Consider the following 85,190-nt stretch of genomic DNA (forward strand, 5'->3'; position numbering starts at 1 on the left):
TCAGCCAATTAAACCCGATAGAAACTTCAACCGCTCTTTCCGAGGGATTGTTATACGGTATGCGATTGTAATATAACTCTTTCCCTTGAAATAAAAATGTTTTTTTCCACTTGGTCATTTTTGCCCCTCGTTTGCCTGTCCTTTTCAAATCAACTTGACTATCAGGGTTTTTAAATGGACTCAATTGATACTGAGCCCGGTTCCATCCTGCTATAATTGGCTGTAGGAAACTTGATTCTTGTCTCCGCTTTGCTCTCAAACTTAATGCTTCCTCATAAAGTTCTATATCTTGCCTATTGTTTTCTACTAACTTGCTGATAATTGTTTTGTTACTCAATACATTTTGTAAATCTTCTTGGTACTTAGGATTGGGGTTGATGTTTTCCTGAAGCACCGTCAATTCTGGCCACCCAAGCATGGTTTTTAGATCTAATAAGTCCTCTCTGAAAAACTCTTGCACCCCGACAAAATAAAAATCCTTTAGCATCTTTCCACAAGTATTTTGGCATAATATATTTCTTAGTTCCGGTTGAGTCGCAAATTCATATATTCCAATTTTTGATTGTTGGATTTTTCCTACTATCGTGTTGTCACCCTTCTGTAATGGGAGATATCGCCAGTAAAAGTATAGGGAAACTAATAAATATATCGGATGCCTCAGCCAAATAATTCTTTTAGCTTCGGGGAAAAAGCTCTCATACTTGCTTACAGAAAAATGACCGTTAATTACTCGGATTTGTGACGGAATCTCATGAGGTTTGTAAACTTTTGGTCTCGACGCATCTAGATAATCATAGTAAATATGTTGCGAGCCGTAAACTTGCTCTAAAGCAGATTGAAACGTTGCTCCTGCTGTTTTTGGGACGTGAACGGCAATTAGTTCAACCACAATAATACCTATATACCTCTATAGATTTTGTTGAAACAAATTTTTTCATGTAAGATATTTCATCTACTATCATCGGCACCACTTTGTGCATTTTGTACTTCGCCTCCTATTCTAATTCTTCCTTGTTATTCGCTAGATTGCTTCGATAGAAGGCAAGTTGCGTCAGTGGGTAGAGACTCGTAGCTCTGGTGAAATGTTCCCTATGTCAATCCTAAATGCTCAATTCAGTATTTTACTGTGTTTGAGTAGGGTCAGGTCAGTCCAGTGAGTTCTTGTTTTGCTCGCATACTTCAGTTACAATCAACTACGTTGCAAGTTTATCACAAGTGGCAGTTATTCAAAATGAATGCGGAAAAAACGGCTGTAACCCATATCCACGAAGGGGATCATTTTCTAGAGTCAGGCAATTTAGATGAAGCGATCAAAGCTTACCGCCATGCGATTGAGTTAAATCCTGACATTTCTTGGCCTTACCACCACTTAGGGGAAGCCCTGACTCAGCAAGGCAAGCTGGAGGACGCGATCGCAGCTTATCGTCGCGCTATAGAACTCAACCCAGATTTCTCTTGGTCTTACCACCATTTAGGAGATGCTCTAGCTCAGCAACTGCAACCAGAGGAGGCCGCAGCCACTTTCCGTAAAGCCATTGAACTCAATCCGCAACATTTTGGTTCTTACTGCGGGTTAGGCGAGAGCTTAGCTAAACTGGGTCAGCTAGATGAAGCGATCGCGACTTACCGGCAAGCGAGCAATCTGAACCCAGATGCGGACTGGATTCACAATAAGTTGGGGGAGGTTCTGCAACAGCGAACTAAATTGGATTTGCAGGGGGCGATCGCATCGTACTTTAGAGCCATTGAGCTAAATCCAGATCATACGGAATCTTACTATAAATTATTGGAACTTCAACCCGATAGCTTTGAAGTTTACTGGCAGCTCGGAAAGACATTAGTAAAACTTGAGATGTGGGAAAAGGCGATTGACTGCTATCGTCTTGCTTGTGAACTAAATCCAAATTCTTATGAGTCTTATCAACAGTTAGGACAAACTTTATATCGTTGGACGCTGATCAATTTAGAACTTTTACGCTCCCATCCAGACACGGGAAAAATCCTTCTCAAAAAACGCCAAAAAGATGCGTGTGAAATGGATATGCCTCAAATCAACGATGAAGCTTTTTTACAAGCGGCTGACTCCCTCAACGAGTCAGATTTTATGCAAGAAGTTTACCGCGCCTATTTGAAGCGCGAACCCCAGGCGAATGAGAAAGAAACATATTCCAAACATCTTCAGGATGGTGCGATTTCCCGCCAGCTTATCCTCAGTTCATTCCGAAGTTCACAGGAGTTTGGGTACGTTTTAACTAAGTATCCGTATATCGAACACGAGATAGCTTGTCACTGGCGCGAGTTAGAAATTAGCCATGAATACTTAGCAGAGGAAATTGCTTGCTATCAGCGAGCTATCTCCCTGAATCCAGAGTCATATATACTTTACTACTACTTAGGTGAAGCGCTAACAAGACAAGGCAAATCTACTGAGGCGATCGCAGCTTACCAAAAAGCTGTAAAGGTTGGGATGTTTTTTGCTAAAAACAATAGGCTAGAAGAAGCCCTTTCTTGCTATCGAAAAACTATAGAAATTATTCCTGAAAAAACGAATATTTACTCTGAGTTAGTAATAAGTTTGTTAAAACAGGGACTACTAGATGAGGTACTTGCTTGCTCCTCTGAAGCCCTCAAGACATCAATTAATAGTGCTGTGACTTATCATCATAACTTATCGATACTCATGGCACAACAAGGTCTGATAGACGAGGCTATAGTTTGCCTTCAAGAAACACCACAGATTCCAGCCGATAATGAGGGTAATCTCTGCGATCAGATATGGAATGAATTGAATCAACTCAACCCACTCAATGAAACTAATATTGATTGCCACGCAGAAATCAAGCCAAAAGCAGCCGAGGAATATTTCAGGCTAACAAGCCGATACAAAATCATTACACATACATTAGAAAATTCTGATGATAAAAAATATTTGGAAAAAATCGGGCTGTCGCTAGGGACTGTGCAACTAATAGCACAAGACAACTTTCTAGTGGAAGAAATTTACATCAAGAGTTTTGCCGATCATCCAAAACATCTGCATCAGCCAATAAGACTAACTTTGCCGTATCAGCAAGTTCTCGTAGAAACTGGTTACGTTTATGCAGTTTGTCCTTTCAGTGGCAAGATTATTAGGTCTAATCAATCATTCGTTATCAATCATCTAGAAGTGGGACACCACGATTTGCAAGGTTTTCTTTATCGCTTTGTAGGAAGGGAAATATTTTATTTGATGACAGGCTGCCCGCTGGGTGAAAAAATGTTAATTTATGTACCAAGATTAGAGCTAATTATTAATCTCAATCCCGCGTTAGTCGGTTTGGCACGCCCTGCAGAAAGTATCAATAAGTTCAAGAGTTATATGGTGAGCTGTTGGCAGCAAGTTCTACAATATATATCAACAGAGGCTAAACAAGTAGTTGATGTTATAGGTTTAGGCTTCAATATAGGACATTATTTGTGGCAAGACTTAGTAGGTCTTCATGTTCTCATAAAGCCTGAAATCCAGCATAAAATTGATAAAATCCTGATTGGGCCTGGGAACTACTTCAGTTGTCGGGAAGTTTTCCCAGAAATTGCTGCTGAGAAGTTCATTGAAGTTGAAGATGTTTGGGATGTTTTTAAAACTGTATTGGATAATAATTACGTTGCTTTCAGGGCCAATGGTTTGTTGATTGAAGAGGAACTAGCAAACAAAGTATGTGAAGTAGCTGTTAAAAAATGCTCTAGAGATTTTTTAGCGCAAGTAGAACAAGCTAAAAAGCACTTTCCTCTTCTGAGCTTCCAAATTCGTCTCAATAGTAGAATATGGCGCGGTCAGGTAGAAGGAATAGCAAATATCATCGAAAGCTTGTATTCGGATTTTCCTAATTTGGGAGTTTTGTTTGATGGCTGGTCTGTTACGGGAGCCGAAGATTCGCACAGTTCGAGTTGGTCTATTATTCAAAAGGAGAAAGCGATGATGGCAGAAATAATTGCCCAGATTCCTTCTGCTATTAATACATACACTGCGATCGGTTCCACAACTTACGAAACAGTTGTTTGGAATCAAGCGATAGATTTAAGTATCATCACAATTGGGGCGGGAATTATGTACACCTCGTGGATAGCTAACAAGCCTGGTGTGGTACACGGACACACTGTTGTATTAGATAGACACGGGTATCAAGTAACGACATCACAAGTAAGAGAAAACATCGTACCGCAAGTATTAATTCCAAAAGAATTTGTTGTTGATTACCCAAACTTCGATTATGATTGCGATTGGAAAGGAATTTACAGTGAAGTTATTAAAATAATAGAAAATTTGAAGAGGGACAGATAATAACAATCACAATAATTTCCATCCCTGTTTACCCGCACTTTCCTCAAAGTCTCCGTAACCAAGCCCCCGGCCAGTGAGTCACATTCTCCGTCAAGTCACTCTCACTAAACGGCCATTGAGGTTGCTCCAACACAAACTCATGATGCCGATCGGCAAACTCAGCCGCCGCAGCAGTAGGATGATCCCAGTGCCACTCAGGATTCCCCCGTGGCACATCATCCAAATCCTTCATAATCCCATCGGTGGCAATTATATAGGAGCCTGGTGTCACAAAACTACAATAAGCCTCTAACTCGTCAGCAACGTGCTGTTTTGTGTGACACGAGTCAAGACTCACCAAGACAGTCTCCCCTGGACTTACCAGTTTTTTCACCTTATTTACAATACTAGTATCTGTAGAACTGCCTTCCACTAAAGTAATGAACGATGACAGTTCGTGTTCCTCTATAGCCTTGCGATTGTGGGGGCGAATTTCAATGTCAACTCCTACAACCCTACCCTTACCCATTGCTTTAAAAAGGCTAGCATAATAAATAAGCGAGCCACCGTGAGCCACCCCGGTTTCAATAATTACATCGGGTTTTACCTGATAGATAACTTCCTGAATCCGAATCATGTCTTCCGGAAGCTGAATTATTGGTCTTCCCATCCAGCTAAATGTATAGGTGTATTTTTGATTCCATCCTAATTTCAGCCAGTAGTGAGAAATGAGTTCAAAAGCTTCCTTGGAGTAAAGGCGCATAACTTTTTGTTTTCCCTCCACTTCTTGAACTAAGTTTTGGTTCTCTGTATCAATTGTTAATTTCATACTAATTCCTCAAGTTTAATTGTTGGTTCCACCAGATTATAATCTGTTTTAATCCAGTATCTGAGTCAAATTATGGAAACTTCCCGAATTGTTGAACCAGACTTTAGCAAAATTTTCCTACAGGTTGAGTTACCTTCCTCAACCCAACCTATAAACTAGGCTATTTTCCTTGTGAAGAAGTTTATGACACGAAATACTTAACTTTAGTTAATGTGACGGGCTTGATTAACAGCCCTTGACCAGTAGGTAGAGTCAGTATTGATGTTCCTTTTGATTCAGCAAAGTCATCATGGGTCAGTTTTGAGTTGATATATCCGGGAAATCCATAATCGTCAAAAATAACGATGGCACCAGGCACAAGTTTATCCCATAAGTATTCCATTGCTGCCCTCTCAGGCTCCGCACAATTCATGTCAATTGACAAATAACAGATAGCCTCAGAATCCAGTTGATTTAACGTATCTGGAACTTTTCCTTGGATAATAATACATCGCTCAAAATTTTTAAATATCTCTTTAACTTCTGGGTAAATGTCTTGAGCGTAGATGCTGTTATTATCGCTGATCCCAAAAGTTTTCTCGTTCTCAGAAATTTGTTCGGTAGGAATACCACAAAATGTGTCTAGTAAATAAAATTTTTTCTGGGGTAAATTTTCAAAACCTATGTAATTCATAGCCGCCCTAGATAAAAAGCCTGTATTAACACCACATTCTACAAAATCGCCCAGCAATTTCTTGGCTTGACTTGCCGCCCAACAAATAACATAAACACGGTATCTATCATATGCAAAAAAATTGGGATTTCGTTTTCCACCAACTCTAGTGAGTGTACTAATACCCAGCTCATAAGAATCATAAAAAAGCGGATCGGAAAGGAAATCACAATTAGTAACTGTTGTTAAGCCACCTTCATTATACCCATACTTGTTTGATGACATTAAAGAAAACCTCCATTAAATTAAATTAATTCAATACACAGATGGAAATAGTGTTTTTTTCCACCAATCCACAGTTTCCATCAATCTGGTCTCGAAGTCAAACTGCGACAAGTAACCCACCTCATTAGATAAACGAGTCACATCAGCCACTAACAGAGGTGTTTCTTTCTCGGCAGACGGAATAGCACCTAACTGCACTAAATCCGATCGCCCGATTATATCTGCTATTTGATAAACAACATCTTTAATCGCGAGCGGCTGTCCCGATCCAATATTAACAGCACCCGTCACCTCACTCTCCAAAAGAGCCACAAAAGCATCAGCTACATCCTGTACATACAGAAAATCCCGGATTTGATTACCGTGAGAGCAGCGAGCAGGCTCTCCCTTTAAGAGAGAAAGAATCACTGAAGAAACCAGCCGATTTGGGTACTCGTAAGCACCGTAGGGAAAGAAAATACGTCCCCAAGCACTGCTGAGACTTGTCGTCTCCGAATAGCAATTCACCATCTCCTCCAAAGCTTTTTTACAAATACCGTAGGGAGTATCTGGATTGAGCGGTGTTACAAATTCCGAGCAATAACCATACTTCCAATCATACTCCGCGCAAGTCCCACCCATCACTAATCTCTTGCCACCTTGCTCTCGAAATTGCCTCAATAATTCCAAACTTGCCTGCACCCACAAAAAGTTATCTTCAGATTTCCAATATTGACCGGGTACAGTATAACACCAGGCAAAGTGCAACAAATGTGTTGGCTTTACTTGACAAACTAGCTCTTTAATGGATGTATGATCTAACAAATTAGCCAGATGCCACGTACAGTCAGAACTTAAAGTCGGCAAAGTCTTAGAAGCGACAGCATGAACCTCGAAGCCGCGTTCCACCAGCGTCTTGAGCGAGTGTCTGCCAACAAAACCCCCTGCCCCCGTAACCAGCACTTTTTTCATAGCACAAAATCCGGGAAACTTCGATCTTTTTCCGAAATTACGCGCTGAGATATCTCCGGCCAATCAATACTAAAAATAGGGTCATCCCACCGTACTCCCCTTGCTAATTCCGAGTAATAAAACTCCGACATCTGGTAAAAGACTTCCGTATTGTCTGCCAAAGTTTGACAGCCGTGAGCCATACCTTCAGGAATATATATCATCTGGCGATTTTCCGAGTTTAGCTCTACTGCAAACCACTCTTTAAAAGTAGGAGAATCGGGGCGCAAATCTATAATTACATCATAAATTCCCCCTTGGATACATCTAACCAACTTCGCTTCCTCGTGAGGTTGAGCCTGGTAGTGCATCCCCCGCAAAGTACCTTTCTTGAGGTTAAAAGAAATATTGCACTGCACTAGGTTAGGATTCAAGCCATGTTCTGCAAACTCCTTTTGACACCAACTGCGGGCAAAAAATCCCCTCTCATCTGCTAGGGGCTCTACCTCAATAACATAAGCTCCCTTAAGCTTTGTTTCAGTAAATTTCACCCTATTACCTCCACTTGAGGAACCAGCACCACAAACTTACCTCCCCACTCGCGGATATAATCCATCTGACTTACTATCTCATCCTTGATGTTCCAAGGCAAGATAGCCAAATAATCCGGTTTAGTCTCCCGAATTTTATCTGGATGATATATCGGAATCTGAGTTCCCGGCAAAAACAAACCCTGCTTGTGCGGGCTTAAATCCACCGTATAATCAATCAAATCCGTGCGGATACCGCAATAGTTCAGCAGCGTATTAGCCTTCGCCGGCGCACCGTAGCCCGCAATTGATTTGCCCTGGTTTTTGGCATCAATTAGGAAACTGAGCATTTGGCGCTTCGTAGACTTAACTTGTTCGCAAAATCCTACATAGATTTCAATCTGATTTAGTCCTGCTTGCACTTCCTTAGCTTTCAGTTGGGAAATGCGATCGCCAACTGCTATACTATCAAAACCCTCATGCCTCGCGTAAATCCGCAGAGAACCCCCGTGCGTCGGCAATTCCTCCACATCAAACAAAGTTAAACCGTGACTTGCAAAAACTTTCTCAACCGTCAACAGCGAAAAATAAGAGAAATGCTCGTGGTAAATCGTGTCAAACAGATTGTCTTTAATTAATTGCAATACATGAGGAAACTCCATTGTCAATATGCCATTGGGTTTCAGGATAATTTTCATCCCCGCCACAAAATCATTCAAGTCTGGCACATGAGCCAACACATTATTGCCCAGCAACAAATCTGCCTGTTTGCTTTGTGAAACCAACTCTTTAGCCGTTTCCACGCCAAAAAACTTGACTAAAGTGGGAATCCCTTTTTCCTCAGCTACCTTAGCTACATTTGCCGCCGGTTCAATCCCCAATACAGGAATTCCTTTCTGCTGAAAATACTGGAGTAAATAGCCATCATTGCTAGCGAGTTCAATTACCTGACTGGTTTCGTCAAATCCAAACCTCTGCACCATTAACTCTGTGTATTTCTGAGCATGACGCAGCCAAGAGTCTGAATAGGAAGAAAAATAAGCATAGTCGCTGAAGATGCTATCCGGGGATTCAAACTCTTCTAACTGCACTAAAAAACAATTAGCACAGACATAAGTATGAAGCGGATAAAATTTTTCTGCACAATTCAGATGCTCTTGGGAGAGAAAAGCATTCGCCAGCGGCGACATCCCCAGATTGACAAAAGTATGCTCCAATGGGTGACTGCAAAAACGACATTTTGATTGCACAGAATTAGACCCCTTGACTATCAAATAAGAGAAATAAAAGTAAAACCCGAGTCACAGAAATACTCAATCACACGCTGATAACACAGGTGTTTTCCTCTTTCAAAAAGTTTTTATACCATTCAATTGTTTCTTTCAACCCTTCTTCTAGAGGATACTTAGACTCCCAACCGAGCATTTTTCGCGCCTTATCTGCCGAGAGATACTGATGTTTGATTTCATTCTTGGCCCGATTCAATACGACAGGCTCTAAATGAGTCTTGTCCATCAATTGCAAAACCTGATCTACCATGCCCCGCACTGAAATTTGCAATTCGTTGCTGAAATTAAAGGCCTCTCCCAAAATTTCTTTCCTGTCCATTTGTTCGGCCAAATGGAGATAAGCTAAAACCCCATCTTTCGCATAGAAATAGTCCCGAATAAAAGTGCCATCACTGCGGATCACTACCGGTTTGTCTCGTAATGCCGATCGAATTGTAGATGGAACTATCCGATTAAAGTTCAAGTCTCCACCGCCGTAAAAGTTCCCACAGCGAGTAATGCACACTGGTAAACCGTAACTGACGTAGTAAGCCCGACTGATTAAATCAGCACAGCTTTTAGAAACATCGTAAGGGTGCTCCCCTTGAAGCGGAGTTGTTTCGCTATAAGGCAACACAAGCTGGTCTCCATAGGCTTTATCGCTGGATGCTATGACAATTCGACTCACACCTCCAACGCGGCGACAAGCTTCTAGAATATTCCAAGTGCCTTTAATATTCGTTTCAAAAGTTGCCAACGGCTCTCTATTTGCTACTCCCACAATTGTCTGAGCTGCTAAGTGAAACACCGTATCGACTTCATACTCATTAATCGCTCGTTCTACGGTTGGCAAATCTTCGACACAACCGCGAACGGTATTAATTTGCCGATACCACTCTCCAGCATAAAGTCGGGATTGGGGTACCAAGTCACGGACTAATCCCGTTACCAAAGCTCCTCTTTCCAGCAACTCAGCCACTAACCAGTTACCCAAAAGGCCTGTGCAACCTGTCACCAATACAGATCGATCGCGCCAAAATTCACTCATTCCCACACCCTCCAAGGAGCCTCTCCATTATCCCAAAGTTCGTTCAAATATTTATACTCGCGGTAAGTATCCATCGCAAAAAAGAAACCTTCGTGGCGGTACGCCATCAATTGTCCCTGACTCGCTAACCGCTCTAGTGGCTCTCGTTCCAAAAAACAATCATCCCCGCTCAAATCCTCAAATATGCTGCGGTGAAGTACCAAAAATCCCGCACTAGCCCAGCCATCTATCTGAGGTTTTTCGGTGAATTCCAGAACTTTGCCTTGCTTGTCTACATCTAAAATGCCATATCGAGATATCGGACGCACTGTACTAACAGTTGCTAGCTTACCGTGAGACTTATGAAAATCCAGCAGCGCCCCAATATCGATGTCAGCAACTCCATCACCGTAGGTCACCATAAAGGTATCCTCAGTAATGTATTTCTCCACACGTTTCACCCGTCCCCCAGTCATGGTGTCTGGCCCTGTTTCCGCCAGTGTCACCTTAAAATCTTGCTCGCGGTGTTCTTCGTGATAGGTAATCTGATTTTGGCGGCCCAAGCAAATAGTAAAATCATTATTCATCGCTTCATAATTGAGGAAATACTCCTTAATCATGTTGCCACGATAGCCCAAACACACAATAAAGTCCAGGAATCCGTAGTGGGCATAGGTCTTCATAATGTGCCAGAGAATCGGACGCCCGCCCACATCAACTAAGGGCTTGGGACGAAATTCTGTTTCTTCTCGGAGACGAGTCCCCAAACCGCCGGCTAATATAACTACTTGCATTTTTTTACCTTTGGGAAATGGTACACAACCGCTGATAGTTCTGAACAGGTATTTATTCCAAACAAAGAGCTATCTTTTCTGAAAAACTCTTCAAACCTTACCCATCCTCGCTTCTACCATCATCCGCACCACATCGGGCATTTTATATTTTGCCTCCCAGCCCAATTTTTCTTTTGCCTTACCCGGATTTCCCCTCCCAACTGCAATCTCCGTCGGTCTGTAGAGACTCGCATCGGTTACTAAATGTTCCTGCCAATCCAAACCCGCAGCAACAAACGCTGTGTGCACAAACTGCTCCAAAGGATAACTTACACCCGTTGCAATTAGATAATCATCAGGTTCTTCCTGCTGCAACATCAAATACATCGCCTCCACATATTCCGGCGCCCAACCCCAGTCCCGCTGCACTGCAATATTTCCCAAATGCAGTTTTTCGGAACTGCCTGCAGCAATTCGGCACACAACAGATACAATCTTTTGGGTGACGAACCTCTCCGGCCGCAGCGGCGACTCGTGATTGAACAAAATACCCGAACACGCAAACAAATTGTACGCTTCCCGATAATTCGCTACTTCCCAAAATGCCGTTGCTTTCGCTACCGCGTAAGGACTTCTGGGGCGAAAAGGCGTATTTTCATCGGCTGGATTGCCTCGGGTATCCCCAAAACATTCGCTGGAACTGGCGTTGTAAAGTTTGATTTTTCCGCCTGTAAACCGAATTGCTTCTAACAGATTCAATGTGCCTGTGGCAATGCTTTCGAGGGTTTCTACGGGTTGTTCAAAAGATAGACCGACGGAACTTTGACCTGCTAGATTGTACACCTCATCTGGCTCTATTTTGGCAAGCACTTGCAAGACGCTGCGAAAATCGTTGAGAGACATGGATTCTAATTTCACTCTGTCTCGGATGCCCAAACGGGCCAGGTTTCCAAAACTAGACATTTGGGCATCCCTGGAGGTGCCGCAAACTTCATAACCTCGATCGAGCAACAGTTTAGCTAAATAAGCTCCGTCCTGACCTGATATACCGCTAATTAACGCTTTTTTCATACCACATTTTGCTTTCAGAACTCTACCGTAAGCTGTTGCTATTTTTCCAGTTGTTTAACTTTTATAGTCGGAATTTTTATTATTTTTAATATTTGGGATTTTCCGAGGACTTACCAGAGCAAGTTTAAGCGCTTACTACAAACAACAAATTTATCATCAAGCAGGCCCGAAAGCCCGATCGAAGTATTATTGCAAAAAGTTCGATCGATAGCTGGGAGTAGCAGCATACGGATATCGGCCGCAGGACACGGCACTGCCGTGTCCCTACGATATTTCATCTTCTACTCGCCAACTATCAACTGCCAAAAGTCTCTACCGCTCGAAAACAGAAATAACCAGTCAGCTAGAAATCGACTCAAAAGTACAAAATATCAGCATTTTTACCTTCTGCCGAATGACTAATCCCTTCTGCCTTCGGGTACTAGGCTTCCCACCTTTGGGCGACCAATTCAGCCAAGTCAACCACCCGCTGACTGTAGCCCCACTCATTGTCGTACCAAGACAACAGCTTCACCATGTCGCCATCCATAACTAGCGTCAAGCTGGCATCTAGGATCGAAGAAGCATCGTTTCCGCGATAATCGCAAGAAACAAGAGGCAAATCGTTGTACTCCAAAATCCCTTTCATGGGGCCTTCGGCTGCTTCTTTGAAAACTTGATTTACCTGCTCGGTAAAAGTCTTTTTCTCTACCTGAGCCACAAAATCAACTACCGACACATTAGGAGTCGGGACGCGCATAGCGATGCCATTTAACTTACCCTTTAATTCTGGAATCACCAAAGCCACAGCTTGGGCCGCTCCGGTAGAAGTCGGCACAATATTCATGGCAGCAGCCCGGGCCCGCCGCAAATCTCGGTGGCTGGCATCCAGCAAGCGCTGGTCCCCAGTATAGCTGTGGGTAGTGGTCATCATGCCTTTGACGATCCCAAAATTTTCGTGAAGCACTTTCAGCACGGGAGCTAGACAGTTAGTGGTACAGCTAGCATTGCTGATGACAGTGTAATCACTGTGCTTGTAGTTGTGGTGGTTGACTCCCATCACGTAAGTACCGACCTCAGGCCCCTTACCGGGAGCTGTAATCAGCACCTTTTTAGCACCGGCCGTGATATGCTTCGATGCACCAGCCTGGTCAACGAAGACGCCGGTTGCTTCAATAATCAGATCAATACCCCAATCTTTCCAAGGCAGGTTGAGCGGATTGCGATCGCTCACGCATTTAACTGTCTTGCCGTTGAGAATAATCGAATTTTCATCCGTACTGATGTCCACATCCTTCAACGTTCCCATCATGGAATCGTATCTCAGCAAGTGGGCATTAGTTTTCGGATCGGAAGTGTCATTAATAGCTACCAGTTCGAGCTGGCTATCTTTTCTGCCCAACCAGCAGCGTGCAAAACTGCGGCCGATACGTCCAAAACCATTGATCGCGACTCTAATCACCTTGTACCTCCTAACGATGGCAGCCCCTTGCTCAGGCTTAAATTTTGGAAAAATTTAAGAATTGACTTATGAGACAAGATCATATCGCAAAGGTCGATCCTTTCTAACTTTTTGTGTTTATCAAAAAAGCTGGAACTTTTTTAGAAGGCAGAAATTGCAAGCCAGAAGGCATTCGGCATTCGGCCACTGGTTACTGGTAAAGCTGATGAGCCACAATATAAGCCCGGACAACCTCCGGGACTAAGTAGCGGAGGTCGCGACTTTCGGCGCAGCAACGGCGGATTTGGCTCGACGAAATCTCGATCGCAGGCATGGACAGCACCTCCCAGCGAATTTCCACGTCCAAAAGAGCCATTTGTTCGGCAACTCGCCGGCCAACAGCATTTGTCTGAACCAGCATCCTGTCCCCCCCGGAATCGAGGGGTTTTCTCGGACAATCTTCCCACTCGGGCACTCCCCCAATCTTCCCGCTTTCTCCTGTTTCCCCATCTCTCTGACTCGGACGCGGGGCCACTAACCAGTCGCACAACCCGCCAATTTCGCCGCACCGATACCATTTGGGGAGAGTAAGGAGTGCGTCGCTACCAATAATCCAGTACCAGCGATCGCCTGGATACAATTTTTGCAAATACAGCAGGGTGTCAATCGCAAAAGAACTCTCGGAGGGATTTGCCTCCGGCGGCGAAAGTAGGAAGTCTGGGCGATCGCCGATCGCGAGAGCGAGCATTTCCCGCCGTCGCTCAAAACTTGCCAAATCCGGGCGCCACTTGTGAGGAGGAGAGCGATCGGGTACCCAAATGACTCGATCGAGACCAAATTGACTTGCAGCCGTCTCGGCAACCAACACGTGGCCCCAGTGAACCGGGTCAAAAGTCCCCCCCAAAATCGCTATTTTCCCCATATTTCCCAAAAATCAGGATTAATACAGACATCGCGCAAATTTTATGTTTGTACGCTTTTAAACATAAGCTCGTTTATTACAAAACCCTCGCTTCACATCGGAGACCAACCCCTGGAGGACCGGAGTTTTGGCGATCGTCCTGGACTCGTCCTGGACGCTAAAACCGATTTTGTTAACCCCCTTACTTCGTTCAAACCTTCAATCAGAGTTAAAACACCGGTTTCCGAGCGTCGGAGTGCGTCTAGGACTGGATGATTAACCTTACCAATATTAATATCCCAAGTTGTTTAGAGTGGGTTATCGACCGCCCGAGCATTAGTTTGTTGGCGGGCGAAAAAGTTTTGACAGTAGATATACTTAGCGGATTGGTAAAAATTTTAAGGACTGCCAAGAGCCTCCATCGGCTTCTCGATCAAACCCAATCATTGGTTTGATTAATGGCTTTTCGACTATTTCGAGTAACTGCATAACTTGTATACATACAATCAAGTAAAAATATATACTATAGCTGCGATCGTGTCAATCTCTGACTTTCAGGAGAAAATGACCGTAAAATTAGATTTATGACTATAAAATGAGCGAAATTTTGTCATACGTGGTAGTGTTTGTAAATCCTTATGGGTTTTCCCTCAATCTTGGTAAAAAAGTTGCGGGGCTCTTGCTGCCGTATCCCAGCACAGCAGGCGGATAGAAATAGAAAGAATGCAGGAGTATGCAACTACCCAAAATTAGTCTATTGATCCAGACCCCAGACCCCGTTTTCTGTTATCTGCAATTTTCGAGCTGTGACTGTTCCGGAAAACTACTCGGTACTAAGTCATATAGGATACAAGACAAATATCTCTACAAGTCCCGCAAATCTAGGGACGCGCAGAGAATTTTGTACAAAATCTCTAGCGAACTGTATCCTGAAAAAACAATTCTTGATATGATATCGCGTGTTATTGGCGTGGTGTGGTGTGTGAGGAGCAAAGATGCCGAGTTCTGTTGATTTCAGCGGTAGACCATTTCATTTTATCGGCATTGGTGGGATTGGGATGTCAGCCCTTGCCTACATTCTAGCTAAACGCAAGTTGCCTGTGTACGGCTCCGACATTAAATCGAGTCACATAACCGAGCGCTTGCAAGGAATGGGAGCTCATATTTTTTGGCGTCAAGACGCCAGCAATTTTGAATTATTTCAAACGGCCCTTAACGGTAGCAGTCCCGACCGCGGGCCCCAGGAAAGGGCCGTATCCTCGGCAGTCGCTGGTACGGTAGGGACTTCTGTCGCGACAGCCGAAGCTCTCCAATTGAACGGCAACGGTTCAAGCGCTCAAGCAATTCCGGGATTACCTCAAGTAGTATGTTCGACGGCAATTCACCCGGCAAATGCCGAATATCGAGCTGCTTTAGATTTGGGCTGTCCGATTTTTCATCGATCGGATGTGTTGGCAGCGTTAATTCAAGATTACCAAAGCATAGCCGTAGCGGGGACTCACGGCAAAACTACTACTAGCAGCTTAATCGGCTTCATGCTGATGGCGGCGGGTCTAGACCCGACGATCGTGGTAGGAGGCGAGGTAAATGCTTGGGAAGGCAATGCCCGTTTGGGGGAAGGCCCCTACTTAGTTGCCGAGGCTGATGAATCCGACGGTTCTCTCGTCAAGCTGGTAGCCAAAATTGGCATAGTGACGAATGTGGAACTGGATCATCCAGACCATTACGATACTCTCGACCAGGTAATAGACACATTTAAGGTGTTTGCCCAAAACTGTCAAACCTTGGTGGGCTGCATTGACGACCAAATCGTCAAAGACTGCCTTCAGCCTCATGTCAGTTATAGCTTGCAGCCGGACAGCGGTGCTGACTACACGGCTTCGGGCGTGGAGTACGGAGCCGAAAGCACCAAGGCCCACATTTGGGAGCGAGGAGCTTTCCTAGGGGAAATGGAGTTGAAGTTGCTAGGCACACACAATCTCAGCAATGCACTAGCTGCGGTAGCAGTGGGTCGATTATTGGGGTTGGAGTTTTCGGCGATTGCCACAGCGATTGCCGGGTTTGAAGGAGCTCGCCGCCGTTTTGAGGTGCGGGGTTTTCACAATGACATCCTGTTTGTGGACGACTACGCCCACCACCCCAGCGAAATTCGTGTCACCTTGGCGGCGGCTCGCTTGCGTATCGAAGGTAGCGAAAAGAATCCCAAATCCCGAAGAGTGGTTGCGATTTTTCAACCCCACCGTTACAGCCGGACTCTGACATTTTTGCCAGAATTTGCTCAATCTTTTGGGGATGCTGATTTGGTTGTGGCTTGCGATATTTATAGTGCTGGGGAAACGAATTTAGGAGAGATTAGCGGGCAGCAAGTTGCTGATTTGATTGCTAAAGAAGGCCGAGAGGTTGAGTTTCGGCCTTCCCTGGAGTCGGTAAGTAAGTTTTTAACCGAAAATCTCCAACCGGGGGATTTGGCTCTGTTTTTGGGTGCTGGCAATCTGAATCAGATTATTCCAGAGGTTATGGCTTTTTATCAACAAGCCGATCGCCCGGATTAGCTCAATCGCCCACCCAGAAGAGTCGATCGACAGCCAGGGCGGTGCAGGTTGTACCGACACTGCTATCTGGCGGGCCGCTCAAAGAGGCGGCATAAGTTAGGTAAATGAATTTTCAACCACGTCTTCGAGCGCAGGTATTTTTAAGGATTTTCAAGATGGTGACTATCTCGAATGACTCCTCTGTTAAGGACAATCGACGAGTGTATTCTCCTATTTCTTTGCGGGGAACTGATTGCAAGATTAACTCCCAAGTTTCGCTGGCCGGCCTGACTTCGTTCCGAGTCGGCGGCCCTGCCGAGTGGTACATTGCTCCCCGCAGTATGGAGGCTTTGCAAGCGAGTTTTGCCTGGGCACACGATGAAGGGGTGCCGGTGACTCTGCTGGGTGCTGGTTCTAATTTGTTGGTGAGCGATCGGGGTTTGTCCGGTTTGGTCGTCGGCACTCGCTACCTGAAACAGGTGAATTTTAATCCAGAAACAGGTCAAGTTACAGCCGGGGCGGGGGAGTCAATTCCCCGCCTCGCTTGGTTGGCGGCTAAACGGGGCTGGAAAGGTCTAGAATGGGCAGTCGGCATACCGGGCACCGTGGGAGGGGCTGTGGTGATGAATGCAGGTGCTCACAGAGGCTGTACTGCTGATATTCTGGTCAGCGCTCGCGTCCTATCCCCTGGCGGCAAGGTGGAAATTCTGACTCCCCAAGAGTTGGAGTACCGCTACCGGACTTCGGTGCTGCAAGGGGGCGATCGGCTAGTAACAGAAGCGACTTTCCAGTTGCAGCCGGGATTCGACCGATCGCAAGTAATGGCAGAAACTAATGACCATTTCAGCCAGCGGCGGACAACTCAACCTTACCACTTACCGAGCTGTGGCTCAGTCTTCCGCAACCCCGGCCCCAAGACGGCAGGTTGGTTCATCGAACAAGCGGGACTGAAGGGATATCAGATCGGCGGCGCACAAGTAGCTCAGCGCCATGCTAATTTTATTCTTAACTGCGGGTCGGCAACGGCCAATGATATTTTTCAAGTGATCCGCCACGTTCAACAGCAAGTCGAGCAGCGGTGGTCGCTGTTGTTGGAGCCAGAAGTTAGAATACTGGGAGAGTTTCCCTTCTAAGGCATCATTGAAGTAATACGGAAACGGCAGACTGCCAGCCCACACACCATCACAAAGTAGTTATGACAAAATCAGGACAAGGATTTGGCTTCGGCCTGGGAAAAATGAAAGAACTGACTGAAGCTTTCAAAAAAGCTCAGCAGGTTCAAGAAGGAGCTAAAAAGCTCCAAGAAGAGTTGGATGTAATGGAAATTGAGGGAACTGCCGGCGGCGGCTTGGTCAAGGTTTTTCTCAGCGGCAACCAAGAACCCCGCCGCGTGGAAATCTCGCCGGATGCCCTCGGTGAAGGTGCTGATGTGGTTTCTGAACTCGTCACGGTGGCGATGCAGGATGCTTACGCTAAGTCTACGATGACGATGCGGGAGAAAATGGAAGAACTTACCGGCGGACTGAATCTCCCCGGTTTCGGTTAGTCATTAGTCATCAGTCATTAGTCATCAGTCATTAGTCATTAGTCACTGGTGATGGATGTTTAATAACGGCTTGATAGCTAATGACTGGTTGATTGGTATGAAGCAGGAAACATTGGTACTTGGAAGGAAAAATTTTCTTTCCTCTTCCTTCCAATTACCAATTACTAATTAATAATTATCAATTACTAATTTAATGTCTTATAAATTATTATTTGTCTGTCTCGGAAATATCTGCCGATCGCCCTCAGCAGAAAATATTATGAATCATTTAATTGAACAAGCTGGTTTGAGCGATCGTATCACCTGCGATTCTGCCGGAACTGGTGGCTATCACATAGGCAGTCCCCCTGACAGGCGGATGGCATTGGCGGCGAAAAAGCGAGACATTGAATTGTTAGGCGAAGCCCGCCAATTTCAAAGGAAAGATTTTGAAAATTTTGATTTAATTCTGGCGATGGATCGGGAAAATTATCGGAATATTCTTGCTCTTGATAATGCTGGAAAATATAAAAAAAAAGTGCGGTTGATGTGCGACTTTTGCCGCAAATATGACCTTAAAGAAGTGCCCGATCCTTACTACGGAGGGCCGGAGGGATTCGATCGAGTAATTGATTTGCTGCACGATGCTTCCGAGGGTTTGTTGGAGTACGCGATCGGTCAAGAAAAATTAAGACTTGGCCGCCAGCAATCAATTTAAAAAAGGGCTTTTTTTCGCCCGAATATTAGCAATGCTGTAGGGGGGACAACGCTAACAAAACTCGTAACTAGGGAGATCAGAGTTGTTCCAGCTCCCCCTCCCAAGATGATACTGGGTGACAAAGAAAAAGTTAAACTTGTTAATACAAATTTGGGAGAATTGATACTCAAAGCAGCAATTGGCAGCAAAATAGATGGATACCAAGGCATTAACCAAGGTGTAGCAAACAAAAACAAAGTGAGAGTCGTCCATCCAATATCTGATACCAAATTAATTTCCGAGTCATTTTTGCGGAAGAATGATTTAATCAACGTCACTGCATAATAAACTATCCAACTTAAATATGCAAAATATTTGAAGAATGATAGAATAATTTCCGTGGTTTCAACACTTACATTGGGCAGAAAATTCAGAAATAAATTGAGAGCATGGTGAAACGATCGAGCTGTCGCCCCGGCGGTTGCGGGATTTAACAGACTTCTCCAAGCTGAAACTGTTGGCAGAAACGTATAAGTTATCACGGCGACAATTAATAAAGAAAGCAATACTGATGCTAGTAAATCTTTCCACCGACGCTCCTTGCACAGGAAAGCAAAAACTAAAGGCAACCAAATTATAGGTAAGGTTTTTACTAGAAAACCCACCCAAATTGCTAAAATTGCAAAAACATAACGCTGATAATAAATACATCCTATTAAAACAATCAATGTATTAGCAACTAAAACGTCAAGGTGAGCGTTAGTTATTTGCTCGTTCAATAGCATGGGATTGACTAAATAGGCCATTGTTATGAGGTTACGGTTTTCATAACTTGTTAGCAACCGCCAAATTAAATAAGCATTGAGCGCGTGTACCAAGACGCAGATGATTTTAAAAATATAAACTGCTATTAAAGGGCTAATGGGTACAGCCAATGCTGACACCGAAAAAAAGAATAGAGAAACTGGGCCGTAGGTAGAAGTTTGCAACCAGTGGAGGAAGGGAGATAAGTTAGAAACGAAGGTATCGGAACTATTAAGATAAGGATTGATGTTATGTAAGCTCATCGCTCCGTAATGCAAGTACAAATAAATGTCACTGCTTTGGGGATAAGCTATGAGCGCAAGTGCCAGAAAGGGGATTGCATACTTGCAAATTTCTAGAAAGCTGGAACTTGTATGTTTTTTTTTATCCAAACAATATATGTAACTGTTGCTATCAAGTAGGAACCGTTAATTAGAAGTCGGATGAGACTGAAACCGTTGGTAGGGAAATCGTTATAGTTTTCTCCACCCTGTAAAACGCTGTAAAATTTGGTAATTCCCATTGATGTCGTGGCTATACAGAAAATTATGGAAGCTGCTAATGCGGTACCATATAGAATTTTCGGATTTTTTAAGTAATTGTTAATCATGCTGTTATTCATGTTTGTGTGACAATTGCAGGTGATTTTATTGGGCGAGCGAGCGTTGGCGGTTATCTGACTAAATGGTGTTCCATCGCAAAGCGAACGAGTTCTGCTCGGTTGTTACTGTCAGTTTTTCTGAACAAGCTGCTGACGTGCTTTTCGACAGTTCGAGGGCTGAGGTTGAGTCGGGAGCCTATTTGAATATTAGAAAGACCTTCTGTCAGCAAATCTAGCACTTGTCGCTCTCGCTGAGTCAAAGTCGGAGCATTTTGGCTGGGAGATGCCCGTGAAGCGGAGCTATCCCGTAGGGAATCGCCTGTGTTTGACTTTTGAGTTAAAAAATCCGCTTCTGGCTTGCCATTGGCTCTGTTGCGCGCCTCTGTTGGCGTCGGTTCGGGTTCCGGGGAACGAGAGGGGGCCTGAGCGATTAGAGCGTAGCGATCGAGCAAAGACCGAATTACCGCCCCCAATTCTTGGAGTTCAAAAGGCTTAGCCAGATAATTGTCGCACCCCATCTGATAGCCGCGAATCCGTTCCTGCGTGCTCGTGCGTTCCGTCAAAAAAATCACCGGCAGCAAGCGGAAAGCGGGACGAGTCCGAACTCGCCGCACGAATTCGTAGCCATCCATCTCGGGCATTGTAATGTCGGTAACAATCAAGTGGGGCTGAAATTCATCTACCAAGCCTAAAGCTTCTTTGCCGTTCTCAGCAGCGATTACAGAGTATCCGGTAATTTCCAGATAATCGGTAATCGACAAGCGAGTCGCGAAATCGTCGTCAGCAACCAGAATCGTCAAGGGCATGAGGGGAATTTAAAAATTAAACCTTAAAAATTAAAAGTGACTAATTTCACTTTTAATTTTTAATTCTACTGTTTAATTCTGTTTATAACTTGCTGTTAAAGTAGCAGGTTGCGCTAATGTTCCCTCCAAAGCTACGCCGCGCCCGTTGGCTGCCAAATGCCGCAGAGTTTTGTAAATTGTCTCGATTTGCTCTGGCTTTCCTGCTTTTTTGGCTATTTCTGCGACAGACAGAGGTTTTTGGGCGTCTTTGAGCACTTGCAGTACCCGTTGCTGCAAGTCCAATACAGCAGCGGCCGCTTTTTTGCCTGCTTCGACGCCCGGTTGGTGATAGGCATTGACATTTACCAAGGAGCCGTAAAAACCTACGGCTCTTTCGTAGAGGGCGATTAATGCTCCTACTGTCCGAGGGTTGACTTGGGGAATTGTGACCGTAATGGAATCTCGGTGATTTTCGTACAAGGCTTGTCTAGTTCCCTGCAACAAACCAGACAAATAATCTCCGGAAGTGACGCCGGTTTCGACTTCAGGGGAAATGCCTTGCCTGTCTTCCAACACTTCGATAAATGTTAGGAAGAAATTCGGCACGCCGTCTCGCAGTTGCTGGACGTAGGCGTGTTGGTCGGTGCTGCCTTTGTTGCCGTAAACTGCGATTCCTTGATGAACTGTGTTGCCGTCTAAATCTTCCTGTTTGCCGATCGATTCCATGACTAATTGCTGCAAGTAGCGGCTGAACAATAGCAGTGAATCTTTATACGGCAAAACTACCATATCTTTTTCGCCACGTCCGTTGCAAGCAAAATACCAGGACATTGCTAACAAGGCGGCGGGATTATGTTTGATTTCGGTGGTTCTGGTAGCTTCGTCCATGACTTTAGCGCCGTCGAGCATCGCCCGAATGTCGATGCCTTGCAAAGCTGCTGGCAAAAGTCCGACTGCTGACAATTCGGAAGTGCGTCCTCCCACCCAATCTGCCATTGGAAAAGTGGTAATCCAGCCTTCGGATTTGGCTAATTTGTCTAGTTGGCTGTCAACTCCGGTGATGGCAATTGCTTGTTTGGGAAAATCGAGTTTTTCGGCGGCGAAGGCTTTTTGAACTTCGATCATCCCGTTGCGGGGTTCGGGGGTGCCGCCGGATTTGGAGATAGTAATTACTAGGGTGCTGGCGAGTTTGTCTTTGATTTTGTTCAGGATGCGATCGATCCCGGCGGGATCTGTGTTGTCGATAAAATGTATTGCTAGGGGCGGAATGTCTGGGGATAAAGCTTCGGCGACAAATTGGGGGCCTAGGGCCGAACCGCCGATGCCGATCGAAATTATGTCGGTAAATTGCGGAGCAAAGGGCGGTTTAATATCGCGGTTTTGAACTTTCTTGACAAATGCTTCGACTTGTGATATACCTTCGATTATTTCTTGTTTTAATTCTGGAGTGGGAGCTAAATCGGGGTTTCGCAGCCAGTAGTGGCCCACCATGCGGTTTTCGTCGGGATTGGCGATCGCACCTGCTTCCAAAGCTGCCATGTCTTTGAAAGCTTTGTCAAATTTGGGCTTCAGTGCTGCTGCGAAAGCGTCGTCGAATCCCATGCGGCTGATATCGAGGTAAAGTCCCAATCCCTCGTGATAGTAAAGCCAGTCTTGATAGCGTTGCCAGAGTGCTGCGGCGTCCATAGGAATTCTCTACAATTTTTTTAATGTTCGATCGGCGTCGTCAGGAATCCACCAATTGTAGTTTAAAACGATCTGATGTACGGCTTTTGCACAATCCCAATAAATTTAAGCATTAGTCGTCTGAAGGCAGCCGGAGCCGAAGGCAGCCACAGCATTCGGCACAATTAAACAAAAAAAATATGAGTTGCACAACACTCTTTGTAGGTAGATCGCCCATTAATGGCAACACCCCATAGATAGATCGAAGCGACACAGAGATTTAAGTGTAGTCGGGGTTGGGCTTTGACCCCTGGTTTCACAATATTCAAATTAGGGCGATCGGGATGTGTAAAATAGGCATTGGGGTCAGGTTAAATATACTTTTAGGTGTCACTCAATAATCGGCTAAAAAGATAGTTAACAACGGTCAACTATCTGAAGTGTAGTATAATATACAGATATTAGAATAAAAGTGCGATCGACTATGCTTGCTCTATCTCCAGAATTAAAAGAAAGGTTAGCAACTCCGCTCAAAATCGGCGATTTTGAAGTTAAAAGCCGCGTCCTCCAATCGCCCTTATCCGGCGTTACCGATTTGGTATTTCGCCGCCTGGTGCGCCGCTACGCGCCGGATTCGATGATGTACACGGAAATGGTGAACGCTACGGGTTTGCACTACGTGAAGCAACTGCCGAGAATTATGGAAGTTGACCCGAACGAGCGCCCGATTAGCATTCAATTGTTTGACTGCCGGCCGGATTTCTTGGCAGAAGCGGCGCAGAAAGCTGTGGCAGAAGGAGCGGATACTGTTGATATTAATATGGGCTGTCCGGTTAACAAAATTACTAAAAACGGCGGCGGTTCTTCTCTGCTGCGAGACCCGGAAACGGCAGAGGCAATTGTGCGGGCTGTTGTGGAAGCAGTAGATGTTCCTGTCACGGTTAAAACTAGGATCGGTTGGACGGACAAAGAAATTAATATTTTGGAATTTGCGAAGCGGATGGAAGATGCGGGAGCAAAAATGATTACCGTGCACGGCCGCACTCGATCGCAAGGTTACACCGGCCCGGCAAAATGGGAGTGGATTCGCCGAGTTAAAGAAGTTTTATCGATTCCAGTTATTGCTAACGGGGATATTTTTTCAGTGGAAGCAGCGATGCGATGTCTGGAAGAAACCGGCGCTGATGGAGTGATGTGTTCGCGGGGAACTTTGGGCTATCCTTTTTTGGTGGGAGAAGTTGATTATTTCTTGAAAACTGGTGTGGAAAAGATAGCTCCGACACCAATTGAACGCCTCGAATGTGCTAAAGAACATTTGCGGGCTTTGTGGGAATATAAAGGTGAAAGCGGTGTTTGCCAAGCGCGCAAGCACTTAACCTGGTATGCTAAGGGTTTCCCCGGTGCTGGGGAATTGCGGGGCGTGTTGGCTGTGGTAGAAACGGTGGAACAAGGTTGCGATTCGATCGATCGCGCGATCGAGCAATTACCCGCAAGTTGACACAAATAGCCCGCCTCTTAGGGCTAAAATTTAATACACAGTTAAAAATTTGTGTGGGGAAAGCATGGATTCCTTAAAAGGGCGAGATTTATTAAGTCTGGCAGATTTAAGCATTGACGAATTAAATTATTTGCTAGATCTAGCAGCCAGTTTAAAATCGGGAATGGTCAAGCTGAAACGCAATAAAGTTCTCGGCTTGTTATTTTCCAAAGCTTCAACGCGAACGCGGGTAAGTTTTACGGTGGCAATGTATAAATTGGGAGGGCAAGTGATTGACCTCAATCCCAACGTTACACAAGTCAGCCGCGGGGAACCTTTGGTAGATACAGCCAGGGTTTTAGACAGATATTTAGACATTTTGGCGATTCGGACTTTCGAGCAAAAGGATTTAGTTACTTTTGCCAACTATGCGAAAATTCCTGTGATTAATGCGCTGACAGATGACGAACACCCATGTCAAGTGCTGGCGGATTTAATGACAGTAAAAGAGTGTTTTGGCAAGCTAGAAGGATTGACCATGACTTATTTTGGCGACGGTAACAACATGGCAAATTCGCTGATGTTGGGCTGTGCAATGACCGGGATAAATGTCAGAATTGCTTGTCCTGAAGATTTCTGCCCGAATATTGAGATTGTGGAAAAAGCTAAGGAAATTGCTCAGGGAAAAACAGAAGTTACTGTGACTGCTGATGCGGAAGCTGCTGCTAAAAATGCTCAAGTGATTTATACTGATGTTTGGGCGAGTATGGGACAGGAAGAGGAAGCAAAAATCAGGATTCCTTTGTTTGAACCATATCAGGTGAATGAACAATTGCTGAAGTTAGCAGATAAGAATGCAATTGTATTGCACTGTTTGCCCGCACACCGGGATGAAGAGATTACCGATGCAGTGATTGAAGGGAGTCAATCGCGCGTTTGGGATCAAGCAGAAAATCGGATGCACGCTCAGCAAGCTTTGCTAGCAAGCATTCTGGAAAGCGATTAGAATAGATAAGGGAAGAGAAGAATCGCCGGTTGAAACCGTGTCTAAACAAACTCTCGTCCTAGCAGAGGGGGACTGAAAAATAAGAGAAAAGCCATTCTCTCTATCTCTTCTCTTTCTCTGCGCTCTCTGCGCCCTCTGCGGTTAATAAAAAACATAAGTAAGTCGGTGCGAAAAAAAACCAACTATGTTAAAATAAGTAAATATAAAAAATATATCTACTAAGGTAACTCAATATATAGGCGCTCGATTAAGGTTCATAGATTTAGTGATACAGATTCTAAATTCTAACCCTATAAACCCATGTTCATTCGTACTACGGCTCTCACTCCAGTAGAACTCAGGGCTGCGATCGTCCGGGAACCCTTGGTGGTTTCACCGGATACGACGGTGATGGATGCGATCGCCCAGATGAGCGGCGTGCGAGCTATCTGTGATGCCGCCAAAACTGTGGATGGACAACGGGATCAACTCCATCTAGAGGTACGGTCAAGCTGCGTATTGGTAATGGAAGACAGGCAGTTGCTCGGTATTTTGACAGAGCGAGACGTGGTGCTATTGAGTGCTCAGCAGCGTTCCTTAGAGAATTTGGCGATTCGGGAGGTGATGCTCCATCCAGTCGTCACCCTGCACGAGTCTGCCTTTACCGATTTATTTTTTGCTATTAGTTTGCTCCAGCAGTATCACATTCGCCATTTGCCCATCCTAGATGAGCACGATCGCCTCGTGGGGTTGGTGACTCATGAAAGTCTGCGGGAAACCTCTCGCCCTGTAGATCTCTTGCGGTTGCGGCTGGTGTCTGAGGTGATGACGAGTGAGGTCATTTGTGCGACACCAGATACTTCCATGCTGGCGATCGCCCAACGGATGTCCGAGCACCGCGTCAGTTCCGTCATGATTCTAGAACCGGGCGATCGACCAGAACCGCTGCAAATTCCGGTGGGGATTCTGACCGAGCGGGATATTGTGCAATTTCAGGCATTGGGCTTGAACCTGGAAACCTGTACGGCACAGGGGGTAATGAGTACGCCGATTTTCGCCGTTAGACCAGACGATTCGCTCTGGACTGTGCAGCAGATCATGGAGCAGCGATCGATCCGGCGGTTGGCGGTGACGGGGGAGCAAGGGGAGCTATTGGGCATCGTCACCCAGACCAGTTTGCTGCAAGCCCTCAACCCGCTGGAACTCTACAAGCTGGCCCAGAAGTTGGAAGAGAAGGTAGTGCGCCTAGAGGCGGAGAAGATTCAACTGCTGGAAAATATCATAGAGGAGCAAGTTGAAGCCCGCACAACCGCTCTCAAAGCTAAGGCCGGGCGAGAGAAATTAATCGCAGAGCTAGCTACGCAAATTCGATCGTCCCTAAGCCTGCAAACAATTTTAGACACAACTGTAGAACAGGTGCGGCAAGTGCTGGGCTGCGATCGCGTCAATATTTGGCAGTTTGAAGCAGATTGGCAAACCATTGCCGTAGCAGAATCTACCAACTCGTCCCTGTCTCTAGTAGGCGAACGGATTAACGATACCTGCTTTAAGCAAGATCGGGCTGAGATTTATCGCCAGGGGCGGATTCACGTCGTACCGGATATCTACACGACCAAAATGTCAGACTGTCACCGGAAACTGCTGATCCGCCTCCAAACGCGATCCAAAATTTTGGTGCCCCTGCTGTGTGGCGATGAGTTGTGGGGCTTGCTGAATGCCAGCGAAAGCCAGCACGCCCGCGAGTGGCTACCAGAAGAAGTAGAACTGCTGCAAGCCTTATCCGTGCATCTAGCGATCGCCCTTCAGCAAGCCACCACCCACCAAAAATTGCAGGAGGAACTGAGGGAACGACAGCAAGCCGAAGCCCGCCTGCGAGAGAGCGAACAACGCTATGCTACCCTTGCTGCTGCTGCTCCAGTGGGGATTTTTCGCACCGACGCTGCGGGGCTATGCACATATATCAACGAGCGCTGCTTTGAGATCACCGGAATCACAACACCAGAAGCCATTATTGGAAAGGGATGGCAACAAGCGCTACACCCTGAAGATCGCGATTGGGTCATGGCCGAATGGGAGCAATTTATCCAATACCAACAGCCTTTTGAGCTCGAATATCGCTTTCAACGTCCCGACGGTGTGGTGACGTCGGTCTATGTGCAGTCCGTCGCCGAACGGGATGCAGAGGGGCAAGTAGTCGGGTATTTGGGCACAATTACAGATATTACCGATCGCAAACAAGCTGAAGCCCGCCTGATTGAGAGCGAAGAACGCTACGCTACCCTGGTGGAAGTCGCTCCAGTGGGGATTTTTCGCACCGATGCTGCGGGCAACTGCATCTATGTTAACGATCGCTGGTGTCAGATCAGCGGACTCACGCCCAAAACCGCTGCCAGAGAAGGATGGCGACAAGGGCTACACCCCGACGATCGCGACGAGATCGCCACCGAATGGCAGCAATCTATCGAAGAAAATCGTCCGTTCCAGCTCGAATATCGCTTTCAACGTCCCGACGGTGGGGTGACGTGGGTATATGGGCAGTCCGTCGCTGAACTGGATACAGCGGGGCAAGCCATCGGCTATGTAGGTACTGTTACAGATATTACCGAGAGCAAGCAAGCTGAAGTCGCCCTGTCTCAACTGGCAGCTATTGTCGAGTCGTCTGCGGATGCCATCATCAGTAAAACTTTAGATGGCACGATCGTTAGCTGGAACGCAGGGGCAGAAAAACTATTTGGTTATAAGGCTCAGGAAGTCATCGGTCAATCGATCCTCCTACTGATTCCCACTGAACTCAGGAATGAGGAATTATCGATTATAGAAAAAATTCAGCAAGGACAAGTGGTCGAGCATTATGAAACTTTACGACAAAACAAAGATGGGAAGTTAATTGATATTTCGTTAACGGTTTCTCCTATCAGAGATGCGGCTGGAAAGATCGTTGGCGCATCAAAAATTGCTAGGGATATTAGCGATCGCAAACTTGCCGAAACCGCCCTGATCCAGAGCGAAGCCCAAAGCCGAGCTATATTAGCAGCAATTCCCGACTTCATGTTTCGCATCGGTGCCGATGGTCTTTATCGGGGGAACGTGACAGCCAACCGTGAGAGCCACTTTCTCGGTACAGATGTCAATACCCTTGGTGTAGCGATGGTGGATGTTATATCAGGAGAAATTGCGACCCGACATCTACATTACCTAGAGCAAGCCTTACGCACAGGAGAACTGGAAGTTTACGAACAACAGGTTCAGATTGGCGATCGCATCCAATATGAAGAAATCCGCATCATCAAGAGCGGCGAAGATGAAGCCCTGTTTATGATTCGAGACATTAGCGAGCGCAAGCAGGCCCAAAAAGCCCTAATCCATTCTCAAGAACAATTAAGCTTGGTTTTAAAAGGCTCCAATGACGGTTGGTGGGATTGGAATCTGAGTGAAAACAATATGTACTACTCTCCCCGTTGGTGGGGGATTTTAGGGTATGAGCCTGGAGAACTTGAGGGTGCGCCGGATCTATGGCAGCAACGAATGCACCCTGATGATTTAGATCGGGTCAATCAGTTTCTGCACCAACAAATAACAAATGATATTGAGTCTTACGAGGTCGAGTTTCGTTTGCTGCACAAACAAGAACATTATGTTCCAGTCATTTCGCGTGGTTTTATTTTGCGCAACGATCGCGGCACTCCCGTTAGGATTTCTGGTACTAATACGGATTTGACAGAACTTAAAAAGGCTGAAGAACAACTTCGCCAACTCAATCAAGCGCTAGAAGCCAAAGTCGCAGAACGTACCCAAGAGCTTTGGCAAGTCAACAGCCTGCAACGCGCTATCCTCGATGGGGCTGATTATTCCATCATTTCCACTGACCCAACTGGCATCATCCAGACCTTTAATGCCGGTGCGGAAAGGATGCTGGGTTACAGTGCCGCAGAAATGGTAGGTCTTGTCACACCCGCACTCATTCACGATGTCAGCGAGGTAATCGATCGGGCCGCATCCCTCTCTGTCGAACTGGGGCAAGATGTGCCTCCGGGCTTTGAGGTTTTTGTTGCCAAACCACGCCAAGGCATTGTCAGCGAAGAAGAGTGGAGCTATATCCGAAAAGATGGCTCTCGCTTTCCTGTGTCGCTATCCATCACCGCCCTCAAGGATGCCAATCAGCAAATTATCGGCTTTTTAGGCATCGCCAAAGATATTAGCGATCGCAAACAAGCTGAACTAGAACTACAAAAACTATCAGAACGCCTCGCCTTGTCCCTCAAATCTGGAGCGATCGGTTGTTGGGAATGGAACCTTGGACAGAACACCATCCTTGGGGATGAGCGGATCTATGAAATGTGTGGCCTCACGAAACAATCGGATTCCTATCAGGTCTACGACTTTTGGATGAACATGGTACATCCCGATGACCTCAGATCCATGGAAACATTGCTCCAGCAAGCCATCTTAGGACAGGCAGAATACGATACCGAGTTTCGGGTGTTGCATCCCGATGGCAGCATCCACTTTCTTAAAGGATTCGGAGTGGTGGTGCCAGATGCCCAAGGCAATCCCCAGAGCATGATTGGGGTCAACTTTGATATTACCGATCGCAAACGAGCTGAAGCTGAACTAAAAAAACTATCGGAACGCCTCGCCTTGTCTCTCAAATCTGGAGCGATCGGCTGTTGGGAATGGGACATTGTACACAACAGCATCCTTTGGGATGAGCGGATGTACGAACTTTATGGTGTCACAAAACAATCTGATTCCCGTGTGGTCTACGACATTTGGGCAAGCGGGCTACATCCCGATGACCGCACCTCCACCGAAACATTACTCCAGCAAGCCATCTTAGGACAGGCAGAATACGATACCGAGTTTCGAGTGCTGCATCCCGATGGCAGCATCCACTTTATTAAAGCCTCTGGAGTGGTGGTGCCAGATCCCCAAGGCAATCCCCAGAGCATGATCGGGATCAACTTTGATATTAGCGATCGCAAACAAGCTGAAATCGAACGACAGCAGTTAATTCAAGAACTCTCCGCTTTCAAACTCGCCCTCGATCAATCCGCTATTGTGGTCATCACCAATACTAAAGGGGAGATATCTTACGTCAACGATCGCTTCTGTGCAGTCTCAGGCTACTCCCGCGATGAACTCATCGGTCAAACCCATCGCATTGTCAACTCTGGCTATCATCCCCCTACTTTTTTCCAAGACTTGTGGCGCACCATTACCAGCGGTCAGATTTGGCGCGGTGAAGTTTGCAATCGAATGAAGAACGGTAGCCTGTACTGGGTTGCCAGTACCATTGTCCCTTTTTTGGACGAAGGCGGGCAACCTTTTCAGTATCTAGCTATTCGCTTTGACATTACCGCCCGCAAATTAGCCGAAGCAACGCTCCAGCAGGAAAATACTTTCCGTCAACAAATTGTAGAAAACATGGCAGAAGGGCTGTGCGTTTTCCATGAAGTTGAGCAGTTTCCCTTTCTCCGCTTCACGGTCTGGAATCAGCAAATGCAAGCGATTACGGGCTACACCTTAGAAGAAATCAACCGTCTGGGGTGGTATCAAAGTGTTTACCCGGATTCAGAGGCTCAAGAACAGGCGATCGCCAACCTCAGACAGATGCAACAAGGGGAACCCCCGATCTCGCAAGAAAGGGAAATCCAGCGTAAAGATGGGCAGAAACGCACAATCGCCATTTCTGCCTCAATCCTATCGAGCAACGACGGACTGATTTATATACTGACCTTGATCCAAGACATTACCGCTCGCAAACAGATTGAGGCTCAATTAGCAGAGAGTGAAGGTAAATTCCGGCGGCTAGTAGAAGGAGGTAAAGATGTGATTTGGTCATCCGATCAAGATGGCATTATCACTTATCTCTCACCGCAATTCAAGAACGTTTTTGGCTGGGAAGAAAGTGAATGGATTGGTAAGCCGTTTATAGAACTGGTGCATCGAGACGATCGCCTATTAGTGTATAGTGATTATCAGCAAAATATCAGTTTTTCTCCAAACTCAAGTCATTATGAGTTCCGACATTACCACAACGAGGGTAATTATATTTGGGTAAGAACCAGCATCACAGCTCTTAGAAATGCTGAAGGAGTAGTGATTAATATCCAGGGAGTTTTATCGGATATCAGCGATCGCAAACAAGCCGAACAGAGATTGGAACAACAGGCAAAACAGGAACGCTTGCTGGGATCTATTACTCAAAGGATGCGGTCATCTCTGAACCTGAACGAGATTCTCAATGTCACTGTTGAGGAAATCCATCAGGTTTTGCAATCAGATCGAGTGCTAGTCTATCGCGTGTTTCCGGGAGGAACGGGGGCTGCCATTGCGGAATCTGTTTTGCCCAAATGGCCGCGTATTCTGGATATCGTCTTTCCTGAAGAAGTTTTCCCAGAAGAGAACTACGATCGCTATCTCCAAGGAAGAGTGTATGCCCTCAGCGATCGCGAAGATGAAAACCAGTCAGTCTTACCCTGCTTGATTGAATTCCTCGAATCCATCCATGTCAGAGCTAAACTTGTAGTTCCAATTATTCTGAATCAATCTCTGTGGGGGTTACTGATCGCCCATCACTGCGATCGTCCGCGCCACTGGGAAGATTGGGAAATTAATTTATTTAAACAAACGGCTAACCAATTAGCGATCGCCATTCAGCAGTCTAATCTTTTTGAGCAATTACAGACAGAATTAGCCGAACGTCAACGGGCAGAAGCCCAACTGACCGAAACGAATGCCCAACTAGGCATTTCCAACGAAGAATTAATCCGCGCTACAAGGCTCAAAGACGAATTCCTCGCCAATATGAGTCACGAACTCCGCACTCCTCTCAATGCCATTCTGGGCATGAGCGAGGGGCTACAAGATCGAGTCTTTGGCAGCATCAACGAACGACAAATTAAAGCTTTACAAACCATCGAGCGCAGTGGCTTTCACTTACTACAATTAATCAACGACATTTTGGATGTCGCCAAAATTGAATCGGGTAAAATGGAGCTGGATTGCACCCCAGTTTCTGTCAATCATCTCTGTCAATCCAGTCTGGCATTTATCACACAACAAGCCCTGCAAAAACGCCTTCAGCTAGAGATTAAACTGCAACTAAATCTGCCCGACTTATTGATAGATGAACGGCGCATCCGCCAAGTATTAATTAACCTGCTCAACAACGCCGTCAAATTCACCCCAGAGGGAGGACGCATCACCATAGAAGTCAGCCGTCAACAGCGCCAGGCAGATCCAGATTCTGCCGGTGCCCCACCTCATTGTTTTGTCAAAGAGACCCTGCGAATTGCCGTCATCGATACAGGTATTGGTATTGCCCCAGAACATATCAACAAACTGTTTCAGCCCTTTATCCAAATCGATAGCGCCCTGAATCGTCAATATACAGGCACTGGCTTGGGGCTTGCCCTGGTGAAACGCATTGTCGAACTCCACGGCGGGCAGGTGTTGCTAACTAGCGAGGTGGGTGTAGGAAGTTGCTTCGCGATCGACCTTCCCTGCACTGCTGGTGCGCCCTCCTCTCGTGACCTAGAATCCCAGACCGATCCCCGCATCGAACGCAGCCAGCCCGAACAGGAAGGTTCTCCCTTAATTTTGCTGGCCGAAGACAACGAAGCCAATATCAGTACGGTTTCGAGCTACCTGAGAGCTAAAGGCTATCGCATTCTTTTGGCTAAGAATGGAGAGGAGGCGATCGCCCTGGCCAAGTCGGAAAACCCCAATCTAATTCTGATGGACATTCAAATGCCTGGTATGGATGGTCTAGAAGCTATGCAGCAGATTCGCCTCGATCCTAACTTAGTCGATGTGCCGATCGTTGCCCTAACTGCCTTAGCCATGACAGGCGACCGCGATCGTTGCCTTGCCGCCGGAGCCAATGATTACCTCACCAAACCCGTTAAGCTGAAGCAGTTAGCAGCCACAATTCAAGACCTTTTAAATTCCCAGATAAGATAATTTATGAATGTACCATCTGTTTTGGTCATTGACGACGAACCTGATAACTTTGATGTGATTGAAACTCTCTTGAACGATCGAGACTATAAATTGCATTACGCTGCCAGCGGGCAAGAAGCGATCGATTCCTTAAACCTCTTTGAGCCAGATGTGATTTTGCTGGACGTGATGATGCCAGGGATGGATGGCATTGAAGTTTGTCAACGCATTAAAGCTATGCCCAAATGGGAAGCTCTGCCGATCGTTATGGTGACCGCCCTGACAACCAAAACGGATCTCGCAAGATGTTTGACGGCTGGGGCGGATGACTTTATCAGCAAGCCCGTGAATCGCTTGGAGTTAACAGCAAGGGTGCGATCGATGTTACGCATCCACCGACAATATCAGCAATTAGTAACCTTCAATGCCCGATTAGAAGCAACGGTGCAACAGCGAACCGCCCAGTTGCAAACCATGATTTTTCAGGATGCGCTCACAAAGCTACCCAGTCGGACTTTCTTACTTCAGAAGTTGGCTGAGGTTTTACAAGCTGGGGAATCCTCCTTTGCGGTGGTTTATCTAGACTGCGATCGGTTTAAACTGGTGAATGGTTCCTTTGGCTACGCTATTGGCAATCAATTGCTGATAGCGATCGCAGAACGGTTACAGCATCATCTGCGCCCCGGCGACGTGTTAGCGCGTATGGGTGAGGATGAGTTTTGCTTTTTGCTGCACCAAATTGATGGTGCGATCGCCCTTGAACCATTTATCCAAGCTATTCTACGGGGCTTTGACACATCGTTTGTGGTTGCCGATTGCGAACTCTTTATGACTGCTTGTATCGGCATTGCTCTAGGCAGTAGTGTTTATCAAAAACCTGAAGAACCCTTGCAAGATGCTGATACGGCAATGTACAAAGCTAAACTTCGAGGTAAAGGCTGCTATCAAATCTTCGATCGCCAGATGTCTTTGGCAATGCTGAACCGCCTGACGCTGGAAAATGATTTACAGCGAGCGCTGGAACATCAAGAATTTGTCACCTACTACCAGCCGATTGTGAATCTTCAAACCCAAAAGGTCGTTGGATTTGAAGCACTGGTACGCTGGCAACATCCCGATCGAGACATGGTTTTACCAGGAGAATTTATCCCCTGCATGGAGGAAACAGGGCTGATTGTGCCAGTCGGGATGCTGGTGTTGAAGCAGGCGTGTCAGCAACTGCGTGCATGGCAGCAACGGGGCTGGACGCAGTTAACCATGAGCGTAAACCTTTCTGTGCGGCAATTTACTTGCCCGACCCTCTTGGCTGATATCGATCGGGTTTTGGCAGAAACCGCCGTCAACCCCGCTCACCTGAAACTGGAAATTACCGAAAGCGCGCTCGCGGACAATGCTCAGAAGGCGATCGCGCTGACTGAACAATTGCGATCGCGGCAAATTCAGATCAGCATTGATGACTTTGGCACGGGGTATTCTTCCCTGGGTTATTTGCACTGTTTTCCAGTGGATAACCTCAAAATCGATCGCTCTTTTGTCAATCATATCCAAGCAGGAAATCGCAACTATCAAGTCGTTAACACCATTATTACTCTGAGTAATCAACTCGAACTTGCCGTCATTGCCGAAGGCATTGAAACGACTCAGCAACTTCAGTGCCTCCAACAACTGGGCTGTGAATTTGGACAGGGTTATTTATTTTCTAAACCCCTCGCGGGGGCTGAAATTGAAAGGATTTATCTCAAATAGGTTGGGTTTAGCCTTTTGCAAAAGGCTCGTTGAGGCACATAGGTGCGAAATTTCTGTCCGAAGCAACCAACCGCCAGGAAGCATTTTTGAAATCACTTTGGCAGCACAGCTAAAAACTATCACCTAAACCCATAAAATTTTTTACATTATTGCAGAGGTTACAACCATGTCTCAATTCTCTCTCTTAATTGTTGATGATGAGCCTGATAACTTTGATGTACTTGAAACGTTGTTATCAGAGCAGGAGTATGAATTGTATTACGCTGCTAATGGTCAAGAGGCGATCGCATCTCTAGATTTATTTAAGCCCGATATAATTTTACTCGATGTGATGATGCCAGGAATAGACGGGATCGAAGTTTGTCGGCAAATCAAAGCGATGTCAAAATGGAAAGCTGTTCCAATCATTATGGTAACGGCATTAAGCTCAAAATCAGATCTTGCCCAGTGTCTAACCGCTGGCGCCGACGACTTTATTAGTAAACCTCTGAATGGAATTGAACTGCGTGCCCGCGTACATTCAATGCTCAGAATCAAGCAACAGTATGATAGTATCCAGAACTTATACCACATCCAAGAAAATACCATTAATGTCTTGGAAAGCACCCTCAATGAACTGCGTGGCAACTTAGCTTCTAGTCTGTCCCACGAACTGAATACGCCCCTCAATGGCATCTTAGGCACGATCGGGTTGCTCAAGGACGATCTCGAAGACATGGATATCGCCGAAATCCGTGAGATGTTAGGCTGGGCCGATTCATCGGCCCGTCGCCTAGAAAAATTAACGAAAAAATTCCTGATTTATTTAGAATTAGAACTATCCGCAAGTCGCCACCACAAGATCGAATCTGCCCGGACTCAATTTTCAGCTTCCGCCATTGAAGCCGCGTTGAAATCCCAGGCTGAGAGCGTCAACCGTAACAACGATCTCGTGTTGGCACTTGAGGAAGCGGAGATCGCTCTATCAGACCGATATCTATCAACGATTGTCCATCAATTAGTTGATAATGCGCTGAAATTCTCCTCACCAGGGACAACCATTAAAGTTAGTAGTAAAGTTGTAGGAAAGATGCTGAATTTATCTGTACATGACTCAGGGCGGGGCATGACAGAAAAGCAAATTGCTAAAATCGGTGCTTTCATGCAGTTTGAGCGCAAGACTTATGAGCAACAGGGCATCGGTATCGGCTTAAAAATTGTCAAGAAAATTGTCGAACTGGCAGGAGGAGGGTTCTCAATTACCAGTATCTATCAAAAGGAAACAACGGTAAATATCACTCTGCCGATTGTCGGCAATTAGCATGAGTTTTTATATCAACTCCGGTAGCATCGTTTTTTCAATTTGATACCAGAGGAGGCAACATTGCCTGAATTGCGATATTGAAAGCGGGAAATTCCAGCGGTGAAATGCTCGCAGTTTGCCCAAGAATGACTTCACTTTGATAGCCATTTTCAGCGGGTTCTCGGAAAACATGGAGTTGTCGATCGCGCACATTTAACACCCAATAATCGGCAATTCCCGATCGCGCGTAAATTTTGGCTTTAATTTCGCGATCGAAAGTTAAGCTGCTGTCTGCCACTTCGATAATTAGATATACTTCTGAGGGAGTCGGATGGTGAGTCGCATAGTCAAAAGAATCGATTCTGACTACGGCGATATCTGGTTCGGGTTCGGAATTGTCATCAAGGGCGATCGGGCTTTTATTATAAACAGCAGCCTGATTTCCCAGAAGATTGTGCAGCAGCGTCGCAGTGCGTCTAGTGGCGGCAGCGTGAACAGTTCCTTTTGCACTTATTTTTATAATATTTCCTTCAATTAATTCGAGTCGTTCTTCTGGGTTAAAAATTCCGATTTCTCCCAGCTTGTGATACTCTTTAACTGTCCATTTACGGAGCGTGAAAGGGGCTTCTGTTATTAGCATATCTCGATTGATAAATTTATAATTTGATGGGAAATTTTATGTTAGCTTATGATATTAACTGATTTAACTGGTTCCCAGGCTCTGCCTGGGAACAGATATCTAGAGGCTCTGCCTCGCAAGCTTTTATGGAAATTGGAGGCAGAGCCTCCGGATATGCGTTACCAGGCAGAGCCTGGTAACGAGTAGAACGAGTAGACCAGTTAAGATGCTCCGAGATTGATTTTGGTGACTTCACCGGCGACAACATTAACTGTTTGTTGAATTTGACTTCCATCAACTTTCAACTGATAAGTTCCCGGAGAAAGCTCGATCGCCCCAAACCATCCTTTACCATCCGCGCGCAGTTGACGCACCTTGCCAGCAGCATCGATCGACTGCAATGTCAAGTTCGCACCGTCGCAAGTTCGTGAAGCGAAGCTATCCCGTAGGGAATCGCACCGCTGCAAATTTCCGGCGATCGCACCTGTAGTCGGCCGCGACTTCCAAGGCATATCGGGAACCGCTGCTGCTGTCGCCCACACAGGCTGAGTTTCATAGGTTTTGCCCGTCGCAGCATCAACGTATTGACTCGGCTGCGAAAGCGCGGTGTAAAACAAATCGTTGCTTTGGGGAACGTATTTCCAAGGCTGGCGGGGCAAATCACCGCTACCGCCCGATCGCAGTTCCACATTCGTGTACACGTTGCTGCTAGCGTAGGAATACAGCACCGTACCGGCTACGTGATTTCCTTTCGCAGAGGGCTCTTCGGCGCGGCGAATCTGGCCTAGGGTGTCTTCGATATAGTTGAGGTAATTGCCGGGGCCGATCGCAATTTGGCGGTTGTACTGGTGGTCTTTGGCGAACTCGATCCAGTGGTCATAAGCGAGTTTTTGCGATCGTTTGTACTCGCGCTGGTAAGTCATCGGCATCGCCATGTCTACGATCCCTTCTTCCAGCCAAGCGCGCCAATCTTGCAATACTTCTTTGTAAGGCTGCGTTTGATACCACCCTGCATCGTTTGTTGGGCCGTCTCCCCAGGCGATCGTGGCGGCGGTAATTTTAACACGCGGTTTGATTGCAAGACTTTCTACATAAAGCTTCCGCACTAAATTTGTCACCTGTTCGCGCCGCCACTGCATCCACGCGGGATCGGTGGGTGCGGGTTTGCCCGATCGACCTGTTTGCTGATTGAAACGGGCGATCGCAGTCGGATTGTAGCCCCAAGTCGGCCCGCCGTAGCGCACATAATCCAACTGTACGCCGTCCACATCGTAGCGCTTGAGCAAGTCCAAATAGACGGAAACAGTATAATCTACGGCGTCTGGATGGCCCGGATCGAGGAAACCGGGTGATTCCCCCCCGTAAGTCAGCATTGCCCAATTGGCGCTGCCCGGGGCCGAAGGCCCGTGTTGTTGCCAAACGTGACCGGCGGGAAGTTTGCTGCCCGAAACCACTGGCAGCGTCACCATCCAAGCGTATACTTCAATGCCTGCGGCGTGGGCTTTGTCAATCACATCTTGCAGTGGATCGAAACCCGCCGGAACGTTGGGATCGAGGGTGCGGGGTTCGATCGCACTCGTGTAAAAAGCATCGCCGCGGCGGCGGACTTGGGCGACGATCGCGTTGGCATTTGCCCGCTGCGCGTCTGCGATCAATTTTGTGACTTCTTGAGGGGTTTTGAAGCCGGGGTTGAAGGCGTCCACCCAGAATGCGCGAAATTCGGCGGTTTGGGTTTGCGGAGGCATAAGTGCGTTAGCGCCGGATGGGAAGTTGGAGAACCAACCAGGAGTCAGCAGAAAACTAATTGTTAAGCCGATCAGGAACAAGCTTGACAAAAAGAATGTTTTGGTCTTTCGCATGAGAAGTGTGTGAGAGAGCGTTTAACAGTCCTTTACGGACTTTTGGTTTGAGCGTCCGCTTGACATTTTCGCACAATGGTACATTAAGTGGGCCGATCGGTAAATAGTTGAGTAATACCGCTGGGAGAGTCGAGGATGAGATTAAAATTGACCTCGGCAAAATGGGCGATATTTTCCGATCTTTCAATATAGCGGTTGAGCCAGTAAATTGAATCCGCTACACCACTTAACATAGTTTTACAGGCTAAATAGGGTTTTAATGATTTTCATTTTGGCTGTATCAATGCCGCATTCAAGTTTGGCAATTGGAGTTAGGCTTTTCCACTTGCCTTTATTCGCGTTGAAAATAGCATCGGCTGTTTTTTCGGCATCAATCTTATCAAAGCCGCCTATTTTATTAGTTGATAAGTAATTGAGACGATCGAAAATCTCATCTCTTGATGCACGTTTAACGCTAACTTTTTCAGGTGGTGGCGGTGGTGGTGCAACTGGAGCAGGCGGCGAGAGATAAAATACTTTTGCTAAAGTATCTAATTTTTTACCGCTAGTAATGCCACATCTTAAGGCGGTAATAGGCTTAAAGTTTGACCACGTTTCCCGATTGGCTTCTGAGATTCGATTGGCTGCGACAATAACATCCAATCTGTTCAATGCACTGCCGGGTTCTGCTACCAAATATCGAAGTGCACCGAGAATAGTATCTCTTGATGCTGTGCTAAGGTTAACCTTTGGTATTGCTTCCCTTGCCAGAATTTTAGCTTGCTCAATATTTTTGGATTCTGGCTCGATGATTATGCACCAGACTCGCTCTAATTCAGCTTGTTGAGCGACTGCATAAATAAAGGAATTGCTGACTACTTGATATTGATAATCACCTGTTTCTTTAACAATCACAGGAATCCAATTACGTCCGCCAGCGTTCAAAATAGCCTCGGCTGCGGCGGTGATGATAAACTCTGATTCAGAGCAGGGTTCCCCTGGTTCAATCTCAGCTAATGGCAGGTGCATCAGCTTACCGATGTCATCATACTTACTCATTTTAAGAAATACTCCTTAATTAGACCAACATAGTGTTCAGCAGCGGTATTGTTAAGAAAAACAGCGGGAATATGAGAAAAAGCAGCATTGGCAACAGTTGCATAGCTAGGAATACTGAAGATAGTTTTTTCAGCATTCCCGCTTGTAGATTTAGGCCAATAATATGGTATCAGATCAAAGCCGTCTTTTTTAGCTTGATTAATTATTTTTCCAATTTCCTGATTGGCTGTCTGAAGCGAAGGATCTGTGATCTTCTCTCCATTGAAAAAGATTGGTAGGGCAATTGGCCCACCATCTCCTCTTTCTTGTTTAATTTCGGGAATAAATTTTGTAATTACCCTAGCTGCATTGTGTAGTGAGGCTAATCCATTATGCTTGGTAGGGATGAGAACAACATCAGAGGCATAAACACTGCTCTGACTGAAAAATAACCATTGGGTAGGGCAATCAATCAATATGTAATCATATAGATAAATAAAAGCTTTAAGGATTTCTCGCAATCTTTTTTGCCCCTTTTGAATGTGTGATTGAGCTTGAAGAGAATCTGTAAATTGTTCCATTTCTTCAGTTGAGGGAATCACGTCAAAAAAACGTAACGGTTTCCCTTGTTTGTCCGTGTACGGTTTTCCATGTTTGTCGGTGTGAATAAAAGGAACAACTGTTTGGATAATATTTGCTTTTGAATCAGTGAGACAGTTATATAAACTAATAGCTCCTACATCTAATCCAAGAGTTTGCGTTAAATCTCTTTGTGAATCAAAATCAACTACTAAAACCTTTTTTTGCTGTTTTCGCAAAATTGCTGCTAAATTGAGAGTTGTTGTCGTTTTACCCACTCCTCCTTTATTGTTATAGATACAAACTGTCAATGCCTTGGGTGGGTTGTCAATCAAATCTTTGATATGTTGGACAATGGCACTAATATTACCTTTGTTAATCAGAGTACAGGGAGTTGCAGGAATTACAACATTCCCATGCCTCCGAAATAACTGGATATGAGTGGCATTGGTAATAATGCCCCATTGAGCCGTTTGACATTTAGGAGATAGTAGATATCTTTTAATCTGTTCCCTAGTAGCGTTATATTTGGGAGTACCTTCCGCCAAGTTAATTTTAGCCCCTGTCGCTATTGCCCGTCCCTTGCCTTCAACAAGTAAGTAGGGATCTACACCCGAAAACAAAAACTTATCAGTTCCAATATTTTTACGAGCCGCGAAATCTACTGTATCAGCACTTCGACCTGTTGGAAACTGCGGAAACTGCATTTCATTTTTAGTGAATCCAAGTGCTTCTATCAGAACCGACACAAATTGAGAGTTGACGATGGCTTCACTAGCATTGTCGGGAATACCATCTAAAACTTTATTCCAGTTGATAGTTGTCATCATTTACAGCTAGAGACTTAAGTAAAATCATAACGCTTGGTTTGAGTTTGTGTCATCGTTAGCTACCTCCCGATCTAGCTATATGAACAGTCAACATACTTTTGGATAAGTTATATATTTTCTAGTGCGCTTGACATTTTTGCACATCGGTGAAATTTTAGGCGAAAATACACTGAACTGGCGATCGCACTTTTTGAACAAATGATAGTACCGCACATTCAAACGCTAGCCCTTGCGGGTAACAGCTACTCAACTGCAAGCAATTTACTCGATAGAGTAGACTTGTTGCGCCCAGAATCACGATCGGCAGCATCACCTAATTTTCTGGATACTTTCTTGAACTGTGAAGGATACGGAGAATTTCTACGCTTTCTTCTTTTACTCGATAGATGATGAGATAAGAGGTATTGGAAATGACAAGTTCTCTAGTAGCTTCTACGCGACCAACTCTGCCCATAAAAGGAAACTCGGCGAGTTGACTTACAGCACTCTGAATCCTTAAAATTAATTGCCTTGCTGCCTCTGGATCGTCTTTAACAATATATGCGTGAGCCTGTTCTAGATTTCGCAAAGATTGTCGCAGCCACTTAATTTTCATTGGTCAATTTGACAAAAACTGCTTGGACTTCATCATCGCTGGCAAAGTCTCCAGCTTCGGCCTCGGCAACGCCTTTGTTAATCTCATCGAGCAGCCATTGATAATTTTCTAGGTAAGAAGCGATCGCTTCGTTCAAAACATAAGTTAAATCGCGATCGGTGACAGTAGCGATCGCCTTCAGCGCCTCTTTTTTTTCGCTATCAAGGAGAAATGTAAAACTTTCTTGACTCATGGCGGTCTTTTACTGTTATGGGAAGAGAGTAAACTGGTACTATGATAGCGTAGAGATTCCTATTTTGGCGAAAATAAACTGAACTCGCGATTCCCTACGGGATAGCTGCGCTTCACGCACTTTTTGAACAAATGATAGTACCGCACTTTCAAACCCTAGCCCTTCCGGGTAACAGCTACTCAACTGCAAGCAATTTACTCGATCGAGTAGATGGCTGGCGCCAAGAAGCAACCCGAAAGTTGCAGCAAAGCCAGAGAGGAGAAAAAGGACAATTTTTAACACCTTCCTCAGTCGCAAGTTTGATGGCGGGAATGTTTGAATTTAACTGTCCCGATATATCGCTTTTAGATGCCGGTGCAGGAATTGGCTCCCTGTTAGCAGCCGTTGTTTGCGAGCTTTGCCAGCGCCCAAACAGATCGCGCAGCCTGCACGTTACAGCTTATGAAATTGACTCTATTTTGATTGAATACCTCAAGCAAACCTTAGAATTGTGCAGTATTGAATGTCAGCGTTTTGGGATATCTTTTACCTGTGAGGTTCGCGAAATAGATTTTATTCAAGACAGCGCCGATATATTGCAGCCCAATCTATTTACACAGCCAGTAAAACGGGAATTTACCCATGCAATTATCAATCCTCCCTATGCCAAGATAGACGCTAAATCTCAAGCCCGAACCTTGCTGCGTTCTATAGGACTAGAAACCAGCAATCTCTACGCTGGCTTTACAGTTGCTGCCGCTCACCTGCTCAAACCAAACGGTGAATTAGTATCGATTACTCCCCGCAGCTTTTGCAACGGTTTATACTTTCGAGATTTCCGCAAAGTCTTCCTTCAAATGATGGCTTCACGCCAAGTACACATCTTTGAATCCCGACATTTGCCATTTCGCGATGATGCGGTGCTGCAAGAAACTATTATTGTGCGCGCCACCAAACAAATAGAACAGCCAGATACTGTACTAATTACCTCAAGCAGCAGCGTGGGCGACGACCTGGTTTTGTCTCACCAACTGCCCTATACCGCCCTAATTAATCCCAAAGACTCCGAGCAATTTATTCGGATTTTACCGGATGCTGTCAGCCAGAAAGTAGTCGAGCAAATGGCTCAATTTACTTGCACACTAGAGGAATTAGGCTTAACAGTTTCCACCGGAAAAGTTGTAGATTTTCGTGTTCGCTCTGACTTGCGGCTAAAACCGGAGAACGGTACAGTTCCGCTGATTTATCCCGCACACTTCTTGGCTGGCGGTGTTGAATATCCCACCGCAACGAGAAAGCATCAAGCTTTAGCTGTCACGGAAAAAACTGCTGCACTCCTCGTACCTAACGAACATTATGTTTTGAGCAAGCGCTTCTCCTCAAAGGAAGAGAAAAAGCGAATTGTTGCAGTTGTCTGGGATGCCAATAAAATTAATAGTTCTCGCGTTGGTTTTGAGAACCATTTGAATTACTTTCACCAACAGGGACGCGGATTAGACCTCACCCTGGCGCGGGGATTGGCCGTTTATCTAAATTCGAGCTTGGTAGATGCGTTTTTTCGACTGTTCAACGGACACACTCAAGTTAATGCTACGGATTTACGCAATTTAAAGTATCCTAATGTAGAGCAATTACTTTTACTTGGCGCACAAATAAGAGAAATATTTCCTACACAGCGGGAGATTGATGAACTTGTCGAGAGACAACTGCTTAACCCGACCAATCCGTTAGAAAATAGCCCAATCACAATCAAGAACCGTATTGATGAATCTCTAGAAATACTTGCAGCCCTGGGTTTTCCCAAAGGTCAGCTTAACGAAAGTTCCGCCTTAACCCTTCTGGCTTTGCTTGACCTCAAGCCCAAGGATGCTTGGGAATCGGCGAAATCTCCACTTCGGGGAATCACACCAATTATGGCATTTATGGATCAGGAGTACAGTAAAAAATATGCACCAAATACGCGGGCAACTGTGCGCCACCAAACTGTGCATCAGTTTCTAGATGCAGGTTTAATTGTTGTTAATCCTGACAGTCCCGAACGTCCGGTGAATAGTCCAAAAACTGCATATCAGATAGAAGAAAGTGCTTTGGAACTGCTGCGAACTTATGACACTTCTGACTGGGAAAAGAATGTTCGCGCTTACCTCGTTCATTTTAACGGAGAAAAAATATTGCTGGCTTATTCCAAAAATGAAAATATTTGTGAGCCAGAATGATGCTAAAATGCACTATTTATATGGCTGCCGCTGGCATCGGAATGACATATACGGTGATGCAAGCGGTTTAGTTGACCGGAATTGTCGATCGCACTCAGTAAATCAAATAAGTAACTAGGTAAAATATCTCTGCAATGGAAAAAAAGCATAACGCTGGATTGTGGGTATCAGTATTATACTTCGCTCAAGGTCTCCCTTACACCGTCGTTAATTTAATGTCGGTGATTTTTTTGAAAGGTATGGGAACCAGCAACGAGCTCATCGGCTTGACAAGTCTTTTGTCTTTTCCCTGGGTATTAAAAGGTTTGTGGGGGCCAGTTGTTGATTTGTATTCCACCAAACGCAAATGGATTTTAACAACAGAAATCATTTGTGCTTTTCTGTTTGCTTTCCTAGCTTTTGGCGTATTAACGCCTGCACCGATTATTATATCGCTTGTTATCTTTACGGCGATCGCCTTTGTGTCAGCTACTCACGACATCGCCATTGACGGATTTTATTTAAACACTCTCAATAAAGACCAGCAAGCCTTGTTTGTCGGGGTTCGCAACACGGCTTATAGAGGTGCTGTCATTGCCGGTAGCGGTGTATTGGTGTTCTTAGCCGGGAAACTAGCCGAAAACCATTTAGTCACCGGAAATACAGGCGACACCAAAATATATCAAGACATTCCGCTGTCACTTTTCGGTTCCTCTTTTAGCGTGTCTGCGCTTAACTACGGATGGGCGACAGCATTTGGCATTTGTGCGATTATGTTTGTGCTGATATATCTCTTTCAGCGGTGGTATCTTCCCTATCCTAGAAATTACGCTCTGGAATCCGGCGCCCCCCAACAAACAACAAGCTTTATCGAAGCATTTAAAACTTATTTTCAGCAAGATAAAATTGGTTGGATTGTTACTTATGTCTTGATTTTTAGGTTAGGCGATGCCTTGACGTTTAAAATGGCTCCGCCATTTTTAATGGATAAAGTGGAGAAAGGAGGATTAGCAGTTTCTACATCGGATATGGGTCTGTTATCGGGTACGATCGGGGTAATATTTCTGTTAATTGGAGGGTTGCTGGGCGGCTATTTGATTGCTAAACAAGGATTGAAAAAATGGATGTGGCCGACGGCTATTCTGCAAAATTCGACTAACGTGCTGTATTGGCTGTTGGCAATAAATCAACCGGGGATTGAATGGGCTTATGCTGTAAACTCGATCGAGCAATTTACTTACGGACTTGGCGTAGCTGCCTATACAGTGTTCTTGATGCGGACTGTCCGCCCTGAATACGAAGCATCTCACTATGCAATTACAACGGCTTTTATGGCCGCAGGAGTGCTGATTCCGGGCGTTTTTAGCGGCTACTTGCAGGCGAATCTCGGCTATCAAAATTATTTTTTGATGAGCGCGCTGGCTGTGATTCCCGGTATGCTAACCATTTTCTTTCTGCCGCTAGAAGATGAGAAAAAATTAGCATCCATGCCCAGGCCTGGACTGGACGATTTCGATTAATATCAAGTCCGATCGCTATAATTATAAGATCCGGGCGGGTCGGGTTTACCAATGTCTGCACTACTTTTGGAGATTTCGGTCAACCCCTCCCTGCAGGAATATTGATGTTTTCAATCATGGAATTAGTATAAATTCTGTGTGCTTGCGTTCATAAGATAAAATAAGGACACAACAATGTTGTGTCCCTACCCAATATCTGTATTGCCAGCCGCCAACTAAATCGAAATAAAATCACTAGCTGTTAGCGGACTCCTTGGAATGCCAGGAATACTGGCAAGAACTTCGCCGTTACTGGCAATTTCGATAGTCGTCAAAAAATCGCCTTGAGTAAATTTCAGTTGGTTGAACCTCAAACCTCCCCTCAAACCGATTAAATCTTGACCCTTTTGAAAGTCTATAAGTGTATCTGTATTGGCGCCTGCCCCTAAGACCAATACGTCGCGTCCAGCGCCACTAATTAAGAGATCCGCACCCGCTCCCCCAGTGAGCGTATCATCTCCTTCTCCACCGTTCAAATTGTCATCCCCTTTGCCGCCTAATAACTGGTCGTTGCCGGTGCCACCGCTGATAATATCGTTGTCTTTGTTGCCGCTGAGACTGTCGTTTCCCCCATTGCCAATGAGAATATCTGCCCCTCCAAAACCTGAGGCTGTATTGTTGGCATCGTCGCCTACTAAATTATTAATTTGGGATGGAGCGAGAGCCGTTTGCATTGCAGCAAGGTTTCCTAAAGAGGAGTTTCCCGGAGCGGTTCTTAATTGCTCTAAACTGCTGCGCGATAGCAGCGATTTTCCCAAGGCCGGCAGTGCAAAGTCTAAGCCAGCTACCAGCTCTAAATAATCTGAATCTGTGAAAGTAAAATCAGGGCGGTTCAACTGGTCTACAGAGATTTCTGTCTGAGTCAAGCCCGGAGGAGGAGCAGTTAACAAACCGCTTTGGCTGTGCTTTTCTAAGACAAGTAGCGGGTTGATAATGGGGTTAGTAAATGTTTGAAGAACTACTTTTCCGGGGAGAAAAGCTTCTCCTCCCAAACTCACAAAATCGCCGCTAACTATGTAGTGAGTTACATTCTTTCCGGCACTGGCTTTCTGCTTAAATGAATTGACTGTACTCTGAGCAACTCCAGGAGAATTGAAGGTGACAACATCTCCGATAGTAGAGGTAAATTCGGTGGCGGCGAGTTGCGTTAGAGCGCCGCCCAAGCTGTGTCCCAGAAGGTCTGGTGGCAAGCGCCTGGGGTTTTTGGCTGTATCTTGACTGATTTGGGTCAGCCAATTTCCTAAGGCTTGTTTGTTGGCTTCAAATTGGTTGAAACCGACGCCGCGCTTGTCTGCGTTGGCAACATCGTCTACGGGCGAGTCGGTGCCGCGAAATACTAAAACGGGCGGTTTGTCTGGGGTGGTGGAAATTAAGCCGATCGCGTGAAATCCAGTCGTCGGATCGTCAAACGTGCGATCGATTTGGTAGCCAGCACCGCTCAAACCAGTTTGAACTAAAGTTTGAAACTGCGAGCTATTATCTATGTAAGCAAGTTGCTTGGCTATAGTTTCGTAAGTGGCGGGGGAGGAGGGCATATTTTTTTATTTCCTGTCGTTAGATTGGGAATTAGTGTTTAAGCTACTTAATTAAGTTTACTGTAAACTCCGTTTATTAACAATATTAATTAGTCATATTGCGTGGCTTTGTAGGAGAATATTTAGCAGATATTATTTGTTACAAAAAACAATAACTCGCTCCGCTTGCGTGCCACCCAAACTACCAATTTTTCTCGCACAAAAGCTATACAAAATCTACCCGCGTAAGATCGCTTGCCACTACGCCTCGGAGAGTAGCAAGAATTTCCCCAGTAACCGGGATAGTAATTAAAGCTCCGTCAACACCTTGGCTTACTCTAATTTGAGGAAAAGTTAGACCCCGCGACAGTGCAATTAAATCTTCACTATCTTGAAAATCTACAATCACATCTGCTCCGCCGCCGGATTCCAATACAAAGCGATCGCGCCCCGCGCCGCCAATTAAAAAATCGTTGCCAAACTCGCCGGAAATCAAATCGTTTCCGTTGCCACCCTCGAAATAATCATTATCTCTGCCGCCGTACAAGAAGTCGTCGCCATCACCACCGGTGATGCTGTCATTACCTCGATTGCCTCTGAGAGTATCGTTACCGCGGTTGCCGATAATTGTATCCTCTCCAGCGCCGCCAGTAGCTGTATTGTTGCGATCGTCCCCTGATAAATAATTCGGTTGCAAGGGAGCTAAACCGTATTGCATTTGTCTGACTAACTGCACAAAAGAAAATTCTGGTGCTGTTCTCAAACTCTCTGCACCCGATCGGGTTCTGATGGCTACTGACACATTGGGCAGGGCCAAATTCATCGCAGCGATAAACTCGTTAAAATCTGAGTCGTTGTTATAAGCAAACTCGGGACTGTTTAATTGTTCTACGGAAATTTGCCTCTGCAAAAAACCCGCTGGCGGAGTAGTTAACAAATTTTCACTTCGATGTTTTGCCAAAACAGTTAAGGGATTAATACTCGGGTCTGTAAAACTTTGGATAAATACTTTCCCCGGGATAAATGCTTCGCCAAACAAGGTGACGAAATCTCCACTGACAATGTAGTGGGTGACATTTTTGTTGCCTGCCCTGCTGAGATTTCTCCGAAAAGCGTTGAATGTACTCGCTGACACTCCCGGAGAGTTGAAAGTAAAGATATCGCCGGTAATAGATGTGTATTCGGTCGCTACAATTTGAGCGACAGCTCCGCCCCAACTGTGCCCGATGACATCGGGCAATAATTTGCTGGGGTTTTTAGCAGTATTTTGACCTATTTCTGTCAGCCAGTTTTTGATATTATCTTTGTTCTTTTCAAATTCAGGTAAACCAATATCTCGGGAGTCGGAAAATATAGCGTCGCCGTAGATGAAATCTGTACCTTTAAATACGATGGCTGGCGGTTTTTGGGGATCGAGTGAACCGAAGCCGATCGCATAAAAGTTTGTTTCTGGGTCGTCGAATATGCGATCTATATAGTAGCCATTAGTATCTAGGAAACGCGAAACTTCATTTTGCGCGTTCGGTTTTTGATTCAAAAAAACAATTGACTTAGCCAGAGCTTCATAAACAGCAGGCGAGGCACTCATAATATTATATTTTGTGTTTGTTGGTATTTGCGATCGCTCAAGCTTGAGCTAAGTGTCCAATGGCAGCCATTATAGCTGACAAGATTTGTATGGTATACTTGATAATATCAATTCAAGAATCAAGTTTTTACGGTTATGGCTATCATTCGTCAATACATTGCTCCATTAATAGCGATATTAGTATTTTTCCTGGCTCTGGTAGCAGTCAGCGCTCGCATCTTTTTGCCCGCTGACATGGCTGCCCCGGCACCGATTGAGGAAGCGATCCCCCAAAAGCAAGCGGCAGTAGTGAATCCAATTTTCTTGGGGCTAAATTATTCCGCTTTGCGTGTCCGGTGAGCTGATGTCTGCTCAACTAATACCGGGCTACGGGCTCCGCTCAGGATCTGGACTCGATCGGGCAAAACTGGTAAAGTTTATGCACCGGACTTACCGAGAGCTTTACCCGGATGGGGAATTGGGACATTTGGCTCAAACTGTCGAGCAGTATTTTTCTAACCAGACGCCGGTTTGGTGGGTAGAGTGCCAGAAAAACAGCCAGGAAGAGGCAGAAATTTTGCCGGTGCTTCCCTCGCAGTATCTCAATCCCCAATCTCAACTCCAAAATCTGACATCAGTTATCGGATGTTTGTGGTTGGGAAATGCGATCGACCAAACCACCGGAGAACGTTACGCTCACATTTTTTTGCTGTACGTAGCACCGGAACATCGCCGTTTAGGAGTCGGTGCAGCTTTAGTTATTCATGCTGAAAATTGGGCGCGGGAAAGGGGCGATAGACAAATTGGTTTGCAAGTTTTTCTCAGCAATCAGCCTGCTCTGAATCTCTATCAAAAATTAGGCTATCAAAGTCATTCCCTCTCAATGCTCAAGTCTCTTTGAAAAATAAAAGGTACTGTTTATAGTAAGGACGAAGAGTCCTAATACAGAAAGAAGCTGAAAACTTTGTGACTTTATGGGGACTTAAGTCTTGACTACGAACTTTAAGGAGGACTGAAGTCCTCACGATGAACCACATGAGGACTTCAGTCCTCCCTCGCAATACTTTTATTGGTATTATCCTAGTTGCTGTTGACCGTTGTCTGAGTTGCTGAGGAGCATCCTCAGTGCGGTAAAGTTTTTTTATGCACAATAACGACTACTCCAACGCCCTTGATACTGACACGGAACTGGAAAGCCCTTTGGATCAATTTGACGAATCCGAACCCCCGCTGCCAGAGCCCGAGGAAATGCTGCCTTTGCTGGAATCCCCGGAACCTCAGCACCGGATGATTGCGGCGCGGGCTTTTTGCGAACTGCAGGACGATCGAGCAATTTCGCATTTAATTAATTTGTTGAGAGACGGTTGCCCCTTGGTGCGGGTAAGCGCGGCTTATGCGTTGGGGCGAAATCCGAGTCCCGATGCTGTGGAACCGCTGATTCTGCAGCTCAATCGCGACTGGAACGGTTACGTTCGCAAAGGGGTAGTTTGGGCCCTGGGAAATTGCAGCGACCACCGCGCTTTGCCATCTTTAATTGATGCTCTGAAAACTGATATTTCGGCGGTGCGTTTGTGGGCGGCGAGTTCTCTGGGTCAAATGGCAAAAGTTGGTTACTATGTGGTGATTGCTGCGATTCCGCCGTTGATTGAAGCGCTGCGGGGAGATTCTGTATCTGCTGTGCGGAGCAACTGCGCTTGGGCGATCGGGCAACTGGCTCGCGAATTGCCGAATAATATAGTGTACGCTGGGGCGATCGACGGTTTGATTGAAGCTTTAGAAGAAGATGAAGATATGGGCGTCAGGGAAGATGCTAAATCTTCACTTTTGCGAGTTGGCGACCCGCGCGGATTGCAGATAATTGAAGACTTAGAAATGGAAGGAATTTTGTGATATAATTATCACATTAAAACACCATTTACTAATTATCAATTATGAATTTCATCAATCCTAAGACAGATTTTGGTTTCAAAAAAATCTTTGCTTCGCCCCAGAGCAAAGAAGTTTTGATTAGCTTCCTCAATGCCATGCTCTACAACGCAGAGCCGACAATTACAGACTTAGAAATCATCGATCCCTACGCTGCACCGAGCATTACTGGGTTAAAAGACACTTACCTGGATGTCAAAGCAAAAATTACGGGCAACAAAACTGTAATTATCGAAATGCAGGTCATCAATGTAGAAGCTTTTACTAAACGCATCATATACAATGCAGCCAAAACTTACGCAACTCAACTCAAACCGAGAGAAGGCTACTCCAAATTAAATCCTCTCATCGCTCTCACAATTACAGATTTTATCCTGTTTGAGAACACCGATAAATTTCTGTCACACTTTGTATTCAAAGAAGTGGAAGAAAATTTTGAGTATTATAGAGAAATCGAATTAGTGTTTCTTGAACTTCCCAAGTTTAACCAAAACTTAGAACAAGTTCAAAGTCTGATTCAAAGCTGGGTTTATTTTCTCAAAAATGCTCCTAACCTAGACGAAATACCGGATAAATTGGCATCAGTACCCGAAATTAAAACAGCTTTTAACATCGCTAACAGGTCTACCTTAAACCTTGACGAGTTAGCATCATTAGAAAAGCGGGAAATGTTCTTTGAAGACCAACGCGGTGCTGTTATTAAGGGGATGCAAGAAGGTCGCCAAGAAGGTCGCCAAGAAGGTCTAATTGAGGGGCAAACAGCATTAATCTTGCGTCAAATCGGGCGGCGTACTGGCGACATCCCGCCTGAAATTCAAACTCGCATCCAGCAGTTATCTCCCGAACAATTAGATGATTTAGGAGAAATATTGCTAGATTTTACCAGTCAAGAGGATTTGATAGCTTGGTTGGAATCGGTGTCAGCGCAGCAGCAGTAAGGACACGGCAGTGCCGTGTCCCTACAGATAATGTGCTAATCTAATAAGTCAGGGTCCCGGCGTATTATCATGTCATAAAGCGGTTGAAAGCTAAACCATCCCATGCGGTGAGACCCTACTTGTTGCTGTGTCAAACGCGCACATTCTGGCTTGATGAGAATGGGTTTTCCCGCAGCTTCGGCCATTAACTGCGCTTGACAAGAACGTTCCATTGCAATAAACCACCAAGCTGCTTCATCTACTGTTTGACCTACTGTTAACAGTCCGTGATTTTGTAAAATAATAGCTTTTTTCTCACCTAAAGTTTTGGCGATGCGTTTAGCTTCTTCGATTTCCAAAACAACTCCGGTGTAATCGTCAAATAAAGCTTGGTCTTCATAAAAAGAACAAGCATCTTGCGTCAGCGGGTCAAGCAGGCGGCCCAAACTCGACCAACTTTTGCCGTAAGGAGAATGAGCGTGCGCTGCTGCGATTACGTCGGGGCGGGCGCTGTGCACTTGGGAATGAATGGCAAATGCTGCTTCGTTTACGGGTTTATTTCCTTCAACAACTTCGCCTTTGTGGTTGACTAAAATTAGGTCGCTGACTCGAATTAAACTAAAGTGCATTCCAAAAGAATTGACCCAGAAATGGTCGAGGTGTTCGGGGTCGCGGACGGTGATGTGTCCGGCAATTCCTTCGCTGAATCCGAAGCGGGCAAATAATCGGAATGCGGCGGCTAAACGCTGTTTGCGGTGGCGGCGTTCTTCTTCAAGTGAGTTGAATGCCGGGGGTTGAATGGTGACTTTGGGGATTTTTATTGCAACCATATATTTGATTTTGTAATGGGGAATGGGTAATTGCTAATTGTGGGGCAGGCATCTTGCCTGCCCTACTGACTGGCGACTTCACTGAGGCGCAAACCTGCGATGTTTTTGCAGTCAAAGGTGGCGTTGTTGCCGGGGCGACGTTCTATTAATTCGAGAATTTGTCCGGCGGGGTTTTGCAGAAACCACTGGGTTAATGAGCCGGAGTCTAAAGGACGCTCTGATAGCGGTTTAAAGTTTTTGTTTTGCCATATTTTAGCAGCATTCTGCGCGTTTTCAACTCGAATCGCGACGTGGTGAACTGCTTCTAATCCTCTTTCTTGCTGGAAGCGGTCTGTTTGGTCGCCGGCTGCGTGGGGCGCATCTAATACTACTAAGCCGCCTGCTGGCATTAATAAGGTCATTAAATGCAGCCACAAGTCGGAGGGAACATTAATGTTTTCCGCACAAAAGTTGAGCGGGAACAAGTCGGGGCCTTCAACTGTTTTGGCACCGAAAGGGCGGAAAGATGCGGCGTAGTTTTCGAGTTCGGTGCGGCTGGGAAATGTGATGACAAAGTGGTCGATCGCAACTTGTTCGTCGTACAGGTGTGTTTCAAACGTCCAGGCTGTTAAAAATTCGGGAGTGATAAATTTGGGGTTGAGTTCCAGCAAGCCATTTTTTTCGATGAAAGGTGAGTCAAAATGGCTGTCAAGGTTGCGATCGAACTTTAGGGTTTTTAGATTCAAGTTTTTCATGTATCTCACCCGATGTTAACTCCGCAAAACTGCGGATTTTGTCTACAAGCTGAAGTTGACGCACATTTGGTGCGCCTTAATTCAAAAATAACACAAAATTTAATACTGGCAAGCCGAGCGCGCGATCGCAACTCCCAAACCTTTACAGAACAAATATTCCCCAATCTAAAATCTAAAATCTAAAATCTAAAATCGGATGGTTTGCCGATCGCGTTCCCGGCCAACCACGCCGTAGTCCAAGCACTTTGGAAGTTGAAACCGCCCGTCACACCGTCGATATCCAAGATTTCGCCCGCAAAAAAAAGTCCGGGACAGCGGCGGCTTTCCATTGTCTTAAAATCGACTTCTTTGAGATTGACACCGCCGCAGGTGACGAATTCTTCTTTAAATGCGCCTTTTCCGGCAACCTGATATTCGCCTTGAACGAGTTCTTGCAGGAGGCGATCGAGGATTTTGTTAGATAAGTCTGCCCAGCGTTTTTGCTCGTCAATGCCGATCGAACTTGTCAAACGTTCCCAGAGGCGGCGCGGCACCGGAAACGGACAGCTAGAAACAATCAATCGGTGCGACAACTGCGACTTAACCGCTAGCAGTTGCTGCCGCAAAACTTCCGCATTGTACTGGGGAAGCCAATTAATCAGCACAGATGTTTTATAATGGCGATCGTGCAAAAATCTCGCACCCCAAGCCGAAAGTTTGAGTACAGCAGGCCCGCTTAAACCCCAGTGAGTAATTAGCAAAGGCCCGCTTTGTTCTAATTTAGCTCCCGGCAATTTCACTTTAGCATTAGGAAGAGAAATTCCGGCTAAATCTTTGATTCTGCTGTCGGAAATATTAAAAGTAAATAGAGAAGGAACAGGCTGTTCTACAGTATTACCTAACTCTTTTGCCCACTTATAACCCGATGGATTGCTGCCTGTAGCGAGAAGAATGCGATCGCACTTCAATTTCTCCCCGGATTTCAACTCAATTTCAAACCTAGGGGCGGTATCCCCTTGTTCGCCCTCTGCGGTATTCCCTGTTAATTTCTTGACAGAAACTACTGCATCGCCTGTGCGAATTTTTACGCCTGCATCCTCAGCAGCCCGGATCAAACAGTTAACAATTGTCCCCGAATCGTCTGTGATCGGAAACATTCGCCCGTCTTCTTCGGTTTTCAACTTCACGCCGTGACCGGCAAACCATTCAACAGTATCGCGCGGTTGAAATCGAGTAAAAGCACCGCGCAGAGCTTTCCCTCCTCTGGGGTAATTCTGCACTAAAACACCAGGGTCAAAACAAGCGTGAGTCACGTTGCAGCGCCCGCCGCCAGAGATGCGAACTTTTGCCAGGAGTTGCCGGCCAGCTTCTAGTAAAGTGACGCGGGCCTGCGGGTAGGTTTTGGCACAGGTAATTGCACTAAAAAAACCCGCAGCACCGCCGCCAATGACTGTAATTTTGAGGATTCGATCGGACAAATTTTTTCTCGCTTATTCTGGTTCAAAATCGGATTTTGCCGCCCCGCAAGTGGGACAAACCCAATCGTCGGGGATATCTTCAAAGGCAGTACCGGGAGCTATGCCTCCGTCGGGGTCGCCTTCTGCTGGATCGTAGACGTAATTGCAAACTGTACAAACGTATTTTTGCATTTGCTTAACTCAATTTGATATTGTAAGCCTATAGATTGTACTTGACAACGCAACTTAGTGCAATACCACTTTCAAAAAGTAATGCGACTTTCGGCAATTCCGAAATTATCAAAAATTTAGTTTTTCAAAATTCTAAAATCTAAAATTTAATTAAGTCTTGCACAAATCTAAAATCTAAAATCTAAAATCTAAAATCGTCAAAGCCTCCAGAACCGCAGTTCTAGAGGCTTGATTGTATTTTTTATTAGTTTGCTGCGATTGGAAGACTAGACTTTCGCTAAAGGCTTACCCCAAACGCCGTTTTCATCTTCTTCGTACTGCTGGTGAATGGCGTCCCAAGCGGTGTGTTCCGCTTGTATCGAGTCGTTGGTTTCGTCAAATGCGGCGTTGTAGGATTCGATAAAGGTTTTTTGAGCGGCTTCCGACAGGTGCGATCGCACTTCTGGAGACAAATCTGCCGGACTATTGCAGCGACCTTTAACGGCGCGCGGCAAGGTCATCTCGCTAACTGAAACTTCTTGGCCACCTGCACTTTCTAGCAAGAGTTGAAATTCGCCCGATTTATCTGCGGGAACTTCTGCCATCACGAGAAATTCGCCTGCTTCAACGCGGGTTTGATAGATTGTTGCTTTGTCTTCCGGCATTCCCAAAGCGACCAAAGCGGAAACTAGACCCGCGCCTGCCGAACCTGCGATCGCGCCGCTAGCTGCACCCAACAGTACCGCACCCAGCGGGCCTGCCGATACTACTGCACCGACAAATGGAATAAACAGCACGCCGACGCCTGTTAGCAAACCCAAAAAAGAACCGAATAAGGAACCAAAAATCGCCCCGCTTCGCAGACCGCCTAATATCACATCTTTTTTAGTAATAAAGCCGGCAATTTTAGTTTTAGATTGAAAGTTTTTTCCCATTACTGAGATGTGGTCGCGGGAAACTCCGCGATCGAGCAACCGCCGAATTACGCCGTCTAATTGTTCTTCTTCCTTAAATACGGCTGAAACTGTGCGTTCTGCTAGGTATTCCTCTGTCATTTTTCCTCCTTGATGGTTTTTCGATTACTTGTGCTGGTTTTCAGTATAGGAGGACACCGCAGGGCGATCGCATCGACCGCGAGATAGAGGTCGATTTATCGGAGATAGTTTGAGGATCTATCAAAAGAGTTAACGATTTTTTAAAGTTGCGATCGCTCATCTGTTGCAGACGGTTATTCAGCTCTGATATAAGGGCCCAAATATTCTAGTTGATTAATCATTTCCTCTGCTGACTTAGCTGCCATTAAATTCAATATTCCCCGCCACTGAGCGCCTACTGAGTAACTTTGTCTAGGTACAACAATAATTCCTGAATGAGTTCTTTTTTGTTCAGCAAAAGTTCTGTGCAAACGGCAGAAATCTCCCATATTAGAACTGTAAATGACGCGCCCTTGCTCAGTTGCCCAGATTAGCTGCTCCTCATCTGAAGAGCTAAGTTTGTTCGCGTCTGAGGTAGTCATCACCTCTACAGCAGAATTACGCAAAGATTCTACCAACGAAAGGTTACCAGAATCTTCATCAATATAGAGACGAATTTGACTCACTATAACTTACCTGCCATGTATTCAGCTTCCCAATACTTGCAATCTTCGTAGTACGCTGCTATCTCAGCCTCAACTTCATCTTTATTAGCGTGATAATAAGCCAAGCCAGCATAAATTTGTGCTAACGTCAAATGCGGAAATTCTTCAGCAATTTTTTCAGGAGTCATTCCTGCTTTGTAGTCAATTGCTATGCTCCGAACGGACATTCTTGTACCTGCGATGCGGGGGAGGCCACCGCAAGTTCCCGGCGTGTTGACAATTAACGTTCCAATATCAACGGCAGTTGTCATATTTACCTAGATTGAGTTAACTTTATTTTATTGTAACGCAGCTTCATTTCTACCCGATCGCATTTATCAAGGTTAATCAATGCCACTAGCACCCCTGTTTCCTGTCGTTCATCCCATTCTCAAATCTGCTTTTCCCAGATGTCTGTGGACGGGAGATATCAACAGCCGAGAAATTGCCCTCACATTTGACGACGGCCCGCACCGCCAGCACACACATCAAGTGTTAAAAGTTTTAGATAAATACGACATCAAAGCTAGTTTTTTCTGGCTGGGATTTTGCGTTGACAGGCATCCAGAAACGGCTAAGGAAGTTTGCGATCGCGGACACTGGATCGGCCTCCACGGCTATCAGCATATATCGTTTCCCAAACTCAAAACCCACGAACTAAAACAAAGTTTAGAAGACACGCAAAAAGCAATTGCCAAAGCTTGCGATTTAGACCCAGAATTGATCCGGGATGTGCGGCCGCCCAACGGCATTTTTACGCCGCGAACATTAGAGTTATTGCAACAGTGGGAATATCGCCCCGTAATGTGGAGTGTTGTCCCGGAAGATTGGGTGCGACCGGGGGTTAGGAAAGTTATTAGTCGGGTCGTGCAGCAAACTGAAAACGGCTCAATTATTGTACTTCACGACGGCTATTGCGGTGGCGAAGATGTTGCAGCTTCTGCTGATAAAATAATTCCATTGCTTTTGTATAAAGGTTACAAATTTGTGACAGTCGATCGACTGTGGCAACAGGCAAACATTCAAATAACAGGAAATTAAGTTAATGAAAAAAACACTGTTTATTACATCTCTTTGTTTGGCGAGTGCCGGATGGGCGATCGAGCTTTCTCCTGCTTCCCTCAGTGCTGAAACTCCACTTGTAGTTCAGCAGCCCGTCCGTGGCGTATCCGCGCCTGCCGCCAACTCGAAAACCCCGCAAGTGGAACTGCTAAATCCTGGAGTGGAACCCCGACAGCAACTGCGTTTGAAACCAGCTATCAATGTCAAAGAAACAAGTGTTATGACCGTAAAAATGGATATGGACATATCCGCATCCGGTCGGTCTTCGCCTGAGGGTAAAATTCCAATATCGGTGATGACTTTCGAGACAAAAGTCACTAAAATTGATCCCAACGGCGATATTCACTACGAGTTTGCTTATACTAACTCAGATATCATCGGTGATACTGGAAATATGCCGCCAGCCGCGCGAGAGGCCATGCGTTCCGCACTCAAAAGCATGGTCGGAGTGAAAGGCTCTTTCATCATGGACAATCGCGGTTTTCATAAAGGAGGTGACATTATTTTGCCCGAAGGAGCTGACAACAACCTCAAACAAATGGTTGGACAAATGTCTAAATCTCTAGAACAACTTGCCTCGCCGCTGCCTGCCGAAGCAGTCGGAAAAGGAGCCAAATGGCGCGTTTCTTCTTCCTCTGATTTCAGTGGCATCAATGTGAATGACATTGCTACCTATGAATTGGATAGCTGGCAAGATGGAGTTGTCTCTATGAATGTAAGTATAGAGCAGCAAGCAAACCCCCAAAATATTACCTCTCCCCTACTGCCTGCTGGAACTACATTAACGCTAAAATCTTTTAGTTCTCAGGGTCTGGGAAAAGTTACAGGGCGCTTGGATAGATTAATTCCTTTTCGCTCTACTGTGTCTATTAGTTCAAATAGCGAAATGAGTGCTAAAAATGCTGGCAGCTCAGAAGAATCAACAATCACAACAAAAATGGCGATGGAGATGACTTTAGAGTCGAAGTAAGCTTTATTATACAACTCGAAAAATGAGGGGCATGGCATTGCCGTGTCCTTAGTTATCGGTAAAAGTTTAAGAACTGCTATTAAATCGGGTTAATATACCTGATATAGCAATCTTTGCAGGAGTCGTAAATTTTTGACCCCACCCCAACCCTCCCCTTACTAAGGGGAGGGAGTAAGAAATTCACAAATGATGCGAGCCTTGCTATATAAAGTATAAACTTTCCGAAAGTTTCGATAAGTTTCGATCGCCAATTTGTAAGTAGAGGAGTCTGTTATATGATTCGATCGCACAGATGGCAAGCTATCATCGCTTTAGTGGTAGCCCTGGGGATAATCATCGGGAATTTAGTGTTTCCGGGTCTGAATGTAGGGCCGGCATTTGCTGAACCCAAATTTAAGGATGTTAACGACCATTGGGCGCAAGCTTGCATTGAGGAGTTAGCAGAAAAAAAAATTATCAGTGGCTACTATGAAGACGGCACTTTTCGCCCGAATCGCCCAGTCAGCCGCGCTGAGTTTGCGGCGATGGTTCGGAGAGCTTTTCCCGATGCGAAAACCGTCCGCAATCCGATCGACTTTGCAGATATTCCTACAAATTACTGGGGTTCTAAAGCAATTCGAGAAGCTTATCAAACAGGTTTTATGTCTGGATACAGCGGGAGTATTTTTAACCCGACTTTGAATATTCCCCGCTGGCAGGTTTTGGTAGCTTTAAGCAGCGGCTTGAAATATACGCCTGCGGGGTCAGCGGCTGAGATTTTGGAGGCGACTTTTGAGGATGCGCCGGAAATTCCCGAACTGGCAAGAAATGCGATCGCCGCCGCCGCAGAAAAACAACTGGTGGTCAATTATCCCGCCGTCAAACAGTTAGAACCTACACGCAATGCTACTCGCGCCGAAGTAGCAACTTTTCTTTGTCAGGCGATCGCCAAACCCGGCCAAACTGCCTTAGTTCCTGCCCAATATATTGCCCAAGTTCCGGCGAATATCGGTCCCCCGAGAACAACAGAAATTTCCGAAGCTGCGAAAGTTCGGGCGGAAGTTTCTTTCGTAAAAGAAGCAGAAAATGCTAAAAATCTCCGCATCAAAATTATCCGCGACGGTAAAACTTTATTAGAAGAACCAGTGCTGATTCCGACTCGTTCTCTAGTAGATAATCCCGATCGAAGAGCCAGCGAAGAAATATCAGAAGGACGTTTGTTATCGCTGCTAATTCGCGATTTGGACGGCGACAAGGAACCGGAAGTGCTAGCAGATTTAGTGTCAATCAAAAGCGGCGTCCGCTGCTGCAATTATTCGTTTATTTACCGTTACGATTCTGGAGCTAACAAATACACTCATATCAAGCATTTCTGGGGCAATGTGAGTTACGAAATTGTCGATTTTGGGAAAAATGATATCCCAGAGTTCAAGAGTCAGGACGGGCGATTTGCGGAGGCTTTTACTAATTACGCTGATTCTCGCTTTCCGCTGCAAGTTTGGCAGTACCGCGCCGGAAAAATGCAAGATGTTAGCAAACAGTATCCGGTGGAAGTATACACGAATTCTGCTGAGCTTTGGCTGGAATCTAACAAGCGTTTGAGTGAAAATGGGGAGGCGAAAGGGGTATTGGCGGCATTCATGGCTAGCAAGTATGTCATGGGCCAGGATGCGGAAGGTTGGCAGTTGTTGGAGAGAGTTTATCAAGGGCGCGATCGCACTCAATTCTTTGGGAAGTTGCGGGAGTTTTTGGTAAGTACGGGTTATGCTAGTAAGTAGATTTGCAGGTTTTTAACCGCAGATGAACCCGGATAAACGCGGATAGTGTCTGTAGGGCGGGTTTTACGAATAATATCTAATTTTCACTAACAATATTACTAAACCCGCCCCCATACAACAGATAACCCACGTCAATTATTCATCAAATTTATCCTCACATATTAATTTGTTTAAATAAAGTAAATTACTAACAACTTGTGAAGAAATACCAAAAATTGTTGTTTTTTGAAGCGCCAAGCTAGAATAAATATAAAATATCAGATATTAAATCACTTAAAATGGTATATCCACCTGCACCTTGGAATCTGCAAGGTTATGCTGTTCAGACTTTACAATTAGTAGATGTGGCACGAGTGCGCCCCTTGGTTCCCTCTGAGTTAGAAATTGTCTCTTTATTGCCGGGAAAAACCCTAGGGGGCATTTATATATCCTCCTACGGGTTGGGTTCGGTGATGGAGTACAATGAGTTAATTGTAGTTAGCGCGATCGCCAATTATGCTGGAAAATCGGGCGCTTGGATTTCCCACATCTACGTAGACAATCCTAACTCGGTAGCCGGCGGGCGCGAAATTTGGGGACTTCCTAAAGAATTAGCTACATTTAGTTGGGAAGGCAGCGATTCGGTAAAGGCAGCACCCCTAGGCTACCGCGTCACAGTTCGCCAAGAAAACCGTCAACTGTGCTGTCTTAATTACAGCAAGCAAACTTTAGCCTTACCGCTGCCTTTCAGCGGAAAGGTTTTCAGCGCGAACCGCAGCAATTTGCTGTTGTTTAAAGGAGAATTTAAATCTAGAATCGGCTTGATTAGAGGCCAGTTAGAAGTGGCAGAAGAAAGTCCTTTTGCCAGTTTAAACTTAGGTCAGCCCTTGCTAACTTTTGGCTGCGAAGATATGCGTTTTACAGCAGGTGTGCCACAAATAGTGGGGAACATAGCTGCTGAATTCAGTTATTAGCGCTAAAATTTTCGTACATTATAGGAGGAAACTTCAAATGAGCGATATTGGTTTTACCCACATTGCACTTTCTGTTAGCGATGTAGACAAAAGCATCTCGTTTTACGCGAAGTACGCTGGCCTCAAAGTGGTTCACCGCCGTGTAGATCCAATTACATCATTAGATGTTGCTTGGATTTGTGATTTGATTCGACCGTTCGTTATTGTGCTAATTAAAGCACGATTAGTGGATGGCAAACTTTTACCACATTCCCATCTCGGCGTCGCGTGCGAAAGTCGTGAAAAAGTCGATCGCCTTTGCAGTGAGGCTGAGTCAGAAGGGCTTTTATTGAACGGCCCTAATGACTCGGAACCTCCTGTCGGTTACTGGGCTTATCTCCGAGACCCGGACGGTCATACGCTGGAAATTTCCTACGGTCAGGAAGTTAATTCACTGTTAGAAAACTTATTAGCGCAGCCAAAGTTATGAGGTCAGGCATTAAGTTTTATAGAAAGGCTTTGCAACGGTTGTGAATGACCGCATTACGTTGAAATGCGTCCAGGACTGCTAGATTGAGCAACCCCAGCTAATTTAAGCACAAATTAACCGGGGCTGCGGGCAATTAATTCGCTGAGTAATTACTAATCTTTTTAAATGCCAGCCCCCGGAGCGGCTTCAGCACCCATTTCTAAAATTGTACCGCGAAGGAAATCAATTTGCTGCTGGAAATCCATGCCCTCAATCTTTCCTAATAAAGCTTTTCCTGCTTCGGGAAGTTGATAGTCTGGAGGCACAGGAATAATACTTCCTTCGTCCATTCCTACTGCTAGGAAATACCAAAAAGCCAGCTTGGTTTCAGGACTCATCGAACCGTACATCCGGCTGAGTTCAGTATTGGCTTTTGAGGCAATGTCGCGCATTACTTGTAGTTGTTCTTGGTGGGGCAGCGCTTTGACTTGCTCGAACAAACCCTGAGCGATGTCGGAACCCGAAGCACCGGGAGCCGCTGGCGTTATTGACTTGCCCATTTGGGTGTAAACAAACCACAGCAAACCTAATTGGTCGTCTACACTCAACTTCTTAATATCTGCTTTTCCTTGGTCGTAAGCACTGGTAGTAGTAAAGGTCATTCAAGCCTCCAAAATAATATGTATTGCTGAGTTTTCTTATTTGTGAGAAAACTTTTGTTTGCTACTTAGTTAAAGTACCTAATAAATAGTGATGCTAGAATCTTGCTTAAGACAGAGATGGTTCCCAACATAAGTTCGGGGAGTACATTCACCAAAATTGAGAATATTTGCAACCAAAGGATGAGGAAAATTTCACAAGATTGTTGTTAGCGGAACTCATGATTAGCATTGTTTAGCCGATCGACGATCGCCTATAATCGCAACAGACCTGTATTGAGGTGGCTGTTATGTCGATCGCAACTGCAAAACGCTTCACCATAGCGGAATATCACCGCCTGACAGAACTGGGGTTCTTTGGTGAGGACGATCGAGTTGAGTTAATTAATGGAGAACTTGTGAAAATGGCAGCTAAAGGTACCGCTCACGAAACCTGTCTGAGAAGATTATTGCGGGAATTAAGCGCCATAGTAGCAGAGCGGGCAACTTTACAGTGTCAATCTCCCATCGTTTTACCGACAAACAGCGAACCTGAACCTGATTTTTCGCTCGTACAAAATCGCCCTGACGACTATCTATCCTCTCACCCCTGTCCAGGGGATATACTGTTGCTGATTGAGATTGCAGATTCTTCTTTGAGTTACGACAAACAGGTTAAGCTCCCCCTTTATGCTGAAGCCGGAATCTCTAACTATTGGATATTTAATTTATCACAAACTTGCTTGGAATGTTACAGCGAGCCGTATCAGAATGCCCCTGGCCAATTTGGTTATCGCAGGACGCTGATTTTTCTGCCCAACGAGTCTGTTAATCTGCCTTATTTTCATGACTTGGCGCTCGATTTATCGAGAGTGTTTCCGCCAACTATAGAATCCTGAAGGACTCTGATATTATTCCAAAGAAAATAGGCTGGCAAAGAGCCAGCCTAGAATCAGGAGAACTTTATTTCAAACTCGTTGAAAATCTAGCTAAACAAACCCGAAATCCCGCCGACTGCTATTGCTCCAGCCAAAGCGGAAACAACCACAGAAGTCAGAGCCGTACCGAACAGCCACCAAGCAGCAGTTGCTGCCGCTTCTCGCGCATCTTCTGCTTGCTGCTTGGCCTTGTTTTTGAGTTCTTTGATGCGTTTTTTGGCTTCAGATTGCAGGCGTTCCGAACGCAATAAAACGCTGTCCCGGGCTCCTTCAATTTGGTCAACAATTCGGTGAGCGTCTGTCTCGGAAATATCGGAACGAGAACTCAGCAGGGCAACTAAAGTACCGCGATCGAACTCACCTAAACGCTCTTTAATCGCGTCAAATCCGGCCTGCGGGTCGTCAAACACTTTGCGGAAGTCCCGCTTGATGCCTTCGTAGTTGAGCTCCGGTCGATCGAGCGAATTGAGGTAATCCCGAATTTTCGCGAAAATACCGTCGATTGCTGACTGAAACTTGTCCTGAACCATTTGAACTTGTTCGACAATTTGGTTGCGGACAGATTCAATTTGGTCGGCAATTTTGTTAGCTTCCTCTTCCGAGATGTCTTCCCGCTGCGACAGCAATGCTACCAGAGTCGATCGATCGAACTGCTTCACGCGATCGCCCAAACTTTGCATCCCCATTCCCGGCTCGCTAAACAGCAACTGCAAATCGCGTTTAATGCCTTCAGGATTGAGTGCTTCCTTGTCCGTATTCCGCAAGTAATTTTCCAAATTTCCTTGGAAATCCCGGACTGTTTTTTGAGCGCGAGATGCCAAGCGGCGGGGCGATTTCACGATGCTGCGAATCGAATTTTGCACGCGATCGATCGTCCGATTTATCTGTTCTTCGCTCAAATCTTCCCGCTGCGAAAGCAGCTTAACCAAAGTTTCGCGATCGACCTGAGAAAGTCTTTCCCGAAGTGCTAAAGCACCCTCTTTCGGATTTTCAAACAATTTAGTCAAATCCCGATTGATGGCTTCTGGATCGAGTTCTTCCAGGTTTGTATTCCGCAGGTACTCGCCAATTTTTGCAGTAACTTCCTCGTACTGCTTCTTAGCTTTATCTGCCACTATTTGCGGCGCGTGGATAATGTTGTCGCGCACAGATTCGATCCGGTCGATCGCCTGATTTATCTGTTCTTCGCTGAGGTCTTGGCGCTGTGACAGCAACTGCACCAGCGTATCGCGGTCGAATTGAGACAAGCGTTCTTTCAGCGCTTTAAATCCGGCTTCCGGGTCGTTTAACAGCGTTTGAAACTCGCGCTCGATCGCTTCAGGATTGAGTTCTTCTTTATTAGTATTGCGGAGATAGTCTTCTACCTTTTGCCGCAATTCTTGCGCTTTCGATTTCGCTTGCTCTTGCAATTCTTGAGCTCTTGAAATTACGCGATCGCGCGAACTTTCGAGCCGCCCGATTAACTGATCGGCTTCCTCTGGACTGAAATCTTCCCGCTGACCGAGCAACTGCACCAAAGTATCGCGGTTAAACTGCGACAGGCGATCGCGCAAAGCCTCAAAACCAGCATCCCGGTCTTCCAAAAGCGCTTGGAAATCCCGTTCAATACCTTCAGGGTTCAATTCCTCCTTGCCGGTCGATCGCAAATAATTCTCAATCCGGCTCCGCAAATCTTGAGACTGTTCTTCACCCGCAGCATCTCGCACAATTTCCAACACTTCTTGGCGGACACCTTCAAGCTGTTCGGCAATTTCCGTCACCTGTTCGGGAGCAAAGCCCTCGCGGCGGCTTAGAATCCCTACAAAATAATCGGGATTAAACAGCTCTAACTGGCGCAAAACGGCCCCCGGAGAAGCTTCCGGGTCGTAAATAACATCCCTAAATTCCTGCTTGATTGTCTCCCGGTTGAGATGCCAAGGTTGGGCATTCATCAAGTAATTTTCCACATCAGCCTTAGCTGTATTGAAAGGCAGCGCAGGCACTTTGTCGCCCACCTGAGAAGCCAAAGATTTAGCTTGTTCCGTCCCTTTTGCTGTCAGTTGCAGCAACTGACCGGAGATTTTTTCCACATCTAAATCCGACAAATCCGTCCGCGACAAAACAGTGCCCACAAGAGCTTCGACACCCAACTGCATCGCTCGCTTCATGCCGCTGCTGGATTCCGATTTGTTTTCCCTACTTTCGAGAATTTGAGACAGCTTGGCGTTGAGTTCGTCAGACTTCAGCAAATCAGGAGCCGCAAACTTGAGAAAATCAACCAACTCTAAATTCGGGTCTTTCTGCTCTTGCTGCTTGCCGAATGTTTGCTTCCAAACGCCTTCGAGTTGGTCAGCAACTTGATTTATTTCCTCTTGAGAAAAGTCGGTGCGACTCTTAATTAAATCCACAAAAGTCTGGCGGTTAACATTCTTCAGAACATCGCTTCCCGCAATAGATTTGATATCGGCATCGCCCAGCAACTTTTCAAATTGACCGCGAATTTCCTTAACATCTAGTTTCGGTAACTGCAAAGAACCCACATAATCTTGCACTGTTTCGCGAATGCTCTCCGTGTCTACAGCCGAACTCAACTCGCGGCGGACAGCGGCAACAGATGCCTCTACAGTGTTGACCATTTGGTCGCTGGCCATCTTGCCGCCGATCGCTGCACCAGCAGTACCCATGACGCCTTGAACGCCTGAAAAAGCAGTTTTTATCAAGGAACCGATCATAGAACCGACGGCGCTAGAACCGAGCCACACCAGCGTTAAAAAGTACGCCGACCAAATGACAATACCAATAATTGCCGCTCCGTCTACCGAGGCAATTGAAGTTAGTTTGACTGCCAGAAAACAAGCCAAAAATAAAGCCAGATTAACTGTGACTAAAATCCAACCCCCGACTAGACCTTCAGTCTTACGAATTTTAGTGCCTAAACTTTTGGACTCGTCATCATCGTCATCGTCGGGTAAAGCCTCGTCCCAATTTGAGATTTTGGCGGCGATCGAGAAATTTGTTAACAGGAATTGGAAGCCGAAAGCCATAATGACTCCGGCGATTAATGCCACGAAAAACTGCGGGCTTAAAAACATCAGCCCTCCGATATCGGGGTGGTCAAATGTCGCATCTATTTCTACTGGCATTTGGGCAATATTGAATTTTGGACTGTACAGCGACATTAATAACTCGCTTTCAAACATAATTTACCTCCTAAGTTTTTCTGCCTAACTCGGCCTAGCGAAAAGTGTCCCCAACTTTTTTATAGGGGATTTTGTAATCTTTTGATGATGGTTTGTTTGGATCTGGCTTTATCTTACGGAAGCCCTTATTAGTTAAATTGGGATGAGTAGTAAGTCAGTTCTCTAGTTATCTCATCCTTACTGCTTATTATGCCTGTGGAAGCTAAAAAATAAATCCGTCTAAAGTCAGAAATTAGTTTTTATGCGACTGGTAGCAGCCGAGTCCGCGAAAATTTTTAAGTCGGAGGTGGGGGCGATCGCCACCAATTATCAATTCTAGTAAACTGCGATGCGGTGCACCCTACATATCGTAGAGTGCGCTACCTAGTTAGGATTCTGTTTGATTTTTAGGCTCAAAATGCGCTAGTAATTGCGATCGATCGAGCTGCATACTCAGTCGCGTGATTTCAAGAGGTTCTAGTTGAATCAAAGGCTCGATTATTTGGGCTAATTCTTCATCAATTTCGCCAAATCTTACTTGTAATATACTCTCAAGAATCTGGCGTTTACTTTGCTGAATACCTTGCTGGATACCTTGCTGGATACCGCGCTGAGTTGCATCTTCCAGCCGTTGCAAGTAAAGGGTTGACAGTTCCATAATTAACTCCCGATCTTCTCGATCTATGTCTTGGCGGACTTCTAAAATAGTTCGCAAGTTGTACAACAATTCTAACGCACTCACCCGAAACACATTATCTGAGGGTAATTCTCTCAATTCGGCAATAGCTTGCTTCTGCACGTTTCCCTTCCCCAAAACTCTCAGCCACAGCGTTTCTGGAGTGCGGGGCAGTTGGTGAATGACAACGATCGCTGCTTTCAGATATGGGCCCAAAAAATAAACTCCATTTACCCAATTTTCCGGTTCGGGAAGGGCTCGAAATCCAGCTAGCATCGCGTCGGAAACAGTCGGCGACAGTATCCAGAGTTGGGGCAAGTCTGCCTCTGCAATCCGAGTATTTTCTCTAGCTGCGCTCCGTTCAAATTCGCCGTGGATATCGAAGAGTTTGCCCAGACAACTGCGAATTTCTCCGATCTGGACTGGACTGCGGAAGGGTTCAAATACAGCGGGTTGTGCTGCTATTTGACCCAGAATGCCGAGGGCTGTTGGTTCGACTTCCGGTTCCGGTTTCGGGGCAAATAAAACGTCAACCTGCCTCACTTCTCCAGCAACATCCCGGCTGGTTTCTACATTACCGAGAGGGGTTAATAGTTCTTTCAAATACTGTTTAGCAAATTGGTCGTGGATGAATCTGGTCATGCGATTTTAGATTTTAGATTTTAGATTTTAGATTGGGAATTAGTTACTGGATATGGGTTTGGCGCTTGCCTAAAGTTGCATTGTTTTTTGAATCAGGTCATTAGAATGTAATTGCGGGTCATTCAACAAACATGATATCGGGTGCGCCGCCGCCTAGGCTACGAATTTTTGCCGCAGCATTTTCCCTCACAGTTGCGAATGCTGCGAATACAGCCGTACTCCTCGAAACGTTGACTGTGTTTGCGAACAGTAGGATAGGCAAGTAAATATAAGGGAATTCCGATTATTTTGTAAATCAATCGACCAGCAGCATGAACAATATCCCAAAATTCGCTTAAATTAGGTTCTCGAACAAATTCTCCTATTTCATCTTTTAAGGCAAGCCACTGAGATTGCCCAGTAGGAGAGTGACAATTATCAAATACTGCCATACCTTTTTCGTAGTTTTGCCAAATTTTATTCATATATTTAATCAAATCCGCCTCACGTCTGATAATATCAGAAGTTGATCTAAAATTACAATCATCCGGTATTTTAAGGAAATCAGCCATGCGACTCTCTCAAATGCTTTTTGTCACCCTGCGCGAAGATCCGGCAGAAGCAGAAATTCCCAGCCACAAACTATTACTCCGTGCCGGATACATCCGGCGCATCGGCAGCGGCCTTTACGCTTATCTACCTTTAATGTGGCGAGTTCTCAAAAAAGTATCTCAAATTGTGCGCGAAGAAATGGACGCTACCGGCGCTCAAGAATGTCTCCTCCCGCAATTGCAACCGGCCGATTTGTGGCGGGAATCCGGCCGCTGGGATACCTACACTCAAGCTGAAGGTATTATGTTTGCAATGACAGACAGGCAGCAGCGAGAATTGGGACTGGGCCCAACTCACGAAGAAGTGATTACTACAATTGCTAAAGATATGATTCGTTCTTATCGGCAATTGCCTGTACATCTATATCAAATTCAAACTAAGTTTCGCGATGAAATTCGCCCGCGTTTCGGGTTGATGCGCGGTCGCGAATTCATTATGAAAGATGGCTATTCTTTTCACACTAACGAAGAAAGCCTGAAAAAAACTTATCAGGATATGGCTCAAGCTTACAGCAATATGCTGCGCCGATCGGGCTTGCAATTCCGAGCAGTAGATGCTGATTCGGGAGCAATTGGCGGCTCTGGTTCTCAAGAGTTTATGGTGCTGGCAGAAGCGGGCGAGGATGAAGTTCTCTATACTGAAGACGGTCAGTATGCAGCTAATGTGGAAAAGGCTGTATCGATGCCTGCTGATGCCGAACCGTCGCCCTTTGCAACTTTTGAAAAGCGGGAAACGCCGGGAACTGAAACAATTGATAAACTTTGCAAATTTTTGAAATGTTCTCCGACGCAAGTTGTCAAAAATGTGCTTTACCAAGCTGTTTACGACAGTGGCATCACAGTCTTGGTATTGGTAAGCATTCGCGGCGACCAAGATGTGAATCAGGTAAAGTTGCTGAATGAATTGACGAAGTTAGCGGGCAATTATCAAGCTAAAACTGTTTTATTTTTGACTGTTCCCGATGCGGAAGCTCAGCGGAAATGGGCTGCTAAATCTTTACCTCTCGGTTATATGGCTCCCGATGTTGCTGATGATTATATCGCCTCTAACCCCCCCCAACCCCCCCTTACCAAGGGGGGGCAAGAAGACTCAAATCCCCCCCTTACCAAGGGGGGGCAAGAAGACTCAAATCCCCCCCTTACCAAGGGGGGGCAAGGGGGGGTATCTCCCAAGTTTTTGCGTTTAGTCGATCGCACCGCAGTTGACCTGACAAACTTTGTCACCGGTTCAAACGAATTAGGATACCACGTTGTCGGGGCTAATTGGGATAAAGAATTTCCTCTACCAGCAACGGTTGTAGGTGTCAGAACAGCCAAAAAGGGCGATCGGGCCGTGCACAACCCCGAACAAACCTTGCAAAGTGCCAGAGGCATCGAAGTCGGCCACATCTTCCAATTAGGAACCAAATACTCCCAAGCAATGGGCGCCACCTACACCAGCGAACAAGGCGAAGAAATGCCCTTTGTTATGGGCTGCTACGGCGTCGGCGTGTCGCGGCTAGCTCAATCGGCCGTAGAACAATCCTACGACAAAGACGGGATAATTTGGCCGGTGGCGATCGCCCCGTATCACGCCATTATTAGCATCCCCAACATTTCCGACGCCCAACAAGTAGAAGTCGCCGAAAAACTCTACGCAGAACTCAACAAATCTGGGATTGAAACCTTGCTAGATGACCGCGACGAACGAGCCGGAGTTAAATTCAAAGATGCTGATTTAATCGGCATTCCCTATCGGATTGTTCCCGGTCGTTCGCTGAAAGCAGGCAAAGTTGAAGTCGTGGAAAGAGCAACTCACCAATCACATGAAATTCTCATTGAGGAAGTCAATTCTACTTTGAAACAGTGGATTGATGCCGCCATCAAATAAGGCTTTATAATTGGTGAGGTGCGGAGTGCATCGCCCTATATTAGCGCGCAACGTATAGGTAAGGTGCGCACTGCGCACCCTACATTAGCTTCCTTCTTCCTTCCTCCCTCTTCCTTCATCCTTCTGCTATGAACTTTAAAGACAAGATGTGAAATTCCGAAAAACTTAAAACTCGATATAAATCTGAACCTAAATCATTTTCTTCGATGCCCTGCAGTGGCGATCGCACCAATAGCCATCGATATGCAGCAGGCTATTGCTGAATTCAGCAATAGCCACCGTCAAAATTTTAGCATCAGAATAGGCATGCACAGCAACCCGGTTGTCGCTGGAGTAATCAGCCTTAAAAAATTTATTTACGATTGGTGGAAAGACACCGTTAACACTGCTTACCGCATGAAATCTGACGGCACGCCTGGGTGCATTTAGGTAACAGCGACAACTTATGAGCGATTCCAAGACAAGTATTTATTGCAAAGTCGCGGCACAATTGAAGTCAAAAGCCAAGGTGAGATGAACACTTATTTTCTTACAGGTATCAAATTATAGCATAAGGAACAAGGAAGAAGCAATATAATAACTCATATTTCAGCAATTTAGAATCTCCTAATCGTCCTGTGCGGTTGCTATAGTTAGTTAAAAATATAACAGTCAGTATGAACCCACACAAAAATCAGTTTCTGCGATTTCCTCAATCTAGAAATTGGCAATACTTAGCAAAAGTAGCTGCCATTGCTTTTGCTTACGCTTTGGGAGCAAAAATAGCAGTTTCAATCCCTGGCGTAAATAAATTAGCTACCTGCGTCTGGCCGCCCGCAGGAATTGCACAAGCTGCAATGTTATTATTTGGTAGTCGCATTTGGCCGGGAATAGCTTTAGGCGTATTTTTTTACGAGACTATTAATCTTAAGGTGTCTTTAACACTTGCAGCAATTAGTGCCTTTTGCGCTTGTTTACAAGCTGTGTGCGCATTTACTTTGCTGCAAAAGCTCAAGTTTCGCCCCTCACTCCATCGGCTGATCGATGTAGTCAATTTAGTCTTTTGCGGTGCTGTAGTTGCCACTCAAATCAACTGCACTCTCGGCACGCTGCGGCTCTGTGTAACTGGTTTAGTTGACTGGAGCCAATATTGGCAAATTCGCTGGAATTGGTATCTCGGAGATACATTAGGAGTTTTAATTTTTACTCCTCTGCTGTTGATTATATACAACAAAAAAAAAGCGCCAAGCACTTCACAAATTCCTGGTTCTAAAACTATTGTAAATCGCATCAGTACCGGAATATGCCTGCTGTTATTAGTAACAGTGAGTTGGCTAGTATACAACTCAAAAAGTGAAGGTAATCTCTCCGGTTATCCCCTCGAATACTTGCCATTTCCCTTAGTAATTTGGGCAACCATTCAATTCGGCCAGGGCGGGGCGGTTGTAGCATCTTTCATTGTATCGAGTATCGCCATTTGGGGCGGTTCTCAGGGAGGCGGTCCCTTTATTGCCAAAGCGCAAAATATCAATCAGGCAATATTATTTTTGCAGGCTTTTACGAGCGTAATTGTAGTTACATCGCTGCTGTTGGCTGCCACTGTAGCCGAACGCGCATCAGCAGAGGATTCACTGCGGCAAAGCGAAATTAAGTATCGGGAATTAGTCGAAAATGCTAACAGCATTATTTTAAAAATAGATACGGAAGGAAATATTACTTTTTTCAACGAATTTGCACAGAATTTTTTCGGTTACGACGAAAAAGAGATAATTGGCAAACACGCAGTGGGAACAATTATTCCCGAGATAGATACAAAAGGAAATGACTTGGGAGCAAAGTTGAGAGATATTTTGCAAAACCCAGAACAATACACGCGAAATGAAAATGAAAGTATCCGACGCAGTGGCGAGCTGGTTTGGGTATCGTGGGCAAATAAACCACTGTTTGACGCGGCAGGAAAGTTCGCAGGAATGCTGGGAATCGGTACGGATATCACAGAGCGCAGGCGGGCTGAAATGGCGCTTTGCAAGCTCAATGAAGAGTTAGAATTTAGAGTGACAGAACGAACTAATGCTCTCAATGATACTTTAAATGCACTGCGAGTTCAACAGGAACAATCCGAGCGATTGCTGTTGAATATTTTGCCTGAAGAAATAGCAAATCGGTTGAAGCGGGGAGACAGTACGATCGCAGACACTTTTGCTGACGTTACTGTCTTATTTGCGGACATAGTAGGCTTTACTCAACTCAGTTCCCTAGTTTCTCCAACGCAATTAGTAGCCTTGCTGAATGACATCTTTTCGACATTTGACAACCTAGCAGAAAGGCACGGTTTGGAAAAAATTAAGACGATTGGCGACGCTTACATGGTAGTTGGAGGGCTGCCAATTCCTCGCCCGGATCACGCAGAAGCGATCGCAGAAATGGCTTTGGATATGCAGCAGGCAATTACTGACTTCAGCAATACCCACAGCCAAGCTTTCAGCATCAGAATCGGCATCAACAGCGGCCCGGTTGTCGCCGGAGTCATCGGTATTAAAAAATTTATTTACGATTTGTGGGGAGACACCGTTAACACCGCTTCCCGCATGGAATCTCACGGCTTGCCGGGGTGTATTCAGGTAACAGAGACAACTTATCAGCAGTTGCGAGAAAAGTATTCCTTTGAATACCGCGGCGCGATCGAAGTTAAAGGCAAAGGCCAGATGACTACTTATTTACTGCAATGCCGAAAATAGCTCTAGTAAAGGTTTTTCTCTAAAAGTAAGGGCGATCGCACACTTGAGAGTGCGATCGCCCTCATTTTAATTTAGCCAAGTTTTTTAAAGCTTGTAAAGATTAATTCCAGCTTCCTTCGCCATGATTTCCAAACCCTTGTGTTGCAAGGTTTTAATTGCCTTTGTAGAAAGGTGCAATCTTACCCAGCGCTTCTCTTGCGGCCACCAAACCCGCTTCCACTGCAAATTTGCGTCTTGCAATTTGTGAGTGCGGTGGTGCGAGTGAGAAACTGCAAAACCGTTATTCGCCTTCTTCCCCGTTAGCTGACATTTCCGTGACATATTGCCCTCCAGATTACCGTTTTTTTGCGTGCAGCCTTTTATTATATAGCAACAGCGCAGAACCCCCCTAGCCCCCCTTGTTAAGGGGGGGACAAAAAACACCCGATCGCCCGCTCAGCAATAGAAATAAACTCTTGCTCCCCCCCTTACCAAGGGGGGGTTGGGGGGGGGAATTACATTGCACGTTGAGTCAATTTTGTCAAGACTTGATTCGATCGCTCGACAAAATCCTTCATCCCTTCAGCATCGAAACCCTTCTGGGCCATCAAAGCCAAGTCGTAAACGTGGTGACAAATCATACTCGCCAACTCGGCAGAAGGAGACTCCCCGCCGCCTTGAATAATCGCACCCTGACTCAAACTCGCCAGATTTTGAATCAGCGGGTGAGACGTATTCACCAGCAAAACGTGTTCTTCGGGGAATTCGGCCGCTTGCTGCTGTAAAAGCGCCGTCATGTCGCGCATCCGGCGCAAAGCTTCCGGCAAAAGTACGATCGCAGGTGGCGTCGCCTCCGCAGAGTCAGACTTCAAAGCTTCTGTGCGAATGTTCACTTTCGGCTTATTGAGAGCTTTTTGGAACATTTCTTTAACTTGTTCGCTGCGAGTTTTATTCGTCGCCGGATCGACTATTTCCGCTTCTTTTTCTTTGTCAATTAGCGTTTCGTCGATGTCGGAATCAACCCGCGAGAATTTGACATCTGAGTATTCTCTTTCCAAGAAGCTGATAAAGTGCGTGTCGATGAAAGAATCCATAAACAGCACTTCTAAACCTTGGCTTTTGTGCATAGCAACGTAAGTTGCTTGAGACGCCGGATCGGTACAATAAAACACGCGATTTTCGTGGCGTTTTTGATTGCGTTCCAAATACTCTTTCAGCGTCGTGTAAGGCTGCGTTGAAGTAGAAGTTTCCGACTTCGGAGTTACATCTTGCCACAAATCTCCTTCCTCAGTTTGCACCTGAACTTCGGGCGTTACAGTTTCTGGCTTGTCCGCTGTTGGTTCGTAGGTGCTGCGGTAGATTAAAATATCTTCGACTTGCTTTTTGAACTTGTCATCGTTGAGAGTTCCAAACTTGACAAAAGTGCCGATATCTTGCCAGCAGCGGATGTATTCGTCACGGTCGTCGCGGTAAAGTTCTTTCAGGCGATCGCCCACTTTTTTGGCAATATAATCAGCGATTCTCCGCACAGTCCGATTGCTTTGCAAAGAACTGCGAGAAACGTTCAGCGGAATGTCGGTACTGTCAATGACTCCCCGCAGCGGCATCAAGAATTTCGGGATAATTTCTTCGCAGTGGTCGCTGACAAAAACCTGATTGCAGAATAGCTTAATATTGCCTTGGGTAACATCGACATCCGGCCGCAGTTTCGGAAAGAAAAGAATCCCGTTGACAATGAAAGGATAATCTGTATTCAGGTGTACCCACAGCAGCGGCTCATCTTGGAACGGGTAAAGGTAGCGGTACAGTTCCAAATAATCTTCTTTTTGTAAATTGCTGGCTGATTCCCGCCAAATTGCTTTGTGCTTGTTGAGTTCCTCTCCCTCAAATTTGATGGGAACTGGCATGAAATCGCAGTAGGTTTTGATTAACTGCTTGATGCGGCTGGGTTCTACATATTCCTGTTCTTCATCTTGGAGAGTAAGAGTAATAGTAGTGCCGCGTTCGGTGCGGGTGGATTCTGATAGTTCAAAAGCGGGGGAACCATCGCAAGACCAGTGTACTGCTTGCGCGCCTTCTTGGTAAGAAAGGGTGTCAATGTCTACTTTCTTCGCCACCATGAAAGAAGAGTAGAAACCGAGACCGAAGTGACCGATAATTGCGTCGTCGCCGCTGCCTTGGTATTTTTGAATAAATTCTTCAGCGCTGGAGAAAGCGACTTGGTTGATGTATTTTTTTACCTCGTCGGCGGTCATGCCGATGCCGTTATCGGAAATTGAGAGGGTTTTGTTTTCTTTGTCGATCGCAATGTTGATTTGCGGTTCGCCCATGTCGCCGCTGTATTCGCCGGAACGGGAAACCATTTTGAGTTTGGCAATGGCATCGACGGAATTAGAAATTAGTTCCCGCAAGAAGACTTCGTGGTCGGTGTATAGCGACTTCTTGATGATCGGGAAAATATTCTCGGTATGGATTGAGATTGTTCCCTGTTCTAAAACTGTCATAATTTTTCTCTCTGTGACTGCTAATTGCTGATAAGTAGGTGGTTACAAATAAACATTAGATGGGGAGGGCGGGTGAGAGCACTCATCTTCTCGCTTGTATGATAAATTCTTAGCTACACCCGCCCCTACAAGATACTATGTTTTTTTCCCTTACCTACTTAGCTATTTAATGATTTTGGGCGATCGCGCTACCTTTTGCAAAAGGGATTACCCCAAAAAGATGATTCGGTTTCCCTCACATAGTAGCTCACAAAGGCAACCGCAGCAGGAAAGTAGCGCCTTGCCTCAATTCGCTGCGGGCGCTGAGGCTGCCGCGGTGTGCCCGGGCTATGGTTTGGGCGATCGCCAATCCCAGTCCCGAACCGCCGGTATGGCGCGATCGATCGCTGTTGACTCGGTAAAATCGATCGAATATTCGCTCTAAATCTGCCGCCGCTATCCCAATACCGGTATCTTGAACCTGAACGATCGCCTCCTGGTGGCTGCAATCTAAAATAACTGTTACTTTTCCCCCAGCAGGAGTATATTGAATGGCATTAACAATTAAATTAGCAACCAAACGGTAAAGTTGGTCCGAATTGCCGACAACATTTAATTGCTGCTGCACTCGCACTTCGGATGTTAACGCTACCTTAGAAGCGATCGCCATTGCTGCCAATTCCTCGACTAAATCGCTAACCAGGTCATTCAAACAACACAATTGAGGGCGATCGGGTATCGCTTGATTATCCATGCGAGCCAGCAGCAGCAAATCAGCCACTAACTGAGTTAATCGTCGGTTTTGGCGATCGATCGTCCGCAAAATTTCCCGCGCTTCTTTTTCATCCAATTGAGGCGTCAACAGCGCTGATTCTACTGTCGCCTGCGAAGCCGCTAAAGGCGTCCGCAATTCGTGAGCAGCATCCGCTGTAAACTGTTGAATTTGTCGGTAGGAATAATAAATCGGTTTCATAGCCAGTCCAGCCAATAACCAACTAGCAAAGCCTATCAAAATCAATGCTGTAGGCAATCCTAATTTCAAAACCCATTTCACTGTATTGAGATAATTATTGAAGTCTTGCAGGCTCCGCCCAACTTGAAAATATCCCCAATCTTGCTGTGTTTTGGTGTGTAGCGCTACAGAAATTTGGTGATAAACATTGCCTTTGGTGTCAGTTATTGTTTGCCAGTATTGGAAGTTAAATGCTGGTGGTAATTCTTCGGGATAAGCGCCTGCGGTAGCAATTAATTTCCCGGAATAATCAAATAAACGAATATAGTAATAGCCTTGGTTGATAGCGCTTAAAATATGGCGGCTTGGCAACTGTTCTTTAATGCCTTTAACTCCCATTAGGCGGAGGTTGGGCAAAAGTTCGTTTACTATTGGCTCCAAGCGTCCGGGCTGCTGCAATTTGAGTTCTAGGCTGTCGTGTAGCGTCCCCGCTACCGATTCTAATTCCCGGTCTATGGCTACCCAGTGAGCGTGGGCGATCGCCTTATATACGCCAAATCCCAACAAGCTTAAAATCAAACCCATTACAGCCGCATAGGAAATTGCTAATTGCCAGCGAGTTCGATTAAATAGTTTATTTTGATTCACCTTTCATATCTTGCTAGTAATTGGTAATTAGTAATTAGTTGAAGATGTTTTTTTTTACCTACCACAGAGGACGCAGAGAACGCAGAGGAGGAGAAAAGAGAGAATAAGCTCTTAAATAATCAGGTTTATGACACCCGTGTCTAAGTCCTATTAAAATAAACATTGCCAGGTAATAATACATTTTTTATATTTGGCTGTCAGGCCAAATCTTCATGTTTGAGGAGTTCTGCATATTCGCTTATTCCGAGTTCCGCAAGTTGTCTGTCTTCTTCGGCAAATTCGCCGTATAGTGCAGCTAAGTTAGTTTCATCGATTGCTGGAATAGTAACTAATCTGGCACGGAATTTCAGGAAGGCAATAAATTCAAATACTTGTTTGAGTTGTTCTAGATCGAGCTTTTCTAACTCTTGTTGGATTAAATCTTTCATGGCAGTTATATTTCTGATGGAGTTTTCTATATTATAGCCCGATACTGGAAACGAGATATAATCCCCCCGCCGTTGCTCCTACAGCTTTAATTTCTCATCCGGTATCCGACGCCGTGAACGGTTTCAATTAAATTCGCACCGCCAACCGACTCAAGTTTGCGCCGCAGCAAGCGCACTTGAGCTGCTACCACATTGCTAAAGCTATCTGCACTCGCCTCCCATAGCTGATTCCGAATTTGGTCGGTGGTAACAATTTGATTCGGATGTTTCATAAAGTATTCTAGCAGTTGAAATTCTTTGTTGGTCAGCGAAATTATCTGATTTTTGCCGTGGGGGTCGAGATGACAAGCAGTGCGATTTCCGCAGTCGAGAACGAGATTTCCTACCCGTAGCTGTTGGGGCTGAATTTGGGGGGAGCGCCTCTGCAATGCCCGCAACCGTGCTAACAGTTCCGCCATCCCGAATGGCTTGACTAAATAATCGTCAGCCCCGGCATCTAGTCCCGCAACTTTATCTTCCATTCGGTCTTTTGCTGTTAGCATCAAGACGGGCAGGGCGCTATTTTTAGCACGCAATCTCTGCAGCAGTTCCAATCCTGACAATCCTGGTAGCAACCAGTCAAAAATAGCCAGGTTATATTGCGTCCAGTGACTGTCTAAATATTCCCAAGCTTCACTGCCATCCAAAGCCCAATCAACTATATATTTTTCCTGCTTTAAAGTGCGATCGATCGCTTTCCCTAAATCTGGCTCATCTTCAACTAGCAAAACTCTCATAACTCTAATTTATAGCGGTAAATCCTTATACATTGTTAGCGATCGGCAGCATCTACCCCAACATCTAAGCTCACATACTGAGATGAAATCAGCATGAAATTTTCTGACCGAAACTAATGGGCTCGCCAGCCCCCGGATTCATTCCAACGCGCAGGCTGAGTGACGGGAATAAATCTAAAATCTAAAATCTAAAATCTAAAATCGATTGACTTCCCAGAAAAAGATAACAGTTGACAATGATTGACAACAAGCTGGTAATGTCTTATAATCAACCACGAGTGATTTTTTGAGAAATTTTTTCAATAAGTATGACAGATTTATCCGATCGTCCCGCCATTAAAAAGGCTGGGCGCTGGAGTCGCCGCCAACTGCTACAGCTAGGAATAGCTGGTGCTGGGGTAGCGGGGGGCGCGATCGCACTTCAAAATTTGACTCGCAAACCGACATCAGTCGCGAGAATACCGCCTATGCCCGCAGATGCACTCACCGTCAGCAATATCAACCCGATGCAAATTGCGCGGGATTTTGATTACGGCACGGTGACGCGCGAAAACGGGCGCACGGTTCGGGAATTTCGCCTGGAAGCTAATACTTCGATCGTCCAACTTAACAGCGCGGTCACTTTCAACACTTGGAACGTGAACAATCGCGTGCCGGGGCCGACATTGAGGGCAACTCAGGGCGATCGCATCCGCGTCATCTTTTCTAACAAAGGTGGACATTCTCACTCGCTGCACTTTCACGGCATTCATACCAGCGAAATGGATGGCGTTAAACCAGTGAGAAACGGTTCGGTATTTATTTATGAATTCGATGCCAAGCCTTACGGAGTGCATCTATATCACTGCCATATTGCTCCCGTAACACGTCACATCGGTAAAGGACTATATGGAATGTTCATTATCGATCCCCCAAAACCCCGTCCTCCCGCCGATGAAATCATGTTGATCATGGGGGGATATGACGTAAATGAGGACGAAAAAAACGAACTATACGCTTTTAACGGGTTGCCAAATTATTATATGAATAACCCGATACCTATTTACAAAAATCAGTTAATCCGGCTCTACGTTCTCAACCTGATTGAGTACGAAGCAGCAGTAACGTTCCACTTGCACGCTAATTTTTTTGACGTATATCGCACGGGAATGACTTTAACTCCCAGTGAAAGAACTGATGTCATTACAATGGGAGTAGCTGAAAGACATATCTTAGAATTTACTTACGGCTACGTTGGAAAATATATGTTTCACCCCCATCAAGATGCGATCGCCGAAGCTGGCTGCATGGGTGTATTTGAAGTCATCACTTAAACCCAATCCTGCTACCAGGGTGCGCCGATTCAAATAAAGTATGAAATTATTTGACAAGCTCGATCGCAAATAGGTAGAATGAATAGCTCACAAATTGAGAATTATTCTTAATAACTTGTGAGTCCAAATGCACATAACGTAAAAATTAGCAACTGCCATGTTAGCATCCTTTCGCTTATTACCGACCGCCACCGCTACAGCCATCCTCGTTGCTCTAACCGGTTGCGTTTCCCCCACAGCCAGCAACACCGACAGCACACCCTCACCCGCTGCTACAGCCACTCCCGCATCCACAAGCGGTCACAGCATGAACCACGGCGGCAAAGGCGGGATCAACATCAATACTGCCATTCTTTCAGAGTTAGATAAACTCGAAGCCAAGTTAGGAGTACCGGCACTTTCTAACAAAATTCAAGCCAGCCGCCCTTACGGGAAAGTCGAAGAATTGGTCTCAAAAAATGTCATTACTCAACCCCAATTCGACGAAATTAAAGACATGGTGACTATTGAAGATGTCGTCCTCACAGGCGAAGCCAAAGATGTAGACTTCATGACTAAAATGGGATTGATGAAAGGGCATCTTTTCGTAGCCAAAGAACTCTTGGATCAAGGCAAACCCGACCAGGCAGAACCTCACATCGGCCATCCAGTCGAAGAAATTTATGCCGATGTGGAAGATCAGCTAAACGAGCGTAAAATTCCCGAGTTTAAGACTAGCTTAATTAAATTGCAGGATTTAGTTAAAGCGGGTGCAAAAGATCCGGCTCAAGTGAATGCGGAATTCGACACATCAATGCAAGCAGTTGACGGAGCAATTGCCGCTCTTCCCGAAACGCAGCGAAAAGATCCGAAATTCGTGCTGCAAGTGATTAACGGCTTGCTGGATACAGCTAATTCCGAATACGGAGCGGCGGTTGCTAACGGCAAGATTTCGGCAATTATTGAATATCAAGATTCGCGGGGTTTTGTCATGTACGCGGAAATGCTGTACAAAGATATCGCCGAGCAAGTGGCTAAAACCAGCCCCGACATTGACAAAGCAATTGTTGCCAACATGACAGAACTTAAGACAAATTGGCCAACGGCGATCGCACCCCCCGCGCCCGTAAAAACCACCGAACAAGTCAGCCAGCTAGTTAAAACTATCGAAAGCGACAGCCAAAAAGTTCTCAAACCAGCATCCTAAAAACATCACTCTCATCAAAAGCGGTAATTGGTAAATAATCTGCCAATTACCTCGCTCATTAACCACTCTCATTCCCCATAAAAAAATGAATTTTGGCGAAGCATTGCCCACATTTGTAATTACCCTGCGCGAAGGAGTCGAAGCCGCCTTAGTTGTCGGAATCGTTCTCGCTTGTCTCAAAAAATCAGGACAAAGTTATTTAAGTCCTTGGGTTTTCGGTGGTGTTGGCGTTGGACTTATCGCCAGCGCTTTGATAGGTGTACTGTTCGGCTGGACTATTCAAATTTTATCCGCATCCAATCAGCCTTTTGCACCGATTATGGAGTTGCTGCTAGAGGGAATCTTTGGGCTGATAGCGATCGCAATGCTGAGCTGGATGCTGATTTGGATGACCAAACAAGCGCGATTTATGAAAGCCGAAGTTGAAGGCGCTGTGAGTGCCGCCTTAACGCAAAATTCTCATGCCGGCTGGGGCGTATTTAGTTTAGTTTTGATTGCCGTTTTGCGCGAAGGATTTGAAACTGTTTTGTTTGTCGTTGCCAAGTTTCAACAAGGGATTATTCCGGCGATCGGCGCTTTGGCCGGCATTCTCTCAGCCACTGGACTTGGCGTCCTGCTGTTTAAATGGGGAGTCAAAATTAATATCCGCTTGTTTTTCAAATATATGGGCATTTTATTGCTCTTTATTGTAGCGGGTTTAGTGGTATCTACATTGGGACTTTTTGACAGCGCGATGAATATTTTATCGCAAACAAATCGCGAATCAGCAGCACTGTGTTTCTATTACGAAAGATTTACTAAAATCCACTCTTGCATTCTCGGGCCGATGGTCTGGAATACCTCGCAACTGCTTCCCGAAGAAAAGTTTCCCGGTTTGTTGTTGAGTGCGCTGTTTGGCTACACGGATAAGCTCTATGTCGTGCAGGCGATCGCCTATTTGATGTTTTTAGGTACTGTCGGTGGCATCTACTTCCAAAGTCTGGCAGGTCGAGTGTTTTTCCCGTTCAAAAAAAACTCAGGTAACGAAATAAGAAATTAAGTGCGATCGAAACGCGATCGGCTTTTTAGTGGAAATGCAGGAGGCAGTTGTTTGTGGCTAATAACTAATGCGCCCATAAGTTAGAGCGCATTAGGAAATCAGCTATCTATTGATTGAAGGTAAAACGACCGTCAACTTTTTCTCCGTTAATATCAGCAGTCACCTTCACGGGATAACTTCCTGCATCTTTGCCGGGAAACACCACAGCGTAATGTTTGCCCTCAGCATCATACTTGAGAGCTAGGGTTTGCTGCTTTCCATTCGGCAACTGCACTTGCGCTGTCATTTTGGCGTTAGGAACTGGTTCCTTTTTCTCCCCTTTTTGCAAAAAAACATCTAAATGAGTTCCGGTAGCTTCTTTTTCAGGTACAAACTCTAAATAGTAAGCTCCAGACTTTACCACTTGCCCCCCTTTAGTTGCTGTTGCAGGAGCAGTGGCGGGAGCCGAAGACGCAGGTTGAGAGGCGACAGGAGGGGATGCTGGAGTGCTATTTGGATCGCTTGCTTGGTCGCCTTTACTGCAAGCTCCCAAAAATAGCAATCCTATACTGCCTAGAATAATTAAATTTGATTTGAGCGATTTCATTTGTTTGAGTCTTTGCGTACAAGGATTAAAAATCATGATACCCCAAAATGAAATCAGGATGAAATCTTCATACTTTCATACAGGTATTCGGAGCGCGACCTCGGAAATTAAATATTTTTATAAATCTTAATGTTTTCCCCCTTGACTCTATAGCCGACTTGAGGGTTTATGTTATTTATAGTTTCCCAAAGAAACTTTTCGATCCTAGATTCCCCGGTAAAAATTAATGACTAAAGCAACTCCGACTAAACGATTCACTCTCGCAGCTTTGACGGCAGTTCTCCTGACAGCAGGTACAGCCGCTGTTGTCTTTGCTGCAGGCCCCTGCACTACTCCTACTCCTGACTGCCCGCTAGCTAATTGCGATAAATAATCCTTATTTTCCCCGGTGTGTGTAGATTACCTCACGGATTTTTAGCAGGGATAAGCAAGAAAATATCCGAAAGCAGCAGTAACTCTGTTTTGAGTTACTGCTGCTTTTTTAGCCACTAGAATTATAGACAAGATAGAATATTTTATAATAAGAACCTGGCTGACTATAACCAGCACAAAAAAGTGAAAGTGGCTACCGCTATAATTATAGGGTTCAAACTTACCTAGAACTGCTATGACAAAATTTGAAGCAGAATCCCTAGAACAGCAGCTACTAAAAATTGGAGAACTAGCCAAGCAAACTGGTGTTGCTGTAGGCACCCTGCGATACTATGAAAGCCTAGGGTTACTGGAACCTACCTTACGCAGCAGTAGCGGTTACCGTTACTACACAGCCGATGCTGCCAGACAAGTGCAATTTATCAAGAAAGCTCAAAGACTCAACTTTTCTCTTCAAGAGATTCAGCAAATTTTGGCATCTCGCCGTCAAGGAATAACAGCTTGTCCGCTAGTGCAAGACTTATTAAGTCGCAAAATTCATTTCCTTGAGGAGGAAATTCAGCGCATGAGTGCGTTCAAAGCTGAGTTGGAAGCTTATAAAAAACTTTGGACAAATCGAGTTTCCGACAATCCCGATAGCGAGCAACTTTGCAGCTTGATTGAGGGTGTTCATTAGGCTTTATCAGTTCGCTATTTCAGCTTTAGCTACCTTCCCGTCTTCAATAACTGGCTGAGGCTGTTGAGGTCGTAAAAAATGCCCAAATTGAGCATACAAAGCTGGCAAAACTAACAGAGTTAGTGCTGTAGAAGTAAATAAACCTCCTAAAACTACTACTGACAGCGGTTGGAGGATTTCCTTGCCCGCCCCGCCTTCAAATACTAAAGGTGCTAAACCCAAAGCTGAAGTTAAAGCGGTCATCAGGATGGCGTTGAGCCGTTCCATCGAGCCTTTAATAATTGCTTCCTTAAAAGGCAGTCCTTCGGCAAACTTAGAGTTGTAGTTGTCTACTAAAAGCAAGCCGTTACGGGTAGCAACGCCGAATAATGTGACAAAGCCAACCAGGGAAGCTACAGAGATGATGCCGCCAGTCAAAGCTACCGCAATTACTCCTCCCACTAATCCGATCGGCAAATTAATCATAATCATAGCAGTTGAAGGAATTGACTTGACGGACAAGTACATCAATACTGTAATTACCAAAAAGGCGATCGCGCTAAATATCATAATATTTTGCGAAGCTCTTTGCTCAGCTTCAAATTGACCGCCGTACTGGATAAAATAGCCAAAAGGCAACTGTACCTCTCGTTTTACTTTAGCTTGAATTTCATTAACAACCGATCGCAAATCCCTACCTTTAGCATTAGCCGCTGCTACAATCATCAACCAAGAAACATTACTAAGACAATCCTTGCGATACAAAACCCGCCCAATAATAAGGACTGTTAAAGGGTAAATCCTCCTTAGCGCATCCTTCTAACCGCTGCTGCTGCGCTTCTATTTTCCGCGCCGCTTCAAGTAACTTTTTAGACTCTGTTTCGTTCATCGCGCCCCGATGTTTTTCCATTATCGCTGCGTGCAATTCTTCCAGATGCTGGGCTAACGCGCTTTGATATCGCGCTGCAAACTCTTTCCCCGTTAAATTACGCAAGTTTTGCTGTGCTTTTTGCAACGCCCAACTGCGCGACAACCCAGCTTCCCGCAAGTCGTAGTAGAACAGAGATAGCATCGCACTTGCCAAATCTTCCACCGACCATAACGTACTGACGACACTCCTGGCACCGGCACAGAGAAACCCCACAGAAAGCGTCAGTATCTCATCGGTAACATCGGTAACAGAGAAATGAGTTTCGCAGTTGCAGGTGAAGGCATCCGACAAATCGGGCATTCGCCAACCGGGAGATAGCAATTGTCCCAGTTTCAACCCACATTCCGCAGATGTGGGTCGGATTTTTTTATCAGTTGTGAAAACTTGGAAGCGAAGCGCTTTTGGGATGAAATTATGCAGTTTTAGCATTACAGAAGCTTGTCAAATTTACCTAAACTAAGTTAGTTGAAATAATTGACTTTTTCTCATATATTCATGTTGCTATTTTACTGTAGTTTAGACTAAATAAAGATGAGAACGGTGGCTTTCAGAAGAACTAGAGCCACCGCGCCGGGAGAGAATAAGGGTGAAAAAGAAAACCTATCCACTCCCTTAATGAACACTGAACGATTAAAGGACTTTCGTCAAGCAGCATACGAGTTATTGGTGCTAGCGAAAGATGCAACATTCGAGCTCATGGATGCAGTAATGACAACAAGGAATGCGTCTTGTTTGGCGGAATTTTCGCTCAATCCATTATTCAATCGTCAATGGCCCAGCGTCTACGAAGCGTTACAAGACTGTAGACCAGAGCGGAAAAAACTGATGGAGTTGTATCTGGAGCAATTACAGAAAGAAACACTCCCAACCGAACACATATTAGTGGCAATTGACCACACTGCATGGGGGAGACCAGATGCCAAAACCTTAAAAGACAGAACCCATCAATATCAGAGGGGCGTAACTGTGGGACAGGGGTACAGTACAATTGCCTGGATACCTGAAGCTCATGGAAGTTGGGCATTACCCCTACTCCATGAACGAATTAGTAGTGGGTCTTCACCCATACTTCAAGCAGCTTCCCAACTCAAGCTTGTCTGTGAACAAAGTGTCAACCCAGTTTTAGCAGTCTTAGACGCCCGAATATGGCAATGCAACTTGGGTATTAGCGCAAGCAGATATTCAAGCTGATTGCTTAATGAGAGTCCGAAAGAATGC

70 protein-coding genes and 3 pseudogenes (1 of these 73 cut by a window edge) are annotated in these 85,190 nt (G+C 45.5%); 31 read left to right on the plus strand and 42 right to left on the minus strand.

Annotated elements, in window-relative coordinates; translation table 11 throughout:
- Nucleotides 1-889, minus strand: partial view of a hypothetical protein gene (locus tag QUA78_RS02970; RefSeq protein WP_333398571.1) — the 5' end (the start) only. 2,042 nt of this gene lie to the left of the window's left edge; 889 of the gene's 2,931 nt are visible here — the first part of the coding sequence; its start codon is at nt 887-889; its stop codon lies beyond the left edge, outside the window.
- Between the two features lie 342 nt (nt 890-1,231).
- Between QUA78_RS02970 and QUA78_RS02975 the strand changes: the two genes are divergently transcribed.
- Nucleotides 1,232-4,321, plus strand: a complete 3,090-nt coding sequence (locus QUA78_RS02975; protein WP_333398573.1) for a tetratricopeptide repeat protein — start codon at nt 1,232-1,234, stop codon at nt 4,319-4,321.
- 43 nt (nt 4,322-4,364) lie between these two features.
- Here the strand turns inward: QUA78_RS02975 and QUA78_RS02980 are convergent, their stop codons facing one another.
- The 10 genes from QUA78_RS02980 to nadD form a co-directional block, all read right to left on the minus strand.
- The gene (locus QUA78_RS02980) at nt 4,365-5,129 is read right to left on the minus strand and encodes a CmcI family methyltransferase (RefSeq protein WP_333301989.1); all 765 of its coding nucleotides are present in this window, start codon (nt 5,127-5,129) and stop codon (nt 4,365-4,367) included.
- A gap of 181 nt (nt 5,130-5,310) precedes the next feature.
- Nucleotides 5,311-6,066 carry a TylF/MycF/NovP-related O-methyltransferase gene (locus QUA78_RS02985; protein ID WP_333301990.1) on the minus strand — a complete coding sequence of 252 codons (756 nt, stop codon included), beginning with the start codon at nt 6,064-6,066 and terminating at the stop codon, nt 5,311-5,313.
- A gap of 30 nt (nt 6,067-6,096) precedes the next feature.
- Nucleotides 6,097-7,017, minus strand: coding sequence for an NAD(P)-dependent oxidoreductase (locus QUA78_RS02990; protein WP_333301991.1), 921 nt, complete (start codon nt 7,015-7,017; stop codon nt 6,097-6,099).
- Entirely contained in the window at nt 7,014-7,547 is a 534-nt protein-coding gene (rfbC, locus tag QUA78_RS02995) for a dTDP-4-dehydrorhamnose 3,5-epimerase (protein ID WP_333301992.1), read from the minus strand. The genes QUA78_RS02990 and rfbC overlap by 4 nt, the downstream gene beginning before the upstream one ends.
- Complete coding sequence (locus QUA78_RS03000) at nt 7,544-8,776, minus strand: class I SAM-dependent methyltransferase (RefSeq protein ID WP_333301993.1); 1,233 nt, start codon at nt 8,774-8,776, stop codon at nt 7,544-7,546. The genes rfbC and QUA78_RS03000 overlap by 4 nt, the downstream gene beginning before the upstream one ends.
- A gap of 67 nt (nt 8,777-8,843) precedes the next feature.
- Nucleotides 8,844-9,842 carry a GDP-mannose 4,6-dehydratase gene (locus QUA78_RS03005; RefSeq protein ID WP_333301994.1) on the minus strand — a complete coding sequence of 333 codons (999 nt, stop codon included), beginning with the start codon at nt 9,840-9,842 and terminating at the stop codon, nt 8,844-8,846.
- Nucleotides 9,839-10,615, minus strand: coding sequence for a glucose-1-phosphate cytidylyltransferase (gene rfbF / locus QUA78_RS03010; RefSeq protein ID WP_333301995.1), 777 nt, complete (start codon nt 10,613-10,615; stop codon nt 9,839-9,841). The genes QUA78_RS03005 and rfbF overlap by 4 nt, the downstream gene beginning before the upstream one ends.
- Nucleotides 10,616-10,705: 90 nt before the next feature.
- The gene (locus tag QUA78_RS03015; RefSeq protein WP_333301996.1) at nt 10,706-11,665 is read right to left on the minus strand and encodes a GDP-mannose 4,6-dehydratase; all 960 of its coding nucleotides are present in this window, start codon (nt 11,663-11,665) and stop codon (nt 10,706-10,708) included.
- Between the two features lie 421 nt (nt 11,666-12,086).
- Nucleotides 12,087-13,106, minus strand: coding sequence for a type I glyceraldehyde-3-phosphate dehydrogenase (locus tag QUA78_RS03020; protein ID WP_172185783.1), 1,020 nt, complete (start codon nt 13,104-13,106; stop codon nt 12,087-12,089).
- A 190-nt stretch (nt 13,107-13,296) separates the two neighbouring features.
- Entirely contained in the window at nt 13,297-14,007 is a 711-nt protein-coding gene (gene nadD / locus QUA78_RS03025) for a nicotinate (nicotinamide) nucleotide adenylyltransferase (RefSeq protein ID WP_333301997.1), read from the minus strand.
- A 974-nt stretch (nt 14,008-14,981) separates the two neighbouring features.
- On the opposite strand from nadD, the gene murC reads away from it, so the two are divergent.
- The 4 genes from murC (at nt 14,982) to QUA78_RS03045 (ending at nt 18,760) form a co-directional block, all read left to right on the plus strand.
- Entirely contained in the window at nt 14,982-16,538 is a 1,557-nt protein-coding gene (gene murC, locus QUA78_RS03030) for a UDP-N-acetylmuramate--L-alanine ligase (RefSeq protein WP_333301998.1), read from the plus strand.
- 155 nt (nt 16,539-16,693) lie between these two features.
- Nucleotides 16,694-17,650: a UDP-N-acetylmuramate dehydrogenase gene (gene murB, locus QUA78_RS03035; protein WP_333301999.1), complete on the plus strand. Its 957-nt coding sequence runs from the start codon at nt 16,694-16,696 to the stop codon at nt 17,648-17,650.
- Between the two features lie 62 nt (nt 17,651-17,712).
- On the plus strand, nt 17,713-18,063 hold the full coding sequence (locus QUA78_RS03040; RefSeq protein ID WP_006634273.1) for a YbaB/EbfC family nucleoid-associated protein: 351 nt from the start codon (nt 17,713-17,715) through the stop codon (nt 18,061-18,063).
- 193 nt (nt 18,064-18,256) lie between these two features.
- Nucleotides 18,257-18,760, plus strand: coding sequence for a low molecular weight protein-tyrosine-phosphatase (locus QUA78_RS03045; RefSeq protein WP_333302000.1), 504 nt, complete (start codon nt 18,257-18,259; stop codon nt 18,758-18,760).
- Here the strand turns inward: QUA78_RS03045 and QUA78_RS03050 are convergent.
- From QUA78_RS03050 to QUA78_RS03060, 3 genes are all read right to left on the minus strand, one after another.
- The gene (locus QUA78_RS03050) at nt 18,757-19,806 is read right to left on the minus strand and encodes a hypothetical protein (protein ID WP_333398574.1); all 1,050 of its coding nucleotides are present in this window, start codon (nt 19,804-19,806) and stop codon (nt 18,757-18,759) included. The two genes, QUA78_RS03045 and QUA78_RS03050, sit on opposite strands and share 4 nt — an antisense overlap.
- 409 nt (nt 19,807-20,215) lie before the next feature.
- Nucleotides 20,216-20,950: a response regulator transcription factor gene (locus tag QUA78_RS03055; protein WP_333302002.1), complete on the minus strand. Its 735-nt coding sequence runs from the start codon at nt 20,948-20,950 to the stop codon at nt 20,216-20,218.
- A gap of 72 nt (nt 20,951-21,022) precedes the next feature.
- Nucleotides 21,023-22,615 (minus strand): glucose-6-phosphate isomerase, encoded by a 1,593-nt coding sequence (locus QUA78_RS03060; protein WP_333398576.1) that lies wholly within the window; start codon nt 22,613-22,615, stop codon nt 21,023-21,025.
- A 463-nt stretch (nt 22,616-23,078) separates the two neighbouring features.
- Here QUA78_RS03060 and dusB point away from each other — a divergent pair, with 463 nt between their 5' ends.
- The 5 genes from dusB to QUA78_RS03085 all read left to right on the plus strand — a co-directional run bounded on the left by dusB (nt 23,079) and on the right by QUA78_RS03085 (nt 36,046).
- Complete coding sequence (gene dusB, locus QUA78_RS03065) at nt 23,079-24,092, plus strand: tRNA dihydrouridine synthase DusB (protein WP_333375974.1); 1,014 nt, start codon at nt 23,079-23,081, stop codon at nt 24,090-24,092.
- Nucleotides 24,093-24,156: 64 nt separating this feature from the next.
- On the plus strand, nt 24,157-25,077 hold the full coding sequence (argF, locus tag QUA78_RS03070; RefSeq protein WP_333398578.1) for an ornithine carbamoyltransferase: 921 nt from the start codon (nt 24,157-24,159) through the stop codon (nt 25,075-25,077).
- A 300-nt stretch (nt 25,078-25,377) separates the two neighbouring features.
- A complete protein-coding gene (locus QUA78_RS03075; protein ID WP_333303416.1) occupies nt 25,378-33,021 on the plus strand; it encodes a PAS domain S-box protein in 7,644 nt (2,547 codons plus the stop codon).
- Nucleotides 33,022-33,024: 3 nt separating this feature from the next.
- The gene (locus tag QUA78_RS03080) at nt 33,025-34,746 is read left to right on the plus strand and encodes an EAL domain-containing protein (RefSeq protein ID WP_333303415.1); all 1,722 of its coding nucleotides are present in this window, start codon (nt 33,025-33,027) and stop codon (nt 34,744-34,746) included.
- A 166-nt stretch (nt 34,747-34,912) separates the two neighbouring features.
- Entirely contained in the window at nt 34,913-36,046 is a 1,134-nt protein-coding gene (locus tag QUA78_RS03085) for a hybrid sensor histidine kinase/response regulator (protein ID WP_333303414.1), read from the plus strand.
- A gap of 37 nt (nt 36,047-36,083) precedes the next feature.
- Here the strand turns inward: QUA78_RS03085 and QUA78_RS03090 are convergent, their stop codons facing one another.
- The 7 genes and pseudogenes from QUA78_RS03090 to QUA78_RS03120 all read right to left on the minus strand — a co-directional run bounded on the left by QUA78_RS03090 (nt 36,084) and on the right by QUA78_RS03120 (nt 41,759).
- Nucleotides 36,084-36,668, minus strand: a complete 585-nt coding sequence (locus QUA78_RS03090; RefSeq protein WP_333303413.1) for a Uma2 family endonuclease — start codon at nt 36,666-36,668, stop codon at nt 36,084-36,086.
- Between the two features lie 200 nt (nt 36,669-36,868).
- The gene (locus QUA78_RS03095; RefSeq protein ID WP_333303412.1) at nt 36,869-38,506 is read right to left on the minus strand and encodes a family 10 glycosylhydrolase; all 1,638 of its coding nucleotides are present in this window, start codon (nt 38,504-38,506) and stop codon (nt 36,869-36,871) included.
- Nucleotides 38,507-38,613: 107 nt separating this feature from the next.
- A pseudogene (locus QUA78_RS03100) lies at nt 38,614-38,739 on the minus strand (alpha-E domain-containing protein); the annotation flags it as partial.
- A 4-nt stretch (nt 38,740-38,743) separates the two neighbouring features.
- Complete coding sequence (locus tag QUA78_RS03105; RefSeq protein WP_333303411.1) at nt 38,744-39,544, minus strand: hypothetical protein; 801 nt, start codon at nt 39,542-39,544, stop codon at nt 38,744-38,746.
- The gene (locus QUA78_RS03110; RefSeq protein WP_333303410.1) at nt 39,541-40,932 is read right to left on the minus strand and encodes an AAA family ATPase; all 1,392 of its coding nucleotides are present in this window, start codon (nt 40,930-40,932) and stop codon (nt 39,541-39,543) included. The genes QUA78_RS03105 and QUA78_RS03110 overlap by 4 nt, the downstream gene beginning before the upstream one ends.
- A gap of 313 nt (nt 40,933-41,245) precedes the next feature.
- Nucleotides 41,246-41,527 (minus strand): type II toxin-antitoxin system RelE/ParE family toxin, encoded by a 282-nt coding sequence (locus QUA78_RS03115; RefSeq protein WP_333303409.1) that lies wholly within the window; start codon nt 41,525-41,527, stop codon nt 41,246-41,248.
- Nucleotides 41,517-41,759: a CopG family transcriptional regulator gene (locus tag QUA78_RS03120; protein ID WP_333303408.1), complete on the minus strand. Its 243-nt coding sequence runs from the start codon at nt 41,757-41,759 to the stop codon at nt 41,517-41,519. The genes QUA78_RS03115 and QUA78_RS03120 overlap by 11 nt, the downstream gene beginning before the upstream one ends.
- A 131-nt stretch (nt 41,760-41,890) precedes the next feature.
- On the opposite strand from QUA78_RS03120, the gene QUA78_RS03125 reads away from it, so the two are divergent.
- Together QUA78_RS03125 and QUA78_RS03130 are read left to right on the plus strand one after the other, a co-directional pair.
- Nucleotides 41,891-43,954: an Eco57I restriction-modification methylase domain-containing protein gene (locus QUA78_RS03125; protein WP_333303407.1), complete on the plus strand. Its 2,064-nt coding sequence runs from the start codon at nt 41,891-41,893 to the stop codon at nt 43,952-43,954.
- A gap of 134 nt (nt 43,955-44,088) precedes the next feature.
- A complete protein-coding gene (locus QUA78_RS03130; protein WP_333303406.1) occupies nt 44,089-45,453 on the plus strand; it encodes an MFS transporter in 1,365 nt (454 codons plus the stop codon).
- A gap of 215 nt (nt 45,454-45,668) precedes the next feature.
- Here QUA78_RS03130 and QUA78_RS03135 read toward each other — a convergent pair whose 3' ends face one another.
- On the minus strand, nt 45,669-47,027 hold the full coding sequence (locus QUA78_RS03135; protein ID WP_333303405.1) for an Mbeg1-like protein: 1,359 nt from the start codon (nt 47,025-47,027) through the stop codon (nt 45,669-45,671).
- Between the two features lie 205 nt (nt 47,028-47,232).
- A complete protein-coding gene (locus QUA78_RS03140; RefSeq protein WP_333303404.1) occupies nt 47,233-48,594 on the minus strand; it encodes a calcium-binding protein in 1,362 nt (453 codons plus the stop codon).
- 135 nt (nt 48,595-48,729) lie between these two features.
- Here QUA78_RS03140 and QUA78_RS03145 point away from each other — a divergent pair, with 135 nt between their 5' ends.
- The 4 genes from QUA78_RS03145 (at nt 48,730) to QUA78_RS03160 (ending at nt 51,437) form a co-directional block, all read left to right on the plus strand.
- On the plus strand, nt 48,730-48,933 hold the full coding sequence (locus QUA78_RS03145; RefSeq protein WP_333303403.1) for a hypothetical protein: 204 nt from the start codon (nt 48,730-48,732) through the stop codon (nt 48,931-48,933).
- 4 nt (nt 48,934-48,937) lie between these two features.
- Nucleotides 48,938-49,474, plus strand: coding sequence for a GNAT family N-acetyltransferase (locus tag QUA78_RS03150; RefSeq protein WP_333303402.1), 537 nt, complete (start codon nt 48,938-48,940; stop codon nt 49,472-49,474).
- 242 nt (nt 49,475-49,716) lie between these two features.
- Nucleotides 49,717-50,463, plus strand: a complete 747-nt coding sequence (locus tag QUA78_RS03155; protein ID WP_333398580.1) for a HEAT repeat domain-containing protein — start codon at nt 49,717-49,719, stop codon at nt 50,461-50,463.
- A 41-nt stretch (nt 50,464-50,504) separates the two neighbouring features.
- Nucleotides 50,505-51,437: an Rpn family recombination-promoting nuclease/putative transposase gene (locus tag QUA78_RS03160; protein ID WP_333398581.1), complete on the plus strand. Its 933-nt coding sequence runs from the start codon at nt 50,505-50,507 to the stop codon at nt 51,435-51,437.
- Nucleotides 51,438-51,472: 35 nt separating this feature from the next.
- Here QUA78_RS03160 and QUA78_RS03165 read toward each other — a convergent pair whose 3' ends face one another.
- From QUA78_RS03165 to QUA78_RS03195, 7 genes are all read right to left on the minus strand, one after another.
- Nucleotides 51,473-52,246, minus strand: a complete 774-nt coding sequence (locus QUA78_RS03165) for a class II aldolase/adducin family protein (RefSeq protein ID WP_333398582.1) — start codon at nt 52,244-52,246, stop codon at nt 51,473-51,475.
- Nucleotides 52,247-52,308: 62 nt separating this feature from the next.
- Nucleotides 52,309-52,980 (minus strand): hypothetical protein, encoded by a 672-nt coding sequence (locus tag QUA78_RS03170; protein ID WP_333304563.1) that lies wholly within the window; start codon nt 52,978-52,980, stop codon nt 52,309-52,311.
- A 179-nt stretch (nt 52,981-53,159) separates the two neighbouring features.
- Complete coding sequence (locus QUA78_RS03175; RefSeq protein WP_333304564.1) at nt 53,160-54,437, minus strand: NAD(P)/FAD-dependent oxidoreductase; 1,278 nt, start codon at nt 54,435-54,437, stop codon at nt 53,160-53,162.
- Nucleotides 54,438-54,449: 12 nt separating this feature from the next.
- Nucleotides 54,450-54,608, minus strand: coding sequence for a rubredoxin (rd, locus tag QUA78_RS03180; RefSeq protein ID WP_333036615.1), 159 nt, complete (start codon nt 54,606-54,608; stop codon nt 54,450-54,452).
- A gap of 266 nt (nt 54,609-54,874) precedes the next feature.
- Nucleotides 54,875-55,642, minus strand: coding sequence for a ChaB family protein (locus tag QUA78_RS03185; protein WP_333304565.1), 768 nt, complete (start codon nt 55,640-55,642; stop codon nt 54,875-54,877).
- Nucleotides 55,643-55,815: 173 nt separating this feature from the next.
- Nucleotides 55,816-56,187, minus strand: a complete 372-nt coding sequence (locus QUA78_RS03190; protein WP_333304566.1) for a DUF5615 family PIN-like protein — start codon at nt 56,185-56,187, stop codon at nt 55,816-55,818.
- Nucleotides 56,187-56,477 (minus strand): DUF433 domain-containing protein, encoded by a 291-nt coding sequence (locus QUA78_RS03195; RefSeq protein ID WP_333304567.1) that lies wholly within the window; start codon nt 56,475-56,477, stop codon nt 56,187-56,189. The genes QUA78_RS03190 and QUA78_RS03195 overlap by 1 nt, the downstream gene beginning before the upstream one ends.
- 79 nt (nt 56,478-56,556) lie before the next feature.
- On the opposite strand from QUA78_RS03195, the gene QUA78_RS03200 reads away from it, so the two are divergent.
- The 5 genes from QUA78_RS03200 to QUA78_RS03220 all read left to right on the plus strand — a co-directional run bounded on the left by QUA78_RS03200 (nt 56,557) and on the right by QUA78_RS03220 (nt 61,416).
- Nucleotides 56,557-57,246, plus strand: coding sequence for a polysaccharide deacetylase family protein (locus QUA78_RS03200; RefSeq protein ID WP_333304568.1), 690 nt, complete (start codon nt 56,557-56,559; stop codon nt 57,244-57,246).
- A 4-nt stretch (nt 57,247-57,250) separates the two neighbouring features.
- A complete protein-coding gene (locus tag QUA78_RS03205; protein ID WP_333304569.1) occupies nt 57,251-58,237 on the plus strand; it encodes a hypothetical protein in 987 nt (328 codons plus the stop codon).
- Between the two features lie 275 nt (nt 58,238-58,512).
- Nucleotides 58,513-59,994, plus strand: a complete 1,482-nt coding sequence (locus tag QUA78_RS03210; RefSeq protein WP_333304570.1) for an S-layer homology domain-containing protein — start codon at nt 58,513-58,515, stop codon at nt 59,992-59,994.
- A gap of 278 nt (nt 59,995-60,272) precedes the next feature.
- Nucleotides 60,273-60,947, plus strand: a complete 675-nt coding sequence (locus QUA78_RS03215; RefSeq protein ID WP_333304571.1) for an acetoacetate decarboxylase family protein — start codon at nt 60,273-60,275, stop codon at nt 60,945-60,947.
- 37 nt (nt 60,948-60,984) lie between these two features.
- Nucleotides 60,985-61,416 (plus strand): VOC family protein, encoded by a 432-nt coding sequence (locus tag QUA78_RS03220; protein ID WP_333304572.1) that lies wholly within the window; start codon nt 60,985-60,987, stop codon nt 61,414-61,416.
- A 161-nt stretch (nt 61,417-61,577) separates the two neighbouring features.
- On the opposite strand, the gene QUA78_RS03225 is transcribed toward QUA78_RS03220, so the two are convergent.
- Nucleotides 61,578-62,057 carry an orange carotenoid protein N-terminal domain-containing protein gene (locus tag QUA78_RS03225; protein ID WP_333304573.1) on the minus strand — a complete coding sequence of 160 codons (480 nt, stop codon included), beginning with the start codon at nt 62,055-62,057 and terminating at the stop codon, nt 61,578-61,580.
- Between the two features lie 287 nt (nt 62,058-62,344).
- On the opposite strand from QUA78_RS03225, the gene QUA78_RS03230 reads away from it, so the two are divergent.
- The gene (locus tag QUA78_RS03230) at nt 62,345-62,932 is read left to right on the plus strand and encodes a Uma2 family endonuclease (RefSeq protein ID WP_172186032.1); all 588 of its coding nucleotides are present in this window, start codon (nt 62,345-62,347) and stop codon (nt 62,930-62,932) included.
- An 86-nt stretch (nt 62,933-63,018) separates the two neighbouring features.
- On the opposite strand, the gene QUA78_RS03235 is transcribed toward QUA78_RS03230, so the two are convergent.
- The 3 genes from QUA78_RS03235 to QUA78_RS03245 form a co-directional block, all read right to left on the minus strand.
- Complete coding sequence (locus tag QUA78_RS03235) at nt 63,019-66,150, minus strand: MFS transporter (RefSeq protein ID WP_333304574.1); 3,132 nt, start codon at nt 66,148-66,150, stop codon at nt 63,019-63,021.
- A 367-nt stretch (nt 66,151-66,517) separates the two neighbouring features.
- Nucleotides 66,518-67,447: a hypothetical protein gene (locus QUA78_RS03240; RefSeq protein ID WP_333304575.1), complete on the minus strand. Its 930-nt coding sequence runs from the start codon at nt 67,445-67,447 to the stop codon at nt 66,518-66,520.
- Nucleotides 67,448-67,605: 158 nt separating this feature from the next.
- The gene (locus QUA78_RS03245) at nt 67,606-67,998 is read right to left on the minus strand and encodes a hypothetical protein (protein ID WP_333304576.1); all 393 of its coding nucleotides are present in this window, start codon (nt 67,996-67,998) and stop codon (nt 67,606-67,608) included.
- Here QUA78_RS03245 and proS point away from each other — a divergent pair.
- The 3 genes and pseudogenes from proS to QUA78_RS03260 all read left to right on the plus strand — a co-directional run bounded on the left by proS (nt 67,997) and on the right by QUA78_RS03260 (nt 72,624).
- On the plus strand, nt 67,997-69,907 hold the full coding sequence (proS, locus tag QUA78_RS03250) for a proline--tRNA ligase (RefSeq protein ID WP_333398583.1): 1,911 nt from the start codon (nt 67,997-67,999) through the stop codon (nt 69,905-69,907). The genes QUA78_RS03245 and proS overlap by 2 nt on opposite strands.
- 213 nt (nt 69,908-70,120) lie before the next feature.
- Nucleotides 70,121-70,456 (plus strand): annotated as a pseudogene (locus tag QUA78_RS03255) (adenylate/guanylate cyclase domain-containing protein); the annotation flags it as partial.
- A 107-nt stretch (nt 70,457-70,563) separates the two neighbouring features.
- Nucleotides 70,564-72,624: an adenylate/guanylate cyclase domain-containing protein gene (locus QUA78_RS03260; protein ID WP_333304807.1), complete on the plus strand. Its 2,061-nt coding sequence runs from the start codon at nt 70,564-70,566 to the stop codon at nt 72,622-72,624.
- 84 nt (nt 72,625-72,708) lie between these two features.
- On the opposite strand, the gene rpmB is transcribed toward QUA78_RS03260, so the two are convergent.
- The 5 genes from rpmB to rppA form a co-directional block, all read right to left on the minus strand.
- A complete protein-coding gene (gene rpmB, locus QUA78_RS03265) occupies nt 72,709-72,945 on the minus strand; it encodes a 50S ribosomal protein L28 (protein ID WP_006634309.1) in 237 nt (78 codons plus the stop codon).
- 173 nt (nt 72,946-73,118) lie between these two features.
- Nucleotides 73,119-75,107, minus strand: coding sequence for a molecular chaperone HtpG (gene htpG, locus QUA78_RS03270; protein ID WP_333304805.1), 1,989 nt, complete (start codon nt 75,105-75,107; stop codon nt 73,119-73,121).
- A 247-nt stretch (nt 75,108-75,354) separates the two neighbouring features.
- Nucleotides 75,355-76,686: a two-component system sensor histidine kinase RppB gene (rppB, locus tag QUA78_RS03275; RefSeq protein ID WP_333304803.1), complete on the minus strand. Its 1,332-nt coding sequence runs from the start codon at nt 76,684-76,686 to the stop codon at nt 75,355-75,357.
- A gap of 197 nt (nt 76,687-76,883) precedes the next feature.
- Entirely contained in the window at nt 76,884-77,114 is a 231-nt protein-coding gene (locus QUA78_RS03280) for a hypothetical protein (protein WP_333304801.1), read from the minus strand.
- Between the two features lie 86 nt (nt 77,115-77,200).
- Nucleotides 77,201-77,890 carry a two-component system response regulator RppA gene (rppA, locus tag QUA78_RS03285; RefSeq protein WP_333304799.1) on the minus strand — a complete coding sequence of 230 codons (690 nt, stop codon included), beginning with the start codon at nt 77,888-77,890 and terminating at the stop codon, nt 77,201-77,203.
- A gap of 308 nt (nt 77,891-78,198) precedes the next feature.
- Between rppA and QUA78_RS03290 the strand changes: the two genes are divergently transcribed.
- The 3 genes from QUA78_RS03290 to QUA78_RS03300 all read left to right on the plus strand — a co-directional run bounded on the left by QUA78_RS03290 (nt 78,199) and on the right by QUA78_RS03300 (nt 81,428).
- The gene (locus QUA78_RS03290; protein ID WP_333304797.1) at nt 78,199-79,203 is read left to right on the plus strand and encodes a multicopper oxidase domain-containing protein; all 1,005 of its coding nucleotides are present in this window, start codon (nt 78,199-78,201) and stop codon (nt 79,201-79,203) included.
- Nucleotides 79,204-79,360: 157 nt separating this feature from the next.
- Nucleotides 79,361-80,389, plus strand: a complete 1,029-nt coding sequence (locus QUA78_RS03295; RefSeq protein ID WP_333304795.1) for a helix-hairpin-helix domain-containing protein — start codon at nt 79,361-79,363, stop codon at nt 80,387-80,389.
- An 85-nt stretch (nt 80,390-80,474) separates the two neighbouring features.
- Nucleotides 80,475-81,428: an FTR1 family protein gene (locus QUA78_RS03300; protein WP_333304793.1), complete on the plus strand. Its 954-nt coding sequence runs from the start codon at nt 80,475-80,477 to the stop codon at nt 81,426-81,428.
- Between the two features lie 106 nt (nt 81,429-81,534).
- On the opposite strand, the gene QUA78_RS03305 is transcribed toward QUA78_RS03300, so the two are convergent.
- Nucleotides 81,535-82,014 (minus strand): hypothetical protein, encoded by a 480-nt coding sequence (locus QUA78_RS03305; RefSeq protein WP_333304791.1) that lies wholly within the window; start codon nt 82,012-82,014, stop codon nt 81,535-81,537.
- Between the two features lie 226 nt (nt 82,015-82,240).
- Here QUA78_RS03305 and QUA78_RS03310 point away from each other — a divergent pair, with 226 nt between their 5' ends.
- On the plus strand, nt 82,241-82,387 hold the full coding sequence (locus tag QUA78_RS03310; protein ID WP_333304789.1) for a porin: 147 nt from the start codon (nt 82,241-82,243) through the stop codon (nt 82,385-82,387).
- Nucleotides 82,388-82,621: 234 nt separating this feature from the next.
- Nucleotides 82,622-83,062 carry a heavy metal-responsive transcriptional regulator gene (locus QUA78_RS03315; RefSeq protein ID WP_333304787.1) on the plus strand — a complete coding sequence of 147 codons (441 nt, stop codon included), beginning with the start codon at nt 82,622-82,624 and terminating at the stop codon, nt 83,060-83,062.
- Between the two features lie 6 nt (nt 83,063-83,068).
- On the opposite strand, the pseudogene QUA78_RS03320 reads toward QUA78_RS03315, so the two are convergent.
- A pseudogene (locus tag QUA78_RS03320) lies at nt 83,069-83,782 on the minus strand (efflux RND transporter permease subunit); the annotation flags it as partial.
- Between the two features lies 1 nt (nt 83,783).
- Complete coding sequence (locus QUA78_RS03325) at nt 83,784-84,308, minus strand: CHAT domain-containing protein (protein WP_333398585.1); 525 nt, start codon at nt 84,306-84,308, stop codon at nt 83,784-83,786.
- 279 nt (nt 84,309-84,587) lie between these two features.
- On the opposite strand from QUA78_RS03325, the gene QUA78_RS03330 reads away from it, so the two are divergent.
- Complete coding sequence (locus QUA78_RS03330; RefSeq protein WP_333398586.1) at nt 84,588-85,163, plus strand: hypothetical protein; 576 nt, start codon at nt 84,588-84,590, stop codon at nt 85,161-85,163.
- Nucleotides 85,164-85,190: the final 27 nt, after the last annotated feature.

The sequence above is a fragment of the Microcoleus sp. K4-B3 genome, from assembly GCF_036704615.1.
GTDB lineage: Bacteria > Cyanobacteriota > Cyanobacteriia > Cyanobacteriales > Microcoleaceae > Microcoleus.

Coding starts and splice junctions, on each gene's coding strand:
- QUA78_RS02975 (WP_333398573.1), top strand. CDS start 1,232: ATGAATGCGGAAAAAACGGCTGTAACCCATATCCACGAAGGGGATCAT.
- QUA78_RS02980 (WP_333301989.1), bottom strand. CDS start 5,129: ATGAAATTAACAATTGATACAGAGAACCAAAACTTAGTTCAAGAAGTG.
- QUA78_RS02985 (WP_333301990.1), bottom strand. CDS start 6,066: ATGTCATCAAACAAGTATGGGTATAATGAAGGTGGCTTAACAACAGTT.
- QUA78_RS02990 (WP_333301991.1), bottom strand. CDS start 7,017: ATGAAAAAAGTGCTGGTTACGGGGGCAGGGGGTTTTGTTGGCAGACAC.
- QUA78_RS03005 (WP_333301994.1), bottom strand. CDS start 9,842: ATGAGTGAATTTTGGCGCGATCGATCTGTATTGGTGACAGGTTGCACA.
- rfbF (WP_333301995.1), bottom strand. CDS start 10,615: ATGCAAGTAGTTATATTAGCCGGCGGTTTGGGGACTCGTCTCCGAGAA.
- QUA78_RS03015 (WP_333301996.1), bottom strand. CDS start 11,665: ATGAAAAAAGCGTTAATTAGCGGTATATCAGGTCAGGACGGAGCTTAT.
- nadD (WP_333301997.1), bottom strand. CDS start 14,007: ATGGGGAAAATAGCGATTTTGGGGGGGACTTTTGACCCGGTTCACTGG.
- murC (WP_333301998.1), top strand. CDS start 14,982: ATGCCGAGTTCTGTTGATTTCAGCGGTAGACCATTTCATTTTATCGGC.
- murB (WP_333301999.1), top strand. CDS start 16,694: ATGGTGACTATCTCGAATGACTCCTCTGTTAAGGACAATCGACGAGTG.
- QUA78_RS03040 (WP_006634273.1), top strand. CDS start 17,713: ATGACAAAATCAGGACAAGGATTTGGCTTCGGCCTGGGAAAAATGAAA.
- QUA78_RS03045 (WP_333302000.1), top strand. CDS start 18,257: ATGTCTTATAAATTATTATTTGTCTGTCTCGGAAATATCTGCCGATCG.
- QUA78_RS03050 (WP_333398574.1), bottom strand. CDS start 19,806: ATGAGCTTACATAACATCAATCCTTATCTTAATAGTTCCGATACCTTC.
- QUA78_RS03055 (WP_333302002.1), bottom strand. CDS start 20,950: ATGCCCTTGACGATTCTGGTTGCTGACGACGATTTCGCGACTCGCTTG.
- QUA78_RS03060 (WP_333398576.1), bottom strand. CDS start 22,615: ATGGACGCCGCAGCACTCTGGCAACGCTATCAAGACTGGCTTTACTAT.
- dusB (WP_333375974.1), top strand. CDS start 23,079: ATGCTTGCTCTATCTCCAGAATTAAAAGAAAGGTTAGCAACTCCGCTC.
- argF (WP_333398578.1), top strand. CDS start 24,157: ATGGATTCCTTAAAAGGGCGAGATTTATTAAGTCTGGCAGATTTAAGC.
- QUA78_RS03075 (WP_333303416.1), top strand. CDS start 25,378: ATGTTCATTCGTACTACGGCTCTCACTCCAGTAGAACTCAGGGCTGCG.
- QUA78_RS03080 (WP_333303415.1), top strand. CDS start 33,025: ATGAATGTACCATCTGTTTTGGTCATTGACGACGAACCTGATAACTTT.
- QUA78_RS03085 (WP_333303414.1), top strand. CDS start 34,913: ATGTCTCAATTCTCTCTCTTAATTGTTGATGATGAGCCTGATAACTTT.
- QUA78_RS03090 (WP_333303413.1), bottom strand. CDS start 36,668: ATGCTAATAACAGAAGCCCCTTTCACGCTCCGTAAATGGACAGTTAAA.
- QUA78_RS03095 (WP_333303412.1), bottom strand. CDS start 38,506: ATGCGAAAGACCAAAACATTCTTTTTGTCAAGCTTGTTCCTGATCGGC.
- QUA78_RS03105 (WP_333303411.1), bottom strand. CDS start 39,544: ATGAGTAAGTATGATGACATCGGTAAGCTGATGCACCTGCCATTAGCT.
- QUA78_RS03110 (WP_333303410.1), bottom strand. CDS start 40,932: ATGATGACAACTATCAACTGGAATAAAGTTTTAGATGGTATTCCCGAC.
- QUA78_RS03115 (WP_333303409.1), bottom strand. CDS start 41,527: ATGAAAATTAAGTGGCTGCGACAATCTTTGCGAAATCTAGAACAGGCT.
- QUA78_RS03120 (WP_333303408.1), bottom strand. CDS start 41,759: ATGAGTCAAGAAAGTTTTACATTTCTCCTTGATAGCGAAAAAAAAGAG.
- QUA78_RS03125 (WP_333303407.1), top strand. CDS start 41,891: ATGATAGTACCGCACTTTCAAACCCTAGCCCTTCCGGGTAACAGCTAC.
- QUA78_RS03130 (WP_333303406.1), top strand. CDS start 44,089: ATGGAAAAAAAGCATAACGCTGGATTGTGGGTATCAGTATTATACTTC.
- QUA78_RS03135 (WP_333303405.1), bottom strand. CDS start 47,027: ATGCCCTCCTCCCCCGCCACTTACGAAACTATAGCCAAGCAACTTGCT.
- QUA78_RS03140 (WP_333303404.1), bottom strand. CDS start 48,594: ATGAGTGCCTCGCCTGCTGTTTATGAAGCTCTGGCTAAGTCAATTGTT.
- QUA78_RS03145 (WP_333303403.1), top strand. CDS start 48,730: ATGGCTATCATTCGTCAATACATTGCTCCATTAATAGCGATATTAGTA.
- QUA78_RS03150 (WP_333303402.1), top strand. CDS start 48,938: ATGTCTGCTCAACTAATACCGGGCTACGGGCTCCGCTCAGGATCTGGA.
- QUA78_RS03155 (WP_333398580.1), top strand. CDS start 49,717: ATGCACAATAACGACTACTCCAACGCCCTTGATACTGACACGGAACTG.
- QUA78_RS03160 (WP_333398581.1), top strand. CDS start 50,505: ATGAATTTCATCAATCCTAAGACAGATTTTGGTTTCAAAAAAATCTTT.
- QUA78_RS03165 (WP_333398582.1), bottom strand. CDS start 52,246: ATGGTTGCAATAAAAATCCCCAAAGTCACCATTCAACCCCCGGCATTC.
- QUA78_RS03170 (WP_333304563.1), bottom strand. CDS start 52,980: ATGAAAAACTTGAATCTAAAAACCCTAAAGTTCGATCGCAACCTTGAC.
- rd (WP_333036615.1), bottom strand. CDS start 54,608: ATGCAAAAATACGTTTGTACAGTTTGCAATTACGTCTACGATCCAGCA.
- QUA78_RS03185 (WP_333304565.1), bottom strand. CDS start 55,642: ATGACAGAGGAATACCTAGCAGAACGCACAGTTTCAGCCGTATTTAAG.
- QUA78_RS03195 (WP_333304567.1), bottom strand. CDS start 56,477: ATGACAACTGCCGTTGATATTGGAACGTTAATTGTCAACACGCCGGGA.
- QUA78_RS03200 (WP_333304568.1), top strand. CDS start 56,557: ATGCCACTAGCACCCCTGTTTCCTGTCGTTCATCCCATTCTCAAATCT.
- QUA78_RS03205 (WP_333304569.1), top strand. CDS start 57,251: ATGAAAAAAACACTGTTTATTACATCTCTTTGTTTGGCGAGTGCCGGA.
- QUA78_RS03210 (WP_333304570.1), top strand. CDS start 58,513: ATGATTCGATCGCACAGATGGCAAGCTATCATCGCTTTAGTGGTAGCC.
- QUA78_RS03215 (WP_333304571.1), top strand. CDS start 60,273: ATGGTATATCCACCTGCACCTTGGAATCTGCAAGGTTATGCTGTTCAG.
- QUA78_RS03220 (WP_333304572.1), top strand. CDS start 60,985: ATGAGCGATATTGGTTTTACCCACATTGCACTTTCTGTTAGCGATGTA.
- QUA78_RS03225 (WP_333304573.1), bottom strand. CDS start 62,057: ATGACCTTTACTACTACCAGTGCTTACGACCAAGGAAAAGCAGATATT.
- QUA78_RS03230 (WP_172186032.1), top strand. CDS start 62,345: ATGTCGATCGCAACTGCAAAACGCTTCACCATAGCGGAATATCACCGC.
- QUA78_RS03235 (WP_333304574.1), bottom strand. CDS start 66,150: ATGTTTGAAAGCGAGTTATTAATGTCGCTGTACAGTCCAAAATTCAAT.
- QUA78_RS03240 (WP_333304575.1), bottom strand. CDS start 67,447: ATGACCAGATTCATCCACGACCAATTTGCTAAACAGTATTTGAAAGAA.
- proS (WP_333398583.1), top strand. CDS start 67,997: ATGCGACTCTCTCAAATGCTTTTTGTCACCCTGCGCGAAGATCCGGCA.
- QUA78_RS03245 (WP_333304576.1), bottom strand. CDS start 67,998: ATGGCTGATTTCCTTAAAATACCGGATGATTGTAATTTTAGATCAACT.
- QUA78_RS03260 (WP_333304807.1), top strand. CDS start 70,564: ATGAACCCACACAAAAATCAGTTTCTGCGATTTCCTCAATCTAGAAAT.
- rpmB (WP_006634309.1), bottom strand. CDS start 72,945: ATGTCACGGAAATGTCAGCTAACGGGGAAGAAGGCGAATAACGGTTTT.
- htpG (WP_333304805.1), bottom strand. CDS start 75,107: ATGACAGTTTTAGAACAGGGAACAATCTCAATCCATACCGAGAATATT.
- QUA78_RS03280 (WP_333304801.1), bottom strand. CDS start 77,114: ATGAAAGATTTAATCCAACAAGAGTTAGAAAAGCTCGATCTAGAACAA.
- rppA (WP_333304799.1), bottom strand. CDS start 77,890: ATGAGAGTTTTGCTAGTTGAAGATGAGCCAGATTTAGGGAAAGCGATC.
- QUA78_RS03290 (WP_333304797.1), top strand. CDS start 78,199: ATGACAGATTTATCCGATCGTCCCGCCATTAAAAAGGCTGGGCGCTGG.
- QUA78_RS03295 (WP_333304795.1), top strand. CDS start 79,361: ATGTTAGCATCCTTTCGCTTATTACCGACCGCCACCGCTACAGCCATC.
- QUA78_RS03300 (WP_333304793.1), top strand. CDS start 80,475: ATGAATTTTGGCGAAGCATTGCCCACATTTGTAATTACCCTGCGCGAA.
- QUA78_RS03305 (WP_333304791.1), bottom strand. CDS start 82,014: ATGAAATCGCTCAAATCAAATTTAATTATTCTAGGCAGTATAGGATTG.
- QUA78_RS03310 (WP_333304789.1), top strand. CDS start 82,241: ATGACTAAAGCAACTCCGACTAAACGATTCACTCTCGCAGCTTTGACG.
- QUA78_RS03315 (WP_333304787.1), top strand. CDS start 82,622: ATGACAAAATTTGAAGCAGAATCCCTAGAACAGCAGCTACTAAAAATT.
- QUA78_RS03330 (WP_333398586.1), top strand. CDS start 84,588: ATGAACACTGAACGATTAAAGGACTTTCGTCAAGCAGCATACGAGTTA.